General features: G+C 73.2%; 108 protein-coding genes, 3 tRNA genes and 1 riboswitch (1 of these 112 cut by a window edge). Of the genes, 35 read left to right on the top strand and 76 right to left on the bottom strand.

Translation table 11 applies throughout. The annotated features are described in order from the left end of the window. Nucleotides 1-92: 92 nt before the first annotated feature. The 3 genes from FHX78_RS03290 to FHX78_RS03300 all read left to right on the top strand — a co-directional run bounded on the left by FHX78_RS03290 (nt 93) and on the right by FHX78_RS03300 (nt 4,503). Entirely contained in the window at nt 93-1,190 is a 1,098-nt protein-coding gene (locus tag FHX78_RS03290) for a mechanosensitive ion channel family protein (protein ID WP_145865955.1), read from the top strand. A gap of 145 nt (nt 1,191-1,335) precedes the next feature. Then, the gene (locus FHX78_RS03295) at nt 1,336-3,555 is read left to right on the top strand and encodes an NADP-dependent isocitrate dehydrogenase (protein ID WP_145865956.1); all 2,220 of its coding nucleotides are present in this window, start codon (nt 1,336-1,338) and stop codon (nt 3,553-3,555) included. Between the two features lie 150 nt (nt 3,556-3,705). Next, complete coding sequence (locus FHX78_RS03300) at nt 3,706-4,503, top strand: N-formylglutamate amidohydrolase (protein WP_145865957.1); 798 nt, start codon at nt 3,706-3,708, stop codon at nt 4,501-4,503. 60 nt (nt 4,504-4,563) lie between these two features. Here the strand turns inward: FHX78_RS03300 and FHX78_RS03305 are convergent, their stop codons facing one another. From FHX78_RS03305 to FHX78_RS03315, 3 genes are read right to left on the bottom strand one after another with little or no spacing between them, the layout of a single operon-like run. Beyond that, complete coding sequence (locus tag FHX78_RS03305) at nt 4,564-5,064, bottom strand: hypothetical protein (protein ID WP_145865958.1); 501 nt, start codon at nt 5,062-5,064, stop codon at nt 4,564-4,566. 5 nt (nt 5,065-5,069) lie between these two features. Then, the gene (locus tag FHX78_RS03310; RefSeq protein WP_145865959.1) at nt 5,070-5,645 is read right to left on the bottom strand and encodes an RNA polymerase sigma factor; all 576 of its coding nucleotides are present in this window, start codon (nt 5,643-5,645) and stop codon (nt 5,070-5,072) included. A 59-nt stretch (nt 5,646-5,704) separates the two neighbouring features. Next, entirely contained in the window at nt 5,705-7,135 is a 1,431-nt protein-coding gene (locus FHX78_RS03315) for a S8/S53 family peptidase (protein ID WP_145865960.1), read from the bottom strand. A 165-nt stretch (nt 7,136-7,300) separates the two neighbouring features. Here FHX78_RS03315 and FHX78_RS03320 point away from each other — a divergent pair, with 165 nt between their 5' ends. Then, nucleotides 7,301-9,874 (top strand): CHAT domain-containing protein, encoded by a 2,574-nt coding sequence (locus FHX78_RS03320; protein ID WP_229923940.1) that lies wholly within the window; start codon nt 7,301-7,303, stop codon nt 9,872-9,874. 6 nt (nt 9,875-9,880) lie between these two features. Here the strand turns inward: FHX78_RS03320 and FHX78_RS03325 are convergent, their stop codons facing one another. Next, a complete protein-coding gene (locus FHX78_RS03325; RefSeq protein WP_167531669.1) occupies nt 9,881-11,656 on the bottom strand; it encodes a helix-turn-helix transcriptional regulator in 1,776 nt (591 codons plus the stop codon). A 96-nt stretch (nt 11,657-11,752) separates the two neighbouring features. On the opposite strand from FHX78_RS03325, the gene absR1 reads away from it, so the two are divergent. Next, complete coding sequence (gene absR1 / locus FHX78_RS03330) at nt 11,753-12,838, top strand: beta-glucuronidase AbsR1 (protein WP_145865962.1); 1,086 nt, start codon at nt 11,753-11,755, stop codon at nt 12,836-12,838. A gap of 160 nt (nt 12,839-12,998) precedes the next feature. On the opposite strand, the gene FHX78_RS03335 is transcribed toward absR1, so the two are convergent. Beyond that, nucleotides 12,999-13,072: transfer RNA gene (locus FHX78_RS03335), tRNA-Pro, on the bottom strand. 196 nt (nt 13,073-13,268) lie between these two features. On the opposite strand from FHX78_RS03335, the gene FHX78_RS03340 reads away from it, so the two are divergent. Continuing rightward, complete coding sequence (locus tag FHX78_RS03340) at nt 13,269-13,847, top strand: TetR/AcrR family transcriptional regulator (RefSeq protein ID WP_167531670.1); 579 nt, start codon at nt 13,269-13,271, stop codon at nt 13,845-13,847. 57 nt (nt 13,848-13,904) lie between these two features. Here the strand turns inward: FHX78_RS03340 and FHX78_RS03345 are convergent, their stop codons facing one another. The 4 genes from FHX78_RS03345 to FHX78_RS03360 are packed head-to-tail and all read right to left on the bottom strand — an operon-like array spanning nt 13,905 to nt 17,150. After that, nucleotides 13,905-14,966, bottom strand: coding sequence for a 4-oxalomesaconate tautomerase (locus FHX78_RS03345; protein WP_145871607.1), 1,062 nt, complete (start codon nt 14,964-14,966; stop codon nt 13,905-13,907). Between the two features lie 29 nt (nt 14,967-14,995). Next, nucleotides 14,996-15,703, bottom strand: coding sequence for a 4-carboxy-4-hydroxy-2-oxoadipate aldolase/oxaloacetate decarboxylase (locus FHX78_RS03350; RefSeq protein WP_145865964.1), 708 nt, complete (start codon nt 15,701-15,703; stop codon nt 14,996-14,998). After that, complete coding sequence (locus FHX78_RS03355) at nt 15,700-16,452, bottom strand: PIG-L deacetylase family protein (protein WP_145865965.1); 753 nt, start codon at nt 16,450-16,452, stop codon at nt 15,700-15,702. Before FHX78_RS03355 ends, FHX78_RS03350 begins: the two co-directional genes overlap by 4 nt. Before the next feature lie 47 nt (nt 16,453-16,499). After that, nucleotides 16,500-17,150, bottom strand: a complete 651-nt coding sequence (locus FHX78_RS03360; protein ID WP_145865966.1) for a GntR family transcriptional regulator — start codon at nt 17,148-17,150, stop codon at nt 16,500-16,502. Between the two features lie 241 nt (nt 17,151-17,391). On the opposite strand from FHX78_RS03360, the gene FHX78_RS03365 reads away from it, so the two are divergent. Beyond that, entirely contained in the window at nt 17,392-18,543 is a 1,152-nt protein-coding gene (locus FHX78_RS03365) for a Gfo/Idh/MocA family protein (protein WP_145865967.1), read from the top strand. Here FHX78_RS03365 and FHX78_RS03370 read toward each other — a convergent pair. Then, nucleotides 18,533-19,564, bottom strand: a complete 1,032-nt coding sequence (locus FHX78_RS03370; RefSeq protein ID WP_145865968.1) for a LacI family DNA-binding transcriptional regulator — start codon at nt 19,562-19,564, stop codon at nt 18,533-18,535. The two genes, FHX78_RS03365 and FHX78_RS03370, sit on opposite strands and share 11 nt — an antisense overlap. Before the next feature lie 109 nt (nt 19,565-19,673). Between FHX78_RS03370 and FHX78_RS03375 the strand changes: the two genes are divergently transcribed. The 3 genes from FHX78_RS03375 to FHX78_RS03385 are packed head-to-tail and all read left to right on the top strand — an operon-like array spanning nt 19,674 to nt 22,698. Beyond that, nucleotides 19,674-20,849, top strand: a complete 1,176-nt coding sequence (locus FHX78_RS03375; protein WP_145865969.1) for a phytanoyl-CoA dioxygenase family protein — start codon at nt 19,674-19,676, stop codon at nt 20,847-20,849. A 15-nt stretch (nt 20,850-20,864) separates the two neighbouring features. Beyond that, nucleotides 20,865-21,641: an SDR family oxidoreductase gene (locus FHX78_RS03380; RefSeq protein WP_145865970.1), complete on the top strand. Its 777-nt coding sequence runs from the start codon at nt 20,865-20,867 to the stop codon at nt 21,639-21,641. Nucleotides 21,642-21,693: 52 nt separating this feature from the next. Continuing rightward, nucleotides 21,694-22,698, top strand: coding sequence for a Gfo/Idh/MocA family protein (locus tag FHX78_RS03385; RefSeq protein WP_145865971.1), 1,005 nt, complete (start codon nt 21,694-21,696; stop codon nt 22,696-22,698). 55 nt (nt 22,699-22,753) lie between these two features. Here FHX78_RS03385 and FHX78_RS03390 read toward each other — a convergent pair whose 3' ends face one another. The 7 genes from FHX78_RS03390 to FHX78_RS03420 form a co-directional block, all read right to left on the bottom strand. Beyond that, nucleotides 22,754-23,758, bottom strand: a complete 1,005-nt coding sequence (locus FHX78_RS03390; RefSeq protein ID WP_145865972.1) for a hypothetical protein — start codon at nt 23,756-23,758, stop codon at nt 22,754-22,756. Beyond that, the gene (locus FHX78_RS37135; RefSeq protein ID WP_189908572.1) at nt 23,755-24,420 is read right to left on the bottom strand and encodes a hypothetical protein; all 666 of its coding nucleotides are present in this window, start codon (nt 24,418-24,420) and stop codon (nt 23,755-23,757) included. The genes FHX78_RS03390 and FHX78_RS37135 overlap by 4 nt, the downstream gene beginning before the upstream one ends. 142 nt (nt 24,421-24,562) lie before the next feature. Then, the gene (locus FHX78_RS03400; RefSeq protein WP_145865973.1) at nt 24,563-25,582 is read right to left on the bottom strand and encodes a Gfo/Idh/MocA family protein; all 1,020 of its coding nucleotides are present in this window, start codon (nt 25,580-25,582) and stop codon (nt 24,563-24,565) included. A gap of 22 nt (nt 25,583-25,604) precedes the next feature. Continuing rightward, nucleotides 25,605-26,507 carry a sugar phosphate isomerase/epimerase family protein gene (locus FHX78_RS03405; protein WP_145865974.1) on the bottom strand — a complete coding sequence of 301 codons (903 nt, stop codon included), beginning with the start codon at nt 26,505-26,507 and terminating at the stop codon, nt 25,605-25,607. Nucleotide 26,508: 1 nt separating this feature from the next. Next, on the bottom strand, nt 26,509-27,420 hold the full coding sequence (locus tag FHX78_RS03410; RefSeq protein WP_145865975.1) for an ATP-binding cassette domain-containing protein: 912 nt from the start codon (nt 27,418-27,420) through the stop codon (nt 26,509-26,511). A 5-nt stretch (nt 27,421-27,425) separates the two neighbouring features. Next, complete coding sequence (locus tag FHX78_RS03415) at nt 27,426-28,502, bottom strand: ABC transporter permease (RefSeq protein ID WP_145865976.1); 1,077 nt, start codon at nt 28,500-28,502, stop codon at nt 27,426-27,428. Continuing rightward, nucleotides 28,502-29,521, bottom strand: a complete 1,020-nt coding sequence (locus FHX78_RS03420; RefSeq protein WP_145865977.1) for a sugar ABC transporter substrate-binding protein — start codon at nt 29,519-29,521, stop codon at nt 28,502-28,504. The genes FHX78_RS03415 and FHX78_RS03420 overlap by 1 nt, the downstream gene beginning before the upstream one ends. 318 nt (nt 29,522-29,839) lie before the next feature. On the opposite strand from FHX78_RS03420, the gene iolC reads away from it, so the two are divergent. From iolC to FHX78_RS03445, 5 genes are read left to right on the top strand one after another with little or no spacing between them, the layout of a single operon-like run. After that, complete coding sequence (gene iolC / locus FHX78_RS03425) at nt 29,840-30,832, top strand: 5-dehydro-2-deoxygluconokinase (RefSeq protein ID WP_145865978.1); 993 nt, start codon at nt 29,840-29,842, stop codon at nt 30,830-30,832. 14 nt (nt 30,833-30,846) lie between these two features. Then, nucleotides 30,847-31,722, top strand: coding sequence for a Cgl0159 family (beta/alpha)8-fold protein (locus FHX78_RS03430; RefSeq protein ID WP_145865979.1), 876 nt, complete (start codon nt 30,847-30,849; stop codon nt 31,720-31,722). Between the two features lie 28 nt (nt 31,723-31,750). After that, a complete protein-coding gene (gene iolB / locus FHX78_RS03435; RefSeq protein ID WP_145865980.1) occupies nt 31,751-32,644 on the top strand; it encodes a 5-deoxy-glucuronate isomerase in 894 nt (297 codons plus the stop codon). Then, on the top strand, nt 32,641-34,512 hold the full coding sequence (gene iolD / locus FHX78_RS03440) for a 3D-(3,5/4)-trihydroxycyclohexane-1,2-dione acylhydrolase (decyclizing) (RefSeq protein WP_145865981.1): 1,872 nt from the start codon (nt 32,641-32,643) through the stop codon (nt 34,510-34,512). The genes iolB and iolD overlap by 4 nt, the downstream gene beginning before the upstream one ends. 43 nt (nt 34,513-34,555) lie before the next feature. Then, a complete protein-coding gene (locus tag FHX78_RS03445) occupies nt 34,556-35,341 on the top strand; it encodes a GntR family transcriptional regulator (RefSeq protein ID WP_145865982.1) in 786 nt (261 codons plus the stop codon). Between the two features lie 15 nt (nt 35,342-35,356). On the opposite strand, the gene FHX78_RS03450 is transcribed toward FHX78_RS03445, so the two are convergent. The 3 genes from FHX78_RS03450 to FHX78_RS03460 all read right to left on the bottom strand — a co-directional run bounded on the left by FHX78_RS03450 (nt 35,357) and on the right by FHX78_RS03460 (nt 37,388). Beyond that, nucleotides 35,357-36,337 (bottom strand): aldo/keto reductase, encoded by a 981-nt coding sequence (locus tag FHX78_RS03450; RefSeq protein ID WP_145865983.1) that lies wholly within the window; start codon nt 36,335-36,337, stop codon nt 35,357-35,359. A gap of 102 nt (nt 36,338-36,439) precedes the next feature. Then, nucleotides 36,440-37,102, bottom strand: coding sequence for an NUDIX domain-containing protein (locus tag FHX78_RS03455; RefSeq protein ID WP_145865984.1), 663 nt, complete (start codon nt 37,100-37,102; stop codon nt 36,440-36,442). Between the two features lie 212 nt (nt 37,103-37,314). Continuing rightward, nucleotides 37,315-37,388, bottom strand: a tRNA-Pro gene (locus FHX78_RS03460). Between the two features lie 98 nt (nt 37,389-37,486). On the opposite strand from FHX78_RS03460, the gene FHX78_RS03465 reads away from it, so the two are divergent. Together FHX78_RS03465 and cobF are read left to right on the top strand one after the other, a co-directional pair. Continuing rightward, the gene (locus FHX78_RS03465) at nt 37,487-38,023 is read left to right on the top strand and encodes a DUF309 domain-containing protein (protein WP_145865985.1); all 537 of its coding nucleotides are present in this window, start codon (nt 37,487-37,489) and stop codon (nt 38,021-38,023) included. Between the two features lie 54 nt (nt 38,024-38,077). Further along, complete coding sequence (gene cobF / locus FHX78_RS03470) at nt 38,078-38,851, top strand: precorrin-6A synthase (deacetylating) (RefSeq protein ID WP_145865986.1); 774 nt, start codon at nt 38,078-38,080, stop codon at nt 38,849-38,851. 9 nt (nt 38,852-38,860) lie between these two features. Here cobF and FHX78_RS03475 read toward each other — a convergent pair whose 3' ends face one another. Continuing rightward, nucleotides 38,861-39,610, bottom strand: coding sequence for a cobalt-precorrin-6A reductase (locus tag FHX78_RS03475; protein WP_145865987.1), 750 nt, complete (start codon nt 39,608-39,610; stop codon nt 38,861-38,863). Nucleotides 39,611-39,750: 140 nt separating this feature from the next. Here FHX78_RS03475 and FHX78_RS03480 point away from each other — a divergent pair, with 140 nt between their 5' ends. Continuing rightward, complete coding sequence (locus FHX78_RS03480) at nt 39,751-41,256, top strand: diacylglycerol/lipid kinase family protein (protein ID WP_229923923.1); 1,506 nt, start codon at nt 39,751-39,753, stop codon at nt 41,254-41,256. Here FHX78_RS03480 and FHX78_RS03485 read toward each other — a convergent pair. Then, entirely contained in the window at nt 41,242-42,015 is a 774-nt protein-coding gene (locus FHX78_RS03485; RefSeq protein ID WP_145865988.1) for a sulfite exporter TauE/SafE family protein, read from the bottom strand. The genes FHX78_RS03480 and FHX78_RS03485 overlap by 15 nt on opposite strands. A 100-nt stretch (nt 42,016-42,115) precedes the next feature. After that, the gene (locus FHX78_RS03490) at nt 42,116-43,303 is read right to left on the bottom strand and encodes a thiolase family protein (protein WP_145865989.1); all 1,188 of its coding nucleotides are present in this window, start codon (nt 43,301-43,303) and stop codon (nt 42,116-42,118) included. Between the two features lie 211 nt (nt 43,304-43,514). Between FHX78_RS03490 and FHX78_RS03495 the strand changes: the two genes are divergently transcribed. The 5 genes from FHX78_RS03495 (at nt 43,515) to FHX78_RS03515 (ending at nt 46,590) form a co-directional block, all read left to right on the top strand. After that, a complete protein-coding gene (locus tag FHX78_RS03495) occupies nt 43,515-43,997 on the top strand; it encodes a Dps family protein (protein ID WP_145865990.1) in 483 nt (160 codons plus the stop codon). Between the two features lie 43 nt (nt 43,998-44,040). Continuing rightward, nucleotides 44,041-44,373 (top strand): DUF3140 domain-containing protein, encoded by a 333-nt coding sequence (locus FHX78_RS03500; RefSeq protein ID WP_145865991.1) that lies wholly within the window; start codon nt 44,041-44,043, stop codon nt 44,371-44,373. Between the two features lie 2 nt (nt 44,374-44,375). Beyond that, nucleotides 44,376-45,035 (top strand): HhH-GDP family DNA glycosylase, encoded by a 660-nt coding sequence (locus FHX78_RS03505; protein WP_145865992.1) that lies wholly within the window; start codon nt 44,376-44,378, stop codon nt 45,033-45,035. Nucleotides 45,036-45,150: 115 nt separating this feature from the next. Continuing rightward, nucleotides 45,151-45,963 carry an SAM-dependent methyltransferase gene (locus FHX78_RS03510; RefSeq protein WP_145865993.1) on the top strand — a complete coding sequence of 271 codons (813 nt, stop codon included), beginning with the start codon at nt 45,151-45,153 and terminating at the stop codon, nt 45,961-45,963. 90 nt (nt 45,964-46,053) lie between these two features. Next, the gene (locus tag FHX78_RS03515; protein ID WP_145865994.1) at nt 46,054-46,590 is read left to right on the top strand and encodes an NUDIX hydrolase family protein; all 537 of its coding nucleotides are present in this window, start codon (nt 46,054-46,056) and stop codon (nt 46,588-46,590) included. Between the two features lie 15 nt (nt 46,591-46,605). Here FHX78_RS03515 and FHX78_RS03520 read toward each other — a convergent pair whose 3' ends face one another. The 11 genes from FHX78_RS03520 to FHX78_RS03575 all read right to left on the bottom strand — a co-directional run bounded on the left by FHX78_RS03520 (nt 46,606) and on the right by FHX78_RS03575 (nt 59,190). Continuing rightward, a complete protein-coding gene (locus tag FHX78_RS03520; RefSeq protein WP_145865995.1) occupies nt 46,606-47,790 on the bottom strand; it encodes an ABC transporter ATP-binding protein in 1,185 nt (394 codons plus the stop codon). 25 nt (nt 47,791-47,815) lie between these two features. Then, a complete protein-coding gene (locus FHX78_RS03525) occupies nt 47,816-48,649 on the bottom strand; it encodes a carbohydrate ABC transporter permease (protein ID WP_145865996.1) in 834 nt (277 codons plus the stop codon). After that, nucleotides 48,649-49,557: a carbohydrate ABC transporter permease gene (locus tag FHX78_RS03530; RefSeq protein ID WP_189908580.1), complete on the bottom strand. Its 909-nt coding sequence runs from the start codon at nt 49,555-49,557 to the stop codon at nt 48,649-48,651. Before FHX78_RS03530 ends, FHX78_RS03525 begins: the two co-directional genes overlap by 1 nt. A 5-nt stretch (nt 49,558-49,562) precedes the next feature. After that, nucleotides 49,563-50,819, bottom strand: coding sequence for an ABC transporter substrate-binding protein (locus FHX78_RS03535; RefSeq protein ID WP_229923922.1), 1,257 nt, complete (start codon nt 50,817-50,819; stop codon nt 49,563-49,565). A gap of 204 nt (nt 50,820-51,023) precedes the next feature. Next, a complete protein-coding gene (locus tag FHX78_RS03540; protein ID WP_145865998.1) occupies nt 51,024-52,058 on the bottom strand; it encodes a M48 family metalloprotease in 1,035 nt (344 codons plus the stop codon). A gap of 838 nt (nt 52,059-52,896) precedes the next feature. Continuing rightward, complete coding sequence (locus FHX78_RS03550) at nt 52,897-53,472, bottom strand: Pycsar system effector family protein (RefSeq protein ID WP_229923921.1); 576 nt, start codon at nt 53,470-53,472, stop codon at nt 52,897-52,899. Continuing rightward, nucleotides 53,469-54,701: a PE-PGRS family protein gene (locus FHX78_RS03555; protein WP_145865999.1), complete on the bottom strand. Its 1,233-nt coding sequence runs from the start codon at nt 54,699-54,701 to the stop codon at nt 53,469-53,471. The genes FHX78_RS03550 and FHX78_RS03555 overlap by 4 nt, the downstream gene beginning before the upstream one ends. Nucleotides 54,702-54,768: 67 nt before the next feature. Next, nucleotides 54,769-57,111: a hypothetical protein gene (locus FHX78_RS03560; protein ID WP_145866000.1), complete on the bottom strand. Its 2,343-nt coding sequence runs from the start codon at nt 57,109-57,111 to the stop codon at nt 54,769-54,771. Next, a complete protein-coding gene (locus FHX78_RS03565; RefSeq protein WP_145866001.1) occupies nt 57,108-57,995 on the bottom strand; it encodes a hypothetical protein in 888 nt (295 codons plus the stop codon). The genes FHX78_RS03560 and FHX78_RS03565 overlap by 4 nt, the downstream gene beginning before the upstream one ends. Nucleotides 57,996-58,148: 153 nt before the next feature. Next, a complete protein-coding gene (locus FHX78_RS36650; protein WP_167531671.1) occupies nt 58,149-58,835 on the bottom strand; it encodes a Crp/Fnr family transcriptional regulator in 687 nt (228 codons plus the stop codon). A 281-nt stretch (nt 58,836-59,116) separates the two neighbouring features. Further along, nucleotides 59,117-59,190: transfer RNA gene (locus tag FHX78_RS03575), tRNA-Pro, on the bottom strand. A gap of 146 nt (nt 59,191-59,336) precedes the next feature. Here FHX78_RS03575 and FHX78_RS03580 point away from each other — a divergent pair. Together FHX78_RS03580 and FHX78_RS03585 are read left to right on the top strand one after the other, a co-directional pair. Next, nucleotides 59,337-60,044, top strand: coding sequence for a thiamine pyrophosphate-dependent enzyme (locus FHX78_RS03580; protein ID WP_145866002.1), 708 nt, complete (start codon nt 59,337-59,339; stop codon nt 60,042-60,044). A 75-nt stretch (nt 60,045-60,119) separates the two neighbouring features. Then, nucleotides 60,120-61,043: a transketolase family protein gene (locus tag FHX78_RS03585; protein ID WP_145866003.1), complete on the top strand. Its 924-nt coding sequence runs from the start codon at nt 60,120-60,122 to the stop codon at nt 61,041-61,043. A gap of 138 nt (nt 61,044-61,181) precedes the next feature. Here the strand turns inward: FHX78_RS03585 and FHX78_RS03590 are convergent, their stop codons facing one another. From FHX78_RS03590 to FHX78_RS03640, 11 genes are all read right to left on the bottom strand, one after another. Then, nucleotides 61,182-61,541 carry an MmcQ/YjbR family DNA-binding protein gene (locus tag FHX78_RS03590; protein ID WP_145866004.1) on the bottom strand — a complete coding sequence of 120 codons (360 nt, stop codon included), beginning with the start codon at nt 61,539-61,541 and terminating at the stop codon, nt 61,182-61,184. A gap of 30 nt (nt 61,542-61,571) precedes the next feature. Next, on the bottom strand, nt 61,572-62,120 hold the full coding sequence (locus FHX78_RS03595; RefSeq protein ID WP_145866005.1) for a GNAT family N-acetyltransferase: 549 nt from the start codon (nt 62,118-62,120) through the stop codon (nt 61,572-61,574). After that, nucleotides 62,117-62,704, bottom strand: a complete 588-nt coding sequence (locus tag FHX78_RS03600; protein WP_145866006.1) for a helix-turn-helix domain-containing protein — start codon at nt 62,702-62,704, stop codon at nt 62,117-62,119. The genes FHX78_RS03595 and FHX78_RS03600 overlap by 4 nt, the downstream gene beginning before the upstream one ends. A 119-nt stretch (nt 62,705-62,823) precedes the next feature. Continuing rightward, nucleotides 62,824-63,762 carry a LysR family transcriptional regulator gene (locus FHX78_RS03605; RefSeq protein ID WP_145866007.1) on the bottom strand — a complete coding sequence of 313 codons (939 nt, stop codon included), beginning with the start codon at nt 63,760-63,762 and terminating at the stop codon, nt 62,824-62,826. A gap of 36 nt (nt 63,763-63,798) precedes the next feature. Beyond that, complete coding sequence (locus FHX78_RS03610; protein ID WP_145866008.1) at nt 63,799-64,998, bottom strand: glycine C-acetyltransferase; 1,200 nt, start codon at nt 64,996-64,998, stop codon at nt 63,799-63,801. Between the two features lie 28 nt (nt 64,999-65,026). Next, the gene (gene tdh, locus FHX78_RS03615) at nt 65,027-66,055 is read right to left on the bottom strand and encodes an L-threonine 3-dehydrogenase (protein ID WP_145866009.1); all 1,029 of its coding nucleotides are present in this window, start codon (nt 66,053-66,055) and stop codon (nt 65,027-65,029) included. 182 nt (nt 66,056-66,237) lie between these two features. Then, the gene (locus FHX78_RS03620; RefSeq protein ID WP_145866010.1) at nt 66,238-66,813 is read right to left on the bottom strand and encodes a GAF domain-containing protein; all 576 of its coding nucleotides are present in this window, start codon (nt 66,811-66,813) and stop codon (nt 66,238-66,240) included. Between the two features lie 60 nt (nt 66,814-66,873). Continuing rightward, the gene (locus FHX78_RS03625) at nt 66,874-67,503 is read right to left on the bottom strand and encodes a GTP-binding protein (RefSeq protein WP_145866011.1); all 630 of its coding nucleotides are present in this window, start codon (nt 67,501-67,503) and stop codon (nt 66,874-66,876) included. Beyond that, on the bottom strand, nt 67,481-67,852 hold the full coding sequence (locus FHX78_RS03630) for a DUF742 domain-containing protein (RefSeq protein ID WP_142191808.1): 372 nt from the start codon (nt 67,850-67,852) through the stop codon (nt 67,481-67,483). The genes FHX78_RS03625 and FHX78_RS03630 overlap by 23 nt, the downstream gene beginning before the upstream one ends. Before the next feature lie 2 nt (nt 67,853-67,854). Next, the gene (locus FHX78_RS03635) at nt 67,855-68,289 is read right to left on the bottom strand and encodes a roadblock/LC7 domain-containing protein (protein WP_145866012.1); all 435 of its coding nucleotides are present in this window, start codon (nt 68,287-68,289) and stop codon (nt 67,855-67,857) included. A 62-nt stretch (nt 68,290-68,351) separates the two neighbouring features. After that, entirely contained in the window at nt 68,352-70,193 is a 1,842-nt protein-coding gene (locus tag FHX78_RS03640) for a sensor histidine kinase (protein ID WP_229923920.1), read from the bottom strand. Nucleotides 70,194-70,862: 669 nt separating this feature from the next. On the opposite strand from FHX78_RS03640, the gene FHX78_RS03645 reads away from it, so the two are divergent. Further along, the gene (locus FHX78_RS03645) at nt 70,863-71,678 is read left to right on the top strand and encodes a class I SAM-dependent methyltransferase (protein WP_145866014.1); all 816 of its coding nucleotides are present in this window, start codon (nt 70,863-70,865) and stop codon (nt 71,676-71,678) included. 139 nt (nt 71,679-71,817) lie between these two features. Here FHX78_RS03645 and FHX78_RS03650 read toward each other — a convergent pair whose 3' ends face one another. Then, nucleotides 71,818-72,816: an NAD(P)H-dependent flavin oxidoreductase gene (locus FHX78_RS03650; RefSeq protein ID WP_145866015.1), complete on the bottom strand. Its 999-nt coding sequence runs from the start codon at nt 72,814-72,816 to the stop codon at nt 71,818-71,820. Between the two features lie 154 nt (nt 72,817-72,970). Between FHX78_RS03650 and FHX78_RS03655 the strand changes: the two genes are divergently transcribed. Beyond that, a complete protein-coding gene (locus tag FHX78_RS03655) occupies nt 72,971-73,747 on the top strand; it encodes an alpha/beta fold hydrolase (protein ID WP_145866016.1) in 777 nt (258 codons plus the stop codon). A gap of 136 nt (nt 73,748-73,883) precedes the next feature. Then, the gene (locus tag FHX78_RS03660; RefSeq protein WP_145866017.1) at nt 73,884-74,672 is read left to right on the top strand and encodes a PASTA domain-containing protein; all 789 of its coding nucleotides are present in this window, start codon (nt 73,884-73,886) and stop codon (nt 74,670-74,672) included. 219 nt (nt 74,673-74,891) lie between these two features. On the opposite strand, the gene FHX78_RS03665 is transcribed toward FHX78_RS03660, so the two are convergent. The 6 genes from FHX78_RS03665 to FHX78_RS03690 form a co-directional block, all read right to left on the bottom strand. After that, entirely contained in the window at nt 74,892-76,211 is a 1,320-nt protein-coding gene (locus FHX78_RS03665; protein ID WP_229923919.1) for a COG1361 family protein, read from the bottom strand. A 253-nt stretch (nt 76,212-76,464) separates the two neighbouring features. Further along, nucleotides 76,465-77,658 carry an MBL fold metallo-hydrolase gene (locus FHX78_RS03670; protein WP_167531672.1) on the bottom strand — a complete coding sequence of 398 codons (1,194 nt, stop codon included), beginning with the start codon at nt 77,656-77,658 and terminating at the stop codon, nt 76,465-76,467. Nucleotides 77,659-77,689: 31 nt separating this feature from the next. Beyond that, on the bottom strand, nt 77,690-78,187 hold the full coding sequence (locus FHX78_RS03675) for a GNAT family N-acetyltransferase (RefSeq protein ID WP_167531673.1): 498 nt from the start codon (nt 78,185-78,187) through the stop codon (nt 77,690-77,692). Beyond that, nucleotides 78,184-78,969 (bottom strand): SGNH/GDSL hydrolase family protein, encoded by a 786-nt coding sequence (locus FHX78_RS03680; protein WP_145871616.1) that lies wholly within the window; start codon nt 78,967-78,969, stop codon nt 78,184-78,186. The genes FHX78_RS03675 and FHX78_RS03680 overlap by 4 nt, the downstream gene beginning before the upstream one ends. A 202-nt stretch (nt 78,970-79,171) precedes the next feature. Further along, nucleotides 79,172-80,101: a M23 family metallopeptidase gene (locus tag FHX78_RS03685; RefSeq protein WP_145866019.1), complete on the bottom strand. Its 930-nt coding sequence runs from the start codon at nt 80,099-80,101 to the stop codon at nt 79,172-79,174. A gap of 2 nt (nt 80,102-80,103) precedes the next feature. Beyond that, nucleotides 80,104-80,267: riboswitch (cyclic di-AMP (ydaO/yuaA leader) on the bottom strand. Between the two features lie 314 nt (nt 80,268-80,581). Then, nucleotides 80,582-82,651, bottom strand: coding sequence for an alpha-galactosidase (locus FHX78_RS03690; protein WP_145866020.1), 2,070 nt, complete (start codon nt 82,649-82,651; stop codon nt 80,582-80,584). Nucleotides 82,652-82,838: 187 nt separating this feature from the next. Here FHX78_RS03690 and FHX78_RS03695 point away from each other — a divergent pair, with 187 nt between their 5' ends. After that, the gene (locus FHX78_RS03695) at nt 82,839-83,636 is read left to right on the top strand and encodes a tyrosine-protein phosphatase (protein ID WP_145871618.1); all 798 of its coding nucleotides are present in this window, start codon (nt 82,839-82,841) and stop codon (nt 83,634-83,636) included. Nucleotides 83,637-83,652: 16 nt separating this feature from the next. On the opposite strand, the gene FHX78_RS03700 is transcribed toward FHX78_RS03695, so the two are convergent. From FHX78_RS03700 to FHX78_RS03790, 20 genes are all read right to left on the bottom strand, one after another. Then, nucleotides 83,653-83,781, bottom strand: a complete 129-nt coding sequence (locus FHX78_RS03700) for a DUF6126 family protein (RefSeq protein ID WP_145866021.1) — start codon at nt 83,779-83,781, stop codon at nt 83,653-83,655. Beyond that, on the bottom strand, nt 83,778-84,401 hold the full coding sequence (locus tag FHX78_RS03705; protein ID WP_145866022.1) for a helix-turn-helix domain-containing protein: 624 nt from the start codon (nt 84,399-84,401) through the stop codon (nt 83,778-83,780). Before FHX78_RS03705 ends, FHX78_RS03700 begins: the two co-directional genes overlap by 4 nt. Before the next feature lie 98 nt (nt 84,402-84,499). Then, the gene (locus FHX78_RS03710; RefSeq protein WP_145866023.1) at nt 84,500-85,933 is read right to left on the bottom strand and encodes an aspartate aminotransferase family protein; all 1,434 of its coding nucleotides are present in this window, start codon (nt 85,931-85,933) and stop codon (nt 84,500-84,502) included. Further along, a complete protein-coding gene (gene dxs, locus FHX78_RS03715; RefSeq protein WP_145866024.1) occupies nt 85,930-87,843 on the bottom strand; it encodes a 1-deoxy-D-xylulose-5-phosphate synthase in 1,914 nt (637 codons plus the stop codon). The genes FHX78_RS03710 and dxs overlap by 4 nt, the downstream gene beginning before the upstream one ends. A 28-nt stretch (nt 87,844-87,871) precedes the next feature. Then, nucleotides 87,872-89,029, bottom strand: coding sequence for a flavodoxin-dependent (E)-4-hydroxy-3-methylbut-2-enyl-diphosphate synthase (gene ispG / locus FHX78_RS03720; protein ID WP_145866025.1), 1,158 nt, complete (start codon nt 89,027-89,029; stop codon nt 87,872-87,874). A 4-nt stretch (nt 89,030-89,033) separates the two neighbouring features. Continuing rightward, nucleotides 89,034-90,056, bottom strand: a complete 1,023-nt coding sequence (gene hpnH / locus FHX78_RS03725) for an adenosyl-hopene transferase HpnH (RefSeq protein WP_145866026.1) — start codon at nt 90,054-90,056, stop codon at nt 89,034-89,036. Between the two features lie 5 nt (nt 90,057-90,061). Beyond that, nucleotides 90,062-90,703: a 5'-methylthioadenosine/S-adenosylhomocysteine nucleosidase family protein gene (locus FHX78_RS03730; protein WP_145866027.1), complete on the bottom strand. Its 642-nt coding sequence runs from the start codon at nt 90,701-90,703 to the stop codon at nt 90,062-90,064. Continuing rightward, complete coding sequence (gene shc / locus FHX78_RS03735) at nt 90,703-92,739, bottom strand: squalene--hopene cyclase (RefSeq protein WP_145866028.1); 2,037 nt, start codon at nt 92,737-92,739, stop codon at nt 90,703-90,705. The genes FHX78_RS03730 and shc overlap by 1 nt, the downstream gene beginning before the upstream one ends. A 117-nt stretch (nt 92,740-92,856) precedes the next feature. Then, on the bottom strand, nt 92,857-93,921 hold the full coding sequence (locus tag FHX78_RS03740) for a polyprenyl synthetase family protein (RefSeq protein ID WP_145871620.1): 1,065 nt from the start codon (nt 93,919-93,921) through the stop codon (nt 92,857-92,859). Between the two features lie 64 nt (nt 93,922-93,985). Continuing rightward, a complete protein-coding gene (gene hpnE / locus FHX78_RS03745; protein ID WP_145866029.1) occupies nt 93,986-95,503 on the bottom strand; it encodes a hydroxysqualene dehydroxylase HpnE in 1,518 nt (505 codons plus the stop codon). Further along, complete coding sequence (locus FHX78_RS38140) at nt 95,500-95,625, bottom strand: DUF6380 family protein (protein ID WP_373313158.1); 126 nt, start codon at nt 95,623-95,625, stop codon at nt 95,500-95,502. Before FHX78_RS38140 ends, hpnE begins: the two co-directional genes overlap by 4 nt. Then, complete coding sequence (gene hpnD, locus FHX78_RS03750; protein WP_145866030.1) at nt 95,625-96,575, bottom strand: presqualene diphosphate synthase HpnD; 951 nt, start codon at nt 96,573-96,575, stop codon at nt 95,625-95,627. Before hpnD ends, FHX78_RS38140 begins: the two co-directional genes overlap by 1 nt. Beyond that, a complete protein-coding gene (gene hpnC, locus FHX78_RS03755) occupies nt 96,572-97,489 on the bottom strand; it encodes a squalene synthase HpnC (protein ID WP_145866031.1) in 918 nt (305 codons plus the stop codon). The genes hpnD and hpnC overlap by 4 nt, the downstream gene beginning before the upstream one ends. 361 nt (nt 97,490-97,850) lie before the next feature. After that, nucleotides 97,851-98,639, bottom strand: coding sequence for an ABC transporter ATP-binding protein (locus FHX78_RS03760; RefSeq protein ID WP_145866032.1), 789 nt, complete (start codon nt 98,637-98,639; stop codon nt 97,851-97,853). Beyond that, nucleotides 98,632-99,567, bottom strand: a complete 936-nt coding sequence (locus FHX78_RS03765; RefSeq protein WP_145866033.1) for an ABC transporter permease — start codon at nt 99,565-99,567, stop codon at nt 98,632-98,634. The genes FHX78_RS03760 and FHX78_RS03765 overlap by 8 nt, the downstream gene beginning before the upstream one ends. 95 nt (nt 99,568-99,662) lie before the next feature. Beyond that, a complete protein-coding gene (locus tag FHX78_RS03770) occupies nt 99,663-100,535 on the bottom strand; it encodes a glycosyltransferase family 2 protein (protein ID WP_145871622.1) in 873 nt (290 codons plus the stop codon). 8 nt (nt 100,536-100,543) lie between these two features. After that, complete coding sequence (locus FHX78_RS03775; protein ID WP_167531674.1) at nt 100,544-101,323, bottom strand: CDP-alcohol phosphatidyltransferase family protein; 780 nt, start codon at nt 101,321-101,323, stop codon at nt 100,544-100,546. Next, nucleotides 101,301-102,362: an iron-containing alcohol dehydrogenase family protein gene (locus FHX78_RS03780; RefSeq protein WP_145866035.1), complete on the bottom strand. Its 1,062-nt coding sequence runs from the start codon at nt 102,360-102,362 to the stop codon at nt 101,301-101,303. The genes FHX78_RS03775 and FHX78_RS03780 overlap by 23 nt, the downstream gene beginning before the upstream one ends. Next, nucleotides 102,350-103,102, bottom strand: a complete 753-nt coding sequence (locus tag FHX78_RS03785; RefSeq protein WP_145866036.1) for a phosphocholine cytidylyltransferase family protein — start codon at nt 103,100-103,102, stop codon at nt 102,350-102,352. The genes FHX78_RS03780 and FHX78_RS03785 overlap by 13 nt, the downstream gene beginning before the upstream one ends. Further along, complete coding sequence (locus FHX78_RS03790; RefSeq protein WP_145866037.1) at nt 103,099-104,937, bottom strand: DUF5941 domain-containing protein; 1,839 nt, start codon at nt 104,935-104,937, stop codon at nt 103,099-103,101. The genes FHX78_RS03785 and FHX78_RS03790 overlap by 4 nt, the downstream gene beginning before the upstream one ends. A 330-nt stretch (nt 104,938-105,267) precedes the next feature. On the opposite strand from FHX78_RS03790, the gene galE reads away from it, so the two are divergent. From galE to idi, 3 genes are all read left to right on the top strand, one after another. Beyond that, nucleotides 105,268-106,239, top strand: coding sequence for a UDP-glucose 4-epimerase GalE (gene galE, locus FHX78_RS03795; RefSeq protein ID WP_145866038.1), 972 nt, complete (start codon nt 105,268-105,270; stop codon nt 106,237-106,239). Nucleotides 106,240-106,370: 131 nt separating this feature from the next. Beyond that, nucleotides 106,371-107,309, top strand: a complete 939-nt coding sequence (locus tag FHX78_RS03800) for a cation diffusion facilitator family transporter (RefSeq protein ID WP_145866039.1) — start codon at nt 106,371-106,373, stop codon at nt 107,307-107,309. Between the two features lie 267 nt (nt 107,310-107,576). Continuing rightward, nucleotides 107,577-108,170, top strand: a complete 594-nt coding sequence (idi, locus tag FHX78_RS03805; protein ID WP_145866040.1) for an isopentenyl-diphosphate Delta-isomerase — start codon at nt 107,577-107,579, stop codon at nt 108,168-108,170. Between the two features lie 6 nt (nt 108,171-108,176). On the opposite strand, the gene FHX78_RS03810 is transcribed toward idi, so the two are convergent. Next, complete coding sequence (locus FHX78_RS03810; RefSeq protein ID WP_145866041.1) at nt 108,177-108,638, bottom strand: ATP-binding protein; 462 nt, start codon at nt 108,636-108,638, stop codon at nt 108,177-108,179. 138 nt (nt 108,639-108,776) lie between these two features. Continuing rightward, a complete protein-coding gene (locus FHX78_RS03815; protein WP_145866042.1) occupies nt 108,777-109,457 on the bottom strand; it encodes an HdeD family acid-resistance protein in 681 nt (226 codons plus the stop codon). A gap of 112 nt (nt 109,458-109,569) precedes the next feature. On the opposite strand from FHX78_RS03815, the gene FHX78_RS03820 reads away from it, so the two are divergent. After that, nucleotides 109,570-110,343: an enoyl-CoA hydratase/isomerase family protein gene (locus FHX78_RS03820; protein ID WP_145866043.1), complete on the top strand. Its 774-nt coding sequence runs from the start codon at nt 109,570-109,572 to the stop codon at nt 110,341-110,343. Here the strand turns inward: FHX78_RS03820 and FHX78_RS03825 are convergent. Next, on the bottom strand, nt 110,312-110,947 hold the full coding sequence (locus tag FHX78_RS03825; protein ID WP_145866044.1) for a DJ-1/PfpI family protein: 636 nt from the start codon (nt 110,945-110,947) through the stop codon (nt 110,312-110,314). The two genes, FHX78_RS03820 and FHX78_RS03825, sit on opposite strands and share 32 nt — an antisense overlap. A gap of 10 nt (nt 110,948-110,957) precedes the next feature. Further along, the gene (locus FHX78_RS03830) at nt 110,958-111,929 is read right to left on the bottom strand and encodes a GlxA family transcriptional regulator (protein WP_145866045.1); all 972 of its coding nucleotides are present in this window, start codon (nt 111,927-111,929) and stop codon (nt 110,958-110,960) included. A gap of 181 nt (nt 111,930-112,110) precedes the next feature. On the opposite strand from FHX78_RS03830, the gene FHX78_RS37895 reads away from it, so the two are divergent. Then, nucleotides 112,111-112,242, top strand: coding sequence for an LPFR motif small protein (locus FHX78_RS37895; RefSeq protein ID WP_267905330.1), 132 nt, complete (start codon nt 112,111-112,113; stop codon nt 112,240-112,242). A 105-nt stretch (nt 112,243-112,347) separates the two neighbouring features. Then, nucleotides 112,348-112,412, top strand: the beginning of a protein-coding gene (locus FHX78_RS03835) for a Tex family protein (protein WP_145866046.1). The gene runs 2,293 nt beyond the window's last position; the window shows 65 of its 2,358 coding nt (coding positions 1-65); the start codon lies at nt 112,348-112,350; its stop codon lies beyond the right edge, outside the window.

Genomic DNA, 112,412 nt, shown 5'->3' on the forward strand with positions numbered 1-112,412 from the left:
CGCGCTGTACATCCGTAGCGAACGAGCAGGTGACGACACGTGACACGACTTCACATACGGCCCTCGGCCCGAGTGTCCGCCGGAGGTGGGCGGTGACCCGCGCGCTCACGATGGACGATCTGGTGGTGGCCGGCATCGCCCTCGCCGCGGGCCTGCTCGCGGCGTTCCTGTTGCGGATGCTGCTGCGCTGGCTGGGCCGGCACGCGGACCGCACCCGCTGGCGCGGTGACGACGTGGCCGTGGACGCGCTGCGCATGGTCGTGCCGTGGGCCGCGGTCGCGGCGGGCGCGGCCTCCGCGGCGGCGGCGCTGCCGCTGACCCGGACCGTGCAGCACAACGTGAACCAGACGCTGACCCTGCTGGTCATCTTCGCCGCGACGGTCGCGGCGGCCCGGGTGGTGGCGGGGCTGGTGCGCTCGGTCACCCAGTCCCGCTCCGGTGTCGCCGGGTCGGCCACGATCTTCATGAACATCACCCGGATCCTGGTCCTGGCGATCGGTTTCCTGGTGGGGCTCCAGACGCTGGGGATCTCCATCGCCCCGCTGCTCACCGCCCTGGGCGTCGGCGGTCTGGCGGTCGCGCTGGCGCTTCAGGACACGCTCGCCAACCTGTTCGCGGGCATCCACATCCTCGCCTCCAAGACCGTGCAGCCGGGTGACTACATCCGGCTGAGCAGCGGCGAGGAGGGCTACGTCGAGGACATCAACTGGCGTCAGACGACCGTCCGCGAGCTGTCCAACAACCTGGTGGTCATCCCGAACGGGCAGCTCGCCAAGACCAACATGACCAACTTCATGCGGCCCGAGCAGCAAATGACCATCCTGGTCCAGGCCGGGGTGTCGTACGACAGCGACCTGGAGCAGGTGGAGCGGGTCACCATGGAGGTCGTCGCCGAGGTGATGACCGGGATCACGGGAGCGGTGCCGGAGCACGAGCCGGCGGTGCGCTTCCACACCTTCGGCGACTCCCGGATCGGCTTCACCGTCATCCTGGGCGTGGGCGAGTTCAGCGACCAGTACCGGATCAAGCACGAGTTCATCAAGCGCCTGCACCGCCGTTACCGCGAGGAGGGCATCCGCATCCCGTCGCCCGCGCGGACGGTCGCGCTCCAGCAGGGCACGGTGGTGTTCCCGCAGCAGCGCGACGCCGGGTCGGCGCCGGACGACATGACCACCGGCCGGCCGGTCTGAGGGACCGGGAGGGCGACCTCCCGCCACGGGCGCGGAATCCCGGCGGGAGGTTGCCCGGAACTCGGCGTGGACCCCTGTCGAGCCGAGGGCCGTCACAAGATATCTTGATGTCGAGCAATGTTGCAGACGTGGAGCGGAGCACCCGGTGACTGACTCGACCATCATCTATACGCACACTGACGAGGCCCCGGCCCTGGCGACGTATTCCTTCCTGCCGGTGGTCCGGGCGTACGCCTCGCAGGCGGGTGTCGCCGTGGAGACGCGTGACATCTCGCTGGCCGGGCGCATCATCGCCCTGTTCCCGGAGTACCTGGCCGAGGACCAGCGCATCCCGGACGCCCTCGCCGAGCTGGGTGACCTGGCCAAGACGCCCGCCGCCAACATCATCAAGCTGCCGAACATCTCGGCGTCCATCCCGCAGCTCAAGGCCGCGGTCGCCGAGCTCCAGGGCCAGGGCTACGCGCTGCCGGACTACCCGGACGACCCGAAGACCGACGAGGAGCGCGACATCCGCGCCCGCTACGACAAGGTCAAGGGCTCGGCCGTCAACCCGGTGCTGCGTGAGGGCAACTCCGACCGCCGCGCCCCCGCCTCGGTGAAGAACTACGCCAAGACCCACCCGCACCGCATGGGCGCCTGGACCGCCGAGTCCAGGACCAACGTGGCGACCATGGGGGAGAACGACTTCCGCTCCACCGAGAAGTCGGTCGTCGTCGCCGGGGACGGCGCGCTGCGCATCGAGCTGGTCGGCGACGACGGCACGACCACCGTGCTGCGCGAGTCCGTGCCGGTCCAGAAGGACGAGGTCGTCGACGCCTCCGTGATGCGGGTCGCCGCGCTGCGCGAGTTCCTGACCGCGCAGGTCGCCCGCGCCAAGCAGGAGGGCGTGCTGTTCTCCGTGCACCTGAAGGCCACGATGATGAAGGTCTCCGACCCGATCGTCTTCGGCCACGTGGTGCGCGCCTTCTTCCCGAAGACGTTCGCGCGGTACGGCGAGCAGCTCGCCGCCGCCGGCCTGACCCCGAACGACGGCCTGGGCGGCATCTACAAGGGCCTGGAGTCCCTGCCGGAGGGCGCCGAGATCAAGGCGTCCTTCGACGCCGAGCTCGCCGAGGGCCCGGCGCTGGCCATGGTCGACTCCGACAAGGGCATCACCAACCTGCACGTCCCCTCGGACGTCATCGTCGACGCCTCCATGCCGGCCATGATCCGCACCTCCGGCCACATGTGGGGCCCGGACGGCCAGGAGGCCGACACCCTCGCGGTGCTCCCGGACTCCAGCTACGCCGGCGTCTACCAGGCCGTGATCGACGACTGCCGCGCCAACGGCGCCTACGACCCGTCGACCATGGGCTCGGTCCCGAACGTGGGTCTGATGGCGCAGAAGGCCGAGGAGTACGGCAGCCACGACAAGACCTTCGAGATCCCCACCACGGGTACGGTCCGCCTGGTCGACCAGGACGGCAACGTCGTCCTGGAGCAGACGGTGTCCGCCGGTGACATCTTCCGCGCCTGCCAGACCAAGGACGCCCCGATCCGCGACTGGGTGAAGCTGGCCGTCACCCGCGCCCGCGCCACCGGCGACCCGGCGGTGTTCTGGCTGGACGAGGACCGCGCCCACGACGCCAACCTCATCGCCAAGGTGAAGCAGTACCTCACCGAGCACGACACCGAGGGCCTGGACATCCGGATCCTGAACCCGGTCGAGGCGACCAAGCTGTCGGTGGAGCGCATCCGCCGCGGCGAGAACACCATCTCCGTCACGGGCAACGTGCTGCGCGACTACCTGACCGACCTGTTCCCGATCCTGGAGCTGGGCACCAGCGCCAAGATGCTGTCGGTCGTCCCGCTGATGGCGGGCGGCGGCCTGTTCGAGACGGGCGCCGGCGGCTCCGCGCCGAAGCACGTGCAGCAGCTGGTCAAGGAGAACTACCTGCGCTGGGACTCGCTCGGCGAGTTCTTCGCCCTGGTGCCGTCGCTGGAGCAGTACGCGGCGACCACCGGCAACACCCGCGCCAAGGTCCTCGCCGACGCCCTCGACCGCGCCACGGCGACCTTCCTCAACGAGGACAAGTCCCCGACCCGTCGCGTCGGCGGCATCGACAACCGCGGCAGCCACTTCTACCTGTCCCTGTACTGGGCGCAGGAGCTGGCGCGGCAGACCGAGGACGCGGACCTGGCGAAGGCCTTCGGTCCGCTCGCCGAGACGCTCGCCGCGAACGAGCAGAAGATCGTCGACGAGCTGAACGCCGTCCAGGGCAAGCCGGCCGAGATCGGCGGCTACTACCAGCCCGACCCGGCCAAGGCCGCCGAGGTCATGCGTCCGTCCGCCACGTGGAACGAGGCGCTGGCGTCCCTGAGCTGACGCGGGCACCCGACGCCGCTCCGCACTCCGCCCCGGCCGGCCACGCGCCCGGCCGGGGCGGAGCCGTGTCCGCGGCGGGACGGGCGTTGTCAGTGCCGTGTGGCACCGTGATCAAGCCGTTCAGCACTGACAACGCCACTGGAGCGCCGTATGACCGATGCACCGCCGTCCTTCGAGTTCCTGCCGGGTGCTCCGGACTCCCCCGTGATCCTGCATGTGCCGCATTCCGCGCGGGAGATACCGGGTGACGTGCGCGCCGGGCTCGTGCCGGCGGACGCCGCGCTGGAGCGGGAGCTCGACCACATCACCGACGCCCACACCGCCGCCATCGCGGCGGTGGCGGCCGGTGCGGCCGGTGTCGCGCCGTGGCGGTTCGTGAACCGGCTCTCTCGCCTGGTCGTCGATCCGGAGCGGTTCCCGGACGAGCGGGAGGAGATGCTGGCGGTCGGGATGGGCGCGGTCTACACCCGGACCACGCACAAGGAGGTGCTGCGCGCCGACGGGTTCGACGCCGCGCCGCTGATCGAGCGGTACTTCCGTCCGTACGCCCGGGCGATGTCGGAGGCGGTCGCCGACCGGCTCGCCGCGACCGGGCGGGCCGTGATCATCGACGTGCACTCGTACCCGAGCGCTCCGCTCCCCTACGAGCTGCACGGCGACGGGCCGCGGCCGGAGGTCTGCCTGGGCACCGACTCCTTCCACACGCCGGCCGGGCTGCTCGACGCCGCCCGTGCGGCGTTCGCGCCCTGCGGGGAGACGGGGCTGGACAGCCCGTTCGCCGGGACGTACGTGCCGCTGGAGTACTACGGGAAGCGTGCGGAGGTCACGGCGCTGATGGTGGAGATCCGACGGGACACCTACATGTCCGAACCGGGCGGCCCCGCGGGCCCGGGCCTGCACCGACTCGCCTCGGCACTCGCCACCCTCGTCGACGCCGTCTCCCCCTGACGGGAACCCCGTGGGAACGGGGGGACCTGGCCCCGCCCCCCTCGCTCCCGCCCGGAGTGCTCAGGCGCGCATCCACTCCGTCACGACCACGTCCCCGCCGGTGTGCAGGCGCAGGGCGAACGGTCCGGAGGGCGGGGTGTCGGCGGTGAAGCGGCCCATGTCGTCGGCGGTGAGCGGGGTGGTGGCGGACTGCGGCCCGCCGAGCACCTCGATGCGGGCGGACTGGGGCGGCAGCACCTGCCCCATCAGCCCCTCCGCGGTCACCTCGACGTCCAGGGTCACCTCACCGGCGTTGAAGGTGAGCATGCGCGGCACGTCCGTCGCCCCCCTGACCGGGATGGCGTCGACGAGCGAGTCGAAGGTCAGCTCGGCCACGCGGGCGTCGAGGTCGTGCAGCGCGTAGGCGTCGACGGCGATCTGCAGCAGCGCCGGCGGCAGCGGGTCCAGTACGGCCGCCGCCTGCCGCAGCTCCTCCTCCAGCAGCCCGGTGTCGAAGTCGTCGCCGGGATCCGCGTCGAACCCCGTGTCGTCGTCCATGTCGTCGTCGTGCCGGTCGTTCATGTCGTTCACCACGTCCCCCGTGCCTCGAGCCGGGCCCGCAGCCGGCGCAGACAGCGCTGGCGCAGCGGCCCGATGCTGCCCACCGCGATACCGAGCGCGGCGGACACCTCCTGATAACTGGGCGGCGGAGAGGCGATCAGCACGCGCAGCAACTGCCTGCACCGCTCGCCCAGTTCCTCGAACTCCTGCCACAGCCGCCGCACGCGCTCGCTCTGCGCGGCCGCCTCCTCGGTCTCCAGCACCGACTGCTCCGGCGTGCCGTCCTCGCTGATCCCGTCCAGCATCTCCGGATCGTCCGTCAGCATCAGCCGCCGCGCGTTCCTGTGCACCTTCAGGCACTCGTGGCGCGCGGTGCTGGCCAGCCAGGAGCCCGCCTTCTCCGGTTCCCGGATCCGCCCCAGATGCTGGGTGAACCGGAACCACACGGTCTGGTAGACCTCGTGCGCGTCGGCGTCGGAGAGCCGGTGCGCGCGCACCACGGACCACACGAGTGGGCCCAGCCCTTCCACGATCGCCTTCCAGGCCGCCGCGTCGCCGTCGACAGCTGACTGGACCAACACGCCGACTTCAGTACGCTCCACGGCCCCACCCCTCGTGTACGGCACGTCATCGTACGCCGCGGAGGGAACCATTCCGATCCTCATGCCCGTGCGGAGGGGAGTGAGACCCGCGCGGGGCGCCAGGTGGGCGGAAGGAGCGCCGGGACGTGCGCCCCCCGCACCTCGGCGAACTCGGTGGTGGCCTCCAGCAGCTGCCGGCGGGCCTTGCGCGGGTCGGTCTGCGCCTGCGCGGTCATGAGGGAGGCGATCATGCCGACGGCGACGGGGGTGGCGAACGAGGTGCCGCTCCACTGCGCGAGCCCTTCGAACATCACCTGGTCCGGCTTGGCGGAGCCGCCGTCCTCGCTCAGCACGCCGGTGTGGCGCGGGTGGTGGCAGGTGCAGGCGTAGGTGAAGCCGTAGCGGCAGCTGTCGTAGGTGGAGTGCTGGTACACGTACGGCACGGGGCTGTCGAAGCCGGTGAGGGCGCTGATGAGGCGCTCACCGGGGGCGTACGCCTTCACCCAGCCGCCGTGGTTGCTGAAGCAGGCGCCGAACTCGCCGTCGCCGCGCAGCGCGCCGACGGACAGCACCGCGTTCTCGTAGCCGGGCAGGTCGGCGTAGGCGGCGGGCCAGAACGGTGTGGCGCTGCCGTTGTTGCCGGCCGCGGCGACCAGCAGCGTGGGCTGCTCGCGCAGTTCCTCCATGAAGGCGTCGACGCCGAGGAGGCCGTCGGTGCGGCCGTTGGAGGTCCCGGCGGACAGGCTGATGACGTCGGGCCAGCCGTCCCGGTCGACGGCCTCGAAGAGCTTCTCGCCGAACTCGGACTCCAGGATGGCCCCGGCGTCGTTGAGCGTGCCGCGGACGGTGATGTCGGTGTTGGGGGCGACGGCGGCGACGAGTCCGGCGATGAACGTGCCGTGGCCGCAGTACTGCTTCAGGACGCCGTCCTCGCCGCACTCCTCGGCCTGGGCGTCGCCGCGGGTGTGGGCGAGCAGCGGGTAGGAGCGGTGGTCGTGCATGAGGCCGGTGTCGATGACGAGGACCCGGACGGCGCCGTCCGGGTCGTGGGCGGCCTCGGCGGCGGCCGGATTGGGCTGCCCGCCGGGCGGTACGGGCACGGGCTCGTCGCCGGGGCAGGCGTTGACGGCGATCGACACCACGTGGTTGCGGCTGATCAGCCGGCGTCCGGCGCGGCCCTCGGTGGCGGAGAGGGCGCGCAGGGCGCCCGCGACCGCCGGGTCGCCGCTGCCGTCGCCCTCGCCGGGGTCGGCGACCTGGATGCGGGTGATGCCGGAGCGGTTGGTCTGCGGGCCCGCCCGGCGCACCCGGTCCGCGCTGAGCCCGGCGAACGTGGTGAAGTGCTGCCGCACGGTGTCCTCGACGACGCGGGCCTCCTCGCCGTCGCGGGCGAGGACGACCCCCTTCTCGTAGAGGAACTCGCCCGCGTCGTCCGGTCCCATCGCCAGGGGGACGTCGGGCATCGTGCGTTGGATCTGTGCGAACTGCTCGCGGAATCGCTGTGGTGCCATGGCGTGTCCTCCACTGGGGCGACGGCGGCCGGTGCCGCGGAGCTGTCGAGATACAGAGCCCTGGAGCGGTCGTTTGATACAACGTCACACCTGTGGCGCGTGGTTGCGGACCACTACCATCGTGGGGTGACAGCGGGAAGCGACACGGTGCTGGAACTGCTGCCGATGGTGTTCGCCGCCCCGGGTGAGGCACTGGCGAGGGCGGAAGAGGTGCTGGGTGACCGTCCCCCGGCCCTGCACGCCTCCGTCGCCCATCAGGTGATCGGCATCTGGCAGCGGGACTTCGGCGACATGCGGCTCGCCCTGAGCCATCTGCGGCGGGCCCGCGCCTGGGCGGCGCGCGCCGACTCGGCCGAGCGGGAGGCGGACGTCCTGGCCACGCTCGGGGTCGCACTGGTGCACGCGGGGCGCACCCGGCAGGGAATGGACGCGCTGCGGCGGGGTGTCGAGCGCGGCACCGGCCACACCCGCGCCCGGGTGCTGTTCCGGCGGGCGTACGCGTGGTGGGTGCTGGGCCATCACAGAGAGGCGCTGGAGGACGTACGGCGGGCGATTCCCGTCCTGCGGCAGGCCGAGGACGTGATCTGGACGGCGCGTGCGCTGACGCTGCGGGCGACGGTGCACCTGGCGCTGGGCGCGGTGGACCGGGCGGACGCGGACTTCACGGCGGCCGAGGCCCTGTGGGACACCACCGGCCAGGAGCACGACAAGGCGGACGCCGTGGAGAGCCGGGGCCTGGCCGCGTTCCGCTCCGGTGACATCCCGGTGGCGCTGCGGCTGCTCGACGAGGCGGAGGAGCGGTACGCCAAGCTGGGCACGCCGACGTTCATGCTGAACATCCGGCGCTGCGAGGTGCTGATGGCCGCCGGGCTGCCCGTGGAGGCGCTGGCCGAGGCGGACGCGGCGATCAGGGCGCTGGACGGGATCGGCGGGCAGTCCACGCGCAAGGCGGAACTGCTGCTGGCCGCCGCGCGGGCGGCCCGGCTGGCGGACGATCCGCAGACCGCGATCGCCCGCGCGGCGCTCGCCGTGCGGCTGTTCGCGGGGCAGCGGCGCACCTGGTGGGAGACGCACGCGCGGCTGGTGCTGACCGGGGCCCGGCACGCGGCCGGGCGCGGTTCGGGCCGGCTGGTCGCGGACGCGGCGGCGGTGGCGGAGAAGCTGGTCGCGCTCGGCGCCCCGGCCGCCCCCGAGGCGTCCCTGCTCGCGGGCCGGATCGCGCTGGACCTCGGCTGGACGGCGGACGCGGAGCGGCATCTGGCGTTCGCCGCGCGCAGCAGGCGCGGCGGGCCGCCGCTGGCGCGGATGACGGGCTGGGCCGCGCAGGCGCTGCGCGCGCAGGCCGCCGGCTCCCCGCGGGGAGTGCTGGAGGCGTGCCGGCGCGGCCTGGACGTGCTGGACGACCACCGGATGACGCTGGGCGCCTCGGAGCTGCGGGCCCGCGCCACCGCGCAGGGCGCGGAACTGGCCGCCCTCGCGCAGAAGGCCAGCCTGGTCTCGGGCGGGCCGCGGCGGCTGATGGTGTGGAGCGAGCGGTGGCGGGCGACCGCCCTGTCCACCCCGCCCACCCGGCCGCCCGCCGACCCGACGCTGCTCAGCGGCATGACCGCCTACCGCGAGATCGCCGCCCGCGCGGAGGAGGCCCGCATGGAGGGCAAGCCGGTGCCCGCGCTGGAGCGGGAACAGCGGCGGCTGGAACGGGAGATCCGCTCCCGGACCCTGCACATGCGCGGTGAGGCGCCCGACGGCGGGCACCGCTTCGACGTGGGGCGGCTGCTGGCGCGGCTGGACGAGGGCGACGACGGACAGCTGGTGGAGCTCGCCGTGCTCGACGGGCGCGTGCAGGTGCTGCTGTGCGGGCAGGGGCGGGTGCGGCGGTTCGAGGCGGGGCTGCTGGCGGCGGCGGAGACCGAGGCCGAGCACGTGCAGGCGGGGCTGCGGCGGCTGGCCCATCCGGGGGCCCAGGCGCGGCTGCCGGTGGTGGAGGCCGCGGGGCGGCGGCTGGAGGAGCTGCTGCTGGGACCGGCCGCGGCGCATCTGGGCGACGGTCCGGTGGTGATCGTGCCGCCGGGGCGGCTGCACCGGGTGCCGTGGGCGCTGCTGCCCTCGCTGCGGGAGCGGGTGCTGAGTGTGTCGCCGTCGGCGAGCAGCTGGCTGCGGGCGCGGGAGACCGCGCCGCCGCCGGTCGGCCGCCAGGTGCTGGTGCGCGGCCCGGGACTGGCCACGGGCGGTGCGGAGGTGCCGGTGCTGGCCGACCGCTACGCCGGGGCCACCGTCCTGGAGCACGAGGAGGTGACGGTGCCGCGCGTGCTCGGGGAGCTGGACGGTGCGGGGCTGGCGCACATCGCCGCGCACGGCGTGTTCCGCGCGGACGGCCCGCTGTTCTCCTCGCTGCGGATGGCCGACGGGCCGCTCATCGTGCACGACTTCGAGCGGCTGGACCGCAGCCCGTACCGGATCATCCTGTCCTGCTGCGACACCGCCCGGTTCGCCACCGTGGGCGCGGACGAACTGCTCGGTCTGGTCACCGCGTTGCTGCCGCTGGGCACGGCGGGTGTGGTGGCGTGCAGCGCGCCGGTCAACGACGCGGCGGTGGTCCCGCTGATGGTCGCACTGCACAAGGGGCTCGACGCCGGTCTCTCCCTGGCCGAGGCCCTGCGCGACGCCCGCGCCACCCAGCCGGCCGACGCCCTGCACCGCGCCACGGGCTGGGCCTTCACCGCCTTCGGGGCGGCCTGATCCCGGTCAGGCCGGTTGCGGCCGGGGCAGGTCCGCCAGGTGGGGCAGCGCCGTGCGGGTGGTGGTGCCGAGGCGGGTGTAGGCGCCGTGCAGGTGATTGCCGACGGTGCGGACGGACAGGGTGAGGCGTTCCGCGATCTGGCGGTTGCTGAGGCCGGAAGCGGCGAGGGTGACGATCTGCCGTTGCCGGGTGGTGAGTTCGCCCAGGACCAGGCCCGCGAGCGCCGGGGTGCGGGCGCCCCCGCAGCGGCGGGCGAGGGCGGCGGCGCGGGTGCGGGCGGTGCGGGCGGCGTGCGGTTCCCGGTGGGCCGCCGCGGCCTGGGCGTGCGCCTCGGCGGCGAACAGCAGGAAGCCGCGCCGCTGGAGCTCCTCGGCCGCCCGGGCCAGCGCGGGTCCGTCGGCCCGGGCCAGCGCGTCGGCGTGGGCGGCGAACACACCGGTGAGCCGGCCGGCGGCCCGTCCGGGGGTGCCCAGGCGCACGGCGTCGTACGGGTCGCCGCAGACGTCGGGGGTTCCGTCCGCGCGGGCGAGTTCGGCGCGGCAGGACGGGTCGTCGGGGGTGGTGCGCAGGCCCTCGCGCGCCCAGGCGGCCGCCTCCGCCAGTTCGCCGCGGAGCCGGGCGTAGCGGGCGCGCAGCGCCGCGTGCGCGGCCGGGACCGCGGCTCCCTCCGCGACGAGCCGGTCCCCCACGGGCGGCGGGCCGGCGGCGACGTCGGCCCGGTCGATGCGCCGGCTCAGCTCCGCCGCCTCGGCGTCCAGGGCGGGGGCGGGATCCTGGGCCGCGCGGGTCAGCCGGCGGGCCCTGAGCCGCCCGGCGGCGGCCCGCAGGACGGGACCGTGCAGGGGGTGGGCGAGGCGGACCCCCGTCGGGGCTCCTCCCGGCCGGGCGGAGCCGGGGTCCCCGGGGAGGTCGTCGACGTGGATCAGGCCGTCGCTCTCCAGGCGCTCCAGGACGGTGGCGTCGAGGTCGTCCGGGTCGAGCGGCAGGGGTTCGGCGAAGGCGAGGCGGTCGAGCGCCTCCCGCTCCTCCGGGTGGACGCGCTCCAGGAGGTGGGCGGTGCGGTCGCGCACGGCGGGGGTGAGCGGAACCGGTCCCCGCCAGGCCCAGGTGCCCGCGTCACGGGTGAGCCGGCCGTGGTCGCGGACCGCGTCCAGGAGGTCCCGCAGCAGCCTCAGGTCCCCGTCGCACAGCCGGTGCAGCCGGTTCGCGGTGAGCGGTTCCGGGGTGTCGCCGGCACCGGCCGACAGCAGCCGCGCGGTCGCCTCCCGGGACAGCGGCGGCAGCGCCAGCCGCGGCAGCAGTTCCCCGGTCCACAGCCGGGAGACGGCCGGTGGTACGGGTTCGCCGTCGGTGACGACGACCAGCAGCCGGGCGCGTCCGTGCACGGCGAGCTGGTGGAGCAGGGCGGCGGAGGAGTCGTCGAGCAGGTGGGCGTCGTCGACCAGGAGGGTCCGTACCCCGGAGAGGTGGTGCAGCGCCGCGTGCAGGGTGACGGGTTCGGGCAGGAGGGGGGCGAAGGCGGCGAAGGGCAGGTGCCGGGTGCGCGGCGTCCCGGTGACGCGGGCGCAGTCGGTGCCGCGGACGGCCTCGGTGACGAGCCGCGTCTTGCCCCGGCCCGCCGGACCGGTCACCACCAGGCCGCGCCGCACGCCGCTCAGCGAGGCCCGGACCAGGTCGAGTTCGTCCTCCCGGCCGGTGAACGGCCAGGGCGGCCGCGGTGTCGTCGTGTCCCTCGAGTACGGCTCGTACGGCCCGGTGGCATCGTGTCGCGAAGTCGTCACGAGAACAGGAGCACGGATACTCACGCCTGATACAGGGCCACTTGAGCAGACCCCGACTCAGGCGCCCGGCCCGGGTGGCACGGCAGTCTGACGTCCATGACCGCTCGCTACTGCTCGCTGCCGCAGCAGCCGGCCCCCGCGTTCGCGCCGGGCCTGGCCGCCGAGCGGCTCGGCGCGCTGGCCGGCGGGCGGCGGCTGTGGGTCAACGGCACCGTGCTGCACTACAGCTTCTTCGACGGCGACCGGGACGGGTCCGAGATCACCGTGCCGGGGACCGGGCGCACCCGCTGGGTTCCGTGGGGCGGCGCCAAGGAGCAGCAGGACGTGGTGCGCGAGTGCTTCGAGGAGTGGCGGGGGCTCGGGCTCGGGCTGGTCTTCAGCGAGGTCCGTGACCGCACCGAGGCGGAGCTGCGCATCGGTTTCCAGTCCGGTGACGGGTCCTGGTCGGCCGTGGGCCGCGACGCGCTGCGGATCGGCGTGCACGACCGCACCATGAACTTCGGCTGGGACCTGACCGCACCGGGCGAACGCGCGACGGCCCTGCACCAGATCGGGCACGCGCTCGGCATGCTGCACGAGCACCAGAGCCCGTACGCCGGTCTGCACTGGGACGACGAGGCCGTCTACGCCGAACTGGCGGGCGCACCGAACCACTGGAGCCGGGACCGCACGCACCACAACGTGCTGCGCAGGCTCGGCCCGGACGAGGTCAACGGCTCCGTCTGGGACCCGCAGTCGATCATGCAGTACGCGTTCCCGCCGGGGCTCATCCTCGAGCCCGAGCAGTACCGCGGGGGTGTGCACCCGCCCGGCACGCTGTCCCCCTCGGACAAGGAGTTCGTGCTCCGCCGGTACCCGCCGGCCGATCCGCCCCGGCCGCCCGCGCTGGTGCCGTTCCGCTCGGTGCCGCTGGGACTGGGCCCCGGTGAGCAGGCGGACTTCCGCATCGAGCCGCCGGAGACCCGTGACTACACGGTGGGCACCTTCGGCGACGCGGACCGGGTCGTGGTGCTCTTCGAGGAGCGGGACGGGGAGCCCCGCTTCCTCGCCGGCCGCGACGACGGGGGCACCCCGGGCAACGCCACGCTCGCGGCCCGGCTCGTCAAGGGCCGCCGCTATTACGTCCGTGTCCGCCTGTACTCCGCGTGGGGTCCGGGCGAGACGGCGGTCATGTGCTGGTAACGGCACGGCCGGCCGGCCACGGGCACCGGAACCACTGTCCGGCGCCGGGGGAGCGGCCGGGGTGACGTCTCCTTCGGGGGAGGGGGACGTCACTCCGGCCCAGGCGCAACGCGAGGAGCCGCACCGGATGTCTCCGGTACGGCTCCTCGGGCGTTCTCCGTCGGGACGACAGGATTTGAACCTGCGACCCCTTGACCCCCAGTCAAGTGCGCTACCAAGCTGCGCCACGTCCCGATGCGTCCCGCGCGGTGAACCGCGTGATCACGCAGGTCAACCCTACCGCATGTGCGAGGTGACACCGGGACGACGGGTCGGCCCCGTGCGGGCGCACGCGTCCACGGCGGCCGGACCCCCACTGTTAAAGTGGAGGAATCCCTCCACTGTAGCGGAGGAATCCCTCCGTTTCATTCGAGCCCCTCCGGAGACCGCCGTGACCGCCCAGCCGTTCCCCGTCAGCGAGATCGTGGCGTCCCGGCGACCGCACCGGAAGGACGCCGCCCGGAACTACGACGCCCTGCTGGCCGCGGCCCGCGCGGCGTTCGCCGAGCACGGCTCGGAGGCCTCCCTGGAGGACGTCGCGCGCCGGGCGGGCGTCGGCATCGGCACGCTCTACCGGAACTTCCCAACCCGCCGGCATCTGTTCGAGAGCGTCTACGCGGGCGAGGTGAACGACCTGTGCCGGTTCGCCGGGGAGGTCGCCGACCGGGAGCCGTGGGAGGCACTGTCCTCGTGGCTGCGCCGGTTCGTGGACTACACGGTGACCAAGCGGGCCATCCGGGAGGCGCTGGACGGCGAGTCGGACATCTTCCTGGCCTGCCGGGAGTCGATGTACGCGGCGGGCGGCCCGCTGTTCGAGCGGGCGCAGCGGGCCGGGCGGGCCCGGGGCGACATCGGCTTCGACGACCTGCTGCGGATGGTGGCCGGGATCACCGCGACGCACTTCCTCGACGACGCCCAGCGCGACCGGGTGCTGTCCGTCGCCCTGGACGGAGTGCGCACCGGACGCTGACAGGCAGGATGTCCTCGCGGGTGGCGGTGGCGCAGGCGATGTCACCGAGCGGCGGAGTCATGGGTGCCTCCGGGGCGGGGGGGTCGGTGCCGTGGCGGCGGGGCGCGGGAAGACGGTGCCGTCGAAGAGCGTGCGGGCGGTGCGGACGACGGCGGTGCGGCGGACCACGAGGGAGCCGGGGTCGAGGTGGACGTCGACCTCCAGGAATCCGCTGGGGTGCTCGACGCGTACGCGGTCGCCGTCGTCCGGGAGGTCCGCGATGCCCTCCGCCACGCCGCCCGGGACGCGCAGTCCCGCCGCCACGCTCGCGGCGCCCAGGACGCCGATGGAGGTGTGGCAGCGCACGGGGATGAAGGTGCGGGTCGTGACGGCGCCGCCGTGCCGGGGCGGGGCGAGCAGGGTCAGCTTGGGCACGGTGGTGCCCTCGACGTCGCCCAGGCCCATCAGCCGTCCGGCGGCCGTCCGGATCTCCCGGAGCCGGCCGGCCAGCGCCGGGTCCGCCTCCAGGTCCCCGGGGCTCTCGTAGCCGGTGACGCCGAGCGCGGCGGCCGGGACCAGCACCACCGGCATGCCGTTGTCGACGCAGGTGACCTCGGTTCCGGCGACCGTGTCGCGGACGTTCCCGGTGGGCAGCAGGGGGCTGTCGCCCTGCGGGAACTCGATGACGACCGCGGCGGCGGTGCCCGGCACGCCGGAGATCTCGGCGTCCCCGGTGAGGTCGACGCGCCCGCCCGGGGTCGGGAAGGTCGCGACGGCGCGTTCGCCGGTGTTGAGCATGCGGATGCGGACGGACGTCCGCGTGCCGTCGGCCGGCACGAGTCCGCGGTCGACGGCGAAGGGGCCCACCCCGGCGAGGATGTTGCCGCAGTTCTGCCGGTCGGTGACCTCGGGCGCGTCCACGGCGACCTGGAGGAACAGGTAGTCGACATCGGCGTCCGGGTCCTCGGAGGCGGAGACCACGGCGACCTTGCTGGTCAGCGGGTGGGCGCCGCCGAGGCCGTCGATCTGGCGCGGGTCGGGGCTGCCCATGATCCGCAGCAGCAGGTCGTCGCGGGCGGCGGCCTCGGCGGGCAGGTCACCGGCGAGGAAGTAGGCGCCCTTGGAGGTGCCGCCGCGCATCAGGGTGCAGCGCACCCCGTCGGAGGCGGTCACGGCCGCTCCCCGGCCGCGTACTCCTCGTACGGCTGGTAGGTCACGCCCAGTTGCCTCAGCTTCTCGCGCAAGCCGTAGCGGTCGAGGCCGAGTTGGCCCTCGAGGAAGGCGGCGCGGGAGGCGGCCTCCTTCCGCTCCCGGGCCTCGGAGGCCTCCGCCGTCCGGCGCGCCTTCCCCCTGGGCACGACCACTACACCGTCGTCGTCGGCGACGATCACGTCACCGGGGCGGACCACCCGGCCGTCCACGACGACCGGTACGTTGACCGAGCCGCCGGTGGCCTTGACGGTGCCCTGCGCGCTGACGGCCCGGGACCAGGCCGCGAAGCCCATCTCCCGCAGTTCCTGGGTGTCGCGGACACCGGCGTCGATGACCAGGCCGCGCACGCCGCGCCGGTGCAGCGCGGTGGCGAAGAGCTCGCCGAACATGCCGTCGGTGGACGGCGAGGTGGTGGTGACGACCAGGATGTCGCCCTCGCCGCACTGCTCCACGGCGGCGTGGATCATCAGGTTGTCGCCGGGCCAGGAGAGCACGGTGACCGCGGTGCCGGCGACGCGTACGCCCTGCTGGACGGGCCGGATGCCGGGGCCGAGCAGGCCGGTGCGGCCCATCGCCTCGCCGAGGGTGGCGACGCCGTACCGGGCGAGCGCCTCGACGTCCTCGGCCGGTGCCTTCGGCGGGTTGGTGACGATGACGCCGCTCACGCCAGCTCCTTCGCGATCTGCGGGAGCGGGCGCATGAACGCCTCGGCCATGGTCTTGTGGGGCAGGCCCAGGTTGGGGCCGGCGTTGCGCTTGAGCTGGACGCCGCGGCGGACGGCCAGGTCGGTGTAGTAGTCCCAGAGGTGCTGCTGGGCGCCCAGGCACTCCATGGCCCTGCGCTTGGTCTCCCACACCTCGGTGATGTCGAGGAGCACTTCGGGCCGGAAGCCGCTCATCTCGGGCTGGTGCGGCTCGAAGTAGAAGACGGGCGGGGCGCCGATGATCTCGCCGGGGCCGGGGTAGCCGATGGCCTGGGCGAGGACGCGGGCCTCCAGGGCCATGCGGTGTGCGGCGGGGTGGTCGCCGTTGTAGGGGTCCTCGACCGGGTGGGTGAGCACCACGTCGGGCTGGGTGGCGCGGTAGACCTCGACGAGCCGGTCGGTCAGCTCGGGAGTGGCGGTCAGCGGGTAGTCGCCGGCGTCGAAGAAGCGGACCTCGGCGCCCAGGGTGGCGGCGGCCTTCTCGGCCTCCTCCCGGCGTATCGCCTTGATCTCCTCCAGCTTCCTGCCCTCCCGCCAGGCCTTGGCGGACTCGCCGCGCTCACCGAAGGTGAGGCAGGCGACGGTGACCTTCTCGCCGCGCGAGGCGGCCAGCGCGATGGCGCCGCCCGCCCGCCAGACGAAGTCGCCCGCGTGCGCGGTGACCACGAGGGTCGAACGTGGGGCGGGGGCGGGCGTGCTGCCGTGCGTCATGGCTGGGTTCTCCTTCGTGGACAGGGGCGCCCGCCTCGGTGCGCGGTTCAGTCGCGCAGCGCCTCGATGACGCTGGTGAGGTGGGCGCGGACGGCCGCCTCGGCCGCCTGCGGGTCCCTGGCCTCGATCGCCTCGATCATGGCCAGGTGCTCGTTCAGGGATCGCTGCGGACGGCCCGGTCGCAGGGCCAGCTGGAAGCGGTGGCGCACCAGTTGGGCGTTGAGCCGCTCCAGGAGCGCCACGGCCGTCCGCTGTCCGGAGAACTCGCGGATCCTGACGTGGAGTTCGTGGTTGAGCTCCGAGTAGGTCAGCGGTTCGCCGCCGGCCACGGCCTTGCGCATCTCCGCGCCCAGCCGCGTCAGTTCGGCGAGCTGTCCGTCGGTGACGGCGGCGGCCGCCTTGGCCGCGCAGAGCCCTTCGAGGACCAGGCGGCACTCGGTGATGGCCACCGCCTCCTCGACGGTCACCACCCGCACCCGTGCACCACGGTTGCGGATCCGCTCCACCAGTCCCTGGGACTCCAGCTCGATCAGCGCGGCCCGGATGCTGGCCCGGGTCACGCCGAACCGTTCGGCGAGTTCGTTCTCCACCAGCCGCTGCGCCGGCACCATCTCGCCGCGCAGGATCGCCTCCCGCAGCTGCCCGAGCGCAAGCTGTCTGGCCTGCTCTCCGGAGCCCGGACGGGATTGGTTCGGCATGGTCGCCCTCCCTGAGTGAGTGCCTGTCGAACGTAAATCTAGCCGACAAGATTGTCAACAATTTCGTTCGCCATATTGTCGACGACAGGTGGGCCGCCATCGCGCCAGAAGGCGGGGCAGCAGAGCGGGCCCCGAGGGCGGCCGGAAGGACGGCGCATTGTCCTGTCAAACGGTTGACATGACGGCGGTCCCCGAAGAGGGTGAGCGGGCAGAACAGGCAACGGGCCGGAGAGAGGCTTTCATGGTGGATGCGCTGGGTGTCGCCGTCGTCGGATTCGGCTGGATGGGGCGGGTGCACACCCAGGCGTACGCGCGCGTGCGCCACCACTACCCGCGGCTGGCCGTCCGGCCCGAGCTGGTCACGGTCGCCGAGGAGGTGCCGGGCCGGGCCGAGGAGGCCGCCGCCCAGTTCGGCTTCGCCTCGACGGCCCGCGACTGGCGCGAGGTGGCCGCCGACCCCCGGGTGAAGGCCGTCAGCATCACCGCCCCCAACTTCCTGCACCGGGAGATCGGTGTCGCGATGGCCGAGGCGGGCAAGCACATCTGGATCGAGAAGCCGGTGGGCCTCGGTGTCGAGGACGCCCGCGCCGTCGCGGACGCGGTCGCCAAGGCGGGCGTCCAGGGCGCGGTCGGCTTCAACTACCGCAACGCGCCCGCCGTGGAGGCGGCCCGCGAGCTGATCGCCTCCGGGGAGATCGGCACCGTCACCCATGTCCGCGTCCGGCTGTTCAGCGACTACGCCGCCCATCCGGAAGGCGCCCTGACCTGGCGCTACGAACGGGAACGCGGCGGCAGCGGCGTCCTCGGCGACCTGGCCTCGCACGGCGCCGACCTGGCCCGCTTCCTGCTCGGCGACATCGCCTCGCTGACCGCCGACACGGCCGTCTTCCTGCCCGAGCGGGCCCGCCCGACGGGTGCCACGGCCGGTCACGCCCGCGCGGCCGGCGGCGAACTCGGCCCCGTGGAGAACGAGGACTACGTCAGCTCCCTGCTGCGCTTCGCCTCCGGCGCGCGCGGGGTGCTGGAGGCCTGCCGGGTGTCGGTGGGCGAGCAGAACAACTACGGCTTCGAGGTGCACGGCACCAAGGGCGCGGTGCTGTGGGACTTCCGCCGGATGAACGAGCTCGGCGTCAGCCGCGGCACCACCTACCAGGACCAGCCGGTCAGCACCGTCTACGTGGGCCCGGGCCACGGGGAGTTCGGCGCCTTCCAGCCGGGCGCGGCGAACGCCATGGGCTACGACGACCTCAAGGTGATCGAGGCGTACCGCTTCCTGCGCTCCGTCGCCGAGGGCGTCCCGCACGGCGCGACCCTCGCCGACGCGGTGCACAGTGCCGCCGTACTGGACGCGATGGCACGGTCGGCGGAGAGCGGCGCCTGGGTCACCCCGTAGCCGTGGCGGGCATGTTGTAGGGCGTCACGACCTGGATCGCGGACGGCAGGGTGGGGCCCGCGGACGGCAGCGCGCCGTGGGCCCGCATCACGATGTGGCAGGCCTCGCGCAGGTCGTGCCGGAGATCGTGGTGGAGCACGGCGGACAGCCGGTGCTCGCGCAGCAGCCGGGTGTTGTCGTGGTCCAGGTCGTGCGCGACGAACACGGCGCACTCGCGCCCGGCGTCCTCGAAGGCGCGCAGGGTGGCGATGTTGCCGCCGCCGATCGAGTAGACCGCCCGGATCTCAGGGTCCCGCTCCAGGGCGGCCCGGACCAGGTCGTACTGGGTGGCGTCCAGGCCCTGGCCCTCGGCGATCTCGACCAGCGCGCGCCCCGGCTGCCGGGCGCGCATGGCGCTGCGGAAGCCCATCTCGCGCTCCTCCTCGTTGCGGAAGAAGCCGCTGGAGAGGCTGGTGAGGACGTTGCCGGGCCGCTCGCCCAGCCACTGCCCCATGAGGTACGCGGCGGTGGCGCCCGCGGCCCGGTTGTCGCTGCCGACGTACCCGATCCGGGCGCTCGCGGGCAGGTCGGTCACCAGGGTCACCACCGGGACGCCCGCCGCCGCGAGCCGTCCGACGGCGGCGGTCACCTCGGGCACGTCGGGCGCCTTGAGGACCACCCCCTGCGAGCCGCGCCGGCCGATCCGGTCGAGCACCGCAACCAGCGCGGCGGCCGGTCCGGTCTCGCGGAAGTGGTAGCGGGAGCGGACCACCGCCGGGTGCAGGGAGGGCAGTTCGGCCTCCAGGGCGGTGCGGACGGCGGTGGAGAACCGCTCCGGCGACTGCATCACGATGTCCACCATGAACGTCCGGCCGACGAGGCGGACCTGGGTGCGCTGCCGGTCCAGGTCGGCGATCGCCCGGTGCACCTCGCGCGCGGTGCTCTCCCGCACCCCTCCCCTGCCGTTGAGGACACGGTCCACCGTGGCCTCGCTCAACCCTGCCTGACGTGCGATTTCCCGGATCGGGAAGGGGTGGCCCATGCGCCGGCTCCTGAGGGGTTTTTGATGGCTTCCTGCTGGTTGTTCGAGGGGTTTGTACTGACAAGAATGGCATCCGCCGCGTCGCTCCGTGACCCGAAGGGACGGCCTCATGTCCGTATCCACTCCGCAGCAGACCCCCGCGCCGGCCGCCTGGCTGTCCGAACGGGACTGCGACCTGGACGCCTTCCGCGCGCTGGTCGAGCAGTCGACCGACCCCGGCGCCCACCCGCACGCCTCGGCGGTGGAGCGCGACGTGCTGCTCTACGACGCCGACCGGCTCGCCCTCGCCGACCGCCGGGAGGTCCAGGCCGAGCTGGTGCGGGCCCTCACCGACGGTCCCGGCATCGTGGTCGTGCGCGGCGCCTTCCCCGACCCGGCGGTGGTCGACCGGGCCACGGCCGTCTTCGACGCCCTGATCGCCGAGCAGCGCGCCTCGGGCGCCACCGCCGGCGACCACTTCGCCAAGCCGGGCGCCAACGACCGGGTGTGGAACGCCCTGGAGAAGGCCGCCCTGTACGACCCGCAGGCATTCGCCGACTACTACGCCAACGACGTGATCGCCCTGGTGTCCTCGGCCTGGCTGGGCCCCGGCTACCAGGTCACCTCGCAGGTCAACGTGGTCAACCCGGGCGGCGCCGCGCAGACCGTGCACCGCGACTACCACCTCGGCTTCCTCTCCAACGAGGCGGCCGCCGCCTACCCGGCGCAGGTGCACCGCCTCTCCCCCGCGCTCACCCTCCAGGGCGCGGTGGCGCACTGTGACATGCCCGTCGAGTCCGGCCCCACGCTGTACCTGCCGCACTCGCAGAAGTACGAGCCCGGCTACCTCGCCTGGCGGCTCCCGGAGTTCCAGGAGTACTTCGCGGAGCACCACGTGCAGCTGCCGCTGGCCAAGGGCGACGCGGTGTTCTTCAACCCGGCGCTGTTCCACGCCGCGGGCGCCAACCGGTCGGCGGACATCCGGCGCATGGCCAACCTGCTCCAGGTGTCGTCCGCCTTCGGGCGGGCGATGGAGACCGTGGACCGCGAGGCGGTGGCCGGTGCCGTCTACCCGGTGCTGCTGGGGCGCAAGGCCGAGGGGGCCGGCGAGCGGTGGCTGGAGAACGTGATCGCGGCGAGCGCCGAGGGCTACCCGTTCCCCACCAACCTCGACAGCGACCCGCCGGTCGACGGCCTCGCCCCGCCCTCGCAGGCCGACGTGGTGCGCCGGGCGCTGCGCGAGGGGTGGACCCCGCGGACGCTGCGCGGCGAGTTGCGGGCCGCGGTGCAGCGGCGCGAGAGCTGAAGGGAGCACTGCGGCATGGGACTTCTCGACGACAAGGTCGTCCTCGTCAACGGCGGCAGCCAGGGGGTCGGTGCCGCCGTCGCGCGGGCCGCGGTCCGTGAGGGGGCGGCGGTCGCCGTCACCGGGCGGCGCCCGGAACCCGGCGAGGCACTGGTGGCGGAACTGACCGGCGCGGGCGGCGAGGCGGTGTTCGTACGGGCCGACCTGGCGGACGCCGAGCAGGCGAAGGACTCCGTCGCGCGGGTCGTCGCGGCGTACGGCCGCGTCGACTGCCTGGTCAACTCCGCGGGCCTCACCTCCCGCGGGACGCTCCTCGACACCACGCCCGACCTGTTCGACCGGCACATCGCCGTCAACCTCAGGGGCCCGTTCTTCGCCATGCAGGCCGCGGTCGCGGACATGCTGCGGCGCGGGGCGCCCGGCACCATCGTCAACGTCATCACCTCCTCGGCGCACGGCGGGCAGCCGTTCCTGGCGCCGTACGTCGCCGCCAAGGCCGGACTCGCCGGCCTGACCCGCAACGCCGCGCACGCCCACCGGTGGGACCGGATCCGCGTCAACGGCCTGAACATCGGCTGGACCGCCACCGAGGGCGAGGACGCCACCCAGCGCGCCTTCCACGGGGCGGGCGACGACTGGCGCGAGCAGGCGGCCGCGCGGCTGCCGATGGGCAGGCTCGGCCTGCCGGACGAGATCGCCGACTTCGTGGTCCTGCTGCTGTCCGACCGCTCGGGCGTGGTCACCGGCTCCGTGATCGACTGGGACCAGAACGTCCTGGGCGGCCTCGACTGACCTCCCCCTCCCCCGCTCGTACGACCCCCGCACCCAAGGAGCACCCTCCCCCATGCGCATCGGAATCCTCGGCCTCGGCCGCATCGGCGCCTTCCACGCCGAGACCCTGTCCGGGCTCGACGCCGTCGAGTCCCTCGTCGTCTCCGACCCGTTCGCGGACGCCGCGAAGGCCGCCGCCGAACGCTTCGGCGCCGCGGTCGCCGACTCCCCCGAGGCGGTGCTCGCGGCCGGCGTGGACGGCGTGGTCGTCGCCGCCGCCACCGACGCCCACCCGGGGCTGATCCTCGCCTGTGCGGAGGCCGGCGTCCCGGTCTTCTGCGAGAAGCCCGTCGCCCGCACCATGGCCGAGGGCGTGGCGGTCCTGAAGGCGGTCGAGGGCCGTGACGTGCCGATCCAGATCGGCTACAACCGGCGCTTCGACGCGGGCTTCGTGGCCGCCCGGGCGGCCGTGCGCAGCGGGGAGCTGGGCACGCTGCACACCGTCCGCTCCACCACGCTGGACCCGGCGCCCCCGCCGGCCGCGTACGTCGCCGCCTCCGGCGGCATCTTCCGCGACTGCTCGGTGCACGACTTCGACATCATCCGCTGGGTGACCGGCCGCGAGGTGCGCGAGGTGTACGCCGCCGGCGGCAACCGGGGCGCCGACTACATCAGGGAGGCGGGCGACGCCGACACCACCGGCGCGGTCCTCACCCTCGACGACGGCACCCTCGCGGTGGTCTCCAACAGCCGCCACAACGCCTGCGGTTACGACGTGCGCATGGAGATCCACGGCTTCACCGACTCCATCGCGGTGGGCCTGGAGGACAAGCTGCCGCTGCGGTCGGTGGAGCGGGGCGTCACCTTCCCGGCGGGCGTCCCGCACGACTTCTTCATGGACCGCTTCGCGGCCGCCTACCGCGCCGAACTGACCGCGTTCACCGAGGTGGTGGCGGGCACCCGCCCCTCACCGTGCACCGTCGCGGACGCCCTGGAGGCCGGCTGGATCGCCGAGGCCTGCACCCTGTCCCTGCACGAGCACCGTCCGGTGACCGTGGATGAGGTGCGCGGGGCCTGACCGGTCGCGTCCGGCCCTCCCCGGTCCCGTCCGGGCCGGGGAGGGCCGCACCGCATCACTCGGGACGGCGATCCGGATCGCCCGGCTCCCGGTGGCCGGCGGGCGGCGCGTGGGTCGTACGGGGCGGCTCCCCCGCCGGACCGCCCGCCGTGCCGATCGCCTGCCGCAGGAACGGCAGGATGCCGCGCTCCAGCAGGGCCGTGTGCCAGGCCAGCCTGGCCCGTTCCACTTCCGCGTACGGATCGTCGTACCGCCTGTCGGGGACGGTGCGGCGGGCGCGCCGTAGCCTGCGGCGCCGCGCCGGCGCGGTCAGGACCAGCCCGGCCGTGACCGAGGCGAGGCACAGGCCGGCGGTCACCAGCGCCCCTGCCAGGTCGTGTTCCCGGCCCGCCGATCCGAGGGCGAGGGCGAGGAGCAGCAGCGTCAGTGCCGCCGCCCCCAGCAGCACGGCGCTCACCCCCCGGGCGGACTTCCGGCGTCCCGTCCCGGCAGGGGCGTACGGGGCGGGCTGGGCCGCGCCTCCCGGGCCCGGGCCGGCCGGCCCGCCCCACGCGGGCACCGCCGTCGACGGCCCCAGCCGCTCCGCCCTGACCCGCAGGAAGTGCTGGTACTCGGCCGCCGCCGCCGCCATGACGGCCTCCCGGGCGTTGAGCGCCATACCGCGCAACTGCTCGGGGCCGGGCCAGGGACCGCCTGCGGTCTCCGGGGAGCGGGCGAGGGACGTCAGCGCCTGGTCGAGGAGCCGCTCGTACGTGATCCGGTCCTCACGCAGCGCGGCGTCCGGGCCGGCGTACCGCTCCGCGGGAGGGCCGGCGGGGGCCGGGAGGGTCCCCGGGTGGAGGACCGCCCCGGAGGTCCGCCGTCCGCTCACCTCCGGTACGGAGCCGGGGAGCGCGCCGGGCCGCTCGGGCCGTACGCGGACGCCGAGGAGGGAGACGAGCAGGCGCCGTCCGAGGGGGAGGTGCCGCTGCTGGACGACCGTGGGCGGCCGGCGCACGGGGCCGCCCGCCGCAACGACACCGGCGGTGGCCCGGCGGAACGCCGACGGTCGTGGAGTCACGTCGAGCCCTCCTCTCCCAGGGCCGGACCACGGGACAGCGGTGTACGGCCGGCACCCCCGGCGGCGGGGTCCGGCCCGTCGGCGCCGTCCTCCGGCATGCCCCGGGACGGCGGGTACGGCGGCTGCGGTACGGAGGTGACGGAGCGCACCGGTGCGCGGGACCCGTCCGGCACGCCCGTCCCGGCAGTCGCGGCGGGCCCGGGCGGTGCGGCAAGTTCAGGCGGTGCGGGCGGTGCGGGCGGTGCGGCGGGGAACGGTCCGGTGCCGGCCCCCGTTTCCGTGGCCGGCGCTCCTGCGCCGGGGGCCGCCTCGGTGGCGGGCGGGCCGGTCAGCGCGTCGCTGACCGACTGCACGCGCCCCAGCTGCGTCAGGATGACCGGCGCGGAGATGCCCACGACCAGCGCCGCGTAGGCGCCGCTGATCTGGCCCGTGGTGCCGAAGAGCACCGCCGCTCCCGCGCCCATCGCGCTGTGCACCACGGCGGCCACGGAGTCGCCGACCGGGTCGAAGTGGTCGGCGAAGCGCGGTGGTTGGCCCTCCTGGTCCGCGGGTGATCTGCGGTGGGCCCTGCGATCCGCCTGCCAGTCGAGGAAGCGGATGTAGACGTCGAGCAGCCCTCTGAGCGCGCCGCCCGCGGCGCCGAGGAGGAGCAGCGTCGTCACCTCCACCGGGGCTCCCGGCGGCTTCGCTTCGCTGGACCCTCACCGGCTGCGCGCACGGCACGAGGGTAGGGCGTGGCGTACGACGGCGCAAAGTCCCCGCGAGCGACGGGAGTTGACTCCGCGGTGCCGCCGTGTCACCCGTTCACCGGTACAGCGGCGGCTTCTCCACCAGGGAGACCTCGGCCCGGCCGCCCTGTTCCAGCGCGCGGACGCCGGCCTCGCAGACGGCCGCGGCGGCGTAGCCGTCCCAGGTGCTCGGGCCGTCGACCTCGCCGCGGCGGGTGCTGTCGACCCAGGCCTGGACCTCGTCGTCGTAGGCCTGGGCGAAGCGTTCGGTCCAGTCCTGGGTGATGGTGCCGCCCCAGCGGCCCTCGGCGCTGGTGATCAGGGCGTGGCCGTCGCCGATGCGGGCGGTGCCGCGTTCGCAGACCGCCTCGGCCCGCACCTGGTAGCCGAAGCCGCAGTTGACGAAGATCTCGACGTCGGAGAGGGCACCGCCGTCGGTCTCCAGGACGACGAACTGCGGGTCGCGCAGGCCCTCGGGGGCGCCGGAGGACGGGGTGGGGCGCAGGACGGTGACGGCGGTGATCTCGTGGCCGAGGAGCCAGCGGGTGGCGTCGACCTCGTGCGCCACGGAGTCGCTGATGAGCATCGAGCTGGTGAAGAAGGCCGGGCTGGCGACGTTGCGGTGCCGGTTGTGCAGCATCAGCGGGCGGCCCAGCCGCCCGGTCTCCAGCAGGGCCTTGAGCCGTACGTACTCGGCGTCGTAGCGGCGCATGAAGCCGACCTGGACGCGGCGGTGGCCGAGGGCCTGTTCGGCTTCCATGACGCGCAGCGCGGAGGCCGCGTCGGGGGTGAGCGGCTTCTCGCACAGGACGGGCAGGTCGTGCTCGAACGCGGTGAGCAGGGCGGCCTCGTGGGCCGGGCCCGGGGAGGCGACGAGTACGGCGTCGACGTCGGCCGACGCCATCGCGGCGGCCGGGTCGGTGTGGGCGGTGCAGCCGTCGACGCCCGCGGCCACGGACTTGGCCCGCTCGGCGTCGACGTCCACGACGGCGGTGACCCGGGCGCCGCTGATGACCCGGTCGATCCGGCGTACGTGGTCCGCGCCCATGCGGCCGGTGCCGACGACGGCGACGCGCAGTGGCTCGCTCGGGTTCATCCCTCGCCTCCCCTCGGGATCGTCAGGCGCCGCAGGAACGCAGGAACTTGCGGGTGCGGACGGCGATCGGCAGCGGCTTGTCGGGCTCGCAGGGGTACATGTCCTGCTCGACGATCGCGAAGAGGTCCACGCCCAGCTTCTGCGCGGCCGTGAGGACGGGGCCCAGCTCGGGGACGCCGGCGGGCGGTTCGCACATCACCCCGCGCTGCACGGCGGGTCCGAACGGCACCTCGTTCTTGACGACGTCGGCGAGGATGTCCGGGTCGACCTGCTTGAGGTGGAGGTAGCCGATGCGCTCGCCGTAGGTCTCGATCAGCTTGACGCTGTCGCCGCCGCAGTAGGCGTAGTGACCGGTGTCCAGGCAGAGGTTGACCAGGTCGGAGTCGGTCGAGTCGAGGAAGCGCTCGACGTGTTCCTCGGTGTCGATGTGGGTGTCGGCGTGCGGGTGGACGACGATGTCGAGCCCGTAGGTCTCCTTCACCTCGCGGCCGAGGCGTTCCATGCCCCGGGTGAGGTGGCCCCACTGCTCGGTGGTGAGCTCGGGGGCCTCCAGGATCTCGGCGGTCTTGTCGTCGCGCCAGAACGACGGGATGACCACGAGGTGCTTGGCGTCCATGTCGCGGGTGAGGGCGGCGACGCGGCTGACCTGCTCCCAGGTGCTGTCCCACTCGGAGGGTCCGCGGTGCAGGCCGCAGAAGATGGTGCCGGCGGAGACCTTGAGGTTCCGCCGGTTCACCTCGTCGGTGAGGCGGGCGGCGTCGGTGGGGAGGTAACCGTAGGGGCCGAGTTCGATCCAGGAGTAGCCGGCCTCGGCGACCTCGTCGAGGAAGCGCTGCCAGGGCACCTGCTGCGGGTCGTCGGGGAACCAGACGCCCCAGGAGTCGGGGGCGGAACCGACCCGGATGCGGTCGAGCGCGACTGCCATGTCAGGACTGTCCTTCCGGAGTTGCGGCTGCGGGGGCCCGGAGGTCGCCCTCCTCGGGGAGTTCCTCGGTGTCGACGCCGCCGACCTGGGCCAGCTCGTGCTTGAGGGCGGCCAGTTCGGCGCCGCCCGCCATGTGGTTGGTGAGCGTCTCCAGACCGACCTCGCTGCGGGCGGCGCTCAGTTCCAGCGTGCCCAGGCGCAGGACGCTGAAGTGGTCGCCGACCATGTAGGCGTGGTGGGGATTGTGGGTGATGAAGATGACGCCGAGGCCGCGGTCGCGGGCCATCGCGATGTACTTCAGGACCACGCCGGACTGCTTGACGCCGAGGGCGGCCGTGGGCTCGTCCAGGATCAGCACGCGGGCGCCGAAGTAGACGGCGCGGGCGATGGCGACGCACTGTCGCTGGCCGCCGGAGAGCGTGCCGATGGGCTGCTCCAGGTCGTCCAGGACGATGCCCATGTTGCGCAGTTCCTCGTCTGCGGTCTTCTTCATCCGCTCGATGTCGAGGCGGCGCAGCGGCCAGGGGCCCTTGGTCATCTCGGAGCCGAGGAAGAAGTTGCGCCACACCGGCATCAGCGGGACGACCGCGAGGTCCTGGTAGACGGTGGCGATGCCCTTGTCGAGGGCCTCGCGCGGGGAGGAGAAGCGCACCGGTGCGCCGTCGACGAGGAACTCGCCCTCGGTGTGCTGGTGCAGCCCGGAGATGATCTTGATGAGGGTGGACTTGCCGGCGCCGTTGTCGCCGAGGACGCAGGTGACCTTGCCGGGGTGGACGGTCAGGTCGACGCCGTGCAGGGCGCGGATGTTGCCGTAGGACTTGCCGGCGGAGCGGAGCTCGACCAGGGGGTGTTCGCCGCCGGGCGCGGTGTCCTTCGTGCCGGCGACGTGGCTGCCGGTGGTCTTGTCGGTCATTGCGGTCACCTCCGGGTCGCCGTGCGCTGGACCCACAGATTGATGAGGACGGCGCCGAGGAGCATCACGCCGAGGAAGGCCTTGAACCAGTCCGGGTTCCAGCCGGCGTAGACGATGCCCTGCTGCACCATGCCGAACATGAAGGCGCCGAAGACCGGGCCGATCGCGCTGCCCGCGCCGCCGGTCAGCAGACAGCCGCCGATGACCGCCGCGGCGATGTAGATCAGCTCCTGGCCCACGCCCTCGCCGGACTGCACGGTGTTGAAGGAGAACAGGTTGTGCATGCCGACGAACCAGGCGCCGAAGCCGACCAGCATGAACAGGGAGATCTTGGTGAAGGTGACGGGGACGCCGACCGCGCGGGCGGAGTCCTTGTTGCCGCCGACCGCGAAGACCCAGTTGCCGTACTTGGTGCGCAGCAGCACCCAGGTGGCGAGGGCGGCGAAGACGAGCCACCACACCACCGTGATCTTCACCTGGACGCCCGCGACCTCGAAGCTGGAGGCGAAGATCGCCTTCGCCTGGTCGAAGCCGTCCATGTCGCCGATGCTGTCGGTGGCGACGTTGCCGGTGACCAGCTTCGTCACCGCCAGGTTGACGCCCTGGAGGATCAGGAAGGTGCCGAGGGTGACCAGGAAGCTCGGCAGCCCGGTCCTGACCAGCATCCAGCCGTTGAACGCGCCGACGCCCAGGGAGACCGCCAGGGCGACGATCACGCCCATCCACACGTTCAGGGTGAGCTGGTAGCTGAGCATGGCGGCGGTCAGCGCCGAGGCCACGACGGCGACACCGGCCGAGAGGTCGAACTCGCCGCCGATCATCAGCAGGGCCACGGGCAGCGCCATGATCCCGATGACCGACGACTGGTACAGGATGTTCGCCATGGAGCTGCCGTCGCGCACCGGGGGCGCGGCGAACAGGAAGAACACCATCACGGCCACGGCGCCGAGGAAGACACCGACCTCGGGCCGGGCGAGCAGACGCAGGGCGAGCGGGCGCCGCGCGGTGCGGCCGTCGGTCTGGTGCGGGCCGGGGGCCGGCGGTGTGTTCACCGCCGGCTCAGCCTGTTGGGCCATGCTCATCACCGAGTGCCCTTCGCGGCGTACTCGGAGACCGCCTCGACGTTGGACTTGTCGACGAACGCCGGGCCGGTCAGCACCGGCTGCTCGCCGCCGCCGCTGTAGTTGCCGTTGTTCTTGTAGAGCCACAGGCCGTCGACGGCGAGGTAGCCCTGGAGGTAGGGCTGCTGGTCCACGGCGAACTCGATGTCGCCGGCGTCGATCGCCTTGGTCAGGTCCTTGTTGAGGTCGAAGGTGGCGACCTTCGCCTCGCTGCCCGCGTCGCCCACCGACTGCACGGCGGTCGGTGCGAAGGGGGCGCCGAGGGTGACGACGTAGTCGATGGAGGAGTCCTGCTTCAGCTTGGCGGTGATCGTCGACTTCACCGACGGCATGTCGGTGCCGTTGACGTTGAGGATCTGGGTCTCGCCCTCGAAGGTCTCCTTCACCCCGTCGCACCGCTGGGTCAGGCCGACGTTGCCCTGCTCGTGGATGACGCAGACGGCGTTCTTCGCGCCGACCTCGTTGAGCTTCTTGCCGAACGCCTCGCCCGCCACCGACTCGTCCTGGCCGAAGAACTCGAGCAGTCCGAGGTCCTTCCAGTCGCTGAGGCCGGAGTTGAGGCCGACGACGGGGATGCCGGCCGCCTCGGCCTTCGCTATGACGTCCTTGAGCGCGTCCGGCTTGGCCAGGGTGACCGCGATGCCGTCGACCTTCTGGTCGATCGCGTTCTGCACCAGGGTGGCCTGGCTGCCGGCGTTGGGGTCGGAGGAGTAGACGAGCTTGACGTTGTCCTTGGCCGCCGCGGCCTCGGCGCCCTTGCGGACGATGTCCCAGAAGGTGTCGCCGGGGGCCTGGTGGGTGACCAGGGCGACCGTCATGCGCGGCGTGTCCGCCTTGCCCGCCGAGGCGTCGGCACCACCCTCCTCGGCCTTCTTGCCACCGGAACCGCTGGAGCAGCCGGCGAGGGTCAGAGCGGCTGCCGCCGCGACCGCGACGAACGGCGCGACTCTGCGGAGGCGGATGTGAGAAGAGCGGTCCATCTGTCCTGCACCTCACTGTGCTACGCGGGGAAAGGGCGGGATTCCGAGGATCCGGTGCCCGGAACCTCGGGAGTCCGGGTGGGTGTGCCATGGAACACGGCGGTCGTGCTGGGGTGCGATCCAATCCCCAGAACCGCCTGCTGTCAATACTTTGTTAAGACATCATTTCACGAGCTAGTCCGAATGTAAGTACAAACTATTGACATCGCCGCCCTCCGAGACCTACACCTGGGAAGCGGCAGGTCCCCGGATCGCACGTCCCCACCGTGGCAGGGCGTCCTGGGACCCGCATCCCCAGACCTCGAGGAGCGTCGATCGATGGCCGACTCACCACAGTATTTCGACCTGATCACCATGGGCCGCATCGGGGTCGACCTTTACCCGCTGCAGACCGGCGTTCCGCTGTCGCAAGTGGAGACATTCGGGAAGTTCCTGGGCGGTTCCGCGGCCAACGTGGCCGTCGCGGCCGCCCGTCTGGGCCGTTCCGCGGCGCTGGTCTCGCGTACCGGGGCCGATCCTTTCGGCAGCTACCTGCACGACGCCTTGCGGGAGTTCGGCGTCGACGACCGCTGGGTCACGCCGGTCGCCGCCTACCCCACTCCCGTCACCTTCTGCGAGATCTTCCCGCCGGACGACTTCCCCCTGTACTTCTACCGCCGCCCCAAGGCCCCCGACCTGGAGATCCACCCCCACGAGCTGGACCTGGCCGCCGTCCGCGCGGCCGGGATCTTCTGGGTCACCGGCACCGGTCTGAGCGAGGAGCCGAGCCGCTCGGCCACCCTCGGCGCCCTGGAGGCCCGCAACAGGGCCGGCACGACGGTGTTCGACCTCGACTGGCGCCCCATGTTCTGGCGCGACCCCGAGCAGGCCCGCCCGTACTACCGCGAGGCCCTGCGGCACGCCACCGTCGCGGTCGGCAACGTCGAGGAGTGCGAGGTGGCCACCGGGGAGCGCGAGCCCGCGGCCTGCGCCGAGGCGCTGCTGGCGGCCGGCGTGGAGCTGGCCGTGGTCAAGCAGGGGCCCCGGGGCGTGCTCGCCGCGCACCGCGACGGCACCCGGGCCGAGGTGCCCTCGGTGCCGGTCGAGGTGGTCAACGGCCTCGGCGCGGGCGACGCCTTCGGCGGCTCGCTCTGCCACGGCCTGCTCTCCGGCTGGGACCTGGAGCGGACCGTGCGCCACGCCAACGCCGCCGGTGCCCTCGTCGCCTCGCGCCTCGCCTGCTCGTCCGCCATGCCGACCGAACCGGAGGTCGCGGACCTCCTCGCGCGGGCCGCGTCGCCGCACGCGGCGGCCCTGCCGAGCCAGCCCTGAACGGAGCCCCTCCCTTGAACCTCAGCATTTCCGACCTCACGACGGTCCGGGCCCGCCACCCGGAGGCCGTCGCCGAGGCCGCCGCCCGCCGGGCCCGCCGCCCGCTGATCGGCGACAGCGGCCGGCTGATGATCGTGGCAGCCGACCACCCCGCCCGGGGCGCGCTCGGCATCGGCGGCCGGCCCCTGGCCATGGCGGACCGCGCCGACCTGCTGGAACGCCTGTGCGTGGCCCTGTCCCGGCCGGGTGTGGACGGGGTGCTGGCCACCGCCGACATCCTGGAGGACCTGCTGCTGCTCGGGGTCCTGGAGAACAAGGTCGTCATGGGGTCGATGAACCGGGGCGGTCTGGCCGGCGCGTCCTTCGAGATGGACGACCGCTTCACCGGCCACCGCGCCGAGGACATCGCCCGGCTGGGCTTCGACGCGGGCAAGCTGCTGGTCCGCGTCGACTACGACGACCCCGGCTCGCTGGCCACGCTGGAGTCCGCCGCCCGCGCCGTCGACGCGATGGCGGAGCACCGGCTGCCGGTGTTCGTAGAGCCGTTCATCTCGCGCCGGGTGGACGGCCGGGTGCGCAACGACCTGTCGGCGGAGGCCGTCACCCGCTCCATCGCCATCGCCTCCGGCCTGGGCGGCACCTCCGCCTACACCTGGCTGAAGCTCCCGGTCACCGACGACGTCGACGACATGGAGGCGGTGCTGCGCGCCTCGACGCTGCCGGTGGTCCTGCTCGGCGGGGAGGTCGGCGACCAGGAGGCGGCGTACGAGCGGTGGGGCAAGGCGCTGCGGCTGCCCACCGTGCAGGGCATGGTGGTGGGCCGCTCGCTGCTCTACCCGGCCGGGGGCAGTGTGGAGACGGCGGTGGACACGGCCGTCGGCCTGTTGTGAGAAGCCCGTTCGAAGACGGAGGCATGGCATGACGTATCACCTTCCCGCGGGCAGGGCCCGCTCCGGCCCGCACCTCGTCGACGTCACCCCCGAGGCCGCGGGCTGGGGGCATTCGAGCCTGCGCGTGCTGGAGCTGCCGCCGGGCGGCACGCACGCCTTCGACGCCGGCGACAGCGAGTGGATCGTGCTGCCGCTGAGCGGCGCCTGCACCGTCACCGCCGCCGACGACTTCGGCCACGACTCCTTCGACCTCGCCGGCCGCACGGGCGTGTTCGACGGCGTCACCGACTTCGCGTACGTGCCGCGCGACGCCCGCGCCACGGTGTCCTCGGCGGCCGGCGGGCGCTTCGCGCTGACCGGCGCCCGCTGCACCCGCCGGCTGCCCGCCCGCTACGGCCCCGCCTCCGCCGTCCCGGTGGAGCTGCGCGGCACCGGCAGCTGCTCCCGGCAGGTCAACAACTTCGGCGCGGCGGGCGTGTTCGAGTGCGACAAGCTGATCGCGGTCGAGGTGATCACCCCCGGCGGCAACTGGTCGTCCTTCCCGCCGCACAAGCACGACGAGCACCGGCCGGGCGAGGAGTCCGTGCTGGAGGAGATCTACTACTTCGAGTTCGCCGGCCACGACGGCACCCCGGGCCTCGGCTACCAGCGGGTCTCCCCCTCGGGCCCCGGCCGGGAGACGGACGTGCTGGCCGAGGTCCGCGACGGTGACGTGGTCCTCATCCCGGACGGCTGGCACGGTCCGTCCATGGCCGTGCCCGGCCACCACATGTACTACCTCAACGTCATGGCCGGCCCCGGGGCCGAACGCGCCTGGCTGATCTGCGACCACCCCGACCACGCCTGGATCCGCGGCACCTGGCCGGACCAGCCGGTCGACCCCCGGCTCCCCCTCTACACCGCCCCGGAGAGGTCCGTATGAGCGCCGCCACCCGCCGACTGACGACCGCCCAGGCCCTGGTGCGGTTCCTGTCCGCCCAGTACACTGAACGGGACGGCGTGCGGCGCCGGCTGATCGCGGGCACCTGGGGCATCTTCGGCCACGGCAACGTCGCGGGCATCGGCCAGGCGCTGGTCGAGTGCGCCGACGTCATGCCGTACCACCAGGGACGCAACGAGCAGGCGATGGTGCACGCCGCCGTCGGGTACGCCCGCCAGCTCGACCGGCTCTCCGCGCAGGCCGTGACGACGTCCATCGGGCCCGGCGCGACCAACCTGGTGACCGGGGCCGCCCTGGCCACCGTCAACCGCCTGCCGGTGCTCCTGCTGCCGGGCGACTACTTCGCCTCGCGCGTCGCCGACCCGCTGCTCCAGCAGCTGGAGCACCCGGTGTCCGCCGACGTGTCCGTCAACGACACGCTGCGCCCGGTGTCGCGGTACTTCGACCGGGTGACCCGCCCGGAGGCGCTGATCCCCTCCGCGCTGAACGCCGTACGGGTGCTCGCCGACCCGGCGGAGACCGGCGCGGTGACGCTGGCGCTGCCGCAGGACGTGCAGGCGGAGGCGTACGACTGGCCGGAGGAGTTCTTCGCCGAGCGCGTCTGGCACGTCCGCCGTCCCGCCCCGGACCCCGTGGAGCTGGCGGCGGCGGTCCAGGCCGTACGGGCCGCGCGGCGGCCGCTGGTCGTCGCGGGCGGCGGCGTCCACCACAGCGAGGCGGAGGAGGCACTGCGGGCGTTCGTGGACGCCACCGGCATCCCGGTCGCCTCCACCCAGGCCGGCAAGGGCTCCCTGCGCCACGACCACCCGGCCGACCTCGGCGGCATCGGCCACACCGGCACCGCGGTCAGCGACGAACTGGCCCGCACCGCCGACCTGGTGATCGGCGTCGGCACCCGCTACACCGACTTCACCACCGCCTCCGGCACCCTCTTCCAGAACCCGGACGTGCGCTTCCTCAACCTCAACGTCACCGGCTTCGACGCGCACAAGCTGGCGGCCCGCACCCTGGTGTGCGACGCGCGGACCGGTCTGGAGCGGCTCACCGAGGCGCTGGCCGGACACCGGGTGGACGAGGCGTACGTGTCCGCGTACCGGGCCGGCAAGGAGCGCTGGGAACGGGTCGTGGAGACCGCGTACCGCGCCGACGACGACACCGCCGTGCCGACGCAGACGCAGGTGCTGGGCGCGCTCGACGCGGTCGTGGGCGACGAGGACGTGGTGATCAACGCGGCCGGTTCGCTCCCCGGCGACCTGCACAAGCTGTGGCGTTCGCGCAGTCCGCGCCAGTACCACCTGGAGTACGGCTACTCCTGCATGGGCTACGAGATCCCGGCGGCCCTCGGTGTGCAGCAGGCGGCTCCCGGCACCCCGGTGTGGGCCCTGGTCGGCGACGGCACCTACCTGATGAACCCGACGGAGATCGTCACCGCCGTCCAGGAGAACCTGCCGGTCAACCTGGTGCTGGTCCAGAACCACGGCTACGCCTCCATCGGCGGCCTCTCGGAGGAGGTGGGCGCCGAGCGCTTCGGCACCGCCTACCGGCACCGGGCCGCCGACGGCACCTTCACCGGCGCCCCGCTGCCCGTGGACCTGGCCGCCAACGCGGCCAGCCTCGGCATGGACGTGCTGCGCGCCAAGACGGTGCGCGAGCTGCGGAACGCGCTGGCCGAGGCGCGCGCGAGCGACCGTCCCACCTGCGTGTACGTCGAGACCGACCCCGCGCCCACCGCTCCCCCGGCGGAGGCCTGGTGGGACGTGCCGGTGGCCGAGGTCGCCGCCCGCGAGCCCGCCGTCCGGGCCCGCGAGCGGTACGACTCCCAGGTCGCCGGCCGCCGCCGTCACCTGTAGCGACTGCTGACCCCCGCTCCTGCTCTCATCAGGGAGGAACCCCGTGGCGAAGACCGGCGGCCCCGCACGTGCCGTGACCGAACCCGCGCTCAGCACCCTGGACTTCGCCCTGGACCGGGGCAGTCCGGTGCCGCTGTACTACCAGCTCGCGCAGCAGCTGGAGGCGGCGATCGAGCACGGGGTCCTCGCTCCGGGCAACCTCCTGGGCAACGAGGTCGACCTGTCCGTGCGCCTCGGCCTGTCCCGCCCCACCGTCCGCCAGGCCATCCAGTCCCTCGTCGACAAGGGACTGCTCGTCCGGCGGCGCGGGGTGGGCACGCAGGTGGTGCACAGCCAGGTCAGACGGCCCCTGGAGCTGAGCAGCCTCTACGACGACCTGGAGACGGCCGGGCAGGACCCGACCACGCGGGTCGTGCGCAACGAGACGGTCCCGGCCGCCGCCGAGGTGGCGGCGGCCCTGGGGGTGGCCGAGGGCGCCGAGGTCGTCCTGCTGGAGCGGCTGCGCCGCACCCACGGCCGGCCGGTCGCCCTGCTGTGCAACTACCTGCCGTCCGGCCTGCTGGCGCTGGACACCGCCCGGCTGGAGTCGACCGGCCTGTACCGGATGATGCGCTCGGCCGGCATCACCCTGCACAGCGCCCGCCAGACCGTGGGCGCCCGCTCGGCCACCGCCGACGAGGCCGCCCGCCTGGACGAGAAGGAGGGCGCCGCCCTCCTCACCATGCAGCGCACGGCCTACGACGACACCGGGCGGCCGGTGGAGTTCGGCACCCACATCTACCGCGCGTCCCGGTACTCCTTCGACTTCCAGCTGCTGGTCCGGCCGTGAGCCGGGGCCGACGGCTCAGTGGGCGGCGTCCAGCCGGGCCCGCTGCTCCGCCGACAGCTCCAGCTCCACGGCCGCCAGGTTCTCCTCCAGCTGGGCGGGCGAGGACACTCCGGCCAGCGGCAGGACCGGCAGTTCGTGGCCGATCTGCCAGGCCAGCACGACCTGGTTGGGGGTGGCGCCGGTCTCCCGGGCGACCTCGTGCAGCGCCGCGAGGCGGGCCGGGGTCCCCGGGTGGTCGTAGTCGGCGGGCAGCCGTTCGGGGCGGGTGTAGGCGCCCTTCAGCAGCGGTGAGTACGCGACCAGGGTGAGCGCGGGCTCGGCCCGCAGGTAGCCGGCGAGGTCGGGGCCGGCGTGGCCGAGGCTGCCGTCGGGGAAGAGGGCGTCGGGGACATCGGTGCGGGGCCGCAGATAGCTGTGCTGGTACTGGAGCACCTCGTAGCCGGGCAGCCCGGCCGCCGCCGCGAGGGCGCGGGCCCGCTCCACCCGCCACACGGCCTGGTTGCTCACCCCGAGCAGCCCCACCGTGCCCTCGGCGACGAGGGCGCCGAAGGCCTCGACCGTCTCCCGCTGGGGGACGGTGTGGTCGTCGATGTGCGCGTACAGCAGGTCCAGCCGCTCCGTGCCGAGCCGTTCCCGGCTACGTTCGGAGGACTCGCGGATCACCTTCGCGGACAGGCCCTCGGGGTTGTCGGTGAAGCTCGTGCCGGGGGCGAGCGGGCGGGCGCCGAGCTTGGTCGCGACGACGATCTCGTCGCCGACGCCGCGGCTGCGCCGCCAGCGGCCGAGCAGTTCCTCGCTCTGCCCGCCCTGTCCGCCGTCGGTCCAGAAGGCGTAGTTGTCGGACGTGTCGATGAAGTTCCCGCCGGCCTCGACATAGCGGTCGAGGAGGGCGAAGGAGGTCCTCTCGTCGGTCACCGAGCCGAACAGCATCGCGCCGAGCGCGAGCACGCTCACCTCACGGCTGTGCGGGCCGGTGCCGATGGTGCGGTACTTCATGTCTGGTCCCTCCCGTTTCGCACCCCGTTGTCGGGGCACGGAACGGGAGTCTTCCTGTTGGAGCGCACTGCAAGTCAAGCCTGCGCGGGGCGCGTCGGGGAATCAGGCGGCGAAGGGGCCCTCCAGCGCGGCCCACTGGAGCAGCATGATGGTCTTGGCGTCGTTGATCTCGCCGGTGCGGATCATCTCCAGGGCTCGGCGGAAGGGCAGTTCGAGGATCTCGATGTCCTCGCCCTCCTCGTCGAGTCCCCCGCCCTCGTGGGTCCGGGTCGAGGCGCCGTAGGCGGCGGCGTAGAAGCTGACGCGTTCGGTGACCGAGCCGGGGCTCATGTAGACGTCGAAGACGTGCTGGACGGGGCCGATGGTGTGCCCGGTCTCCTCGACCACCTCGCGGCGCACGGCGATCTCGGGGTGCTCGTCCTCGTCGTCGAGCAGACCGCCGGGCGTCTCGATCAGCATGCCGTCCGGGTGGCCGTTGACGTACACCGGGAAGCGGAACTGGCGGGTGAGCAGCACGGTTTCGCGTGCGGTGTCGTAGAGCAGCAGGGTGGCGCCGTTGCCGCGGTCGTGGGTCTCGCGTTCCTGGGTGCTCCAGGTGCCGTCGGCGCGCCGGAAGTCGAAGGTCGTGGTCCGTTCCACGTACCAGTGACTGGACAGCAGTTTCACGTCGCGGACCCTGACGCGGGGGTTGCCGGTGAGGTCACGGCCGGTCAGATCGAGTCCGGTACGGCCCCGGCGGTCCGGGGTGTCGACGCCGGCGGTCATCGCGGGTCCGCCGGCCGGGAGGACACGTACGGGGAGGACGCATACGAAGAGGTCATGCCCGCTTCTACCATCCGCGGCCGGCCCGCTGGGGCGGGACGGCGGGGCTCCTGGAGCGAGGAACACCGCGCAGTACGCACCGCGGTGGCGGAACGGACACGGCAAAGGCCGTGTCGGTGAACTCCGACACGGCCTCCGACCTGCTCTTTCACAAGTCGGGACGACAGGATTTGAACCTGCGACCCCTTGACCCCCAGTCAAGTGCGCTACCAAGCTGCGCCACGTCCCGGTGCGCTCACCGCGGTGAACCGCGTGATCGCGCGAACAGCACTTTACCCCACACCGGGCCCCGCGCCGAAGCGGGCCCGGACGCGGGACAATCGGCGTATGGGCAGCATGGAGAGCACTCCCCCGGGCGGTCCGGCCGCCGCGCGGGACCGGGACAGCGAGGGCCGGGCGCGCAACGCCCGGCCGCGGGACGGACTCGGCCGGCCCCTGCCGTACGACGCGCAGGGCGTGCCCCGGCAGCCCGAGGGGGTGGTGCGGCGGCCGGAGGAGAGCGTCGCGGAGGCGCAGCGGCTGCTGGACGAGGGGAAGCCGTTCCACGCACACGAGGTGTTCGAGGACGCCTGGAAGTCGGGCCCGGAGGAGGAGCGCGAGCTGTGGCGGGGGCTGGCCCAGCTCGCCGTGGGCCTCACCCATGCCGCCCGAGGGAACGTCACCGGCGGGGCGCGGCTGCTGCGGCGCGGGGCCGGTGCGGCGGAGGCGTGGGCGGAGGGTGCGCGGGCCCGGCTCCGGCCGCACGGGATCGACCTCCCGGGGGTGATCGCCTGGGCCCGGGAGCTGGCCGCGGAGGTGGAGCGGGGGGACGGTGACCCGGTGGACGCGGGGGCGCGGGCACCGCGCCTGACGGGCACCTCCTGACGAGGGGCCGGGTGCGGTGCGCACGCCGGTGGTGGCGTGCGGCAGACTCGGGGCGTGCGAGAGATTCATGTCATCGGTATCGGTGCGGGCGACCCCGACCAGCTGACCCTTCAGGCGGTCAAGGCGCTGCGGAACACGGATGTGTTCTTCATCCTGGACAAGGGCGAGGCGAAGGCGGACCTGACCCGGCTGCGCCGGGACATGCTCGAGGCGCACGTGCCGGAGGGGACGTACCGCGTCGTCGAGGCGCGTGACCCGGAGCGGGACCGGTCGGCGGGCGGTGCGGCGTACTCCCCGGCGGTCGGGGACTGGCGCAGCGCCCGCGCGGACCTCTACGAGCGGATGATCATCGAGGAGCTGGGCGAGGAGGAGACCGGCGCGTTCCTGGTGTGGGGCGACCCTTCGCTCTACGACAGCACGCTCGGCATCCTCGAGGAGGTCCTGGAGCGCGGGACGGTCTCCTTCACCCATGACGTGGTGCCCGGCATCAGCAGTGTGTCGGCGCTCGTTGCCCGTCACCGGACGGGGCTCAACCGCGTCGCCCGCCCGGTGCAGATCACCACGGGCCGACGGCTCGCCGAGGGCTTCCCGCAGGGCGTGGACGACGTGGTGGTGATGCTCGACGCGCACCAGGCCTTCCGTGCGTACGCCGGTCAGGACGTCGACATCTACTGGGGCGCCTACATCGGCACCCCGGACGAGATCCTCGTCTCCGGGCCGCTCGACGAGGCCGCGCCCAGGATCGAGCGGCTGCGCGCGGAGGCCCGGGAGCGCAAGGGCTGGATCATGGACACGTATCTGCTGCGCCGCCGGCCGGCCGAGGGCTGAGCCGTCCGGTCAGGGCGCCACGAGGGCGTCCAGCCGGCGCAGGGCCGACGGCACGTCGGGGACCGCGGTGACCCCCTCCGGCAGAGGCGGGCGCCGCACGACGACGACCGGCAGTCCCAGGTCGCGGGCCGCGGTGAGTTTGGCGGACGTCGCCGCTCCTCCGCTGTCCTTCGTCACCAGGACGTCGATGCGGTGGTCGCGCAGGACGGCCGTTTCACCGGCCACCGTGAAGGGGCCCCGGTCCAGCAGGACCCGGGTGTGCGGCGGCATGGGCGGCTCGGGGGGTTCCACCGACCGGACGACGAAGCGCGGTGCGGTCAGGTGGGCGAAGGCGGCGAGGCCCAGGCGGCCGGTGGTGAGCAGGATCCGGTGTCCGAGCCCGGGCAGCAGGCCGGCCGCTGCCTCCAGGGAGGGGACCGGGTGCCATCGGTCCCCGGGGCCCGGCTGCCAGCCGGGGCGGCGCAGGACCACCAGGGGCAGTCCGGTGGCGGTCGCGGCGTGTGCCGCGTTCGCGGTGATGGTCCCGGCGAACGGGTGCGTCGCGTCGACCACGGCGTCCGCGCGGTGCGCGCGCAGCCACTGCGCCAGTCCCTCCGCCCCGCCGAAGCCGCCGACGCGTACCTCGCCCGCGACCGCGCCGGGCCGGGTCACGCGTCCGGCGAGCGAGGTGGTCACCTCGGTTCCGGGGCGGGCGGAGAGCGCGGCGGCCAGTTCGCGTGCCTCGGTGGTGCCACCGAGGACCAGGACGTGAGGGGACATGGCGCCGAGGGTACGGGGCCGGACCGTCCCGTCGGGCGCCCGCCCGCCCGCCTCCCGGCCGCCGTGGTGACCGGCATCCGGCATCCGGCCGCACACGTGTGCGTCCACGTCCTACGATGACGCCGGCGACTGGAGGATTCATGGCCGTGGACTTGAGCAGGCAGGGCTACCGCGTGCAGCGGTGGGCGGCGCGGGGGGCGCTGACCGCCGCCGCGCTCGCGGTGGCGACCCCTCTCGTCTACGGCGGGCTGCGCGGGTTGCTCCTGCTGGTCTGCGGGGTCGCCGGAATGGGGCTGAGCGCGGCCGCCGTGTGGTGGACCCTCACCCTGCGGGGACCGCTGCGGTGGGCGGCCGCGCTGGTCGCCGTCTGTGTGCCCGTCGGCCTGATCGCCCTGTTCGCCGCCACCCTGTTCTGGGCGTTGCTGGTGTCCCTGGCGCTGTGGGCGCTGGCGGTGTGGAGCGGCCGCTTCGCGCTGCGCGGAACGGGCAGCGAGCGCCCCGCGGCCCGGGAACGGCGGCTGCCGCCGCCCCGCCGGCCGGTGCTGATCATGAACCCGCGCTCCGGCGGCGGCAAGGTGGGCCGGTTCCGGCTGCGGGAGAAGGCGGAGCGGCTGGGAGCGCGGGTGGTGCTGCTCGAGCCGGGCAAGCAGCACGACGTGACCGCGCTGGCCCGGGCCGCCGTCGCGGACGGCGCGGACCTGCTGGGCGCCGCGGGCGGCGACGGCACCCAGGCGCTGGTGGCGGCCGTGGCCGCCGAGCACGACATCCCGTTCCTGGTGATCAGCGCCGGGACGCGCAACCACTTCGCCCTGGACCTCGGTCTCGACCGGGGGAACCCCGCCGCGTGTCTCGACGCGCTCACCGACGGCGTGGAGCTGCGGGTGGACCTGGGCTTCGCGGGGGAGCAGCCGTTCGTGAACAACGCCTCCTTCGGCGCGTACGCGGCGATCGTGCAGAGCCCCGCCTACCGCGACGACAAGATCGGCACCAGCCTGGAGATGCTGCCCGATCTGCTCACCGGTCAGCAGGGGCCTCGGCTGGTCGCCCGCGCGGGCGGCACGACGCTCACCGCGCCGCAGGCCGTGCTGGTCAGCAACAACCCCTACCGCACCGGCGACCCCTTCGGGCTCGGGCGGCGGGAGCGGCTCGACTCCGCCGTGCTGGGTGTCCTCGGCGTCAGGCTGGAGGGCGCCGTGGGCGCCGCCGCGCTGCTGCTGAACCCCGATCCGAGCGGGCTGACCATCCTGACCGCCCCCGAGGTCGTCATCGAGGCGGACCGGGCGGAGATCGAGGCCGGGATCGACGGGGAGGCGATGGTGCTGCCCGCCCCGGTCCACTGCCGCATCGCCCCGGGCGCGCTGCGCGTCCGGGTCCCGCGCAAGCGGCCCGGTGTCACCAGGGCCCCGGCGCGGCTGGACTGGCGGCGCCTGCGCAAGCTGGCGGCGACGGTCGGCCGTACCGCGGCGCCGAGCCGGCTGCACCGCCCGTACGTCGCGCCGGACGCACCGGACGTGCCGGGGGTGCCGGTCGCACCGCCCGTACCGCCGACACCGCCCGCCGGACCTGGCGGGCCTGACACGCCTGGCGCGCCTGGCGGACCTGGTGCGCCGCAGGAGCCGGCCGGACCCCGTTCATCGCACCAGTAGCTGCACGCCTCCCACGACCGTCGCCGCGATCACGAGTTGTTCGAAGAGTCGCTGGTTGATCCTGTTCACAGCCCATTTGCCGAGCAACGCACCGGGCACGACGAACAGCACGAGCGCCGCGTCGAGCAGCAGCGAGTCGGCGTCGATCAGTCCGAGCCCGGCGCTGAAGGGCAGCTTGGAGGTATTGACGATGAGGAAGAAGAACGCCGAGGTCCCCAGGAAGCCCAGCTTGCGGAAGCCCGCGGAGAGCAGGTACATCGACATCACCGGGCCGCCCGCGTTGGCGACCATGGTGGTGAAGCCGCCGAGGACGCCGTAGGAGCGGGCCTTGGCGCGGCCGGCCCGGGTGGTGACCCCGTCGGGCTCCTCCTCCGCGTCGGCCCCGCGCCGCCGCCACACCGTCACGGCGGCCATCAGCAGCAGGATCGCTCCGATCGAGGTCCGTACGGCCCCGTCGTCCGCCCACATCAGGAACACGGTGCCGACGACGACGCCCGCCGCGACCGCCGGGAACAGCCGCCACAGCGTCGGCCAGTGGGCGTGCCGGCGGTAGGTGAGGACGGCGAGCAGGTCACCGGCGATCAGGATGGGCAGCAGGACGCCGGTGGAGGCGCGGGCGGGCAGGACGGCGGCGAAGATGGCGAGGCTCACCGTGTTGGCCCCGCTGACGGCGGTCTTGGAGAAGCCGACGAGCAGGGCGGCGAAGGCGAGCGCGGCGAATTCCCAGCCGGTGAGGTGCCAGAGAGTCATCGTGTTCATGCGGAGACCGATGCTATGTGCAAGCAACCGGCGCCCGTAAGGCGGTCACGCGACCGGATGGAGAACGGCCAGTCACACGGTGTACCACCGACGGCAGGCCCTAATGCCGCTCGACGAGCACCGCGCTGCCCTGTCCCACGCCGACGCACATCGTCGCCAGGCCCCGGTCGGCGCCGGTGCGGCGCATGCGGTGCAGCAGGGTGGTCAGGATGCGGGCGCCGGAGCAGCCCAGCGGGTGGCCCAGGGCGATCGCGCCGCCGCTGGGGTTGACCAGGTCGGGGTCGATGCCGAGCTGGTCGACGCAGGCCAGCGCCTGCGCGGCGAACGCCTCGTTGAACTCGGCCTCCTGGAGGTCGCCGACGCTCCAGCCGGCGCGGGCCAGCGCCTTGCGGGTGGCGGGGACCGGGCCGATGCCCATCACGTCGGGGTGGACGCCGGCGGAGGCGCCGGCGACGTAGCGGCCCAATGACTCCAGGCCCAGCTCGTTCAGGGCTTCCTCGCTGACGAGGATCAGTCCGGCGGCGCCGTCGTTCATCGGGGACGCGTTGCCCGCGGTGACCGAACCGCCCGCCCGGAAGACCGGCTTGAGCCGGGCCAGCTTCTCGATCGAGGTGTCCTCGCGGACGCACTCGTCGGTGTCGACGACGGTCCCGTCCTGGCGGTGGACCGGCAGCAGTTCGTGGTCGAAGTGGCCGTTCTTCCGGGCGTCCGCGGCCCGCCGGTGGCTGCGCAGGGCGAACTCGTCCTGACGTTCGCGCGGGATGCCGTAGCGGGTGGCGACCTCCTCCGCCGTCTCGCCCATGGCCAGCAGGCCGTGCAGGTCCTTCATCGCGGGGTTGACCAGCCGCCAGCCGAGGCGGGTGTCGGCGGTCTCCATGCGGTGCGGCAGGGCCTCGTCGGGGCGGGGCAGGACGAAGGGGGCGCGGCTCATCGACTCGGAGCCGCCGGCGATCACGATGTCGGCCTCGCCCGCGGCGATGGTGCGGGCGGCGGTGGTGACGGCCTCCAGTCCGGAGGCGCACAGCCGGTTGACGGTGGCGCCGGGGACGGACTCGGGGAGCCCGGCGAGCAGCGCGGCCATGCGGGCGACGTTGCGGTTGTCCTCGCCGGCCTGGTTGGCGGCGCCCCAGTAGACGTCGTCGACACGGGCCGGGTCCAGGGCGGGCACGTCGGCGACCAGGCCGCGGATCACGGCGGCGGCGAGATCGTCGGGGCGTACCGCCGAGAGGGCTCCGCGCAGCTTGCCGATGGGGGTGCGGCGGGCGGCCGCGAAGTGGACGGGACGCACGACAGGACTCCTGACCCGATGCCGATGGCTTTACGTGACCGGCGAGTAGCTAAATTAGCACCGCTAGTTTTCCACTATAGACCGCGCACGGCCCGCTGGGAAGATCCCGCGAAAGTGGGTGCATGCTGCACGGGTGCCGGGTTTGCGCCGTGGGGGCGGGGGCACCCGCGCGTTCGGGGACGACACACCGAACAAGGAGGAGCAGCACTTCATGACCGTTGTGAGGAGCACCCTGCCCGACGAGGCCCGCCGCGTTTCCTGCGAGGCCCTCCAGGACACCCTGGTCGACCTGCTCGGGCTGTCACTGATCGGGAAGCAGGCCCACTGGAACGTCGTGGGTCCGCGGTTCCGTTCCGTCCACCTCCAGCTGGACGAGGTGGTCTCGGCCGCGCGCGCCCACGCCGACACGGTGGCGGAGCGGGCCGCGGCGCTCGGCGTGCCGCCGGACGGCCGCCCGGAGACCATCGCCAAGGTCTTCTCGCTGCCGGCCCCGAAGGAGGGCTGGCTGCGCGACACGGAGGCGGTGGCCGTGATGACGGAGGCGCTGGGCTCGGCGGTCGCCCGGCTGCGCGAGCGCATCGACACCACCGAGAAGGCGGACCCGGTCACCCAGGACCTGCTGATCTCCATCACCGCGGACCTGGAGAAGCAGCGCTGGATGTTCGAGGCGGAGAACTTCCCCGGCGAGTCCTGACCGCTCCGGACACCGGGAACCCACGCACGACAAGGGGCACATGATGAGCGACGCCCTCGAGACCGAAGCGCTGTGGGACGACTTCCACCGCGTGGTGAACATGACGTCGGCGGAACTCGCGGCCTGGCTGCGGGTGAGCGACGCCGGCGAGACCACCGAACCGCTGCCCGACCAGGCGGGTTCCGAGACGGGCCGGCACGTCCTGGCCATCCTCCAGAAGCGCCGCACCGACCTCACCGGGGACGACCTGCGCGTGATGGAGGAGGTCGTGGACGCCGTCACCGCGCAGACGGACCCGGAGAACGAGCCCGCGGCCGAGGACACGGCCCGCCGGCACCGGCTGATGACGCTCGGCCACGACCCGCTCAAGGCGTAGCCGTGGCCGGCCGGGACGAACGGGCGGTGGTGCGGGCCCTCGTCGAGGCGCACGGCCGGACGTACGCCGAGGAGGCGGGCATCGTCCTGAAGGACACGCCGCAGCCGCTGTACCGGCTGCTGGTGCTGGCCCACCTGCTCAGTGCCCGCATCAAGGGATCGATCGCCGTGGCCACCGCCCGTGCCCTGCACGAGGCGGGGCTGCGCGATCCCCGCCGCATGGCCGACGCCGACTGGCAGGAACGGGTGGACGCCCTCGGCCGGGGCGGTTACCGGCGCTACGACGAACGCACCGCGACCCAACTGGGCGAGGGCGCCGCGCTGTTGACCGAGCGCTGGGGCGGCGACCTGCGCCGGCTGCGCGCGGAGGCGGACGGCGACGTCGCCGAACTGCGGCGGCTGCTCCAGGAGTTCCCGGGTGTGGGTCCGGCCGGCGCGGACATCTTCCTGCGCGAGGTGCAGCGCGTCTGGCCGGAGGCCGCGCCGTACCTGGACGCCAAGGCCCTCCAGGGCGCGGAACGGCTGAAGCTGCCGAAGGACCCGGACCGGCTCCTGTCCCTGGCGGGCCGCACCGAACCGGCCGTGCTGGCGGCGGCGTTGGTCCGCGCGGCGATCGGGAAGGACGTGGCCGAGGACTCCCTGAACCGGGCCGGGTCGCGGTGACCCCGAGCACAACGGCACCGCTTCGCTCCCCCGTTCGCGGGACAATGTGATCACCGCGCGGCACAATGGCCGGGCGGCCCGACCCGGCCGTACGGGCATGGAAGAGGGAGAGACCGTGAGTGAGAGCCACACCCCGCCGAGCGGCTCGGCGAGGCTGAACACCGGTGTGGCGCACAACGCGCGCGTGTGGAACTACTGGATCGGCGGCAAGGACAACTACGAGGTCGACCAGCGGGTCGGCGACCACGTCGCCTCGATCAACCCGATCATCCGGGACATCGCCCGCGCGGACCGGGAGTTCCTGGGCCGGGCCGTGACGTACCTGACCCGCGAGCGCGGCGTGCGCCAGTTCCTCGACATCGGCACCGGGCTCCCGACCGCGGACAACACCCATGAGATCGCCCAGCGCATCGCGCCCGACGCGCGGATCGTGTACGTCGACAACGACCCGATCGTGCTGGTGCACGCCCGCACCCTGCTGACCGGGAGCGGCGAGGGCGCCACCGCCTACATCGACGCCGACGTGCACGACCCGGACGCCATCCTGGAGCGCGCCGCCGGAACCCTGGACCTCTCCCGCCCCGTCGCGGTGATGATGCTGGGCATCCTCAACTTCGTCCTCGACACCGACAAGGCCCGTGACATCGTGCGCCGGGTCATGGCGGCGGTGCCCTCCGGGAGCTTCCTGGTCCTCACGCACCCCACCTTCGACCCCGAGGTCGGCGGCGAACTGCAGGTCCCCGCCATGGAGTTCTGGAACGAGAACGCCACTCCCCCGATCACGGCCCGCGGCGCCGCGGACATCGCCGCGTTCTTCGAGGGCCTGGAACTGGTCGAGCCCGGCCTGGTGTCGTGCGCGCGGTGGCACGCCGACCCGGACTCCGCGGTCGTGGTGCCCCAGTACGGCGCGGTGGCCGTGAAACCCTGAACCGGAGCGCGGCCGGTCGGCGTGGGGGTGCTCGCACGCGTTCCGGAGCGGCTCCTCCCACGCCCCGACGGCTGAAAGTATGATCAAGCAATGTCTGACATGACCGAAACCACGCCGGGCTGGCTGTCCTCCGACGATCTGGAGATGGCGCGCGCCCACATGCCGATCCTGTACGTCGAGGCCGTCCCCGTGCGGGTCGACGACAGCGGTGAAGTCACCAGCGTCGGTCTGCTGCTGCGCATCGGACCGGACGGCACGGTCAGCCGGACCCTGGTCTCCGGCCGGGTCCTCCACCACGAACGCGTGCGGGACGCCCTGCTGCGCCACCTGGAGAAGGACCTCGGACCGGTGGCGCTGCCCCGCGTCCCCGCGTCGCTCCAGCCGTTCACGGTCGCCGAGTACTTCCCCACCCAGGGGGTCACCCCCTTCCACGACCCCCGTCAGCACGCGGTGTCGCTGGCGTACATCGTGCCGGTGACGGGTGACTGCCGGCCCCGGCAGGACGCGCTCGACCTGGTCTGGTTCAGCCCGCAGGAGGCCGCGTCGCAGGCGGTCCAGAGCGAGATGCCGGGCGGGCACGGGGTGCTGCTGAAGCAGGCGCTGGCCCACGCGGGCTGCGCCGTCTGACGACGCCGGCCGGGCTCAGACCCCGCTCTCCGGGTGGGTGAGGTTGGTCCCGGTCGACGGGTCGAAGACATGGGCCTTGCCCATGTCGATCCGCAGGTCCAGGGGCGCGCCCTCGCGGGCACGGGTGGCGGCGTCCAGCCGGGCCACGATCTGCTGGGCCGTCCCGGCGCCGGTGTCGCGCGCCCCGGAGTCCGTGGCCAGTTCCTCCAGCTCGGCGGTGGTCACCGGCCCGCCCTCGGCACTGAAGTAGACGTACGCGTCGGAGCCCAGCGACTCCAGCACGTCCACGGTGGCGGTGACGACGGGGCCGCCCGTCTCACGGGCCAGGCTCGCGTCCTCGAACGCCTCGGGACGCAGCCCGACGATCACCTCGCGGGGCGCGTCGCGCTCCTCCAGTGCCCGGCGCATGGGGTCGTCGAGCGGCAGGACACCCAGCGGGGTGCGCAGCAGGCCCTCGGAGAGGGAGGCGTTGACGAAGTTCATCGCCGGGGAGCCGATGAAGCCCGCGACGAACAGGTTGCGCGGCATCGCGTAGAGCTGCGCGGGGGTGCCGATCTGCTGGACCAGGCCCTGCCGCATGACGACGACCCGGTCGCCGAGGGTCATCGCCTCCGTCTGGTCGTGGGTGACGTACACGGTGGTGGTGCCCAGGCGGCGCTGCAGCCGGGAGATCTGGGTGCGCATCTGCACGCGCAGCTTGGCGTCGAGGTTGGACAGCGGCTCGTCCATGAGGAACGCCTTGGGGTCGCGGACGATGGCCCGGCCCATGGCCACCCGCTGGCGCTGTCCGCCGGAGAGGTTGGCGGGCTTGCGGTCCAGGAACTCGCTCAGGTCGAGGACCCGGGCGGCCTCGTCGACCTTGCTGTCGATGGTGGCCTTGTCCACCTTGGCCAGCCGCAGCGGGAAGCCCATGTTCTCCCGCACGCTCATGTGCGGGTAGAGGGCGTAGCTCTGGAACACCATGGCGACGTCGCGCTCCTTGGGCGCGAGGTCGTTGACGACGCGCCCGTCGATGCGCAGGGTGCCCTCGGTGATGTCCTCGAGACCGGCGATCATGTTGAGCGTGGTCGACTTGCCGCATCCGGACGGCCCGACCAGGATCACGAACTCGCCGTCGGCGATGTCGAGGTCCACGTCCCGCACGGCGACGGATCCGTCGGGATAGCGCTTGGTGACGCCTTCTAGGACGATCTCGGCCATGGCTGGTGCCTCCTTGCCTTCAGTCTCATCCCTTGACCGCGCCGGAGGTCAGTCCGGCGACGATCCGCCGCTGGAAGAGCAGGACGAAGATGATGATCGGGACGGTGATCACCACGGCGGCCGCGGCGATCGACCCCGTGGGCTGCTGGAACTGGGAGCTGCCGGTGAAGAACGCGATCGCGGCGGGCACGGTCCGCGCGGACTCGGTGGAGGTGAGCGAGATCGCGAACAGGAAGTCGTTCCAGCAGAAGATGAACACGAGGATGGCGGTGGTGAACACGCCCGGCGCCGCCAGCGGCACGATGACCATCCGGAACGCCTGCGCGGGCGTGGCACCGTCCACCTTGGCGGCCTTCTCCAGGTCCCAGGGGATCTCCCGGAAGAACGCCGACAGGGTGTAGATCGCCAGCGGCAGCGAGAAGGTCATGTACGGGATGATCAGGCCCGGCCAGGTGTCGAAGATGCCGATGATCCGCTCGATGTTGAACAGCGGGGAGACCAGCGAGATCGGCGGGAACATGGCGATGAGCAGCGACATGCCGATGAGGAGCCGCTTGCCGGGGAACCGCAGCCGGGCGACCGCGTAGGCGGCCATGGTGCCGAGGATCACCGCGATCACGGTGGCGATCAGGGCGATGCCGATCGAGTTGATCAGCGCCCGGGTGAACTCGGAGGTCTCGAAGATGCCCCGGTAGTTCTCCCAGGTCCAGTCCCGGGGGACGTAGTTGCCGTCGGTGAGGGTGGCGGGGTCCTTGAACGACAGGGCGACGATCCACCACACCGGGAAGAGCGCGTACAGCACCACCACGATGTTGACGACGCCCCAGCGGGTCGCGTGTGTCTTGCCCACGGCGGCCATCAGCGCTTCACCTCCGCGCCCGGTGCGGCCGCGCCGAACAGCTTGACGAAGGTGAAGGCGATGATCCCGACGCAGAGGAAGATCAGGACCGAGATCGCCGACCCGATGCCCAGGTTCAGCGCGGTGAACAGGTTGTCGTAGCCGAGGATCGACAGGGAGCCGGTGCCCTGGGCGCCCGCCGTCAGCACGTAGATGTTGTCGAAGATCCGGAAGGCGTCCAGGGTGCGGAAGAGCAGCGCGACCAGGATCGCCGGTTTCATCAGCGGCAGCATGACCTTGGTGAACCGCTGCCAGGGGGTGGCGCCGTCGACCATCGCGGCCTTCAATGTCTCCTCGGGGACCAGGGCGAGACCGGCGAGCAGCAGCAGCGCCATGAACGGGGTGGTCTTCCACACCTCGGCGAGGATGATCAGCCACAGCGCCGGCCACTGCTCGGTGAGCGGTGCCTCGCCGCTGGGCAACAGCTCGGCGAGGTAGCCGAGTTCGGGGGTCCAGGCGTACTGCCAGGAGAACGCGGCGACGACGGTGACGATGCCGTACGGGATGAGGACGGCGGTGCGGACCGTGCCGCGCAGGAAGAGCGTCCGGTGCATGACGAGGGCCAGGCCCATGCCGAGGACGAGTTCGACGGCCACGGACACGGCGGTGATGAACAGGGTGACCCAGAAGGCGTCCCACCAGAACGGCGAGGACAGCACCGCCCCGTAGTTGCTCAGGCCCACGAACTCGGCCCGGGCGGGGAAGCGCAGGTCGTAGCGCTGGAGGGAGAGGTAGACCGCGTAGCCGATGGGGTAGGCGGTCACGGCGGTCATGACGAGGACGGCCGGTGCGCACAGCAGCCAGCCCAGGCGCCGCTCCTGCTGGGCGCCGGCCGAGGGGGCCGCCTTGCGCTTCGCCGGCTCCACCATCGTGCTCACGGGATCACACCCTCGGATCGCAGGGCCTGGTCGATCTGCTCCCGGATGGTGTCGACCGCGTTCTCCGGTTCGATGCCGGACGGCGGGGACAGGGTGTGGGAGACGGCGATCGACACGTTCTGGTAGACGGGGGTGACCGGACGGACGCTCGCCGACTCGAGCGCGGCCAGCACCTCCTTGGAGAAGGGGTACTCCTTCATGAACGCCGGCTCGTCGTAGAGGGCGCGCAGGGTGGGCGGCAGTCCGCCCTCGAGCGCGGCGGTGAGCTGGTTCTCCCGGTTGCGCAGGCACAGGGCGGCCTCGAAGGCCAGGTCGGGGTGGCGGGAGTAGGCGCTGACGGCGAGGTCGATGCCGCCGATGGTGGGGCGTGCGGGACGGCCGGCGTCGACGCGGGGGTAGGGCGCCCAGCGGAAGTCCTCGAACAGCTCGGGGTTGTTCGCTTTCATCGACGGATAGACGAACGGGTAGTTGAGTTCGAAGGCCGCCACGCCGGACTCCATGGCCAGGCGGTTCTGGTCCTCCATCTGGTTGGGCAGGGAGGGATCGGCGGCCGGGGAGCGGGCGAGGTCCCGCATGATCGAGGCGGCCCGTACGGCGGGCGCGCCGAGGGAGGGCTCGGTGGCGCCCGGATCGAGGATGGAGCCGCCCGCGCTGTTGACCAGGGTGTTGAACCAGACGGTCAGCCCCTCGTACTGGGCTCCCTGGATCTCCACGTAGTGGGGTTTGCCCTGCCGGGCGAGGTCGCGGGACATCTCCAGCATCTCGGACCAGGTTGTGGGCGGGGTGGGCACCAGGTCCTTGCGGTACCAGAGGAGCTGGGTGTTGGTGTTGTACGGGACGGCGTAGAGCCGGCCCTTCCAGGTGCCGGTGCGGAGGGGGACGCGGAGCGTGCCCTCGGTGGCCCGGCGTTTCGCCTCGCCCGTCCACTCGCGGATCCAGCGGGCCTCGGCGAACTCGGCGGCCCAGGTGACGTCGAGGCCCAGGATGTCCAGCGAGTCGTCCTCGGCGGCGAGTCTGCGCACCATCTGCTGGCGCTGGCCGTCGGCGGCGCGGGGCAGCTTGTTGTAGCTGATCCGGTAGCGGCCGCCGGATGCCTCGCTGCACCGGTCGGCGGCCTTCTGCAGCGCGCCGGAGTCGTCCGGGAAGTTGTACCAGTTGAGGGTGGGACGGCCGGTGTCCTCGTCGCCGCCGCAGGCGGCGAGCGTCGACGCCAGCAGAGTCAGCGCGACCAGCGCCCGCGTCCGTCGCACCACGCGCTCCACACCTCGCTTCCGGGATCGCGGCGCGGGTGTCGGCCCCCGCGGCTTCGCCTACCCGGCGAACGTTAAGCAGCACATCGGACGACATCAAGGACATCTGTGATGATTCACCCATAACGCCCGCCGAGTGGGTGGCGACCGTGGTCCCGTCGGGGAGCGCGTGGGAGGTGTCCGGCGCGCCCGCGGCCCCGGCACCCCCTAGGAGTCGGGGCGCCGCAGTTGCTGGGACATGACGAACCTGACGTTCCGCAGCCGTGCCTCGGTGTTCGTGTGCGCGGCCCTGACCGCCAGTCCCCCGCCGCCCGCCGCCTTCTCCTGCCCCGGGTGCGGCTGCGGGAACGGCGGCACGCCCCCAGGCGTGGGTGCGGGACCGTACGGGGGCGCGCCCGGCACCGCCGCCGCGCGGGCCTCCGTCATGAGGACGTCCTCCAGTGCCTCACCGAACCCGAGTCCCACGGCGTACGCGTCGGCACGGAACTCGGCGCGCCGGTGCAGCCAGGCGATGACCAGCGGGCCGACGGCCACCGGCAGCACGAGCCACCACATCCCCTCGAAGAAGGTCATCGCGAAGAGGAACTGGACGATCATCAGCGACAGACAGCCCCCGCAGGCGATGCCGGCCCAGTGCTTCGTGCGGAACAGGAGGAACAGCAGGGCGAGGATCGCCCGTCCGGCGGCCCGCGCGGGCAGGGCGTACCAGTCGGCCAGCATCGCCGCCCAGGTGTGACCGCCCACGTGGTGGCCGAGTTCGTGCGCGAGCACCGCCCCGAGACGGGAGTTGGGCAGCCGCTCCATGGCGTGCCGGGTGACGGCGACGATGTGTCCTGCGGCGGCCGTCGCGTTCAGCTCGGTCCGCTCCTGGATCCAGAGCTCGTACGTCCCCCTGTCCACCCCGGCCCGCCGGGTCACCTGCTCCCACACCACGTCCAGCCGCTGAGCCTCCTCGGGGGTGGGAACGCGCATCCCGAACAGATGCCGGGCGATGGCCGATTCGACGCCCCGGTGGAAGACGAGAGGCCCGGAGAGCAGCCATGCCAGCGAGACGACCAGGGCGAGGAGGGGACTGATCAGGCCGGACACGACGGCGACCACGGCCAGACTGATCAGCCCGAGGGGCACGGTCACCAGCAGGTGCGACAGCGCGGCGCCGTCGATGCCCCGCTGCACGGCCTTGACCACCCTGCGGCCCTGATCCAGCGCCAGGTCGTCGTGGTCGACGACGGCTCCGGGCACCGGTGCCGGAAACTCGGGACGGGAGGTGGCCGGCGCCGCGTACGCCGTGGGCGGCGCGGGCGGCGCGGGCGGCGTGGGTGGCGTGGGTGGCGCGTACGCCGTGGGCGGCGCGGGCGGCGCCTGGGGCGCGCCGTCGCCCGTCCGCGGCGGAGGCACCGCCCCGAGGGGGTGCGCGGGCGGCGTCCCCTCACCCGGTGACGCGCTCGGCGCGCCCGCTGCGTATCCGGGCCGGTCCCGGTCCGCGGACCCTGATGCCGCATCACCCGGGTACGCGGGCGGGGGCATCTCCGTCGGGTACGGGGGCGGGGGAAGCTCACCCGGATACGCGGGCGGCGCACCCCCGGAGTCCGTGGGCGCTGCCCCTCCGGGATACGCCTGGGGTACCCCGCCGCCCTGGTGCGCGGACGGCATCCGGCCCGGGTAAGGGGGCGCCGGGATCTGGCCCTGGCCCGGGTAGGCCGGAGGCATCCCGCCACCCTGGTGCGCGGACGCCGTCCGGTCCGGGTGGGAGGGCGCGTTCTCCCCCGGGTACGCGGGCGGTGCCTGTCCCGGTAAGGCGGAAGGGATCGCCTCCGGGTAGGTCGGCGGGACGTCCCCGGGATACGCGGGTGGCGCCGCCCGTACCGCACGCGGCGGGGACGGTACCGGGTCGCCCGGATACGGCGGAGGGACCTCCTCCCCCGGATACGGCGGGGGGACCTCCTCTCCCGGGTACGGCGGAGGGGGAACGTCCTCGTGGTCGGACATGACGATGTGTCTCCTGACGGTCTTCTCGTGTGATTCGTCGGGCCGGTCACTGCGGCCCGGCCCGCCCCGGGGCCCGTCCGCCGGACAGGCCCTAGCCGACGAGCAGCGCGCCGGGCAGCAGCACCAGCGCCACCGTGAACCCGGCCATGCCCGTCCTCAGCCAGCCGTACTTGAGCGAGACGATCCGGCTGTTCTCCGTGAGCGAGGCGAGGACGGCGGCCCTCGGGGCCCGGTCGGTCTCCCGCAGCGCCTCCTCCAGGGCCTCCCGGCCCCGGCGGGCGGCGCCGCGTATGTCCGCGAAGTGGGTGAGGGGCGAGCCCGGCTGCCACTCGACCGTCCGGTAGCGGGGTACGACGGCCATGAGCAGGGCGACCAGCGAGACGAGGAAGCAGACGACTCCGGTCCACCACATCGTCTGGCCGAGCGCCGAGAGGTCGGAGGAACGCCATCCGCGGGCGGTGAGCACGCCGACCAGCGCGGCCGTGGTCATGCCCTGGGCGGCCACCAGGACCGACCCCTTGGTGTCGGCGCGAGCGGCCTCCTGGCGCAGTTCGCCCAGGAGCCGCTCCGCCGTACGCTGCGCCTGCGCCCGCACCTGCGGGTCGGTCCGCGCGGGGTCCGGTGCCGGGTCCGGACCGGTTCCGGGAGCGGGAGCGGCGGCGGTCATCGCGGCGGCTGCGGCGGCGGGTAGCCGAAGACCGGTCCGTCCTCCGGCTCGGGCGTCGGCGTGTCCCCGGGGCCGGCCCCGGGCTCCGGCGGTGTGCCGTCCTCGTACGTCACCGGCGGCTCCGGATGGGTGCCGGGCGCCCGGCCCTGCGCCGGATCCGGGGGGACGGGTGCCGCGGGCAGCGGCTGGGCCGCGCCCTGGGACAGCTTCGTGCTGAGGACCTCCTTGATGACGTTGGCCGCGAGCCGGCGGGGCTCGTCCATCTGGTGTTCCTCGAGGCCCCCGGGGCCGCCGCCGAGCGCCTGGAGCGCGACCGTGAGCTGGTTCTGCATGGTCAGCAGCTGGTCCTGGCGCAGGTTCTCCATCACCAGGCGGGCGTCCTCCGGGTGCCGGGCGAGCTGGAAGGCCATGGCGGCCGGGCCCCCGCGCTCCAGCCAGTAGGCGTAGTACTCGATCTTCTTGGCCTCGATCTCCTGGAGCTCCAGCTCCTGACGGCCGCGGGCGAGACCGCGCTGGTGGTCGAGCTCCTGCTGCTGGAACTCGATGCGGTGCCGCTGCTCCCCCTGCGCCAGGGCACGCTCCGTCTCGAGCTGGTCCTCCCGCATGAGCAGGGCGTGCCGGGGTTCGAGGGTCTGGCGCGCGAAGGCGATCTCGCGCAGCTGACGCTCCTGTTCGAGGGCCGCCTCGTCCCGCCGGATCTGCAGGGCGCACCGGACGTCGAGACCGGCCGCCACGCCCAGGTGGCCGCAGGCATCCAGGGCCTTGCGGGCGTGGAGTTCGGCCTCCGCGCTGTCCTCCATCGCGTAGCCGCGCAGCACCGGGCGTACGGCCTGCTCGACGAGGCGCTGCACCATGGCGGGCACGTTGCGCTCGCCGCTCGCGACGAAGGCGGCCGGGTCGCGGACCTGCCAGGCGCAGTTCAGCGCCACGTCGAAGAGGAAGGCGTCGTTCTGGCTGGTCAGGGCCAGGACGGTGGTGGTCTCGTGCCACCCCATGTCCACCTCGTAGACGCTGGTCCAGCGCCGGGTGGCCAGTTCGGTGCGGCTCGGCCGGCTCGGCGGGAGGAAGGTGTCGAGGCCGCCCTGCGCCGTGGTGAACACGAGGGCGTGGTCGATGCGTGTGGCACGCAGCGGCTTGAAGCGGGACAGCTCCTGGATCGTGACCACCGGGTCGACGAGTACGGAGTGGCGGTTGGCGTCCTGCTGCCACTGGGGCGGCTGGCTCATCATCGTGACGGTGCTCCTTCGCAACGTTCGGACGTCGTACCCGAGGCATGGGTGCCGGGGGTGGCCGCACTCACCGGGAGGGTGTCGCGGCGGCGGTGGTGCGGGCGTCCGCGTGCGGCGCGGACACCAGGGCGTGCAGCCGGAGGGCCACGGCGGGCGGTGCGGAGCCGGCCTCGCCGCCCAGGTTCTCCAGGAGGTAGGCGAGTCGCCGGTGGTCCTCGGTGGAGACCGTGAGGAGGTCCATCAGTTCGGCGAGCGCGGTCTCGGCCCCCGGGTCGTCCTCGGCGGCGCGGACCCATTGGCGCATGGTGGCGAGTGCGGAGGCGGAGCACACCGGGTCGTTGAGGACGCGGCGCCACAGCGCGGCGAGGGAGTGCCGCAGCACCGCTCCGTCCGTCCCCTGCCGGGGGTCGGCCCGGGCGAACAGGTCGAGCAGCAGGGGGCGTCCGGTGCCCGCGGGCCCGTCCGTGGGTCCGCAGGCGTGGACCATGGTCCGGAGGACGAAGTCCCTGGTGGCGCCCTGGGCGAGGCGCGGCAGGGCCTCCCACGGTCCGGCGACGGCGTCCCAGTCGTCGCGGGCGGCCGCCTCCTGCCCGGCGGCGAGCAGCAGGGCCGCGGCCGACTGGGCGAGGTCGTCGCGCTCTTCCGCCCAGCCGCGGGCGGGTCCGCCCCGGGCCTCCATGCCGCGGACGGCCTCGGTGAGCGCGGTGAGCGCCTCCTGGGGGAAGGCGTCCCCCACCAGGGCGTAGCAGCGGACGGCGGTCCAGCGCAGGCGGTGGTCCGGGGAGGTGCACCACTGCGCGAGGATGCGGGACACGTGCGGAGCGCCCAGGTGGTGGGCGAGGGCCAGCGCGTTGGCGGCGGCGAGCCGGCCGCGCAGCCGGCGGTCGGCCGCCCAGGAGCGGATGAGCAGGGCCATGGCCGACGGCAGGTCGGCCGCGGCCATGACGGCGGCGGTGGCGGCGGCGCGGGTACGGACCACGGGCCGCGGGTCGGCGGCGAGGTGCCGCAGCCAGGCCACGAGCGCGGGACGGGCGGACGGGTGGCCGGTCCAGACCTCGCGCAGCAGGGTGATGGCGGTGAGCCGGTCCCTGAACTGCACCTTCGTCTGGAGCACCGGGCCCCAGTCGGTGTCCTCCGGCTCCTGGTAGCGGTCGGCGAGCGCCCGCTCCACCCGTTGGGCGCTGGAGGTGCCGAAGACGGGGATCCGGGCCGGCTCCCCCGGGTTCTCGATGCGCTGGAGGAGGCCGAAGAGGACGTCGCTCAGTTCCGCGGTGAGGGGGTAGGGGGCCTCGTCGAAGGTGGCGAGGGCGATGAGGAAGGCCTTGTCGTGCAGGGTGTGGTCCGCGCTGTCGAACCACTCCCGGACCTGCCGTTCGGCGGCGAAGTGGCCGAACGCCCCGAGGTCGGCCAGGGACACCGTGCCCCGGGCGTAGCCGGCGACGCGTTCGGCGAAGCGGGCGGTGTCGGCGACCGGCCGGTGGTGGGCGAGGACGGACCGTACCTCGTCGAGGGCGAGCAGGGCGTCCACGCCGTGCCCGCCGAGGTCCTCGTGCCGGAGGTGTCCGGCCAGCAGCGCGGCCGGTGCCGGTGGCCGCCAGGCGACGGGCGCCACGCCGCCGTGGACGACGGGGTGGGGGCCGACGACGAGGACGAGGTGGCTGTCGGTCGCGTGGAGCCGCTCGCTGAGGGCACGGATGTGGTGCTCGCGCAGGGGGCGTTCGGCGCTGGTGACGAAGTCGGCGACGAGATGGCCGCAGCCCTCGCGCAACTCCCCGGCCAGCCGTCCGGGCGGGAGCGCCGGGTCGAGGGCCCGGTAGGAGCGCGCGCCGGCCGCGCGGAGCAGCATGAGGGCCGCGGCGCCGCGGCCGGTGGTGGCGGGTCCGGAGAGCACGGCCACACGGTGTTCCCTGAGTCCGGCGAGGGCCAGGGCGAACGGGCTGCCGGGCTCCCACGGTTCGTCGCCTTCCCGGGCGTCGCCCGGGGCGGTGCCGTCGTCCTCGTCGTCGGCGGCGTCCCGGGGCGGGTAGACGAAGGTGCGTGCCAGGGCCTCGACTTCGGTGCGCGGGATCTCTCCGGACCGTTCCTCGGTGTCGGCGCCGAGGTGGTACTCGACCTTGCTGCCGCCGAGGATGACGTCGCCCGTGACGTGGCCGCCGCTGACACCGTGCTGGTCGCCGCCGACGAGGGAGCCGCCGATCCGGGCGGAGTGTCCGAGCATGATGCCGGGGCTGTGCCGGTAGAGGTCCCGGCGGGAGTCCCAGGCGTGTTCCGTCTCGTCCCCGGTGTCCGTCGCCTCCTCGGCGCCGGTGGGGTCACCGGCTGCGTCCGGCGTGTCCGGGTCGGTCCCGGACCGCTCCGGGCGCGGGTCGCGGGCGTCCTGGCCGGCTTCGTGCTCGTGGGGTGCGTTCACCGCCGGCTCCCGTCCGTGGTGTCGTCCTCGGTGCGGGTGCCGCCGAGCACGACGTCACCGGTGACGTGGCCGCCGCTCACGCCGTGCTGGTCGCCGCCGACGAGGGAGCCGTGGATCACGGGCGCGCCGTGGAAGTGGAAGACGGCTCCGGGCGGCCGCTCAGCGGGGGCGGCGGGAGGCGTCCGGCCCGCGGCAGGGGCCCCGGCCGGCTCGGCGGCCCGCGCGGGTGCGGCCTGCGCGGGTGCGGCCTCGGGTGCCGCGGCCGGTGCGCTGCCGCGGGCGGTCGGCGGCCGGTGCGTCGAGGCGCCCTGGTGGATCCAGGCGGGCAGCGTGCCGTCCTTCACGGTGACGTCGGTGTGCCGGAAGAGTTCCGGCCGGACCCCCCGGTGGCCGTGCCGGACCACGCCCTCGTACACCGGTGCGCTCACCGCGAGGACGCAGTGCTCGTCACGGCGTGCCGCGAGGGCGGACCGCAGGACGTCGGCGTCGAGCAGCCGGCAGGCCTGGTTGAGGTCGTGTCCGACGAGTCCCCCGGTGGTCCCGGCGTGCGGGTCGTGGGCCACCTCGCCGACGGCGAGGACGATCCTGAGCCGCATCTGGGCGCTGTCGGAGGCGAGCAGGTTGTGCTCGTGGAGGAGTTCGGGGGTGGTGGTGACCAGGGTCCGCAGCAGCACCGTCTTGGCCACGTCCCCGCTGAGCAGCACGATCAGGCCGTCACCGCGGTCTTCGCGGTACTGCTGGGTGGCCTCGACGCCGGCGGCCTCGAGTGTCTCGTCCACGATCTTGTTCAGGGAGCGCCGCAGGACGGCCTGCACCACGTCGTCGCGACGGCTGAACCTCTCGATGTCGAAGAGCAGGATGGTCCGGTTGACAGGCTCGCGCATGGCCGCCTTCCGCTGGTGAAACGGCCCGCTCAGGGCCTGGTGGACTCCAGAAGATGCCAGAGGCGGGGAGTGCGGGGCGACGGAAGTCAGCACATTCGGAATGTGACCGCGTGCACAGAGTGCGGTCTGGGAGAGCTGGTGCCACGGCCCCGGTCAGCCGTTCCCGGAGCGTGCCATCTGCCGCAGCACCTCGGGGCGCACGACGATGATCCCGCGCCGTCCCGTGCGTACGACGCCCCGCTCCCGCAGCTGTTTGAGGAGCCGCGCGACGGCCTCGCGGGAGGCGCCGACCGAGCCCGCCAGCTCACTCTGGGTGAGCCCGGCCGTGAGGCGGACTCCCTCCTCCGACTCCTTGCCGTGGGTGTGGACCAGTTCCAGCAGGAGCAGGGCGAGCCGCTCCTGCACGGTGAGGGCGGCGAACTGCACCCGCCGCCGGTCGCTGTCGCGGGTGCGGTCGGCGGTCAGGGCGAGCAGTTTCCGTGCGATGTCGGGGCGCTCGTCGAGCAGGGAGCCGAACCGGTCGGCGTCGATGGCGAGCGCCTCGATCCGCTCCAGCGCGGTGACGGTCGCGCCGCGCGGCCGCCCGCTGAGCAGGGCCTGCTCGCCGACGATGTCCCCCGGCCCCCGGAGGGCGAGGAGCGCCTCGTATCCGTTGGGCGCCGCCGAGGTCACCTTGGCCCAGCCGGAGAGGATGACCAGGACGTGGGAGGAGGGTTCGTGCTCCCGCAGCAGGACCTGTCTCGCGGGGAAGGTCAGGGGATCGCCGCTGCGGAAGAGCGCCTGCCGGTCATCGGTGTCCAACCGGACCACGAAGGGGACCTGGTCCTCGAACTTCCTCAACTGTCTCTCCCCGGCTCCCCGTTCGGGCCGCCCCCGATCAGGCCAGGCCGGGAGGTTAACGCATCCCGGAGCCCCGGGGAGGCCCGCGGCCTCCGGATCACCCTCACGGTCCGCGGCTTTCGGCCACCGCGGCCACCGCGGTCCCGGTCGGTCGCGCGGACGTCCCGGTCGGCGGTCCCGGCCGGGGCGGGACGGGGACCGCGGGGCGGCCGAGGCCCCGGACACACCAAAGGCCGCCTTCCCTCGAAGAGAAGACGGCCTCCGACCTGCGAAAAGCAGAGTCGGGACGACAGGATTTGAACCTGCGACCCCTTGACCCCCAGTCAAGTGCGCTACCAAGCTGCGCCACGTCCCGTTGCCCGTCTGACCTGGTACTTCCCCCGGCCGAACGCGCACGGAAACCATACCGCACTCGGGGCGGTGATCGCGCACGCGTTTACCGGCGGGTGAACCGCACGGAGCCCTTGACCTGAAGTTTGGTCGAGGTTGCACGATCGCCGTATGACGATCACCGGAGAAGACACCCGTACGTACGGGTACACGGATCTGCCCGCCCTGATGGGGCTGATGACCGGCGACGAGAAGCACGGTCCCGCCGCCACGTCCACGCTGGACGTGCTCTGGGTGCTCTACGACCGGGTGCTGCGGGTCGGACCGGAGCGGATGGACGACCCGGGGCGGGACCGGTTCCTGCTGTCCAAGGGGCACGGGCCGATGGCGTACTACGCCGTACTGGCCGCCAAGGGGTTCCTGCCCGTGGCGTGGCTGCCGGGCTTCGGCTCGTACGACTCCCCGCTGGGCCACCACCCCGACCGGGTGCTCGTGCCGGGGGCGGAGATCGGCAGTGGGTCACTGGGGCACGGGTTGCCGATCGCGGTCGGCACCGCGCTGGGGCTGCGCGCCCAGGGGCTGCACGAGCCGCGGGTGTGGACGCTGGTCGGGGACGCCGAGCTGGACGAGGGCAGCAACCACGAGGCGATCGCCTTCGCCGGGCCCGCCGGTCTGGAGGCGCTGCACACCGTCGTCGTCGACAACGCCTCCGCCTCGTACGCCCGGCCCGGCGGGATCGCCGCCCGCTTCGAGGCGGCGGGCTGGTCCGCGCGCACGGTCGACGGCCGCGACCACGACGCGCTGTACGACGCGTTCACCGCGCCGCATCCGGGCCGGCCGCACGTGGTCGTCGCCCGCGTCGAGCCGAAGAACGCGTGAGCGGGAACACCCGAACCCCTCCGTACCGCACCACCGACCCACCCCGTGGCACCACCACCGAAAGGACATGACCCCGTGGACACCATGCGTGATCGATTGGCGCCCGTCGTCACCCGGCTGCTCGACGAGGACCCGCGGGTCGCGGCGGTCCTCGCCGAGATCGGCGCGGACGGCTTCACCGAGGCGCGGCGCCGCCACCCGGACCGGGTGGTCAACGTGGGCATCCGGGAACAACTGCTGGTGGGCGCGGCGGCCGGGATGGCGCTGACCGGGCTGCGGCCCGTGGTGCACACCTTCGCCAGCTTCCTGGTCGAGCGGCCCTTCGAGCAGGTCAAACTGGATCTCGGGCACCAGGGCGTCGGGGCGGTGCTGGTGAGCGCCTCCGCCTCCTTCGACTGGCCGGCCGGCGGGTACACGCACATGGCGCCGGGTGACGTGGCGCTGCTGGACACCCTGGACGGCTGGACCGTGCACGTGCCGGGGCATCCGGACGAGGCCGAGACGCTGCTGCGGCACGCGGTGGCCGCCGGTGACGACAAGGTGTACGTGCGCCTGTCGACGCAGTCCAACGCGCACGGGCTGCCCGTGGACGGGGAGCGCTTCCGCACCGTCCGCGAGGGCCGCCGGGGCACCGTGGTCGCCGTCGGGCCGGTGCTGGACGCCGTACTCGACGCCACGGAGGGCCTGGACGCCACCGTGCTGTACGCCACCACCGTCCGGCCCTTCGACGCGGCGGGCCTGCGCCGCGCGACGGAGGCGGCGGGGACGGACGTCGTGCTGGTCGAGCCGTATCTGGCGGGCACGTCGACGGCGGCGGCGAACGACGCGCTGGCCGAGGTGCCGCACCGGGTGCTGGGGCTGGGGGTGGGCCGGGCCGAGCTGCGGCGCTACGGGACGGCCGACGAGCACGTCGCCGCGCACGGGCTCGACGCCCGGTCGCTGCGGGCGCGCATCGGCGGGTTCCTCGGCGCGGGCGGGGCGCTGCCGCCGAGGGCGTGAGGCGGTCACCCGCCTCCTGCCGGGGCGAGCGGCGTCGCCAACACCCCGGGTGGCGGCAGCCGGAGCCCCCCTCCGGCCCCGGCTGCCGATCACCGTCCCGGATCATGCCACGGGGCACTGACAACGCCCCGGGAGTCCTCAGCCGGCGGGCGGCAGACCCAGCCGGGGGTGTGCCTCCAGCAGCCGCGTCGGGGCCGCTTGGCGCCAGGAGTCGGCGAGGATGTCCCGCAGTTCGGCATCGTCCTCCAGTGCGGCGAGGCGCACTCTGACCCAGGCGAACTGTGCCTCGTGGTCGGCGATCCAGAACTTCTCCGGTTCGGCGAGGGCCAGTTCGTCGCGCTCCTCCTTGGGGCAGCGCACGGCGATGGAGGTCTCCTCCTCGGGCAGGGTGGCGAACATCTTCCCCGCGACCCGGAACGTGGGCATGCTCCAGGCGATCTTCTCCGTGGTGTCGGGCAGGGACAGGGCGATCCGTCGTACGTCTTCGGCATCCGGCATGGCAGGCACCGTAGCGCCTGCCCCTGACAATCACCTGGTGGCAGGCGATATCGCGCCCGTTGCCGGTCGCTTGTAGTAGATGGTGGTCGGGCGCAGCACCCCGGCCGGGTCCGCCGCGTAGTCGGGGATGGCGCCGACGGCGGTCCACCCGGACGAGCGGTAGAGGTGCTCGGCGGGGCTGCCGGTCTCGGTGTCGAGGTGCAGCAGGGTGATGCCCCGCGCGGCGGCCTCCTCCTCCGCGACGGCCAGGAGCGCGCGGCCCAGCCCCCGGCCGCGGGCCGCGCGGTGCACCATCAGCTTCACCAGTTCCGCGCGGTGGGCGCTGTTCGGCTTGTCGGGGAGGGCGAGGCTCACGGTTCCCAGCACCCGGCAGCCGGGTTCCTCGCGGGCCGCCCACACGGCGAGCCGGCCCGCGGCGACGGCCTCGCACCGTTCGCGCCACCAGGCGGCGGCCTCCGTACGGCCGAGCGGGGCGAGGAAGCCGACGGAGGCGCCGCCCGCCACGGTGTCGGCCAGCAGGTCGCCCAGTTCCCCGGAGAGGCCGTGCAGCAGGGCGGCGTCGAGACGGACGGTGTTCACGGCCGCACCACCGCCAGTGCGTAGCGCACCGCTCCGGGGCCCGGGCAGCGGAACCGGGTCGGTCCCCAGACGCGCAGTCTGAGGCAGTCGCCGGCGCCGAGGTGGTGGTCCGTGTCCCGGTCCGTCACGGTGAGGGCTCCTTCCAGGACCCAGATGTGCTGTTCCAGGCCGGCCACGGGCGGCCGGTCGTAGGCGATGTCCGCACCGGCGGCGAGGCGCCCCTCGACCAGTTCGCCGCGCAGCCCGCCGTGCGGCGGGGACACGGACCGGCGGACGAATCCGGCGGCCCTGTCCTCCCACACGGGCTGGTCGGCGGCGCGTACCACCGGCTCGGGCTCCGCCTCGACCTCGCTGAGCAGCTGGGACATGGTCCGCCCGTAGACGGCGCACAGGCGGTTGAGCAGGGAGGCGGTGGGGCTGGTCTCCGCCCGTTCGGCCCGGGAGAGGGTGGACCGGCTGACGCCGCTGCGCTCCGCGAGTTCTCCGAGGGACCACCCGCGTTCGCCCCTGAGCTCGGCCAGCCGTGCGCCGAGCCGGACGTCGACGGGGTCCGGAGCCGACGGCTCCCTCTCATCGTGTTTCACATCCGGGACGATATCCCGAATACGGGACGGCGGCTGTGGTCCGGGTCACTCGCGGCCTCCGAAGGCCGCCGGCGTGCGCTCCAGCACGGGCAGGGCGCGCACCACCCGTTTCGAGCGGATCAGCAGGTCCCACGCGGGTTCGACGTTCTTCCCCACCCCTCCTCGGCCGCCGCGCGGAGCGCGTCGAGGACCGGACGGATCAGCGGGTGCTCCTCCGCGCCCCGGCGCACGGCGGCGAACACCCGGCGGGTGGGCGCCACTCCGTCGACCGGGCGGACGACCACGCCCGCGAGGTCCATGCCGCGCAGCGCGGACCGGGGCACCAGGGCGACGCCGACGTCCGCCGAGGCGAGGGCGACCACCGCGCGGAAGTCGTCCGAGGAGTGCTCCAGCCGTGGCTGGAAACCGGCGTTCTCACAGGCCAGTACGACCACGTCGTGGCACGGGTTGCCGGGGTAGGGGCCGATCCACGGGTCCTTGGACAGGTCGGCGAGCGGCACCTCGGCGGACCCGGCCAGCCGGTGGGTGACGGGCACGACCGCGTCGAAGGGCTCGGCGTACAGCGGTACGTGGGTGAGCCGGGGGTCGTCGGCGGGCGGCGCCCCCCGGTACTCGACCGCCACGGCGACGTCGACCTGCCGGTCGAGCACCATCGGCAGGCTGGCGTCGCCCTCGGCGTCCTGGACGCGGATCCTGATGCCGGGCGCGGTGCGCGCGAGCCGGGCCACCGCCGGCGCCACGGCCTGGGCGATCCCGGTGGCGAACGCGGCGACCGTGACGGTCCCGGCCTCCCCCGAGGCGTAGGCGGCCAGTTCCGCCTCGGCCCGCTCCAGCTGGGCGAGGACCGCGTTGGTGTGGCCGAGCAGGATCTCCCCGGCCGCGGTCAGCCGTACGCCCTTGGCGCCGCGCTCGACCAGGCGGTGGCCGGTCTCCTGCTCCAGGGCGGCGAGCTGCTGGGAGACGGCCGAGGGGGTGAGGTACAGCGCGGCGGCTGCCGCCGTGACCGTGCGGTGGTCGGCCACCGCACGGAGGATGTGGAGCCGCCGTGCCTCGATCATGGATCCGATTGTCTCAAATGCAGCGGTGCGCTCCGGTCAGCCGTCGAGCTCCGCCCGGGCCGCGACGAAGGCGTCCACCGCGCGGTGCACGTCCTCGGTGGAGTGGGCGGCGGACAGCTGGACACGGATGCGGGCCCGGTCCTGCGGCACCACCGGGTAGGAGAAGCCGATCACGTACACCCCGCGCTCGAGGAGCAGCTCGGCCATGCGTCCCGCGCGGGCGGCGTCGCCGATCATCACGGGGGCGATGGCGTGGTCGCCGGGGAGGATGTCGAAGCCCTCCTCGGTCATCCGGCGGCGGAACAGGGCGGTGTTCTCGGCCAGCCGGACGCGCAGGTCGTCGGCCGACTCCAGCAGGTCGAGGACCTTCAGGGAGGCGGCGGCGATCACCGGGGCGAGCGTGTTGGAGAACAGGTAGGGGCGGGAGCGCTGGCGCAGCAGGGCGACGATCTCCGCGCGGGCGGCGACGTAGCCGCCGGAGGCGCCGCCGAGCGCCTTGCCGAGGGTGCCGGTGATGATGTCGACGCGGTCCATGACGCCGTGCAGCTCGGGCGTTCCGCGTCCGCCGGGGCCGACGAAGCCGACGGCGTGCGAGTCGTCGACCATGACCATGGCGCCGTGCCGGTCGGCGAGGTCGCAGATCTCGTCCAGCGGGGCGACGTAGCCGTCCATGGAGAAGACGCCGTCGGTGACGATGAGCGTGCGGCGGGCGCCGCCCTCGGCGGCCTCCTTCAGCTGGCGCTCCAGGTCGGCCATGTCGCGGTTGGCGTAGCGGAAGCGGCGGGCCTTGGACAGCCGGATGCCGTCGATGATCGACGCGTGGTTCAGCGCGTCGGAGATCACGGCGTCCTCGGGGCCGAGCAGCGTCTCGAAGACGCCGCCGTTGGCGTCGAAGCAGGAGGAGTACAGGATCGTGTCCTCCTGGCCGAGGAACGCCGACAGCCGGGCCTCCAGCTCCTTGTGCACCTCCTGGGTGCCGCAGATGAAGCGGACGGACGCCATGCCGTAGCCCCAGCGGTCCAGGGCCTCGTGGGCGGCGGCGATCACCTCGGGGTGGTCGGCGAGGCCGAGGTAGTTGTTGGCGCAGAAGTTGAGCACCTCGCCGGGACGGCCGCCGGCGGTGACGTTCACGGTGGCGGACTGCGGGGTGCCGATGACGCGCTCGGGCTTGTGCAGTCCGGCGGCGCGGATCTCGTCGAGGGTGACGCGCAGGTCGTCGCGTACGGAGTCGAACATCTCAGAAGCTCCTAGGGAGGCGGATGGCTTACGCGGTCCAGTCGAGGATGACCTTGCCGCCCTTGCCGCCGGCCGCGTCGTCGAAGGCGGCTTCGAAGTCGCGGTATCCGTAGCGGCCGGTGATCACCGGGGCGAGGTCGAGACCGCCCTCCAGGAGCACCGACATGGCGTACCAGGTCTCGAACATCTCACGGCCGTAGATGCCCTTGATGGTGATCATCGAGGTGACGATGCGGGCCCAGTCGACCGGGAACTCCTCGGCGGGCAGGCCCAGCATGGCGATCCGGCCGCCGTGCGTCATGTTGGCGATCATGTCCCGCATGGCCTCGGGGCGGCCGGACATCTCCAGGCCGACGTCGAAGCCCTCGCGCAGGCCGAGGGTGTGCTGCCCGTCGGCGATGGTCGTCCCGGCGACGTTCAGCGCGAGGGTGGCGCCGATCTTGCGGGCGAGTTCCAGGCGCTCCTCGCTGACGTCGGTGACGACGACGTTGCGCGCGCCGGCGTGCCGGGCGACGGCGGCGGCCATCAGGCCGATCGGCCCGGCGCCGGTGATCAGGACGTCCTCGCCGACGAGCGGGAAGGACAGCGCGGTGTGCACGGCGTTGCCGAACGGGTCGAAGATCGCGGCGACGTCGAGGTCGACGGGCACCCGGTGCACCCAGACGTTGGTGGCGGGGAGCACCACGTACTCGGCGAAGGCGCCGTCGCGGCCGACGCCGAGGCCGACCGTGGCCCGGCACAGGTGGCGGCGTCCGGCGAGGCAGTTGCGGCACTTGCCGCAGACCAGGTGGCCCTCGCCGCTGACCCGGTCACCGGTGGTGATGTCGGTGACGTCCCGGCCGGTCTCGACGACCTCGCCGACGAACTCGTGCCCGAGGACCAGCGGGGTGGTGATCGCCTGCTGGGCCCAGCCGTCCCAGGACCGGATGTGCAGGTCGGTGCCGCAGATGCCGGTGCGCAGCACCTTGATCAGCACGTCGCCGGGTCCGACGGCGGGCTCGGGGACGTCCGCGAGCCACAGCCCGGGCTCCGCCTTCTGCTTGACCAGCGCCTTCAACGCTACGGCTCCTGAGGGTGAGTCCCCGTTCCCGGGCACGCCGAAGCGGCCCCGGTCCGGGAGGAGGAGTGGAATCGCACTGCAATCTGCCGTACAACACCCTCACCGGTCCATCGAGGTTTTCTTAAGCGCGGCCACAGCTTTGCTTCACGCCGTCACCCGTCCGGCCGTGCCGCCCGCCCTCACAGCGGCAGCCCGTCGCCCTCCCGCCGTTCCAGCCGTCCGACGAGGTCGGCGGCCTGCGTCTTGATGGCGGCGAGTCCGGGCTGCCCCCAGGCGCGCGGCTGGACGTCGGTGACCGCGACGGTGCCGAGCACCATGCCGGTGCTGTCGATGAGCGGCGCGCCGAGGTAGGAGCGGATGCCGAACTCGTCCACCACCGGGTTGCCCGCGAACCGCGGGTAGTCGCTCACGTCCTCCAGGACCAGCGCCTTGCGCCGGGCCACCACATGGGGGCAGAAGCCGTGGTCGCGGGGGAGCGTCCGGCCCAGCAGGGCGCCGGTGCCGTCCGCGCGCACCACCGGTGCGACGGCCGGGGTGTGCAGGCCCGCGAAGAACTGCCCTTCCTCGCCCAGGAAGTTGACCATGGCGTACGGCGCCCCCGTGAGGTCGGCCAGGGCGTACGCGAAGGCGTCGAGCGTGGGTTCGGGGTGGTCCCCCAGTCCCAGTCCGCGCAGCCTGCGGGTGCGGTCCGGGGCCTCCTTGTCCTCGGGTGTGAGCAGCAGACGACCGGCCGGGCGTGGCGGGTCGTAGCTCATGGGCGGGCTCCGGGGATGTGGGCGAGGTTCATGGACAGGCTCCCTGAGGGTGTGTGGGGGTCACATGTGGGCGCCATACCCCGTCGTGGCGGCCGGGGCGTGGGCGATGAGGTGGCGGACGAGGGTGAGCAGGGTCTGGACGCCGGAGCTGGAGATCCGGGCGTCGCAGCAGACGACGGGTACCTCCGGAGGGAGGTCGAGGGCGGCGCGCACCTCCCCGGGGTCGTAGCGGAAGGCGCCGTCGAACTCGTTGACGGCGACGATGAATCCGAGGCCGCGCTGTTCGAAGAAGTCGACCGCCGCGAAGCACTCCGCCAGGCGCCGGGTGTCGGCGAGGATGACCGCGCCGAGCGCGCCCTCGCAGAGCTCGTCCCACATGAACCAGAACCGTTCCTGGCCGGGGGTGCCGAACAGGTACAGCACGTGCTGGGCGTCGAGGGTGATGCGGCCGAAGTCCATGGCCACGGTCGTCTCGACCTTGTTCTCGATGCCGTCGAGGTTGTCGGTGCCGGCGCTGACCGTGGTGAGCAGTTCCTCCGTGCTGAGCGGGGCGATCTCGCTGACCGCGCCGACGAAGGTGGTCTTGCCCACGCCGAACCCGCCCGCCACCAGGATCTTGAGCGCGGTGGGGAACGGGGCGTCCGCGTGGTCCGCGCCGCCCACGTGGTCAGAGCTGTCGTCGTAATCCATCGAGCACTGCCTCCAGTAGGGCCCGGTCCGTCGGGTTGTGGTGGAACGCGGGGGGCTTGTCGGTCAGCGCCCCGCATTCGACGAGGTCCGCCAGCAGCACCTTGGTGACGGCCACCGGCAGCCTGAGATGGGCGGCGACCTCGGCGACCGGGACGGGAGCGCGGCACAGGTCGAGGGCCTGCGCGTGCTCGGGGCCGAGGTAGCCGAGGGGGGTGGCGCCGGTGGCCCGCACCTGCGACATCAGGTCGAGTGCGACGGTGGGGCGGGTTCGGCCGTTGCTGACGGTGAAGGGGCGCACCAGCCGGCCGGCCGCGTCGTCGAGCCAGGGCCCGTCACCGGCCGCCGTCATGCTCAAGGCCTCATCGCCTGGGATCCGACGCCCTGCTGCCGGGGAGCGGTCATCAGGTACGGGCGGACGGACTTGACCAGCATCGCCATCTCGTAGCCGAGGACGGCGGCGTCGGCCTCACGGCCGGCCAGCACGGCGAGGCAGGTGCCGGAGCCGGCGGTGGTGACGAAGAGCAGCATCGAGTCGAGTTCGACGACGACCTGCCGGACGTCACCGCCGTCGCCGAAGCGGTTTCCGGCGCTGCGGCCCAGCGAGTACAGGCCGGAGGCCAGGGCGGCCATGTGGTCGGCGCTGTCCGGGTCGAGGCCGTGGACGGACTTCACCAGTCCGTCGCAGGACAGCAGGACGGCACTGCTGGTGTGCGGTACGCGTTGCACGAGGCCGCTCATCAGCCAGTCGAGATCGGATACCTGGGCGGTCGGCGCATCGCTCGCCATGGTGGATCGACTCCTTGGGGTACGAAGGTCTGTGGGAGCGCTGGTGGTGCGGAGGGGACTGCTCATCCGGCGGGGGCGCTCCCGTCGTGCCGGGGGGTGTGGTCGGTGCGGGGTGCGGGAGCGGACGGCCGCGGTGTGCCGGGCGACTCCCGCTGCGACTCCGCGAGGCTGATGCCCCGTTGGAAGGCCGCCATCAGCTGGGGGTCGTGGCCGGCGACGTCGTCCGTGTCCTGGCGGGGTGCGGGTCCGTCGCGGAGCTGCGGCGCGATGTGTTCCTGGGCGCGTCGGCGGGGCAGCCGGGGTTTGCCCATGGTGCCGCGCACCGGGCCGGGGCCCGGGGTGAGGGGCGCGCCGGTGGTGTCCGTGATGAGGGCGTCCCGGCCGGTGGTGAGGGCACCGGGTTCCGTCTCGGCGGGGTGGGGGCGCACCTCGCGGGCGCCGCGCAGGGGCAGCGGCGGGGCGGCCGGACCGGTGCCGGCGGAGGGGGCGCGCACGAGGGGCTGGGGTGCGACGGGCGTGAGCGGCACGGAGGGTGCGCTGCCGGGCTCGCCGCCGTGCGGGGGCCCCTGTGCGGGCACCGACGACAGGTGCCGGGCCGCCGGGTCCGCGTCGGGGCCGCCGTCCTGCGGGGGCCATCCCGTGCCCACGACGCCCTGGCCGCCGGCGGTGGCCCCGGGGTCGGTGCCGAGCAGCGCCTGGGGCACCACGAGCACGGCCTGGACGCCGCCGTAGATGTTGGACTGGAGCCGGACGTGGATGCCGTGCCGTTTGGCGAGCTGCGAGACCACGAACAGTCCGATGCGGCCGTCGGCCAGCAGGCTGGCCACGTGCACCTGGCCGGGGTCGGCGAGCACGGCGTTCATCCGGTCCTGCTCGCCGATGGGCATCCCGAGCCCGCGGTCCTCGACCTCGACGGCGAGTCCGGAGGTGACGAGGTTGGCCCGCAGCAGTACCTGGGTGTGCGGGGCGGAGAACACCGTGGCGTTCTCGACGAGTTCGGCGAGCAGGTGGATGACGTCGGCGACGGCGTGCCCGCGCAGCGTGCCGTCGACCGGCGGCACGAGCTTGACCCGTGAGTACTGCTCCACCTCGGCGATCGCCGAGCGCAGCACCTCGGTCATGGGGACCGGGTTGCTCCACTGCCGCCGGGAGACGGCCCCGCCGAGCACGGCGAGGTTCTCGGCGTGGCGGCGGATGCGGGTGGCGAGGTGGTCGACGTGGAAGAGGCCCTTGAGCAGGTCGGGGTCCTCCATCTCGTTCTCGAGCTCGTCGAGGAGGGAGATCTCCCGGTGCACCAGGGACTGCAGCCGCCGGGCGAGGTTGACGAACACTTCGAGCTTCTGTTCGCTGCCCGCGTGGCTGGAGAGCCGGGAGGCCTGGACGACGGCGCTGACGGCGCCGTCGTGGGCGCGGGCGAGGTCGGCGGCGAGCAGGTCGAACTCGTCGCCGTCCGCGGCCGGTTCGGCGCCCGGCACCGGTGGGGGCGGGCCGTCGCCGTCGCGCAGTGTCTCGACGAGGGCGCGCAGGTCGCCCTCGCGCCGGGCGGTGCTCCGGCGCAGGGCGCCGACGCGGTCCTGCACGGCCCGGGCGGCGCGGTCGGCCGCCACGGCGGCGATGACGATGCCGGCGAAGGTCACCGACGTGGCACCGCCGAGTACGGCCCACAGGGTCATGCTCGGCCGCACGCCGGTGGAGCGGACGGTGAAGAGCACGGCGGCGCAGGCGCTGAGGGCCACCGCGACGGGCGGCAGTACGGCGAGACGCAGCAGCTGGGGCCGTATCGGTGTCTCGGGCGGCGCGGGAGCGGTCCGCGCGGGCGGGCGCCCGTGCCGTCCGCCCTCGCGCCGGTCCTGACGGGTGGCCGGTGCGGCCCGGCGGGCCCCGTTGGCGGCGGTGCCGGCCACCACCACGGTGCCGCCGGGGGCCGACGCTCCGGTACCGGCGGGGGCCGACGCTCCGGTCGCGCCCCCGGCACCGGCCCGATGTCCCGGGGTGCCGGCCGGGCCCGGGCGTCGGGGTCCTTCGCCCCGCCCACTCCCTCGTCCGCCTTGTGGCTGCACGTACCGGTCCCCGCTCCCTGATCCCGACCCCATCGACGCGGCTCCTGGGCGCATCACGCCCTGCGGCGTGAGCCGCCGCGTCGCCCGATCGACACTCACCGTAGTCGCCACCGCATCATGTGCGGTGGGCAGTTGACAAACTGGTGCGGACAGCATCCCGCTCTGGTATGAGGCTTCGTACGACAGACCGATAACCCGCCCGAGCCGGGGATCGTGAACGAGCAGAGAGCGATCCAAGCTGGTCACAAGCGGTCAGGCGGCCACGGGGCACTCTGGACCCTCCCTCCCCTGCCGCCCACCGCGTGCGCGCGACTCCGGCCCACCGGCGAGCCCGCGGGGCACCGGAACACCCCCTTCCCTCACGGCCAGAACATCACTCACCGTAGCCAAAAGGGGGAGCGTACGCGGAGATCGAGGCACGACCGGGCGCCCTGCCGGGCACAACCGAGGGGGCGTCGGCCGACGTCGGCGTGGCTGGGGCCGTGGGGGCCGCGGGGCCCGGATCCTGGACGCATGCGAGAGCAGCAGCGGTACGACGTGTGGTCGGCCGGGGACGCCTACGAGCGGTACATGGGCCGCTGGAGCCGTCGTGTCGCCGAGCGGTTCGGCGCCTGGCTCGACCCCGCCGACGGTCTGCGGTGGCTGGACGTGGGCTGCGGTACGGGCGGCCTGACGGCCGTGGTGTCCGCCCGCTGCCGCGCCCGCACGGTGCTGGGGGTCGACCGGTCGGAGGGTTTCGTCGCCCGAGCACGGGCGTCCGCCTCCCCACCCGCGCACTTCGTCGTGGGTGACGCGATGGCGCTGCCCGTACGCGACGAGGCGTGCGACGCGGCCGTCAGCGGCCTGGTCCTGAACTTCCTGCCCTCCCCCGCCGCGGCGGTCGCCCGGATGGCGCGGGTGACCCGGCCGGGCGGCCTGGTCGCCGCGTACGTGTGGGACTACGCCGAGGGCATGGGCTTGCTGCGCCGTTTCTGGGATGCCGCCGTCGCGGTGGACCCGGCCGCGGCCCCGCTGGACGAGGGCCGCCGGTTCCCGGTCTGCCGCCCGGAGGCGCTGCGCGCGGTCTGGGCCGGGGCGGGACTCGCGGACGTGTCCGTCGTCCCGATCGAGGTGCCGACGGTCTTCACCGGCTTCGCCGACCTGTGGGACCCTTTCCTGGCGGGCCAGGGTCCCGCGCCGGGGTACCTCGCCTCCCTCGACCCGGCCGCCCGGAAGCGGGTACGGGACGCGCTGAGCGCGACGGTCCCCCGGGAGGCGGACGGCTCCGTCGCGCTGACGGCACTGGCCTGGGCGGTACGGGGCCGCAGGACCGGCCGGGCTGCCCGGTAGTGGGGAGCGGGCGTCGCCCGGCTGCGAGGTGGGCCGCTCCGGGGCCGGGGGCCGGAGTCGCCCGTTCGGCTCGTCGCCGCGACGGGATCGGCGGGCTCGAGACGGTACTTCCGCCGCGCGCCGCCGACGCCGGCCGCGCCTACCCGGGTCCGCCCTCGCCGTGCGCCGACGCGAGGCCGGCGAGCGCGCGGAGCGTCGCCTCCGCCTCGGCGATCAGCCGGTGGACGAGTTCGGCGGCCGGGGCGACGTCGTGGACGAGGCCGGCGGTCTGGCCCGTCAACGGGATCAGTTCGTGCGCGGTGCCGTCGCGCATCGATGTCATCACCTCGCCGCGCAACGCGTCGGCCCGGGCGGCGGCCTCCTCGGGGCCGGCGTTCCCCTCCTCGACGAACCGGGTGCGCAGCGACCGGGGGACGGTCGTGTACCCGCCCTCGGTGGGCGGGGGCAGGATGTGGTCGACGAACTCCACTTTGACGGCGTCCTGACTGGCGGCGGAGACGATCGCCGCCTTCCAGTCGTCGCTGACCCCGCATTCGGCCGAGGCCAGGAAGCGGGTGCCGATGTTCACGCCCTGCGCGCCCAGGGCCAGTGCCGCGGCGATGCCCCGACCGTCGGCGACGCCGCCGGAGGCGAGGACCGGCACCGGGTGGACGGCGTCGACGACCTGCGGCACCAGCGCCATGGTGCTGACATCGCCGCAGAACCCGCCCGCTTCGGTGCCCTGGGCGCTGATCACGTCGACGCCGGCCTCGGCCGCGCGCACCGCCTGCTCGACCGTCGTCACCTGCTGCACGAAGACCGCGCCGGCTTGGTGGACGCGGGGCACCAGGCCGTCCGGTTCGCCGAGCGCGAAGGAGAACACCGGTGGCGCCTCGGCGATCACCGCCTCGAAGACCTCGGGGTCGAAGGGCCGCCGGGTCATGTTCAGCGCGAACGGGCGGTCGGTGAGATCGCGCAGCCGGCGTACGTCCTCGCGGACCTGCGCCGGCGTGCGCAGTGTGGTGGGGACACTGCCCAGCGCCCCGGCGTTGCCGACGGCCGCGGCGAGCCGCATGCTCTGCTGCCAGGGCCCGCCGAGCGGCCCCTGCACGATCGGCACCTCGATGCCCAGCACTCCGCACACCGGTGTCCGCAGCATGGCGCCTTCCTTCCGCAGGACCCCGAGCCAGGGACTTCCCGGACATCAAGCCTAGGCGGGACGGTTCCCGGCCACCTGTCGAACCCGGTCGACGGACACCCTCGTCCTCCCGTGCCCGGATGCGGGTCCCGGCCCGTCCTCCTAGCATGCGGACATGCCCGACCTGGTGTCGCGGCGACTCGGCAGCGGGCCGCCCCTGCTGGTCGTCCGCCAACTCGACCGCGACGGCTGGACGCCTGTCCTGGACCGTCTCGCCCGTGAGCACGAGGTGGTGGCCGTCGACCTCCCGGGCTTCGGTGACAGCCCCCCGCTCCCCGCAGGGACCACCTCCACCGTCGAGGCACTGGCCGCCGCCGTCGCCGAGTGGCTCCCCCGCGCCGGGCTCACCCGCCCGCCCGTCGTGGGGAACTCCCTCGGCGGGGCCGTCGCCCTGGAACTGGCGCGCAGCGGCGCGGTCGGCGGCGCCGTCACGCTGTCCCCCATCGGGCTGTGGACCGGCCCCGAGGCCGCCTACGCTCTCGGTTCGCTCCGCGTGGCCCACGCGGTGGCACGAGCCTGCGGCGAGCGTCCCGGCTGGATCGCCGCACACCCGGTCGGGCGCACCGTGGCCTTCTGGCAGCTCGCCGCCCGGCCCTGGCGGATCCCGGAGGCGGCGGCCGCCGGCGCGCTGCGCACCCTGGTCCGCTCCCCCGGCTTCGAGCCGACGCGGCGTGCTGTGCGCGCCTACCGGCTGCGGCCCTTCACGCCGGAGGTTCCGGTCACGGTCGGCTGGGGCACGCGGGACCTGATGACCCCGCCCCACCAGGCGCTCAGGGCGGCCCGACTGCTGCCAGGCACCCGGCACGTCTCCCTCAAGGGCTGCGGGCACGTACCGATGTCCGACGACCCCGGGCAGGTCACCCGGGTGGTGCTCGACGCCCTCGGCGTCTGATCCGGCCGGGCGACGCCGGAGAACCGTTGAACGCTCACCTTCCCATCACAATTCCGTCACTTACCCCTCCCGGCCGCTCTGTCGGCACTTCACACCCCTTACGGTCATCTGGCACCAATTGATTCATGGGAGACGCATGTCGTACAGCCAGATGCCGCCCGCACAGCCGCAGTTCGCCGGACCCCCGTCCGAGCCGCCTGCGCAGCCCGGCGGAACGCCGAAGTGGGCACGGAAGCGCATCGCGATCCCGGCCGCGTTTCTCGTCTTCTTCGTCGGGGTCGGCGTCGGCTCCGCCGGCGAGGCCGAAGGGGACGGAACGAGCGTCAGCGGCAAGGGCGGGCCGCAGCCCACCGTCACGGTGACGCGGACGGCCACCGCCGAGCCCTCCCGGACCGCGGCCGCCGAGCCGGCCGGCGACGACAAGCCGTCCGCGGACGCGCCCGAGACGGCAACCGTCCCCGACTTCGTGGGCATGGGCCTGCAGTCGGCACAGGACACGGCGCAGAAGGCCGGTTTCCACGGGCTCACTTCACACGACGCGCTGGGCCGGGAACGCATGCAGGCGTTCGACCGGAACTGGAAGGTGTGCAGTCAGAACGTGAAGGCCGGCACCTCGAAGCCGACCGACACCGACCTCGACTTCGGGGCGGTGAAGCTGGAGGAGGACTGCCCGGCGAAGGACGAGAAGCCTCCCACCGCCGACGGCGGCACGATGCCGGACTTCACCGGGAAGTCGGTGAAGGCCGCGCGTTCCGCCCTGGACTCCGGTGTCTCCCTCACGGTGGAGGACGCGCTGCCGGACGACCGCTGGGTGCTGGTCGAATCGAATTGGAAGGTGTGCACGCAGGAACCGGCCGCCGGCGCATCGCTCGACGGGCAGCCGGTCACGCTCAAGGCGGTCAAGTTCGAGGAGTCCTGTCCCTGACCGCCGGCCGGGCCACGGCGGGACACCGGGCCACCTACGTCACGGAGTTGACGGGGCCCGCCTGGCGCCCACGGTCCGCCGGCCAAGGCCACGGCCTCTCCGGACGCACGCACCCCGCGGATACGGAGTCGACGTCGCCGGGTGACGAGCGCGTCCCCGGCGTCAGGACCCCGGGTCCGGAGCAGCCGCTCGGGCCGCTGCTCCGGACCCGCGGACCGGTCAGTTGACGGCCAGGACCGCCGTGTTGTTGCCGAGATCCGGGTCGAAGTCGAAGGGGTGCTCGCCGAACTCGCCGAACGAGGGGTGGAGGCTCACGGCACCGGTCGCGCCGGGCACCACCGTGTCGATGCGCACGGAGAACGCGAAGGTGCGCCGGGTGTCCTCCAGCACCCAGTACCGCAGGGTGCAGTCGTAGCGCGGGGCGCCCGTCTGCTTCGGGTGGTAGCCGCCGTCGAGGGTGCGCGGGGAACAGCCGGACGGCACGCCGGTGACCGTGAGGCCTGCGGGAACAACCAGCCGGACCTCGGCGACCGGGTCGCCGGAGCCGAGGTTGCCGAACCAGGCCGGGCCCTTGTTCTCGAAGGTGAGTTCGGCCGTGGCCGTCTCGCCCGCCGTGCCGGAGACGGTGTCACCGGTCACGGAGAAGTCCGCGGTGTTCTCCGCGCCGATCCGGAGGGCCTGGTAGTCGTTCTCGGAGTCGATGTCCTGGGCGCCGCCGCCCGGTTCGACGTCGATGTCGAGCCGCTCGCTCAGCGCGTGCGGGGCGAGTCGCACCGTCAGCGGCTCGGGCAGCTCGAAGGAGTCGCCCGGCGCCAGTACCTGATCGAACGTGCAGGTCGCCCTGGTCGACGGCGCGTAGTCGCCGCCGTCCGACGTGGTGTAGGCGCAGGCGTCGTACCGGGTCAGCTCCGTCAGGCCGTACGAGGCGAACAGCTTGACGGTGAACCCGTTCGCGCTCCGGTTGCCCTTGTTGGTGACCTTGAACGGGATCGTCCGCTCGTCGCCGGGCAGACCGTCCTCGATGTCGGCGACGGGGTCGATGGCGAGGTCGGGTCCGGCGCCGACGGTGAGCGTGGTGTCGAAGCTCTCGTGCGGCGCGGTGAGCGTCCCGTCGGGGCCGCCGGTGGCCGTCGCCTCGTAGGTGATCCTGCCCCGCGCGCCGACTTCGGCGCCGTCGGCCGCACGGACCGTCAGGTACACCTGGTCCTCGTAGTCGCCCCCGGTCGCGGGGACCACGGGGATGTCGCACACCGCGCCGGCGCCGCTCGGCGTGCAGTTGTCGGACCAGGCCACCTCGGCGACCCCGGCGAGGTCGGAGATGTCGACGGTGAGCCTGCCGTCGGTCACCGTGAAGTTGTCGTTGTCGTGGGAGAGGCCGACGCCGAGCGTGCGGGACTCCGGCCGACCGCCGTCGGTACCGATCGGCAGCGTCTGCTCGTACGGCGTGTTGATCCACAGCTGGTCGGTCTGGGGCGGGTCGTCGGCGGCGAACGCGGGCGAGGCGAGGCCGGTCACCAGCAGACCGGTCGCCACCGCCACGGCGGCACCGGATCTGAGACGTACCGGGCGTCCAGCGGATAACAGACTCATTGCTACCCCCCAAGGGTGTGTTACGGCGACTGGTGCGCCGGAAGCCCCCGGCGCACCGGAAGGATCATCACACGACAGGGAATCCCACCGCTCCCCGGTTTCCGGCCCTGTTCAGGGCCACTCAGGACCTCGCGCCCTGTCCCGTGACCGGCACCCAGGAGAGCGAAAGACGCTCCGGCCTCCGCGCCTCTTCCCCCCGGCGTCACCGCTCCCCGGCGAGGTCGAGATCCCCCCTGCTCGTCCCGGCCGCGCCCCCGGCGACCCGGGGACGGTGCCACGGACGCGCGAGCGGACCCGACAGCGCCCGCCACCACGCCTCCCCCGGCAGCTCCCCCGCCGGCTCGAACGGCTCACCCGGACGCGGGAACGCCACCGCCTGCCCGGCCTCCTCGGCCGCGTCCTTCATCCACTCCCCCGGCTCCGCCCACGCGTGCGGCGCCAGGTTGAACGTCCCCCAGTGGATCGGCAGCAGCACCCCGCCCGGACCGCCTCCCTGGAGGTCGAGGTGCGCGCGGACACCCTCCTCGGGCGTCATGTGGATGTCGGGCCAGAAGTCCGAGTACGCGCCGACCTGGATCATCGTGGCGTCGAACGGGCCGTGGTCGGCGCCGATGTCCTGGAAGCCCTCGAAGTAGCCGGTGTCACCGCTGTGGTAGATCCGGTGCTCCTCGCCCGCGGCCACCCAGGAGGCCCAGAGGGTGTGCTGGGTGTTGCGCAGTCCCCGGCCGCAGAAGTGACGGGCGGGGGTGGCGGTCAGGGTGAGCCCGCCGACCTTCGTCGCCTCGTGCCAGTCCAGCTCGCGCAGCCGGTCGGCGGAGACGCCCCAGCGCTCCAGGTGCGCCCCGACGCCCAGGGGCACGGCGAACAGCGTGTCCGTGCCGGCCAGCGCCTTGATCGTGGGCAGGTCCAGGTGGTCGTAGTGGTCGTGCGAGATCACCACGACGTCGACCGGGCCGAGCGCGGCCAGCGGCAGGGGCGCGGGGTGCAGCCGCCGGGGCCCGGCGAAGGGGAACGGCGAGCAGCGCTCGCCCCAGACGGGGTCGAACAGGACCCGGTGCCCGTCGATCTCCGCGAGCACGCTGGAGTGGCCCATCCAGGTCAGGCGCAGACCGGTGGCCGGCGGGCGGGAGAGGTCGGCGAGGGTGGTGGAGTGCACCGGGATCGTGCCCTGCGGGGCGCGGCGGGACCGGCTCTCCTTGTCGATGTACGTCTTCGCCAGGTCCCGGGTCGAGCCCGAGGGACGGATCCTGGCGGTGCCTCCCGGGTTCTGGAACACGCCGTCCCTGAAGTGCGGGGATCTGCGGATGCGCGCCATGCGCTCGCCCGTGGGGTCCGCGCCGAAGGCCACGGGCCGCAGGGCGCTGAGCCCGGAGCTCGGAAGACGGAAAGCGGCCACGGTACCTCCAGGTCGTCGGTCAGACATTCCATTATGTGCGGCCGGTCCGGCGGGGCGGGGCCGGATGCGGGAGGGACGGCCGGTGCGGCCGGCGCACCATGAACACGTCCACCGGGTCCTCGGTCTCGGCCGTGAACCCGTGCCGTTCGTACAGCCGCCGGGCCGCACTGCCCCGCAGCACGTTCAGCCGGACGACGGCCCCGGCGCGGTCGCACCGCTCCAGCAGCGCGCGCAGCACGCCCGAGCCGATGCCGTCGCCCTGGTGCCCGGGCGCCAGGTAGAAGTGCTCCAGCCAGTGGGCGTCCTCCGCCGGCCGCAGCGCCACGCAGCCGGCGAAGGCGCCGCCCACCTCGATCACCCAGGTGTGGGCGGGGTCGAAGCCGTCCCGGAGCCGCTGCCGCACCCGTCGGCCGTCGTACCGTCCGAGCCGTTCCAGATCCGGGCGGAGCACCAGCGCGCGCAGTTCGGCCACCGCCTCGACGTCCGCCGCGGCCGCCGGCCGCACACGCCAGTCCCGCGTGATCGTCACGCCACCGACGCGATCCGTACCTTGATGTCGTCCGGCGACAGCGCGCCCTTGGCGGTCACGTGGTCCCCCGAGGACTCGCCGCGCAGCCGGCGGCCGATCCACGGCACCAGGTACTCGCGGGCCCAGTGGACGTCGTCCCGGCGGACCTCGAACGTGCCGCGGGGCGGCAGGGGCGGCCAGGGCTGTTCCGGGTCGGCGGGGACCTGGAGGCCCAGGGCCTGGCCCGCGCGGAGCGCCACGCGGGTGTGCCCCTCGGGTGACAGGTGCAGCCGGTCGGCGTCCCAGGCCCTGCGGTCCTGGACGCTCCTGAGGGACCACAGGTCGAGCACGGGGCAGCCGTACCGGTCGGCGACGGCCCGTACGTGCCCGTTGTACGTGGCGATCTTGCCGCGCAGGTGTTTGAGCAGGGGGACGCCGCGGGTGTCGAAGCCGGTCGTCACCATCACCGTGCCGGACACGGCGCTGAGCGCGGCGATCGCCCGCTCGAAACGCTCGGCCACCTCGTCCGGGTCGCTGCCCGGCCGGAGGATGTCGTTGCCGCCCGCACAGAACGAGACGAGATCGGGGGCGAGTTCGACGGCGCGGGGCACCTGGTCCGCCACGACCTGGTCCAGCAGTTTTCCGCGCACCGCGAGGTTCGTGTACTGGAAGTCGCCTTCGGGCCGGAGGTCGGCGAGAAGCACGGCGAACCGGTCGGCCCAGCCGACGAGCGCCCCGTCGGGGCCGGGATCGCCGACGCCCTCGGTGAAGCTGTCCCCCACCGCCACGTACGACCCGATCACTGTTCTGCTGTCATTCTTCGAATCGTCTGCCACAACCGCTCATGATTCACCTTGGAATGTGACCTACGCGACCGTAGGAATGGGTTGACGGTCGGTGAGATAAGACACTCTCAAAATGTTGGCCAACTACGGAATACGGCGAAGGCCGGACCCGGGGATCGGGGTCCGGCCTTCGGCGGCGTGTCAGGCGGTTCGCTCGGGGTCAGCCGATGGCGACACCCTTGGAGCGGAGGTAGGAGACCGGGTCGACGTCGGAGCCGTAGTCCGGCGTGGTGCGGATCTCGAAGTGCAGGTGCGGGCCGGTCGAGTTGCCGGTGGAGCCGGAGAGGCCGACCTGCTGGCCGCCGCTCACGGTCTGGCCGGCCGAGACGGACAGCGAGGACAGGTGGGCGTACTGGGCGTAGTAGCCGTCGGCGAGCTTGATGACGACCTGGTTCCCGTACGCGCCGGCCCAGCCCGCGGAGACGACCGTGCCGGAACCGACGGCCTTCAGCGAGGTGCCGGTCGGGACGGCGAAGTCGACACCGGTGTGGTAGCCGCTGGACCACATGCTGCCGGCCACCTTGTAGGCGGTGCCGAGGGATCCGCCGGGCACCGGGGAGCTGTGACCGGAGGTGTTCGCGGCCTGGTCGGTGGTCGTCTGCTGCGCGGAGGTGTCCGCCGAGGGCTGCTCGGACGGCTTCGCGGCGGGCTTCTCGGCCTTCGGCTCGGCGGAAGCGGCCGGGTCGGCGGAAGAGGACTTCTCCGGCGCGCTCTTGGCGGCCTCGCCGTCGAGGGAGAGCTTCAGACCGGGGTGGATGAGCGACGGGTCGTCACCGACGACCTCGCGGTTGTCCGCGTAGAGCTTCTTCCAGCCGCCGTCGACGTCCTGCGTCTCGGCGATCCTGGCGAGGTAGTCGCCGGCCTTCACGGTGTACGTGCGGGCGTCGTCGCTCTTCTGGGCGGCGGCCTTCTGGCCGGCCGCGGAAAGGGACTGGACGGCCTTCTCGGGGGCCGCCTGCGGCGTGGCGGCGTGCGCGCCGGTGGCGCCGAGGAGCGGCAGGGCGAGCGCGGCGCCACCGGTTCCGGCGACGGCTATGGAGCGGGTGAAACGCTGGGCCTTGGTACGGCGGTGCTTACCCTTCGCGGGCATGACGATTTCCTCTCCGGCGCCTACGAGGTGAGCTGTCGGGTTCGGACTGGAGATGCCCGGCCGCGCTTTCGCGCGGCTTAACCCCAAGCCGTTCCGGAGACCGGAACAGGCAGTCGTACCTGTGGGTCCCCCGCTCCTGCCGTACACGGGTCAGTGTGTGCGGGCTCCGGGCGGCGGCAGGATTAGGCGTCCGTCCGGATCGGTGGCGAACGTAAGCGACCCGGACGTGAAGGGACAAGCGCGAGGTTCTCCGGGTATGCCTTTTTCCGTGATCCACGGACGGAAAGGACGTCACCGAGCGTCGACCGGGATTCCGATTCCGCGCCGAATTCCCTTGCCATTGCTCGAAATTACGTGAACATGGCGACAACACATCGTCACGGATATGACGATGCTCACGCACCCCCTCCCCATCTCCCTTTCTTTCGGGGCACGTTATACCGAAGCTACTTAATCGGACAGAACGACCTAATCATCCAATCACAGGCGCCTCAGCCGGAACACCGCGGCGTCCAGATCCCCCCGCAGACCGGTGAGCAGCCCGTGGTGCAGCAGGACGGCACCACGGTGCACTTCGCCCGTTTCGAGGCATTCGTACGAGGCGGCCGGGTCGAGGCCGCGCAGCCGGAGCGCGGGCACGGGCTCCCCGTAGTGCTGCGCCTGAAGACAGGCGAGGACGACGGTGTCGTCGCCGAGGACGTACTGCACCGCGCTCAGCCCGCCCTCCGGCGGACGCAGCCGGTACAGGTCGCCGCGCTGCACCACGGGCCGGATCTCCTTGTAGAGCGCGACCCACTCCCGCGCCTCGGCGAGCTCCTCTCCGCTCCACCGCGCGAGGTCACCGCCGATGCCCAGCACTCCGGCCATCGCGCTGACGAACCGGAAGCGCAGCGTGCTGACCCGGCCGTTGAGCATCGCGTTCGGGCTGTCGGTGACCCAGGCGGCCATGACCCGGGCCGGGTGGAGCTGGCTGAAGCCGTGCTGGATGGCGAGCCGGTCGAGGGGGTCGGTGTTGTCCGAGGTCCACACCTGGTCGGTACGCGAGAGGACACCCAGGTCGATCCGGCCGCCGCCGCCCGAGCAGGATTCGAAGGCCACCCCCGGGTGGGCCGCCCGCAGCCGGTCCAGCAGGGCGTACAGCCCGCGCACGTGGTCGGTCCACAGCCGCTGCGGATACGGGTCGTCGGGCCAGCCCGCGTCGGTGAAGCAGCGGTTGAAGTCCCATTTCACGTAGTCGACGGGGGCGCCGGAGAGCAGCGCGTCGAGCCGGCGCCAGAGGTGCTCCCGCACGTCGTCGCGCGCGAGGTTGAGGACGAGCTGGTTGCGGAACTCCGTGCGCCGGCGCCCCGGCTGGAACTGCACCCAGTCGGGGTGCGCCCGGTACAGGTCGCTGTCGGGGTTGACCATCTCCGGCTCGACCCAGATGCCGAACCGCATCCCGAGCCCGTGCACATGGTCCGCGAGGGGCTTCAGGCCGCCCGGGAAGCGGTCGGGGTTGGGCGTCCAGTCGCCCAGTCCTGCCCGGTCGCCGGTGCGCGCGCCGAACCAGCCGTCGTCCACCACGAACAGCTCGACGCCCATCGCGGCGGCCCGTTCGGCGAGCGCCCGCTGCTGCTCCTCGCCGATGTCGAAGCCGGTGGCCTCCCAGGAGTTGAAGAGCACCGGCCGGTCCCGGTCCGCGTCGGGGACGACGAACGTCCGCTGGTAGGCGTGCCACGCGCGGCTCGCGCCGCCGAAGCCGCCGTCGCTCCACAGGCCCGCGAAGACCGGCGTGACGTACGTCTCGCCGGTGCCGAGCATCAGCAGGCCGGAGTCGTCGTGCCCCGCGCCGCCGGTGATCTGCACGCGGGCGTCGGGGAGGCGGTGCACACCGATGCGCCAAGACCCCGACCAGCCGAGGGCGCAGCCGTAGACCTCGCCCCGCTCCTCGGTCGCGTCGGTGTCGAGCGCGACCCACGGCAGGTGCTGGTGCCCGGTGTGACCGCGCCGGCTGCCGATGACCTTCTCCCCGTAGGTCAGCGGGGAGCGGGCCAGCCGGGACTCCGCGGCCCAGCGGCCGTGCAGCTGGGACAGCCGCCAGTGCTCCCGGTCGGGCAGGGTCCAGGTGGCGGAGTCGGCGCGCATCAGCTCGACCTCGGGTCCCCGGTTGTGCAGGGTCACCCAGCGCTCGACGACATCGCCGCGCATCCGGTAGTGCAGGGTCACGGTCAGCTCGCCGTCACGGAAGCACAGGCGCAGTTCGCCGTCGTCCGTCTCGTGCCCGTCGAAGACCCACTCGGTGCCCCGGCGTGCGCCGGCGCGCACGGACAGCGCGGGGCGGGTGAAGCGCGGACCGCCTTCGACCGGGTACTCCTCGCGCCCGTCCAGCCGGGACTCGAACGGCCAGTCGTCCGGCAGCGGGCGCCGCGCGAGGGCCTCCGCGTCGGCGGGCTCGATCCTCGGGCCCCAGTGCAGATGGACCAGTTCGTCCCGGTCCGTGACATGCAGCGCGTAGCCACTGGCCGGACCCGAGAGGAGCCAGGTACGGCCGTCCGGGGAGACCTGCGTCACTGAAGAGACCTGCGCCACCGAACCTCCCACAGAACCGAACAGGTGCGATCAGACGCCAACATCATCGGGGTCGGGGCGCGGTCGGGCAATGCCTGTGGACAACTCATTGCCCCAGGCAGGCATGTCGTATCGTCGTGTGGTGCCCGTCGGCGAGCCGCGCCGGCGCGCCGAGTGGGAGGAGTCCTTCGTGACGCAGCAGATCCCGTCGACCGAACCCGAGCTGGCCGGAGTACGCAACTTTCGCGATGTGGGCGGACTGCCGACCGTGGACGGTCGACGGGTGCGGCACGGGGTGCTGTTCCGCAGCGGCCACCTCGCCCACGCGACCGCCGAGGACGCCGCCTTCCTGGCCTCGCTCGGGCTGCACACCGTCTTCGACTTCCGCAACGCGGCCGACCAGAAGCTGGAGGGCCCGGACGTCGAGCTGCCGGGCGTGCGGAATGTGAACCTTCCGCTCAGCGACCCGGCCGACGGCGCCGAGTTCTGGAAGATGGTCCGCGACGGCGACCTGGACCAGCTGCGCTCGATCCTCGCGGACGGCAAGGGCGCCGACCGGATGATCGCCTCCTACCGTCTGATCATCAAGGAGCGCACCGCCGAACACTCCCGGGTGCTGCGCGCGCTCGCCGACGACAGCGTCCCCGCGCTGATGCACTGCGCGGCCGGCAAGGACCGCGCGGGACTGTCGGTGGCGGTGACGCTGCTCGCCGTCGGCGTCGAGCGGGACGCGATCGTGGACGACTACCTGAAGTCCAACGCCAAGCACCGCCGCTACAAGGTGCACCGCAGCGGCAGCTCCGCCTCGGCCTACTCCCCCGAGGTCATGGAGCTGCTCAGCCCGCTGTTCGACGCGCGCGCGGAGTACCTGTCGGCCGCCTTCGAGACCGTCGAGGAGACCTGGGGCGGCGTGGACCCCTATCTGGAGCAGGGGCTCGGCCTCACGCCGGAGTTCCGGGAGCGGCTGCGCGAGCGCCTGCTCGACTGAGCCACCCGGCGCGGGCCTACTTCTTCGCCCCCACCTCGAACAGGAAGTAGATGAAGCCCGCGAAGAGGTGCCCCACCGCGATGTAGATGAACAGCCTCACCCACAGGGCCCGGGGGAACTTCTCCTCCATGTCTCTGCCGGTCATGACGCGTCTCCGTGGGTCGGGCCCAGGCACAGCGCGGCCGTGGGACTCTGCAGCAGGGTGTGGACGAACAGCAGCTCGACCCCGTCGGGGTCCTGAGCCGCGATGCGGTGCGGGGTGAGCGAGTCGAAGTGCGCGCTGTCGCCCGGGCCGAGGCGGTGCAGGGTGTCCCCGAGGCGCAGCCGCAGCCGCCCCTTGAGCACGTACAGCCACTCCTCACCGGGGTGGACGCGCACGATGTCGCCCTGGGAGCCGTGCGGCACCTGCACCCGCAGGGCCTGCATGCCGCGCCCGGCGGCCCCGGCCTGCCAGTACGTCCAGCCGCCCGCGGCCGTGGGCTCCATGTCGGTGGCGCGCACCACGGCGTCCCGGTCGGCGGCCGTCTCTCCGAGCAGCTCCGAGACCGTCGTACCGTAGGTACGGGCGAGGGAGAGCAGCATCGGCAGCGAGGGCTGGCGCTGCCCGGTCTCCAGCCGGGAGAGGTGGGCGGGCGACAGGCCCGCGTCGCGGGCTGCGGCCTCCAGCGTGAGGGAGGCCCGTCGCCGCAGGGCGCGCAGTTGCGGCGCGACCACGGGGAGGGCGCCGGCCGGCTCGGCCGACGGCTCGGTCTCGGAGGAGCTCATGCCTCCATTCAGCCCGAGGTTTGCCTCACTGGCAATTTCCTTGCCTGTGAGGCAAAGCCGTCCGGGTGCGACGGTCCTCGTGCCCCCGCCGCGCGGGATCAGCGGTGGGCGACCGCCTGCTTCACCAGGGTCCTGCCGAACTCCCACACCAGCCCGCCGCCGTCGTGCGCGTCGTCCATCACCGCGGTGAAGGCGTCCACGAACCGGTTCACGTCCCGCTCGTCGATGATCAGCGGTGGAATCAGTTTGATCACCTCCAGGTGGTCGCCGGAGACCTGGGTGAGGATCCTGTGCCGCTGCAGCAGCGGTACGACCACCATCTGCGCGAAGAGCCCCTTGCGGGCGGCCTGGAGCATCGCCCAGCGGCCCCGCAGCTTCAGCGACCTGGGCCGGCCGAACTCGATTCCGATCATCAGGCCCCGGCCGCGGACGTCGGCCAGCAGCTCGTACTTCTCGGTGAGTGCGGTCAGCCGGGCCTTGAGCAGCTCACCGGTGGCCCGGGCGCGCGCCACGATCCGCTCGTCCTCCATGACCGACAGCACGGCCAGGCCCGCCGCCATGGCCTGGGCGTTCGCCCCGAAGCTGGCCGAGTGGACCAGCACCCGGTCCATCGAGGAGTAGACCTTCTTGAAGATCCAGTCCTTGCCGAGGGTGGCCCCCACCGGCACGTAGCCGCCGGAGAGCGCCTTCGCCACGCACACCAGGTCCGGCTCGACGCCCGTCTCGTGCTGATGGGCGTAGAAGTCACCGGTGCGCCCCAGCCCGGTCTGCACCTCGTCGGCGATCAGCAGCGCCTTGTGCCGGTGCAGCAGCTCCTGCGCGGCGCGCAGATAGCCGGGCGGCGCCTCGTGCACGCCCTTGCCCTGGATCGGCTCCACGATCAGCGCGGCCACGTCCCCCTGGCGCAGCTCCCGCTCCAGGGCGTCGAGATCGCCGAGCGGTACGGCCGTGTCCGGCAGCAGCGGGGCGAAGCCGTCCCGGAAGCCGGACTCGCCGTTGACCGAGAGGGAGCCGGTGGTCAGGCCGTGGAAGGCGTGCTCGCAGTACAGGACGCGCGGTCTGCCGGTCGCGTACCGGGCGAACTTCAGGGCGGTCTCGACCGCCTCCGTGCCGCTGTTGCCGAAGAACACGCGGTCCAGGTGCGGGCTGTGCGCGAGCAGCTTCTCGGCCAGCAGCCCGGGCAGCGGCTGGCAGTCGAAGCGGGTGAGGTCGGCGAGGGAGGCGTCCAGGACGTCGTGCAGCGCCTTGCGGACCACGGGGTGGTGGCGGCCCAGGCCCATCACCCCGAACCCGGCGAGCATGTCCAGGTGGTCGTTGCCGTCGGCGTCCCAGAAGTGGGCGCCCTCGGCGCGCTCGTAGACCTTGTCGAAGCCGATGGTGCGCAGCATGCGCGGGAGCTGGTGGTTGAGGTACCGGGTGTGCAGCTCGTAGCGCTCGGCTCCGCGCTCGGCCAGCAGCGCGCCGAGGTCGAACTGCCCGCTTCCCGACGGCACGGTCCCCGACGGCTCCGGGGCGGACTCCGCGGTGGTCATGCCTGGCGCTCCTGTGGGTCCTGGGGCTGGTCCGCGAGCCGCGCCCGCACGGCGAGGCTCGCGCTGATCCGTCCGGCGACCTCGACCGGGGTGAGGCCGATGTCGGCGAGCACCTCGCCGCGCTTGGCGTGCGCGAGGAACTGCTCCGGGATGCCGAACCGGCGCACGGGCACGTCGACCTCGGCGTCGCCCAGCGCCAGCGCCACCGCCGAACCGACCCCGGCCGCGCGGCTGTTGTCCTCGACGACGGCCACCATGCGGTGCGCGGCGGCCAGTTCGGGAAGGGCCGGGTCGACGGGTTTGACCCAGCGGGGGTCGACCACGGTGCAGGCGATCCCGCGCGCTTCGAGCAGTTCGGCGGCCCGGAGGCAGACCGGCGCCATCACGCCCACCGCCACCAGCAGCACCTCGGGCGAGTCCGCGCGGTGCAGCACGTCCACGCCGCCGATCCGGCCGAGTGCCGGGACCGCCGGGCCCGCGGACTCCTTCGGGAACCTGATCAGGGTGGGCGCGTCGTCCACGGCGACCGCCTCCCGCAGCTGGGCGCGCAACTGGTCGGCGTCGCGGGGCGCGGCGATGCGCAGTCCGGGGACGACCTGGAGGACGGACAGGTCCCACATGCCGTTGTGCGAGGGTCCGTCGGCACCGGTGACACCGGCCCGGTCCAGCACGAAGGTCACCCCGCAGCGGTGCAGGGCCACGTCCATCAGGAGCTGGTCGAAGGCGCGGTTGAGGAAGGTGGCGTAGATGGCGACGACCGGGTGGAGTCCGCCGGTCGCCAGGCCGGCCGCGGACACGGCCGCGTGCTGCTCGGCGATGCCCACGTCCCACACCCGGTCGGGGAACCGCTCGGCGAAGGCGCCCAGGCCCACCGGGTGCAGCATGGCGGCGGTGATCGCCACCACGTCCTCGCGCTCCTCGCCGATCCGGACGATCTCCTCGCCGAAGACGGACGTCCAGGACGGCCCGCCGGACGGGGCCAGCGGCGCGCAGGTGAGCGGGTCCATCACACCGACGCTGTGGAAGTGGTCCTCCTCGTGGGCGAGGGCGGGTTCGTAGCCGCGGCCCTTCTCGGTGAGGCAGTGGACCAGGACGGGTCCGTGGAAGCGTTTGGCGCGGCGCAGCGCGGACTCCACGGCCCCGATGTCGTGTCCGTCGATCGGGCCGACGTACTTCAGGCCCAGGTCCTCGAAGAGTCCCTGGGGGGCGAAGGCGTCCTTGAAGCCCTTCTTCGCGCCGTGCAGCGCCTCGTAGACGGTGGAGCCGACCACGGGGATGCGCTGGAGTACGCCCTTGCCCCAGGCCAGCACCCGTTCGTAGCCGTCGGTGGTGCGCAGGGCGGCGAGGTGGTTGGCGAGGCCGCCGATGGTGGGGGCGTAGGAGCGTTCGTTGTCGTTGACGACGACGATCAGCGGGCGGTCCCTGGCGGCGGCGATGTTGTTCAGCGCCTCCCAGGCCATCCCGCCGGTGAGGGCGCCGTCGCCGATCACCGCGACGACATGTCCCCCGGCCCCCCGCACCTGGCGGGCCTTGGCGAGGCCGTCGGCCCAGCCGAGCGCGGTGGAGGCGTGGCTGTTCTCGATGACGTCGTGCTCGGACTCCTCGCGGGAGGGATAGCCGGACAGGCCGCCCTTGCCGCGCAGCTTGGAGAAGTCCTGACGTCCCGTCAGCAGCTTGTGGACGTAGCTCTGGTGTCCGGTGTCCCACAGGATGCGGTCGACCGGCGACTCGAAGACCCGGTGCAGGGCGACGGTGAGTTCCACCACCCCCAGGTTGGGTCCGAGATGGCCGCCCGTCCTGGCGACCGCGTGCACCAGGAACTCCCTGATCTCTTGGGACAGTTGGCCGAGTTCCGCCTCGGACAGCGCCTTCAGGTCACGTGGTTGCCGGATGCTCTCCAGGATCGTCACGCTCGGGCCCCCTTCTGTTCCGTGCTGTTCAGCTCACGGTGACGGCCGGCTCCCCCGACGCGATGCCGTCCTTCTCCATCTGCTCGGCGATCTTCATCGCCTCTTCGATCAGCGTCTCCACGATCCTGGACTCGGGGACGGTCTTGATGACCTCGCCCTTCACGAAGATCTGCCCCTTGCCGTTGCCGGAGGCGACACCCAGGTCGGCCTCGCGGGCCTCACCCGGACCGTTGACGACACAGCCCATGACGGCGACACGGAGCGGGACCTCCATGCCGGTCAGACCGGCGGTGACCTCTTCGGCCAGCTTGTAGACGTCCACCTGCGCACGCCCGCAGGACGGGCAGGACACAATCTCCAGACCGCGCTCCTTCAGGTTCAGCGACTCCAGGATCTGGATGCCGACCTTGACCTCCTCGGCCGGCGGCGCCGACAGCGACACCCGGATCGTGTCCCCGATGCCCTGCGAGAGCAGCGCACCGAACGCCACCGCCGACTTGATCGTCCCCTGGAACGCCGGACCCGCCTCCGTCACACCCAGGTGCAGCGGGTAGTCGCACTGCTCGGCCAGCTGCCGGTACGCCTCGATCATCACGACCGGGTCGTTGTGCTTCACCGAGATCTTGATGTCCCGGAAGTCGTGCTCCTCGAACAGCGACGCCTCCCACAGGGCCGACTCGACCAGCGCCTCGGGCGTCGCCTTGCCGTACTTCTGCAGCAGCCGCCGGTCCAGCGACCCCGCGTTCACGCCGATCCGGATCGGGGTGCCGTGGTCATTGGCCGCCCGGGCGATCTCCTTGACCTGGTCGTCGAACTTCTTGATGTTCCCCGGGTTCACCCGCACCGCCGCGCAGCCCGCCTCGATCGCCGCGAAGACGTACTTGGGCTGGAAGTGGATGTCCGCGATCACCGGGATCTGCGACTTGCGGGCGATCGTCGCCAGCGCGTCCGCGTCGTCCTGCGTCGGACACGCCACGCGGACGATCTGGCAGCCGGACGCCGTCAGCTCCGCGATCTGCTGCAACGTCGCACCGATGTCGGACGTACGCGTCGTCGTCATGGACTGCACGGACACGGGCGCGTCACCGCCCACCGCCACGGAGCCGACCTGGATCCGCCGCGAGGCGCGCCGCTGGGCGACCGACGGCGGGGGCACCCCGGGCATCCCGAGGGAGACAGCGGTCATGGCCTCACTCCCTGTTCCCGGAGACCGTCTCGCGCAGGGCGCGCAGCGACTCCTTCAGCGATCCCATGGTGGCGAGGACGGCGGTGGGCTCGTAGCCGCAGTGCGCCATGCAGTTGGCGCAGCGGGGGTCCTTGCCCCGGCCGTACTGGTCCCAGTCGGTCTCCTCGATCAGCTCCCGGTAGGTCGGCACGTAGCCGTCGCTCATCAGGTAGCAGGGGCGCTGCCAGCCGAAGAGCGAGTAGTTGGGGATCGCCCACGCGGTGCACGGGAAGTCGACCTTGCCCTCGAGGAAGTCGAGGAACAGCGGGGAGTGGTTGAGCCGCCAGCGGCGCCGGTTGCCGCCCGCGAAGGCCTTCCGGAACAGCTCGCGGGTCTGTTCCACGCCCAGGAAGTGCTCCTGGTCGGGGGCCTTCTCGTAGGCGTAGGCGGGCGAGATCATCATCTCGTCGACCTCGAGGTCGTCGTTGAGGTAGTTGAGCACCTCGACGATGGTCTGCGGGGTGTCGGTGTTGAAGAAGGTGGAGTTGGTGGTGACCCGGAAGCCGCGCCTCTTGGCCTCCTTGATGGCCGCCACGGCCTCGTCGAACACACCCTCCTTCGCCACCGACTCGTCGTGCCGCTCGCGCAGGCCGTCGATGTGCACGGCGAACGCGAAGTAGGGCGAGGGGGTGAACTTGTCCATCTTCTTGCGCAGCAGCATGGCGTTGGTGCACAGGAAGACGTACTTCCGCCTGGCCACCAACTGGCGGACGATCTCGTCGATCTGAGGGTGCATCAGCGGCTCGCCGCCGGCGATCGACACCATGGGAGCGCCGGACTCCAGCACCGCGCCCACCGCCTGGGCGACGGGCATCCGCTGCTTGAGCACCCCGGCCGGGTGCTGGATCTTGCCGCACCCCTCGCACTTGAGGTTGCAGGCGAAGAGCGGTTCCAGTTCGACGATGAGCGGGAACTTGTCCCGCCTGCGGAGCTTCTGTTCGGCCAAGTATGTAGCGACCTTGACGGACTGACGCAGCGGCATGGCCATCTGGCTCACCTCCTGGGGAGCAGCGAGGAACGGTGCCATTCATAGAAAGCCGGGAGTACGGAACGAAGGACACGGAAAGCCGATATTCCACCGCGCACGGTGCCGATCCGGACGAGTTCGTGCTCCGGAGCATCCACGACCACCCGTACGGCCGCAACGGGGCGTCCGCCCGCGCGGACGGCGCTCAGTAGCGTGGCCGCCGATTCCATGTCCGCCGCGATCGCGCCGGTGGCGAGCAGGTCCGACCGTTCGTGACCGCGGACGACGTGGTCGGAGCCGGTGAGCGGACCGGTGTGGACGGTGCGGCCGGGCACCGTGCGCACCAGCTCCTTCACCAGCAGCTCGGTCCCGACACAGGGGACAGTGCCGCGCGGGTCCCTGGTCTCCACGGCGACGACCAGGTCTCCCGGGTGCATGCCCGGGGCGAGCCCCGCGCAGAAGCCCGTGGCCAGGACGGCGGCGTCCCGCAGGACCGGGTCGGCGAGCACCCGGGTGACGGAACGCCCGGCCGCCGCCGGCCCCATGCCGGTGCGCAGGATCGTGACCGGCCCGCCCGCACCGCCGTGCCCCCGACGGCGCAGGGCGAACTGCTCGATGCCGAGCGCACAGGCGATCAGCAGCGGAGCCGGGGCGGGCCGGGTGCTCATCAGTTCCCCTTCGCCTCGGCGAGGGGCTGCTCCCCGGTGACCTCCGCCACCTGCTTCTTGGCGAAGGGCTCCCCGTGCACGTACCGGCCGAGCGCGGTGAGCGGGAAGACCTGCCGGTAGAGGTGGTAGTTGATGGAGAAGTCCCAGGGGAAACCGGTGCCGGTGAAGTACGGCTCGTCCCAGGAGCCGTCCTCGCGCTGGGTGGCCGCCAGCCAGGCGACGCCCCGCTCGACGGCCCCGGAGTCCCGCTCCCCCGCCGCCAGCAGGGCCATCAGCGCCCAGGCGGTCTGCGAGGCGGTGGAGGCCCCGCGGCCGGCCCATTCCCGGGCGTGGCGGTAGGAGCGCAGGTCCTCGCCCCAGCCGCCGTCGTCGTTCTGCACCGACTCCAGCCAGGCCACGGCCCGCCGGATCGCCGGGTGCGAGCCGGGCATCCCGGCGGCGGTCAGGGCGGGCACCACGGAGCCGGTGCCGTAGATGTAGTTGACGCCCCAGCGGCCGAACCAGGCACCGTTCGGCTCCTGTTCGGCGAGCAGCCACTGGATGCCGCGCCGGGTGCGCGGGTCGTGGGCGAGGCCCTCGACGGCGAGCATCTCCACGACGTGCGCGGTGACGTCGGCGGACGGCGGGTCGATGACCTCGCCGAAGTCGCAGAACGGCAGCCGGTTGGGGAACGGGCTGGTGTTGTCGACGTCGAACGCGCCCCAGGCGCCGTTCCTCGACTGCATGCCGAGGTTCCAGCGCACCCCGCGCCCGATGGCGTTGTCCAGCCGCTCGGGGTCGTGGTGTTTGACCCGGCGCAGCGCCAGGACCACCTCGGCGGTGTCGTCGATGTCGGGGTAGTTGTCGTTGTGGAACTCGAACGCCCAGCCGCCGGGCGGCAGATGGGGCCGGCGCACGGACCAGTCGCCGGGCCGCACGATCTGCTCGCCGAGCATCCAGTCGGCGGCCTTGACCAGTTGCGGGTGGTCGGCGGGCAGGCCCGCGTCGGCCAGGGCGATGGTGGCGAGGCAGGTGTCCCACACCGGGGACTGGCAGGCCTCCACCATCCGGGCCCCGTCCTCGCGCCACACGGCGAACCGGTCCAGCGACTCCAGGCCCGCGCGCATCACCGGGTGGTTCAGGTCGTAGCCGAGCAGGTGCAGGGCGATCAGCGAGTACACGGCCGGGGGCTGGATGCCGCCCCAGCAGCCGTCGTTCTCCTGCCGCTCGATGATCCACCGGGCGGCGGTGTGCACGGCCGCCCGGCGCAGCCGGCGCGGGACCGCCCGGCGCAGGGTGTGCAGGCACCTGTCCAGCCGCTGGAAGGCGCCGTCCCAGCTCGCGGCCGGTGCGAGCGGCCGGGGAGGGTTGGGGCGGTGCGGGTCGGTGTGCAGCTCGTCCAGCGGGAACGGGGCGGGACGCACCGGCCGTTCGGCGGAGACGATCGTCAGCGGCACGATGGTCTGCCGGGCCCAGCAGCCGAAGTCGTAGATGTTCAGCGGCAGCCAGGAGGGGAACCAGATCAGCTCGGGCGGGAGCTCGGGCAGGTCCTCCCACTTCCACCAGCCGAACAGGGCCAGCCAGATCCGGGTGAAGACCCGGGCGGCGGCGATGCCGCCCCGCTCGCGGATCCAGGCGGAGGCCCGCGCCATGTGCGGGGCGTCGGGCGGGTCGCCGGCCAGGCGCAGCGCGACGTACGCCTCGATGGTGGTGGAGAGTTCGCCGGGTCCGCCGTGGAAGGTGGCCCAGGTGCCGTCCTGGCGCTGCTCCCCGCGGATGAACAGGGCGGCCGCGCGGGTGGTGTCCTCGTCGAGGATGCCGAGGAACTGGCGCAGCAGCAGGTCCTCGGCGTCCATCGTGACGTTGGTCTCGAGGTCGCCCTTCCACCAGCCCTGGTCGTCCTGCCGGGACAGCAGGAAGTCGGTGGCGCGCCGCATGGCGCGGGCGGCGATGTCGGGAACCCCGGCCGCCTCGGGGATGTCGGTGTCGTTTTCGCTGGCCGCGGTCACGCGGGCCGGCCACGCCGCCCCGGTGCTTCCGTCGGTCGTCGCTGTCATGGCTTCCCCTTCGTGCAGTCCTGCGAGTGGTGTCTGCTGTGGGTCCGCCGTCGGCCGGTGCCGTTCTCCCCGCAACACCGGCCGGCGACTACGCGAGGGCTATTCGACCGATAGTGATCATCTCTTTCGTACGACGACGAAGTCCGCGAGCGCCGTGAACCGCTCCCGCACCCGGTCGGGCATGTCGACGGCGTCGAGGGCTTCGATGGCGATGGTGTGCTGGCGGCGCGCCTCTTCGGCGGTCCACTCCCGGCCGCCCGCCTCTTCGATGAGGGCGGCGCGGGCCGCGAACTCCTCCTCGGAGAAGTGCGCGAAGTCGCTGCTCTTGGCGTCGGCGGCGAGGATCTCGCCGAGCCGGTCGGAGGCGTCGCCGCCCGCCGCGAGCGCGGCCACGACCGGGAGGGACTTCTTGCGCTGGCGCAGGTCGCTCCAGGTCTGCTTGCCGGTGGCCTCCGGGTCGCCCCAGATGCCGAGGAGGTCGTCGACGGCCTGGAAGGCCAGGCCGAGGTGGTACCCGTACGTCTCCAGCACGTCGGCGGTGCGGTCGTCCGCGCCGCCGAGCACCGCGCCGATGGAGCTGGCGCAGGCGAGCAGGGCGCCGGTCTTGTTGCCCTCCATCTCCAGGCACTCCTCCACGCTGACGCGGTCGCGGTGCTCGTAGGAGATGTCCTGGGCCTGGCCGTCGATGAGCGCGCGGCTCGCCGCGGTCAGCCGGCGGGTGGCGCGGCCCGCCTCGACGGTGCCGAGCTCCAGCAGGACCTCGTTGGCCAGGGCGAACAGGGCGTCGCCGACGAGGATGGCCTGGGCGGGGCCGTGCACCTTCCAGACGGTGTCGCGGTGCCGGCGCTGCTCGTCGCCGTCCATCAGGTCGTCGTGCAGGAGCGAGAAGTTGTGGACCAGCTCGACGGCGACCGCGCCGGGGACGCCCGTCTCCGGGGAGGCACCGGTGACCTCGGCGGACAGCACGGCGAGGGCGGGGCGCACGGCCTTGCCGCCGTCGCCGTCCGCGGGCCGCCCCTGGGCGTCGATCCAGCCGAAGTGGTAGGCGGCGACCGTGTCCATGGGAGGTGCCAGGCGGTCGACGGCCGCCCTCAGTACCGGCGTGGCCAGGGTCCGGCCACGCTCCAGGAGCGCGGACACGTCCACCGCGGTCCTTCGAGCGGCCTGCGAGGCCGGGGGCACAGTGGGCACAGTCTCTCCTCTTGTTGCTTTACCGGGGGTGCGGGGACCTGCCCCGCCGCACTCGTCAACCTTCACCGGGCCCACCTCGCGGTGCGGCGCCGGTCCCCTGCGGCTGTCGGCCGGGGGTTCGGGGGCCTGGCCCCGGGAAGACGGGGTGCGCCGCCTCGTCGAGCGCGAAGAGGTGGCGGGGACGGGGCCGGCCCAGGGCGGCCAGCGCGGCGTCCGCCGCGCCGACGCCGCTGCGGACCGCGCTCTCCATGGTCGCGGGCCACCCGGTGGCGGTCCACGCGCCGGCCAGGTACAGGCCGGGTGCCTTGGTGCGGGCGCCGGGCCTGAGGCGTCCGACACCGGGAGCGGGAGCGAACGTGGCGGTGCGCTCCCGGGTGACGAAGAAGTCCTCGACCCGGGCGTCGCGCGTGTGCGGCAGCAGCCGCTCCAGTTCGGGCAGGTACCTCTCGCGCAGCGCGGCGACCGGCTCGTCGATCTCGTTCTGGGCGACCGACTGGGACAGCGCCAGGTACTGGCCCCGCTCCAGTCCCGACGCGGCGGTGCGGTCGAAGACCCACTGCACGGGGGTGCCGAGGGCGGCGAAGAAGGGCCGGGCGAGCACCGTGCGGTCGTAGACCACGTGGATGTTGAGGATCGGCGCCGTGCCGATGCCGAGCAGCCGCTCCGGGGCGTCCAGCGCGCCCGCGGGCAGCAGGTCGTGCGCCTCGCGCTGCGGTACGGCGAGGACGACGGCGTCGGCCCGGATCGTCTCGCCGGGAACCTCGACGCGCCACCCCCCGTCGCCGTCCGCGGAGACGGAGGTGACCCGGGTGCGGACCTCGGTCCGCACGCCCGCGGAGTCCAGCGCCCTGCGGGCGAGCCCGTCGTGCAGGTCGCCCAGCGGGACCCGGGCCCAGCCGATGTCGGCGGCCGAGGGGTCGGACAGCAGACCGGTCTTGAACACCATCGCGGCGAGCGACAGGGACGTGTCCGCCGCGACCGCGTTGAGGGTGGCGACGCCGACCAGGTCCCACAGGGCCTCGACGGCGCGCGCCGACTGGCCGTGCGCGGTCAGCCAGCTGCCGAAGTCCTGATGGTCCAGGGCCGGATCGGCGAGGTCGAGCCCCTTCAGCGCGAGCGCGGCCCGGCCCATCCTGGCCCGGTCGGCGAGCGAGAGGTGCGGGTACGCGGCGAGGCTGCGCCCCAGATGCAGCGGGACCGGCAGCGCGTCGCGGCGCAGCCTGCCGAGCCGCCGCCCCTCGGGGCGGCGGACGTCGAGCACGGGTACGTCGAGACGGTCCTGGAGCGGGGCCAGCGCCGCTCCCCCGATGCGGTCGAGGAACCAGCGGTAGGCGGTGCAGCAGCGCAGGTAGACGTGCTGGCCGTTGTCGACGGTGAGGTCGCCGCGCCGGAAGGAGAAGGCGAGTCCGCCCAGGCGCGGCCGGCCCTCGAGCAGGGTGACGGCCACCCCGGCGTCGGCCAGCGCGAGCGCGGTGGTGGTGCCGGCGAGCCCGCCGCCGACGACGACGGCGTGCCGGCCCGCCGGAACGGGGTCGTCCGTGAGGGGACCCCCGGAGCGTGTGCCGTGGCTCATGCGCCCTCCCCTGCCCGGTCGCCGCGCTGCCCGAGCGGTGCACGACCGGCCGTCTCAGTCTGGGACGCGGCGTCGCGGCGGAGGGTTGCCCGCCGTTTGCCGCCGGGGAGCGGGGTGTCCATCAGGCACGCCTCCTGACGGTCCGTCGGCTCACATGCCGGGTGTCCAGGCCGGACAGCCCGCGCACCGCGACGTACGCCTTCTCGCGTCCGGGCAGGGATACCCGGCCCCGCAGCACGGCCCCGGGGTCGTGCTCGATGCGGTCCAGGAGGCGGCGGTAGATGCCGGCCATGGCGGCGACGCAGGCGCCGCTGCGCCGGTCGAGCATGGGGAGCAGCCGGTAGCCCTCGGCGAAAAGGGCGCGGGCCCTGCGCACTTCGAAGTGCACGAGGCCCGCGAAATCGGAGCCCTCCGGTGGGGTCTCGCCGCTGAACCCGTCGGAGCAGCCGAACTTGGCGAGGTCGTCGGCGGGCAGGTAGGTGCGCCCGCCCTCGGCGTCCTCGCGGACGTCCCTGAGGATGTTGGTGAGCTGCAGCGCGAGGCCGAGCGTGTCGGCGTACTCGGAGGCGCGCTCGGCGCCGCGCGCGCCCGGCGCGGTGCCGAACACGCCGAGCGAGAGCCGCCCGATGGCGCCCGCGACACAGCGGCAGTAGACCTTCAGGTCGTCCCAGGTCTCGTACGTCTCGCCGCGTACGTCCATCTGGACGCCGTCGATGAGTTCGTCCAGGCCGCCGAGCGGGATCGGGAAGTGTCCGGCCGCGTGGGCGAGGGCGACCGCGACCGGGTCGGTGTCGTCCTCGTCGACCGCGCCCTCGCGGATCCGGGTGAGCAGCTCCCGGGTGTCCTCCAGCCGGGCGACCTTGACGTCGTCCGGCAGGGTGCCGTCGCCGATGTCGTCGACCCGCCGGGAGAACGCGTACAGCGCCGACATGGCGCGTCGCTTGGGCGTGGGCAGCAGCCGGATGCCGTAGGCGAAGTTGCGCGCCTGCTGTCCGGTGACGGCCTCGCAGTAGCTGTAGGCGGCGAGTACCGGTGCGGACGCGGGTGGTTGCGACTCCACGCTCCGGATCACCCCTTTCCTCGCAGGGTCACGCCCGCCTCGCGCAGCAACTGGAGCTTGCCGGGCTTGGGCGGGCCGGGAAGTACGTCGTATTCGGCGGCGGCGATCGCGTGGACGGCCGCCCGGCCCCCCGCCACGAACCCCGCGAGCAGCAGCTTGAGCCTGCCGTGGACACTGCCCACGAGGGGGGTTCCTTCATTCAGCAGGTCGCGGGCGCGTTGGGCCTGGTACGCGATGAGCGCGCGCACCGACGCGCCGGCGGTGGGGGCGGCGAGGTCGGCCTCCCGGACATGGAAGCGCTTCATGTCCGTGGCGGGCAGGTAGACGCGGTCGCGGCCGAGGTCCTCGGCGACGTCCTGGAGGTGCTCGACGATCTGGAGGGCGGTGCAGACGGCGTCCGAGCGGCGGATCCGTTCGGGGGTGGCGGTCCCGGTGACGGCGAGGACGAGCCGGCCGATGGGGTTGGCCGACATCTCGCAGTAGGCGAGCAGGTCCTCGTAGGTCTCGTAGCGCTTGACGAGCTGGTCCTGGCGGTTGGCGGCGACGAGGCCGAGGAACGGCTCGGGGGTCAGCGCGTGGCGGCGGACCACGGGCCGGAGCCGCAGCAGCAGCGGATGGCGGGGATCCGGTCCGGCCGGATCGAACACGCGGTGAAGATCGGCTTCGAAGGCGTCCAGCAGCACCAGACGGTCCTCGGCCTCCTCGGCGGAGACACCGAGGAGGCGGACGTCGGCCCCGCCGGGGGCCAGATCGCCGTCGCCGATGTCGTCGACCAGACGGGCGAAGCCGTACACGGCCATGAGATCGTCGCGCCAGGACCTGGGCAGGTAGAAGGGGGCCACGGGAAAGTTCTCCGCGGCGGCCTTGTCGAGCGTCGCACGCTCGACCCCGGCCTCGACGGCACGCGCGGGACCGGTGGGCGTCATCGCGGGCTGCCCACGGCGGGGACGGCACGCACCGCGTTCAGCCGGGGAGTCTCCGTAGCCATTGCCGTCACATCTCCCGTTCTACACTGCTGACCCAATGCACACTATTTCGGACACGCCGCCCAGGTTTTCACCCGATGGCGGCGATGGATGATGTCGGGCATTATGGCCCTGATTGCCGCCTTTCGGGACCGCTACAGCTTACGTTGTGCAACCCCGTCCGCGCCGCCGGGGGTCTCCCGCGCAGCACGACAACGCACCGTTCGGCGTCAGGATTCCTGGAGGCGGCAGGAGTTGGCGCTTCCTTTGTGAACGCCCGGCCCCGCCGGACGGTTCCGGCGGGGACGCGGGCGCACCGCGGCTACTTGCCGGTGAACTTCTCGTACTCCTTGAGCACCTCGTCGGTGGGCCCGTCCATGCGCAGTTCGCCGCGCTCCAGCCAGAGCACGCGGTCGCAGGTGTCGCGGATCGACTTGTTGTTGTGGCTGACCAGGAACACCGTCCCGGCCTCCTTGCGCAGCTCGCGGATGCGGGCCTCGGAACGCTTCTGGAACTTGCGGTCGCCGGTCGCCAGGGCCTCGTCGATCATCAGGACGTCGTGGTCCTTGGCGGCGGCGATGGAGAAGCGCAGCCGGGCCGCCATGCCGGAGGAGTAGGTGCGCATCGGCAGGGTGATGAAGTCGCCCTTCTCGTTGATGCCGGAGAAGTCGACGATGTCCTGGTAGCGCTCCCGGATCTCCTCGCGGGTCATCCCCATGGCGAGTCCGCCCAGGATGACGTTCCGCTCCCCGGTGAGGTCGTTCATCAGCGCGGCGTTGACGCCGAGCAGGGAGGGCTGGCCGTCGGTGTAGACCTTGCCCTTCTCGGCGGGCAGCAGTCCGGCGATGGCCCGCAGCAGGGTCGACTTGCCGGAGCCGTTGGAACCGATCAGGCCGATGGCCTCGCCGCGGTAGGCGACGAAGGAGACCCCGCGGACGGCGTGCACCTTGCGCACGCCCCGCGCTTCCTCGCCCTTGCCCCGCTTGAGGATGCGGCTGAGCGCCGCCGTGGCGCTGCCCTTTCCGGTCCTGGCACCGTTGACGCGGTAGACGATGTGCAGGTCGTCCGCGATGACGGTGGGGACGCGCGCGCCCTTCGTCTCGTCAGCCACGGCCGTACCTCTCCTCCGCCTTCCAGAAGTAGATGAAGCCCACCACGCCGGCCAGCAGCGCCCAGCCGAGGGCGACCGCCCACACGTGCGGCGGCAGGTACGAGGAGCCGTAGTCGTCGATCAGCGCGAAGCGGACCAGGTCCATGTAGACCGCGGCCGGGTTCCACTGCAGCACGTCGGCCAGCCAGCCGGGGACGTCCTTGTCGGCGAGCATCGCCGGGATGCTGAACATCACGCCGGACGCGTACATCCAGGTCCGCAGCACGAACGGCATCAGCTGGGCCAGGTCGGGCGTCTTGCTGCCCATCCGCGCGAAGATCAGCGCCAGACCGGTGTTGAACACGAACTGCAGCAGCAGCGCCGGCACCACCAGCAGCCACGACAGCGCCGGGAAGCTCCCGAACGCCATCACGACCACGACCAGCACCAGCATCGAGAACAGCAGCTGCTGCAACTGCTGGAGCGCGAACGACACCGGCAGCGAGGCCCGCGGGAAGTGCAGCGCCCGCACCAGCCCCAGGTTGCCGGAGATGGCGCGCACACCGGCGAGCACCGAGCTCTGCGTGAAGGTGAACACGAACACGCCCGTCACCAGGAACGGCACGTACACATCGCTCGGGATGCCCCGGTTGGCCCCCAGCAGCAGGCCGAAGATGAAGAAGTACACCGCCGCGTTGAGCAGCGGGGTCGCCACCTGCCACAGCTGGCCGAGCTTGGCCTGGCTGTACTGGGCGGTCAGCTTCGCCTGCGAGAAGGCGAGGATGAAGTGCCGCCGCCCCCAGAGCTGACGGACGTACTCGAAGAGGGACGGCCGGGCGCCGCTGACGGTCAGCCCGTACTTGGCGGCGAGCCGGTCCGCCGTCAGGCCCTCGTCGGGCGGCACGGACGCGCTGACCGCGACCGTGCCGTCGTGCGTTGTCTCACTCACCAGTGCAAACTTTCGTCCTCGAGATGCTCGGCCCGCGGGCCCGACATGAACCGGGGAGCCCCGGGGACGCCCCGGTGTTCCCGGATACGAGCTTGTCAGATGACAGGGGGCCGGCCCAGTCGGGTCAGCCGCCACACCGTACGCCACTTCATGGGCCGGCGGGTTCCGCAGGGGGTGGCCCAGCCCTCCCGGAAACCGCCGAACCACGCCTTCAGGGCGGGGCGCGAGGGGCGGCGCAGCAGGGTGAGGAGCATCCACACACCCAGGTAGACGGGAACCAGGAGGGCGGGAAGGTTGCGGCGGGCCAGCCAGACGCGGTTGCGGGCGACCATGCGGTGGTAGACCGCGTGCCGCGACGGGGCGGTCGTCGGGTGGAACAGCACCATGTCGGACCGGTAGTCGATCATCCAGCCGGCGTCGAGGGCCCGCCAGGCCAGGTCGGTCTCCTCATGGGCGTAGAAGAACTCGTCGGGCAGCCCGCCGACCTCGGCGAAGACCTTGGTGCGTACGGCGTTGGCGCCGCCGAGGAAGGTGGTCACGCGCGAGGAGCGCATCGGGTCGGAGGCGCGCAGCCGGGGCACGTGGCGGCGCTGGGTGATCCCGGTCTCGGGGTCGGCGATGCGGAAGCTGATGATGCCGAGCTCGGGGTCGGCGGCGAAGGCCTCGCGGCACAGCTCGGCGGTGTCGTGGCCGGCGAGCAGGCCGTCGTCGTCGAGGAACAGCAGGATGTCGACGTCCCGGCCGCCGGGGCCGAAGGCCTCGACGCCGACGTTGCGGCCGCCGGGGATGCCGAGGTTCTCCGGCAGCTCGATGGTGCGCACGCCCTCGGGGACGTCGGGGACGGGCGAGCCGTTGCCGACGACGACCACCTCGACCGGGTCGCCGTCCTGCTTGGCGACCGAGTCGAGCAGGGCGCGCAGTTCGTCGGGGCGGTTGCCCATGGTGATGATCACCGCGCCGACCTTCATGGCGCCGCTCACTTCAGCCTGCTGGAGGCGAGGACGGACACCAGGTGCAGCAGCGTCTGGAGCAGGGCGATGCCGGCGAGGACGGCGGTGCCGAGCCGGGTGAAGAACAGGTCGTCGCGGACCGCGTCGGCGATCGCCAGGACCAGGATCAGCAGGGACGCCTCGATGCCGAGGATCAGCCGGTGGAACTTGAGCGCGGCGGCGGCCCGGCGGGCCAGCGCCATGCCGGAGGAGCGCATCTCGGCGGCGGCCTCCTTCACCGGCGGCAGCCCGTTCTGGTGGCGGGCGACGCCGACGAGGTCGGTCTCGGCCTTGATCAGGATCGCGCCGAGGGCGGCCAGGGTGCCGAGGAAGGCCCAGAGCCAGTCGATGCGCCCGGAACCCCACGGGTCGGCGGCGCGCAGGCCGAGGCCGACCAGGACGGCCGCGTCGGTGAGGTAGGCGCCGACCCGGTCGAGGTAGACACCGCCGAGCGAGTACTGCTTCCGCCAGCGGGCGATCTCGCCGTCGACGCAGTCCAGCAGCAGGTACATCTGGACGGCGACCACGCCGAGGACGGCCCCCGCGATCCCCGGCACCAGCAGGGCCGGGGCCGCGAGGACACCGAAGACGGTCATCAGGTACGTGAGCTGGTTGGGCGTGACCCTGGTGTTCACCAGGTAGCGGTCCACCCGCAGGGACACCTCGCGCATGTAGAGGCGTCCCATCCAGTGCTCACCGCTGCGCCGGTCCTTGACCCCCGCGGGGTGCACGACCGGACGGAGTTCAGCTACTGATGGCCTTGACATAGTCGGCGTAGACGTCCTTGATCTGTTCGGTCTTGAGGTCGAGATGTTCGAGGATGGTGAAGCGGCCGGGGCGGGTCTCCGGGGCGAACTCGACGGCCCGGACGAACTCGTCCGGGGTGAAGCCGATCTCCTCCGGCAGCACCGGGAGCCCGTGCCGGCGCAGCACCTCGGCCATGTACGCCGACTCCTCGTGCGCCCCGCGCAGGTACATCGCGAAGGCGGCGCCGAGTCCGCACTGCTCGCCGTGGGCGGCGGCCCGCTTGGGGTAGAGCAGGTCGAAGGCGTGGTTGATCTCGTGGCAGGCGCCCGAGGAGGGGCGCGAGTCGCCGGAGACGGACATGGCGATGCCGGTGAGGACCAGCGCCTCGGCCAGCACCTGGAGGAAGCCGTCGTCGCCGACCCCGCCCGGGTGACGCAGCACCGCCTCGCCGGCCTGGCGGGCCATGGCCGCGGCGAGGCCGTCGACCTTCTCGCCGTTGACGCGGTGGGCCAGTTCCCAGTCGGCGACGGCGGAGATGTTGGAGATGGCGTCGCCGATGCCGGACCGCACGTAGCGGACGGGTGCCTCACGGATGACGTTGAGGTCGATGACGACCGCGATCGGGTTCGGCACGCCGTAGGAGCCGCGGCCCGCGTCGTTGTCGAGGGTGGCGACCGGCGAGCACAGGCCGTCGTGCGCCAGGTTGGTGGCGACGGCGACCAGGGGCAGGCCCACGCGGGCGGACGCGAACTTGGCGCAGTCGATGATCTTCCCGCCGCCCAGCCCGACGACCGCGTCGTAGTGGCCGGCCTTTATGTCGCTCGCCAGCCGGACCGCGTCGTCGATGGTGCCGCCGCCGACCTCGTACCAGGTGGCGCCGGGCAGCGAGGGCGCGATCCGCTCGCGCAGCCGGGCGCCCGAACCGCCGCTGACGGCGATGGCGAGCCGGCCGGACTGCGAGATGCGTTCGTCGGCGAGGACACAGGCCAGGTCGTCGAGGGCACCCGGGCGGATGTCCACGACGACCGGCGAGGGGATGAGCCGGGTCAGTACTGGCACGCGATCTCCCGTCCGCGGGCGAGATCGTCGTGGTTGTCGATCTCCACCCACTTGACGTCGCCGATCGGCGCCACGTCGATCCGGAAGCCCCGGTTCACCAGTTCCTGGTAGCCGTGCTCGTAGAACTGCTGCGGGTCGGTCTCCCACACGGTCTTCAGCGCGTCGGCCAGCTCCGGGGCGGCGTCGCCCTCGATGAGGGTGACGCCGATGTACTCGCCGGTGGCCTCGGCGGGGTCCATCAGCTTGGTGATCCTCGTCATCCCCGTGGCGGGGTCGACGACGACCTTCATCTCCTCGTCGGCGAGCTGCTTGACCGTGTCCAGGGCGAGGATGATCCGCTTGCCCTCGCCGCGTGCGGCGAGCAGGGTCCTCTCGACGGAGACCGGGTGCACGGTGTCGCCGTTGGCGAGGATCACGCCGTCCTTGAGGGCGTCACGGCCGCACCACAGGGAGTAGGCGTTGTTCCACTCCTCGGCCTTGTCGTTGTCGATGAGGGTGAGCTTGAGGCCGTACTTCGCCTCCAGGGCCGCCTTGCGCTCGTACACGGCCTCCTTGCGGTAGCCGACGATGACCGCGACCTCGGTCAGGCCGATCTCGGCGAAGTTGCCGAGGGTCAGGTCCAGGACCGTCGGTTCGCCCTCTATGCCCGCGGGCCCCACCGGCACCAGCGCCTTGGGAAGGCTGTCGGTGTAGGGGCGCAGACGCCGTCCGGCGCCGGCCGCCAGCACGAGGCCGATCATGCGGGTTCTCCTTCATCGTGTACGGCGGGCGCGCCACCCCGGTGGGCGGCCACCCAGAAGCGGATGCTCTCGGCGAGCACCAGCAGGGCCACGGCCACGGCGAGCACCGTGAGCGCGACCGTGAACTGCGAGGCGGTGAGCAGGGCCGCGAGGACGGCGACCGCCAGGACGCGGCCCTCGTGCCCCCCGATCGCCCGCACCAGCCGGCGCGGGGGCGCGCCCGCGTTGCCGCGGATGCGGTAGACCGTGTCGTAGTGATGGTAGGCGACCGCGGCCACCAGCCCGTAGGCCGCCGGAAGGGCTCCGTTCACCTCCGCGCCGGCCGCCAGGGCCAGGACGGTGCCGTACTCGGCGGCGCGGAGGAACGGCGGGACCAGCCAGTCGAGGGCGCCCTTGAGGGGGCGGGCGACGGCCAGGGCGGAGGTCAGGACGTAGAGGCAGGCGGCGACGGCGGTCCACGGGCCGCCGAAGCCGGTGAACGCGGCCGTGGCGACCACGGCGAGGCCGCCGAGCAGCGCGACGGCGGGGGCGGCGAAGCCGGGGAGCCGGCGCGCGGGGCCGGTCAGCGGGCGGGTGAGCGCCTCGGTGAACGGGCCGGAGTCGGCGAGGTCCGCGAGCGCCCGCGCCGCCCGGTCGGTGCGGCGGGCCTTGCGGGTCAGCGAGCGCAGCACGCGGCCCGCGGTGGTGTACGTCGCCGCGAAGGCGCAGCCGGCGAGCAGCACGTAGAAGGTGATCCGGGGGGTGGTGACGGCCGTGAGGACGGCGATCATCGCCCAGCGTTCGCCGATCGGCAGGACGATCATCCGGCGCACCCAGACCGTCCAGCCGACGCTGTCGAGCTTGTCGGAGAGGGCGGCGGTGGGGCTGGTGTTGGCGGTGGCGTCAGTGCCTACGACGTGCGCCTCGTTGAAGGCGAAGTCCACGACGTGCCGGCAGGTCTGCAGGACCATCGCGCCGAGGGCGAGGGCCCATACGTCGTCGCCGCCGCGGGCGGCGCCGAGGGCGAGGCCGGCGTAGTAGGCGTACTCCTTGGCACGGTCGAAGGTGGCGTCGAGCCAGGCGCCGAGCGTGGAGTACTGCAGGGAGTAGCGGGCGAGCTGGCCGTCGGTGCAGTCCAGCACGAAGGAGGCGATGAGCAGCACGCCGGCGGCGACGAACCCGCCGCGGGTGCCGGTGGCGGCGCAGCCGGCCGCTATGAGCGCGGTGAGCAGGGACGCGGTGGTGACCTGGTTGGGGGTCAGACCGCGGCGGGCGCACCAGCGGGCGACATAGCGGGAGTACGGGCTGATGAAGTGGGTGGTGAAGAAGCCGTCGCGGGCCTTGACCGCGGACTTCAGGCGTACGGCCTCGTCGTCGACGGCGGCGACGGCCTGCCGGGCCTCGTTGCGGGCCTGGGGGTCGCCGGGGACGGTGGCGACGAGGGTGCCGAGCTCGGGGCGGTGCAGCTCGGCGCCGTCGGCGTCGAGGGCGGCGACGACGCGGTCGGCGAGGCCGTCCACGAGCGTGGTGCCGCCCGCCGGGGACGCGGCCGCCGCGGAGTTCTCGCGGGCCACGGCGCGGGTCAGGGCCTGGCGGCCGGCCTGCTGGGCGGTGACGGCGCCGGGGACCGCGGAGAGCGGGAAGCGGGGGTCGGTGAGGCCGAGGCGCAGCGCGTGCACATGGCCCACGAACCGGGGGTCGACCACGGCGACCCGCTGTCCCTCGGGCACTCCGGCCAGCAGTGTCTCGGCCTCGTCGGCGCCGGACGCGATCCGTACGTCGAAGCCGAGGGAGCGCAGATCGCCCTCGAGTGACGAACCGGGGACCGGCTGACCGGTGAGGATGGCGGTCGACAACCGAAATCACTCCCTGGGGGCCGACGCGTCACGCCGGTCGTGTACATGGTGGGGTGCCCGTGCCGGGACCCCCGGGCGGCATGTCGGCAGAGGCTATCGGATACCCGGAAGCCTGCGTTCACCGCCCGTTCGACGGCTGGATCGACGTGGTTCGCCCACATCGCTGCCGCGATCATCATCGGGGATGCGGGGCCCGGCCCACAAACCGCGCCGCCAGAACGGTCATTGGCGGGGAAATGGGACAACACCGGCCACCGGTGCGCCCGGTATGGATGGTATGGGCGACATGGGTGGAACCGCTCGGCGCGGGTCCGCATAGGGTGGGCGACCATGACGTGGCTGATCACCGGCGGAGCCGGTTACATCGGGGCGCACGTGGCGCGTGCCATGACCGGTGCCGGGGAGCGCGTGGTCGCCCTCGACGACCTCTCGGCCGGGGTGCCGGCGCGGCTTCCCGCCGACGTCCCGCTGGTCAGGGGCTCGTCGCTGGACGGCGCGCTGCTGCGGCGGGTGCTGGCGGAGCACGGGGTGACGGGAGTGGTGCACCTCGCCGCCCGCAAGCAGGTCGCCGAGTCCGTGGCGCAGCCGACCCGGTACTACCGGGAGAACGTCGGCGGTCTCGCGACGCTGCTGGACGCCGTCGCGGAGGCCGGGATCGAACGCTTCGTGTTCTCCTCCTCCGCCGCCGTGTACGGCGATCCGGGTGTGGATCTCATCACCGAGGACGCGCCCTGCGCCCCGGTCAACCCCTACGGGGAGACCAAGCTCGCCGGGGAGTGGCTGGTGCGGGCGGCGGGCCGGGCGCACGGCATCGCCACGGTGTGCCTGCGCTACTTCAACGTGGCGGGGGCGGCGGCGCCGGAGCTGGCCGACACCGGCGTCTTCAACATCGTGCCGATGGTCTTCGACCGGCTCACCCGCGACGAGGCCCCGCGCGTCTTCGGCGACGACTATCCGACGCCGGACGGCACCTGCGTCCGCGACTACATCCACGTGGCCGATCTGGCGGAGGCCCATCTGGCGGCGGCCCGCCGGCTGTCCGGCGGGGACCTCACCGGGGACCTGACGGTGAACATCGGCCGCGGCGAGGGGGTGTCGGTGCGCGAGCTGATCGCGGTGATCGGCGAGGTCACCGGTGACACGCGGGCGCCGCTCGTGGAGGCCCGGCGCCCCGGTGACGCCCCCCGGGCGGTGGCCTCGGCCGCCCGCGCGGCGGAGCACCTCGGCTGGACCGCCCGTCGCTCGGTGCACGGGATGGTCGAATCGGCCTGGCAGGGCTGGCAGCTGCACCAGGGCCGCTGAAACCGCGTTGACCTGCGGATCGTTTCCGCAGGTCAGGGCACATGACAACGGTGTTCAGTGCCGCGTTGCCGGATACCCCCCGCCCGTAGTTCACTGTGATCGGAAACGGTCACGGAAGGACGGCGACTCCCATGGGGGCTGGGCACGATCACGGGCACGCGCACGGCGCGCCCGCCGGCGGCACCGCGAGTGCGGCGTACCGCGGCAGGCTGCGGGTGGCGCTGGCGATCACGCTCGCTGTCATGGTGGTCGAGCTCGTCGGCGGGGTGCTGGCCGACTCGCTCGCGCTGCTGGCGGACGCGGCCCACATGGCGACGGACGCGCTGGGGCTCGGCATGGCCCTGCTCGCCATCCACGTCGCGGGCCGTCCGCCGAGCGAGCACCGCACCTTCGGTCTCGCCCGCGCGGAGATCCTCGCCGCCCTGGCCAACTGTCTGCTGCTGCTCGGCGTGGGCGGCTACGTGCTGTACGAGGCGGTCCAGCGGTTCGTCACCCCGGCCGGCACCGAGGGCGGCCTGACGATGGTGTTCGGCGCGATCGGTCTGGCCGCCAACATGGTGTCCCTGTCGCTGCTGATGCGCGGGCAGAAGGAGAGCCTGAACGTGCGCGGCGCCTTCCTGGAGGTGGCGGCGGACGCGCTCGGCTCCCTCGCGGTGATCCTGTCCGCGCTGGTGATCCTGGCCACCGGCTGGACGGCCGCCGACCCGATCGCCTCCCTGCTCATCGCCCTGATGATCGTGCCCCGGACCTGGAAGCTGCTGCGCGAGACCCTGGACGTCCTGCTGGAGGCGGCGCCCAAGGGGGTCGACATGGCGCAGGTACGGGCGCACATCCTGGCCACCGAGGGCGTGGAGGACGTCCATGACCTGCACGCCTGGACGATCACCTCGGGGATGCCGGTGCTCTCCGCGCACGTGGTCGTCAGCTCCGAGGTCCTGAACGCCTTCGGGCACGAGAAGATGCTGCACGAGTTGCAGGGCTGCCTGGGCGACCACTTCGACGTGGCGCACTGCACCTTCCAGCTGGAGCCCGGCGGGCACGCCGAGCACGAGGCGCGCCTCTGTCACTGAGACGGCCCCGGTGCGCCCCGGTACGCCCGCGCGCCGGGGAACGCAGCCCTCCGCCCCCGTACCGGCGTCCTCTCCCCTTCGGCGGCCGACTGCGGGCGATGTCCGGTCGGCCGCCGCGGGCACGCTCACCCCGGGCCCGCGTCCGTCGTCCGGCCGGGGCGGCGGTGCCCCGCGCCGCCCGTGGGACATGCGGGCGGGTCGCGGAGTGCCGGGAGTGCCGGATTCGTGCGGCAGACTTGGAGCGCGAAGACCGAGTGAAGGATGGGTATGCCGATCACACCTGCCGCCGCGACGCACAGCCCGTCGAAGGGCACCGCCGAGCCGATCTTGCTGGAACTGGTCGACGAGGACGGCGTGACGATCGGCACCGCGGAGAAGCTCGCCGCCCACCAGCCACCGGGGCGGCTGCACCGGGCGTTCTCGGTGTTCCTGTTCGACGAGCGCGGGCGGCTGCTGCTCCAGCAGCGGGCGCTGGGCAAGTACCACTCCCCCGGTGTGTGGTCCAACACCTGCTGCGGTCACCCCTACCCCGGTGAGGCGCCGTTCGCCGCCGCGGCCCGGCGGACCTTCGAGGAGCTGGGCGTGTCGCCGTCGCTGCTCGCCGAGGCGGGCACGGTCCGCTACAACCACCCGGACCCGGCCTCGGGCCTGGTCGAGCAGGAGTACAACCACCTGTTCGTCGGGATGGTGCAGTCGCCGCCGCGGCCCGACGCGCAGGAGGTGGCGTCCACCGTGTTCGTGACCCCGGCCGAGCTGGCGGAGCGGCACGCGCGGGACACCTTCTCGGCCTGGTTCATGACCGTCCTGGACGCGGCCCGTCCGGCGGTCCGCGAACTCACGGGGCCGTCGGCGGGCTGGTGACCGGACCTAGAAGAACTGCGCGGGCTTGAGCGGCAGGGCGGCCCAGATCACCTTGCCGCCGGTCGCGGTGTGCTCGACCTCGCAGGCCCCGCCGGCCTCGCGGGTGATCTCGCGCACGAGGAGCAGTCCGCGGCCGCCGGTGCGGCCGTGGTCGGTCTCCAGTGCGGTGGGCCGGTAGGGGTGGTTGTCCTCCACCGACACCCTGACCCACTCGGCGCCGACGGCGACCTCGACCGCGAGCATCGGGGACAGCAGCGCCGCGTGCCGCACGGCGTTGGTGACCAGCTCCGAGACGATCAGCAGCAGCCCCTGCACCACCTCGTCCGCGACCGGTACGCCCTGGCGCAGCAGCAGGTCGCGCACGGCGTGACGGGCCTGCGGGACCGAGGCGTCCACAGCCGGGGCGGTGAACCGCCAGACACCTTCGTACGGCAGCGAGTCGCCACCCTCACGCTCGATTGTCACCACACGTCGAGTGTTGGTACCGATCGGCTCCGCACTTCGACGCTGACCAGAAGTCAGCGGATATCGAGCGTTTCCGACCGTTGACGTGAGACACGGTCGCTAGCGGGACCGTTCCGGTCCGCTCCGTGCCGTCTCGGCGAACTATTCGGGTTGTACGGGTTCGGAGGACCCTCCTCGCCCGTTCCGTCCGCCCGGTCGCTCCCCCGGCGTCCGCGCCGCCTCCTCGCCGGCCAGCCGGTCGGAGACCATCCCGACGATCCGGCGTCCCCCGTAGCCGGTGGCGATCAGGCCGAGCCCGTCGAAGAGCAGGGCGAGGGAGAAGAACGTACCGATGACGTACTGGCTGCTGCTCGGCCAGGAGGCCAGGACGAGGACGCCGAGGAGCAGTCCGAAGGCGCCCTGCACCAGGGTCCAGCCGAACTGCGGTCCGCGCACCACCAGGCTGCCCACCAGCCGGAACACCCCGCCGGTCAGGAAGAGCAGCGCGGCGAACATGGTCAGCGCCTCGGCCGCCGCCTCCGGGGTCCGCAGGATCACCGCGCCGGCCGCTATGTTCAGGGCCGCGACGACCACGCCCAGCCAGAAGAAGTTGCTGTCCCTGGCCTGGACCGCGTGCAGCAGCCCGACCACACCGCCGATCAGCAGCAGCCAGCCGAACAGCAGCATCGAGGTCAGGGTGGCGACGGCGGTGTAGACGAGGCCGACCAGACCGGCGAGGACCAGGATCACCCCGAGCACGGCGAGCCAGCCGAAGCCGCGGCTGAGCCTGGCCGCCTCGCCCGGGGGCCCGGCGGCGTGCGCGGACTTCGCGGACCTGGCCATGGGCGCCTCCTCGCTTCGTTCCCCCTCCCCAGTCCCCCGCGCCCGCCGGTCGTAACGCCCCCCGCGCTCCCTCCCGGACGGCCCGCCGGACCGGCCGGATAGCATCCGGCGCATGGAGCCGCAGCTGCTGCACAGCGTCACCGACTCGGTCGCCACGGTCGTCATCAGCCATCCGGCGAAGCGCAACGCGATGACGGCCGCGATGTGGGGCGCCCTGCCGCCCCTGCTGGAGACGCTGGCCGCCGACCCGGACGTCCGGGTGCTGGTGCTCACCGGTGAGGGCGGTACGTTCTGCGCCGGGGCGGACATCTCCACGCTCCGGGGGTCGCCGCTGGAGGCGCAGCGGCTGGCCGTGGCGGCCGAGGAGGCGCTCGCCGCCTTCCCCAAGCCGGCCCTGGCGGTGGTCCGCGGGCACTGTGTGGGCGGCGGGGCGCAGCTGGCGGCGGCGTGCGATCTGCGGTTCGCCGAGGAGGGGGCGCGGTTCGGGGTGACCCCGGCGAAGCTCGGCATCGTCTACCCGGCGTCCGCGACCCGGCGGCTGGTGTCGCTGGTGGGTCCGGCCACCGCCAAGTACCTGTTGTTCTCGGGTGAGTTGATCGACGCCGGGCGAGCCCTGCGCACCGGTCTGGTGGACGAGGTGCTGCCCGGGGACGAACTGGACAAGCGGGTCGCGGAGTTCACCGGGATCCTGGCGTCCCGCTCGCAGCTGACCCAGGCCGCGGCGAAGGAGTTCGCGAACGGCCGCACCGGCCGGGACGCGCACTGGAGCGAGCGGGCGCGGGAGAGCGGCGACACCGCGGAGGGTGTCGCCGCCTTCCTGGAGCGCCGTGCCCCGCGTTTCACCTGGAGTGTGTCTACGTCAGGGCGAAGCGGCTCTTCGACCTGAACTCCTCGACGAGGTGGGCGGGCGCCTTCCGCGGGGAGCCGGCGTCGTAGGGCGGCTGCGGGTCGTACTCGGTGAGCAGCTGGACGGCCTGGGCGTGTGCGTCGCCGGCGATCCGGCCGAGCAGGGTGAGCCCCATGTCGATGCCGGAGGAGACACCGGCCGCGGTGACGTACTTGCCGTCGGTCACCACCCGCTCCCCCGTGGGCTCGGCGCCGTACCGCCTCAGGTGGTCCAGGGCCAGCCAGTGCGAGGTGGCCCGGCGTCCTTCGAGGAGTCCGGCCGCGGCCAGCAGCAGGGATCCGGTGCACACGGACGTCGTCCAGGTGCTGGCGGCGTCGGCGGCGCGCAGCCAGTCCAGCAGGGCGTCGTTCTCCATCTGGGGTGTCTGTCCGGGGCCGCCGGGGACGACGACGATGTCCGGGTGCGGTACGTCGGCCAGGGTCCGGTCGGCGGTGATCGCGAGGGCGCCGGTGTCGGTGCGGACGGGGCCGGTCCGCTCGGCGACGAAGACGGTCTCCGCGTCCGGGAGCCGGCCCAGGGTCTCGTAGGGGCCCACGGCGTCGAGGGCGGTGAAGCGGTCGAAGAGGACGATGGCGATCTGCATCGGCGGCCTTTCAGGTGCGGGCGGACGGGAGGGTGGCGGGCCGGAAACGGCGGCGGTACTCGGCCGGTGACGTCCCGAGGGTGCGCACGAAGGCGCGGCGCATCGCCTCGGGTGTGCCGTAGCCGCTGGCGCGGGAGATCTCCTCGACGCCGTCGCCGGTGTCCTCCAGCAGGCGCCGGGCGTGTTCGAGCCGTACCCGGTCGACGTAGCGGCCCGGTGTGGTGCCGGTCTCGGCGTGGAAGGCGCGGGCGAAGTGGCGCGGCGAGAGGGCCGCGCGGGCCGCGAGCGCCTCGACGGACAGGTCGGCCTCGGGGTGTTCGGTGATCCACTGCTGGACCTCGCGCAGCGGCTCGCGCCGCGCGGTCTGGGCGGCGAGCTGGGCGCTGAACTGGGCCTGGTTGCCCGGCCGGCGCAGGAACACCACCAGGTGCCGGGCGATGGTGAGGGCGGCCCGCCGGCCGAGGTCCTCCTCGACCAGGGCGAGCGCGAGGTCGATGCCGGAGGTGACGCCGGCGGACGTGGCGACGTGGCCGTCTCGGACGTAGATGGGGTCGGGGTCGACGTCGACGGCCGGGTGGTCGCGGGCCAGCGTGTCGCAGTAGGCCCAGTGCGTGGTGGCGCGGCGGCCGTCCAGGAGTCCGGCGGTGGCGAGCAGCGCGGCACCGGTGCAGACGGAGACCAGTCGCTCGGCGCGCGGTCCGTGCCGGCGCAGCCAGTCGGTCAGCCGCTGATCGGGCCGACGGGTGCCCTGTCCGCCGGGTACGAGCAGCGTGTGCGGCTCCGGCGCGTCGGCCAGCGCGCCGTCCGGTACGAGGGTCAGGCCGCTGGTCGTCCGCACGGGGGCGCCGTCCGGGGAGGCGGTGCGCAGCCGGTAGGTCCCCGGGGTGTGCTTCTCGGCGCCCGAGAAGACCTCCACGGGGCCGGTGACATCCAGGCTCTGCACGCCGTCGAAGAGGACGACGAGAACGGTTCGCTGCGCCATGCGGTCGATTCTTGGCGCTGCCCGGGACGGCCGCAACGACGGGTTCCCCACCTTTCCTGCCACCGCCTGCCACCGCCCGGCGGCGGGGAACCGGAGGGTGCCGTGCATGTTGAAGCGTTGACGAGGTACACGGAGGAACACCATCCCGGCCGCAGGGGCCGGGGGACGAAAGGGGAAACTCGTGTTCCGTGCCATCGCAGACGTCCTGCGCCAGATCGGCGGGGCCATCGCCACCGTCGTGACGCTGCCGTTCCGGGCGCTCGCCCGGCTGTTCGGCGGGGCCTCGTCCAGCACCCGTGGCCACCGCGCCTGACGCCGCCCGGGCGGTGTCCGGGCGAGTCGCCGCCCTGATCCCCGATTGTCGGCGCCACCTGCCACAATTGCCGCGCAACCCCAGTGGAGAAGGCGGTACGGGATCGTGACGACACCCCTCACAGCGTCCATCGAAGGCAGGATCGCCGAGGAGCTCGGCGTACGGGAGCG

The organism is Streptomyces capillispiralis (genome assembly GCF_007829875.1).
GTDB lineage: Bacteria > Actinomycetota > Actinomycetes > Streptomycetales > Streptomycetaceae > Streptomyces > Streptomyces capillispiralis.

Bases quoted from the DNA above. Each gene is read 5' to 3' on its own strand.
- FHX78_RS03625 (WP_145866011.1), bottom strand. From the start codon at position 67,503: ATGGATTACGACGACAGCTCTGACCACGTGGGCGGCGCGGACCACGCG.
- FHX78_RS03345 (WP_145871607.1), bottom strand. From the start codon at position 14,966: ATGCGCGGCGGCACCTCCAAGGGCGCCTACTTCCTCGCCGGTGACCTG.
- absR1 (WP_145865962.1), top strand. From the start codon at position 11,753: ATGACCGCTCGCTACTGCTCGCTGCCGCAGCAGCCGGCCCCCGCGTTC.
- FHX78_RS03685 (WP_145866019.1), bottom strand. From the start codon at position 80,101: ATGCCCGCGAAGGGTAAGCACCGCCGTACCAAGGCCCAGCGTTTCACC.
- FHX78_RS03710 (WP_145866023.1), bottom strand. From the start codon at position 85,933: ATGACCACCGCGGAGTCCGCCCCGGAGCCGTCGGGGACCGTGCCGTCG.
- FHX78_RS03655 (WP_145866016.1), top strand. From the start codon at position 72,971: ATGCCCGACCTGGTGTCGCGGCGACTCGGCAGCGGGCCGCCCCTGCTG.
- hpnE (WP_145866029.1), bottom strand. From the start codon at position 95,503: ATGAGCCACGGCACACGCTCCGGGGGTCCCCTCACGGACGACCCCGTT.
- FHX78_RS03420 (WP_145865977.1), bottom strand. From the start codon at position 29,521: ATGGACCGCTCTTCTCACATCCGCCTCCGCAGAGTCGCGCCGTTCGTC.
- FHX78_RS03620 (WP_145866010.1), bottom strand. From the start codon at position 66,813: ATGAGCTACGACCCGCCACGCCCGGCCGGTCGTCTGCTGCTCACACCC.
- iolD (WP_145865981.1), top strand. From the start codon at position 32,641: ATGAGCGCCGCCACCCGCCGACTGACGACCGCCCAGGCCCTGGTGCGG.
- FHX78_RS03455 (WP_145865984.1), bottom strand. From the start codon at position 37,102: ATGACCGCCGGCGTCGACACCCCGGACCGCCGGGGCCGTACCGGACTC.
- FHX78_RS03360 (WP_145865966.1), bottom strand. From the start codon at position 17,150: ATGCCGAACCAATCCCGTCCGGGCTCCGGAGAGCAGGCCAGACAGCTT.
- FHX78_RS03375 (WP_145865969.1), top strand. From the start codon at position 19,674: ATGTCCGTATCCACTCCGCAGCAGACCCCCGCGCCGGCCGCCTGGCTG.
- FHX78_RS03320 (WP_229923940.1), top strand. From the start codon at position 7,301: ATGGTGTTCGCCGCCCCGGGTGAGGCACTGGCGAGGGCGGAAGAGGTG.
- FHX78_RS03555 (WP_145865999.1), bottom strand. From the start codon at position 54,701: ATGATGAGCCAGCCGCCCCAGTGGCAGCAGGACGCCAACCGCCACTCC.
- FHX78_RS03300 (WP_145865957.1), top strand. From the start codon at position 3,706: ATGACCGATGCACCGCCGTCCTTCGAGTTCCTGCCGGGTGCTCCGGAC.
- FHX78_RS03590 (WP_145866004.1), bottom strand. From the start codon at position 61,541: ATGCCGGATGCCGAAGACGTACGACGGATCGCCCTGTCCCTGCCCGAC.
- FHX78_RS03770 (WP_145871622.1), bottom strand. From the start codon at position 100,535: ATGAAGGTCGGCGCGGTGATCATCACCATGGGCAACCGCCCCGACGAA.
- FHX78_RS03315 (WP_145865960.1), bottom strand. From the start codon at position 7,135: ATGGCACCACAGCGATTCCGCGAGCAGTTCGCACAGATCCAACGCACG.
- galE (WP_145866038.1), top strand. From the start codon at position 105,268: ATGACGTGGCTGATCACCGGCGGAGCCGGTTACATCGGGGCGCACGTG.
- FHX78_RS03355 (WP_145865965.1), bottom strand. From the start codon at position 16,452: ATGACGCACGGCAGCACGCCCGCCCCCGCCCCACGTTCGACCCTCGTG.
- FHX78_RS03580 (WP_145866002.1), top strand. From the start codon at position 59,337: ATGACGATCACCGGAGAAGACACCCGTACGTACGGGTACACGGATCTG.
- FHX78_RS03530 (WP_189908580.1), bottom strand. From the start codon at position 49,557: ATGGTGGAGCCGGCGAAGCGCAAGGCGGCCCCCTCGGCCGGCGCCCAG.
- FHX78_RS03495 (WP_145865990.1), top strand. From the start codon at position 43,515: ATGACCGTTGTGAGGAGCACCCTGCCCGACGAGGCCCGCCGCGTTTCC.
- iolB (WP_145865980.1), top strand. From the start codon at position 31,751: ATGACGTATCACCTTCCCGCGGGCAGGGCCCGCTCCGGCCCGCACCTC.
- FHX78_RS03775 (WP_167531674.1), bottom strand. From the start codon at position 101,323: ATGTCAAGGCCATCAGTAGCTGAACTCCGTCCGGTCGTGCACCCCGCG.
- hpnH (WP_145866026.1), bottom strand. From the start codon at position 90,056: ATGGCCATGCCGCTGCGTCAGTCCGTCAAGGTCGCTACATACTTGGCC.
- FHX78_RS03635 (WP_145866012.1), bottom strand. From the start codon at position 68,289: ATGGCGAGCGATGCGCCGACCGCCCAGGTATCCGATCTCGACTGGCTG.
- FHX78_RS38140 (WP_373313158.1), bottom strand. From the start codon at position 95,625: ATGGACACCCCGCTCCCCGGCGGCAAACGGCGGGCAACCCTCCGCCGC.
- FHX78_RS03450 (WP_145865983.1), bottom strand. From the start codon at position 36,337: ATGAAGTACCGCACCATCGGCACCGGCCCGCACAGCCGTGAGGTGAGC.
- FHX78_RS03565 (WP_145866001.1), bottom strand. From the start codon at position 57,995: ATGCGCGAGCCTGTCAACCGGACCATCCTGCTCTTCGACATCGAGAGG.
- FHX78_RS03650 (WP_145866015.1), bottom strand. From the start codon at position 72,816: ATGCTGCGGACACCGGTGTGCGGAGTGCTGGGCATCGAGGTGCCGATC.
- FHX78_RS03815 (WP_145866042.1), bottom strand. From the start codon at position 109,457: ATGGCCAGGTCCGCGAAGTCCGCGCACGCCGCCGGGCCCCCGGGCGAG.
- FHX78_RS03660 (WP_145866017.1), top strand. From the start codon at position 73,884: ATGTCGTACAGCCAGATGCCGCCCGCACAGCCGCAGTTCGCCGGACCC.
- FHX78_RS03785 (WP_145866036.1), bottom strand. From the start codon at position 103,102: ATGATCGGCCTCGTGCTGGCGGCCGGCGCCGGACGGCGTCTGCGCCCC.
- FHX78_RS03305 (WP_145865958.1), bottom strand. From the start codon at position 5,064: ATGAACGACCGGCACGACGACGACATGGACGACGACACGGGGTTCGAC.
- FHX78_RS03485 (WP_145865988.1), bottom strand. From the start codon at position 42,015: ATGAACACGATGACTCTCTGGCACCTCACCGGCTGGGAATTCGCCGCG.
- FHX78_RS03500 (WP_145865991.1), top strand. From the start codon at position 44,041: ATGAGCGACGCCCTCGAGACCGAAGCGCTGTGGGACGACTTCCACCGC.
- FHX78_RS03820 (WP_145866043.1), top strand. From the start codon at position 109,570: ATGGAGCCGCAGCTGCTGCACAGCGTCACCGACTCGGTCGCCACGGTC.
- FHX78_RS03405 (WP_145865974.1), bottom strand. From the start codon at position 26,507: ATGGCAGTCGCGCTCGACCGCATCCGGGTCGGTTCCGCCCCCGACTCC.
- FHX78_RS03465 (WP_145865985.1), top strand. From the start codon at position 37,487: ATGGGCAGCATGGAGAGCACTCCCCCGGGCGGTCCGGCCGCCGCGCGG.
- FHX78_RS03705 (WP_145866022.1), bottom strand. From the start codon at position 84,401: ATGAGCTCCTCCGAGACCGAGCCGTCGGCCGAGCCGGCCGGCGCCCTC.
- FHX78_RS03415 (WP_145865976.1), bottom strand. From the start codon at position 28,502: ATGAGCATGGCCCAACAGGCTGAGCCGGCGGTGAACACACCGCCGGCC.
- FHX78_RS03400 (WP_145865973.1), bottom strand. From the start codon at position 25,582: ATGAACCCGAGCGAGCCACTGCGCGTCGCCGTCGTCGGCACCGGCCGC.
- FHX78_RS03515 (WP_145865994.1), top strand. From the start codon at position 46,054: ATGTCTGACATGACCGAAACCACGCCGGGCTGGCTGTCCTCCGACGAT.
- FHX78_RS03630 (WP_142191808.1), bottom strand. From the start codon at position 67,852: ATGACGGCGGCCGGTGACGGGCCCTGGCTCGACGACGCGGCCGGCCGG.
- FHX78_RS03380 (WP_145865970.1), top strand. From the start codon at position 20,865: ATGGGACTTCTCGACGACAAGGTCGTCCTCGTCAACGGCGGCAGCCAG.
- FHX78_RS03525 (WP_145865996.1), bottom strand. From the start codon at position 48,649: ATGGCCGCCGTGGGCAAGACACACGCGACCCGCTGGGGCGTCGTCAAC.
- FHX78_RS03830 (WP_145866045.1), bottom strand. From the start codon at position 111,929: ATGGCGCAGCGAACCGTTCTCGTCGTCCTCTTCGACGGCGTGCAGAGC.
- FHX78_RS03410 (WP_145865975.1), bottom strand. From the start codon at position 27,420: ATGACCGACAAGACCACCGGCAGCCACGTCGCCGGCACGAAGGACACC.
- idi (WP_145866040.1), top strand. From the start codon at position 107,577: ATGCCGATCACACCTGCCGCCGCGACGCACAGCCCGTCGAAGGGCACC.
- FHX78_RS03700 (WP_145866021.1), bottom strand. From the start codon at position 83,781: ATGACCGGCAGAGACATGGAGGAGAAGTTCCCCCGGGCCCTGTGGGTG.
- FHX78_RS03730 (WP_145866027.1), bottom strand. From the start codon at position 90,703: ATGAGCACCCGGCCCGCCCCGGCTCCGCTGCTGATCGCCTGTGCGCTC.
- FHX78_RS03385 (WP_145865971.1), top strand. From the start codon at position 21,694: ATGCGCATCGGAATCCTCGGCCTCGGCCGCATCGGCGCCTTCCACGCC.
- FHX78_RS03550 (WP_229923921.1), bottom strand. From the start codon at position 53,472: ATGACCGCCGCCGCTCCCGCTCCCGGAACCGGTCCGGACCCGGCACCG.
- FHX78_RS03480 (WP_229923923.1), top strand. From the start codon at position 39,751: ATGGCCGTGGACTTGAGCAGGCAGGGCTACCGCGTGCAGCGGTGGGCG.
- iolC (WP_145865978.1), top strand. From the start codon at position 29,840: ATGGCCGACTCACCACAGTATTTCGACCTGATCACCATGGGCCGCATC.
- FHX78_RS03370 (WP_145865968.1), bottom strand. From the start codon at position 19,564: ATGGGCCACCCCTTCCCGATCCGGGAAATCGCACGTCAGGCAGGGTTG.
- FHX78_RS03610 (WP_145866008.1), bottom strand. From the start codon at position 64,998: ATGTTCGACTCCGTACGCGACGACCTGCGCGTCACCCTCGACGAGATC.
- FHX78_RS03605 (WP_145866007.1), bottom strand. From the start codon at position 63,762: ATGATCGAGGCACGGCGGCTCCACATCCTCCGTGCGGTGGCCGACCAC.
- FHX78_RS03645 (WP_145866014.1), top strand. From the start codon at position 70,863: ATGCGAGAGCAGCAGCGGTACGACGTGTGGTCGGCCGGGGACGCCTAC.
- shc (WP_145866028.1), bottom strand. From the start codon at position 92,739: ATGACAGCGACGACCGACGGAAGCACCGGGGCGGCGTGGCCGGCCCGC.
- hpnC (WP_145866031.1), bottom strand. From the start codon at position 97,489: ATGACGCCCACCGGTCCCGCGCGTGCCGTCGAGGCCGGGGTCGAGCGT.
- FHX78_RS03475 (WP_145865987.1), bottom strand. From the start codon at position 39,610: ATGTCCCCTCACGTCCTGGTCCTCGGTGGCACCACCGAGGCACGCGAA.
- ispG (WP_145866025.1), bottom strand. From the start codon at position 89,029: ATGACCGCTGTCTCCCTCGGGATGCCCGGGGTGCCCCCGCCGTCGGTC.
- FHX78_RS03800 (WP_145866039.1), top strand. From the start codon at position 106,371: ATGGGGGCTGGGCACGATCACGGGCACGCGCACGGCGCGCCCGCCGGC.
- FHX78_RS03365 (WP_145865967.1), top strand. From the start codon at position 17,392: ATGGTGGATGCGCTGGGTGTCGCCGTCGTCGGATTCGGCTGGATGGGG.
- FHX78_RS03520 (WP_145865995.1), bottom strand. From the start codon at position 47,790: ATGGCCGAGATCGTCCTAGAAGGCGTCACCAAGCGCTATCCCGACGGA.
- FHX78_RS03825 (WP_145866044.1), bottom strand. From the start codon at position 110,947: ATGCAGATCGCCATCGTCCTCTTCGACCGCTTCACCGCCCTCGACGCC.